This is a genomic window from Phytobacter sp. (assembly GCF_059074235.1).
This window is the reverse complement of sequence record NZ_JCACPZ010000005.1, coordinates 57,672-142,379: the sequence shown is the minus strand read 5'-3', so window position 1 is coordinate 142,379 and position 84,708 is coordinate 57,672. Positions and strand designations below refer to the sequence as shown.

Genomic DNA, 84,708 nt, shown 5'->3' with positions numbered 1-84,708 from the left:
GGTTAAAAGCAGCAGATGATGCGTTGTACCGCGCAAAACGTCCTGAAAAAACCAGATCTTCGCACACTGACAAACTTGCTGAATACGCTACGCTTTATGCTGTACACCGCGAAGCTAACGCTGGATGGTTTTTATAATCGCGGAAGACATCAGGTCATGAATAGCGAGAAAGCACCCTATGAAAACACCTGCACTCCCTGCCAATGAGGAAAAACGTCTGGCGTCGTTACACGACTCAGGCCTGCTCGACACCGGTACTAACGAACGCTTTGACCGCCTCACCCGGCTGGCAAAACGGCTGTTCAATGTGCCGGTTGCCCTGGTCACGCTGGTGGGCGAACAGCACACTGCATTTCAAGTCCAGCGACGGACTTGCGCACCAGACATCTGCCGCGCAGTATTCTCCTTCTGCGGCCATGCCATTCTCAGCGCCGCACCGTTAATCATTAATGACGCTAAGCAAGATGAACGCTTTGCGGACAATCCTCTGGTCATTGGTGAATCCAGTTTGCGTTTTTACGCTGGCTATCCGTTGCATCTGCCGGACGGCGCAATTGTGGGCTCTTTCTGCCTCATTGACCGGAATCCGCGCGATTTCACTGCCGCAGAGCTGGAGATCCTCAAGGATTTCGCGCTGATCGTGGAAAATGAATTTGCAGTAATGAGTGCTGCAACCACCGATGAGCTGACGGGACTTTTTAATCGCCGTGCGTTTGATAGTCTTGTGAAGTTCGCGATTTCCAGTGCCCGGCGTCGTGCGGAACCATTGGCCCTGGCGTGGCTGGATCTTGATGGCTTCAAAAAAATCAATGACACCTGGGGTCATGGTGAAGGTGACGAAGCGCTGAAGGCGATGGCAGAGATTATGCGGGCTAGTTTCCGTGAAGCCGATCTGCTGGTGCGCTACGGGGGAGACGAGTTTGCTGTGCTTTTCTCGGATACCCATGAGAAGGGGGCCTGGATCGCCGTTGAACATCTGGCCGAGCAGACCAAAGCCTGGAATCTCACGTCAGGAAAACCCTGGAAACTGTCCTTTTCCTGGGGGGTCAGCGAGTTTGACCACGACGGGGATGGTGATGTGAAGCCCTGGCTGAAAGATGCCGACACCAAGATGTATGCTATGAAATCGGACAATCAACACACTCGCTAACGTCATTACAAAAAGCTTTGACGTCATTGATTGTGTTGTGAAAATGTAAAATGCATAGTGGTTGTTTTTAAGGAATGAAAATGGCCACTCTCTCTTCTCTTCATACCCTGTCTGCTGACGACATTACCGCCCGTATTGATGAACTCTGCGATGTACTCGAAAACTGTGTGCAGGGCGGGGCCTCAGTCAGCTTTATGCTCCCTTTCGGTCGTGAAAAATCCCGCGCTTTTTGGCAACAAGTCGCATCCAGCGTGGCGCGTGGCGAACGCCTGGTACTGGTCGATGAACCCGAAGGGCTGGGGATAGTCGGCACGGTGCAACTCATCCTCGATCAACCCGAAAACCAGCCACATCGCGCTGATGTTGCCAAGCTGTTGGTGCACGACCGTGCACGGCGTAAAGGTGTAGCCGGGCGTTTAATGACGGCGCTGGAAACAGCAGCACGGGATCACGGTAAAACGGTATTAGTTCTGGATACCAGTACCGGCAGCGGTGCGGAAACCTTCTATACGCAATGCGGGTGGCAAAAAGTCGGAGAAATTCCGCGTTATGCATTGATGCCGGATGGGGAAATGACAAGTACTAGCGTATTTTATAAGTTTTTGTGATAGACATTAAATTTGTCTGCTCACTTTGATCAAAACAGGGGTTCATGGTTCAAAAGTCTGGTAAGTTATTACACCAATCTTCCTGGGTTGTATGACTAATCAAAAAAGGAACACATTGTGAACACTGTTAACCGTCGCGATTTTCCCGGTGCTTCTTACCCTGAGCGCGTAATTCAATTCGGTGAAGGCAACTTCTTACGCGCCTTCGTTGACTGGCAGATAGACTTACTAAACGAGCACACTGATCTGAATGCAGGCATTGTGCTTGTTCGTCCTATCGACAGTACTTTCCCGCCGTCACTGAGCACTCAGGATGGTCTGTACACCACCATTATCCGTGGGCTGAATGAGCAGGGCGAAGCGGTCAGCGACTCCCGCCTCATTCGTTCTGTAAACCGTGAAATCAGTGTTTACAGCCAATACGATGAGTTCCTGAAACTGGCACACAACCCGGATATGCGTTTTGTTTTCTCCAACACGACCGAAGCGGGCATCAGCTACCATGCGGGTGACAAATTTGAAGATGCACCTGCCGTCAGCTACCCGGCGAAACTGACCCGTTTGTTGTTCGAACGCTTCAACCATTTCAACGGCGCAGCGGATAAAGGCTGGATCATCATCCCATGCGAACTGATTGATTATAACGGCGATGCGCTACGAGAACTGGTGCTGCGTTATGCACAGGACTGGGCACTGCCAGCGGCCTTTACCCAGTGGTTGAACGAGGCGAACACCTTCTGCTCCACACTGGTTGACCGCATTGTGACCGGCTATCCGCGTGATGAAGTTGCACAGATTGAAGCCGAACTGGGTTACCACGACGGCTTCCTGGATACCGCTGAGCACTTCTATCTGTTTGTTATTCAGGGGCCGAAATCCCTCGCGCAGGAACTGCGTCTGGACAAATATCCGCTCAACGTACTGATTGTTGACGATATTAAGCCGTACAAAGAACGTAAAGTAGCCATCCTCAACGGCGCGCACACTGCGTTGGTACCGGTGGCGTTCCCGGCGGGCCTGGATACTGTCGGCGAAGCCATGAACGACACGGAAATCTGTGCCTTCGTGGAAAAAGCGATTTACGAAGAGATCATTCCGGTCCTCGACCTGCCACGCGATGAGCTGGAATCCTTTGCCAGCGCGGTAACGGGGCGTTTCCGTAACCCGTACATCAAGCATCAGTTGCTGTCGATTGCGCTTAACGGGATGACTAAATTCCGTACCCGTATTCTGCCGCAGTTGCTGAAAGGACAGGAGCAAAACGGTAAATTACCTGCACGTCTGACCTTCGCTCTGGCGGCACTGATCGCCTTCTACCGTGCCGAACGCAACGGCGAAGCTTATCCGGTGCAGGACGATGCACACTGGATCGAGCGTTATCAGCAGCTGTGGAGCCAACACGGTGACCGTCAAATCAGCACTACAGAATTGGTCCGCTCAATTCTGTCTGTCAGCGATCACTGGGAGCAAGATTTGACGCAGGTTGCTGGATTGGTAGAACAGATTTCTCTGGATCTGGATGCCATTCTGCTGCGTGGTATGCGTGAGGCGGTTAAACCACTCTGCTAACAGCGACAGTGATTTAATGCAGGGGGAGCGAGTCTTTGGCCGCTTCCCTTTATTTTATTTATGAATTAGTTACAACATACTGTTGTTTGCTGTCATGACAGAAACATCGGCATCGGTGCCTAAAACACGAATAGCTAACAAGGACGGCTTTTTTTTCCTATAATTTTCTTGCCGTAACGGTGTCGACCTTGTCGGCCAGGGCAAATCCGTTGTCGCTGAAGCTGGCGCAACACGAACGAAGAGAGGGACAAGCAATGGAAAAGCTGGAAAAAACGTTACCGCTCGTAATGGGCCTGGTATTCGGTATCTCGCTTATTGCCACGGCATGGGATATCTCATTCGTCAGTGCATTACCCTGAGTAGTATCCTGAAAGGGGGCTTGCCCCCTTTCAGCCATTGCTGAATTGCAGTGTTTCTTCTTTTACCCGCTCGAGCAATTTCACCACCTCTTCCCCGGAACGAATATTGGTGTAGCCCATAATCAACCCATACCTTTTTGACGACCTGTTATACCACTCGGATAATGGGCTAACCCGAAGGTCATGTTGTTGCCATATTTTCGCTAATCCAACATCGTCCACGCCGTGGCGCAGAAACGCGATAATGTGCATGCCTCCATCATTCACCTCAACATCAAACAGATCAGGAAATACGGTTTTCAGCGCCGCAAGCATCATTTCTCGCCGTTGCTGATAGAGGGTGCGCATTTTCTTCAGATGACGGAAAAAATGTCCTTCCGACAGGAAGCGGGCGACCATTTTTTGCGTCAGCACCGGTTGGCCATTCTCCGTAATTTCGCCTGTTTCCTGGAACGCATTTATCGTTGAACGCGGCATCACGATGTAGCTGATTCGCAGTGAGGGCATAATGGTTTTGCTGAAGGTGCCCATATAAATAACCCGATCGTGCGTATCCAGGCTTTTTAGTGCAGGCAGCACCTTGCGGGTGTAATGAAATTCACCGTCGTAATCATCTTCAATGATCCATGTGTTATTTGCATTGGCCCACTCAAGCAACTGGTGTTTACGGGGCAGGGAAAGCGTGACCGCCAGAGGGCTGTGATGTGACGGCGTCACAAATACGAAGCGTGCGTCAACATGATGATTCAGTAAATAGCTGACATTCAGCCCCTCGAAGTCAACCGGAACCGGGTGCAGATTTTTAACCGCCCGTTTGAGCAGTTGCTGGCCGAAAAAATACCCGGGATCTTCGAGTACGACTTTATCGCTCTCTCTGGCAAGAGTGTTGAGGATAAGCGTCAGGTTATTACGATAACCACTGGTGATGAAAATCTGCTCCGGGCTACAGTTCAGTCCGCGGGAAATATTGAGATAACGGGCGATAGCTTCCCGCAGTGGCGGATATCCCATCAGGGGCGGATTGACCATCTCCGCAGCGGGAAGTGAACGGAGGACCTGGCCTGATAGCAGCAGCCATTTCTTTCCAGGAAAGGCATCCAGCGCAGGCACGCCAAGTCGAAAGAAACCTTGCTGATCGCGAATATTTACCACCGAGGTGAGTTTGGACTCTTCGGGCAAATCCGTGACAACAGGAGTGTGCACTGGTGGCAGATTCAATTCCGGGTTAACTCGTGTACCGCGTGCACCCTGGCTGACGAGGTAGCCTTCACCCGACAGGATGGCATACGCCGTTTCTGCTGTTTTACGCGCCACCTGTAGCTCAGCGGCGAGAACGCGGACCGAGGGCACTTTGTCACCTGGTTTCAGCAATCCATTAAGAATGTCCTGCCGAAATCGGGTATAGATGTCACGGTATCCTGTAGCCATGTCCTACCTCAATAATGACATTTTGTATCTTTTTACTATGCCATAAATCTCTACTATTGGTTCGGTCAAATCAATACATGAGGAATATGAAAATGAACGCACGCGTGAATCACTTTGAGGCTGTCCCAGAACTGATCAAAACTCTGGGTGACGCCAGCATGGCTTCCCATAAAAGTTCGCTGGATGCCGGTATCAAGAATCTGGCGGATATCCGTGCTTCCCAACTTAACGGCTGCGCATTTTGCCTGGATATGCACGTGAAACAGGCCAAGCTGCGCGGTGAGCGCGAACTGCGTCTGTACCACGTGGCTATCTGGCGCGAGTCACCGCTGTTCAGTGCCAAAGAGAAGGCGGCGCTGGCGCTCACTGAAGCGCTGACCCGACTGGGGGATGGAGGGGTATCGGACGCGCTTTATCGCACGACCCGCGAATATTTTAGTGATGAAGAGATCGCTGAACTCGCCTTTGCCATTGCCATCATCAATGCGTGGAATCGCCTGCAAATCCTGTCGCAGATGGTACCGGGTTCGCAGGATACTGCCTACGGCCTGGAGCGCGCAGGACTGAAATAATCGTCACTGCTGTTGCCGAACAAAAGCGATAAACGCCTTAAGCCCCATCGGGATGTGACGATGTCCGGGGTAGTAAAGACACAGCCCTTTAAAAGGCTGTGTCCACTCATCAAGTACGCTCACCAGTTCACCTGACTGAAGCAAATCCTCAATGTAGAGCTCGGGCAAAAAGCCGACCCCCAACCCAGCCTGCACCGCACGGATAGAGGTAAAAAGATCGGTGGTCGCCAGACGAGCAGGAACTGCTATCACAAAATGTTCGCCGTGGCGTTCCATCTCCCAGCGGTACACACCACCATGCGACATACGCATGCAAATACCCTGATGATGGGTTAAGGCTTCCGGCGTTTCAGGTGTGCCATGCTCAGCAAACCAGGCTGGTGTGGCGACCACACGCATGCGGATGTCGGGGGTGAGAGGCACGGCAATCATGTCCTGAGGGACGGACTCGGCAAGACGAATCCCGGCATCGTATCCTTCAGCGACGATATCAATCATTCTGGCTTCACTGGCAATCTCCAGGCGCATTTGAGGATAGCGCGCAAGAAATCGAATGATCAGGTCATCGAGAAAGAGTCGACCTGCTGCCTGGGGGGCATTGATACGCAGCGTGCCAGACGGTTCTTCAGGCAAACTGTGGATTTCATCTGCGGCCTGCTGGATGACCAGCAATGCGGGGCCGACACGTTCAACAAACCGTTGACCGGCTTCCGTCAGGGCGACGCTGCGGGTGGTGCGGTTAAACAGTCGAGCATCAAGACGCGATTCCAGTCCGGCAATGGCATTACTCACTGCGGTGGCCGACATGCCCAACTCCTGCGCAGCAGCACGAAAACTGCCCTGGCGAATAACGGCCATGACCACTTCCAGCTCAATCAGTCCCGAACGATGCATAGATTATCCTGATTTTCGAAACAACCTTTGCAGCATAGCGTGGATTATCGGAGCGATAAAGCTGTGTAACACTCTGGTTATCAACCCGGAGGTCACGATGCGACAGCTTGAACAACTCTTCATTAACGGTGAATTTATCACCGCCCAGGGCAGTGAATATTTTGATTTATACAATCCGGCTACCGCACAAGTCATCGGGCGAGCACGGCTTGCTAACCAAGAGGATGCTGATGCGGCGATTGTTGCTGCGAAAGCCGCATTTGATGCCTGGTCGCAAACGTCAGTCAAAGAGCGCCTGGGGGTGCTCGGCAGGATGCGCAATGCCATGCGGGAATCTGAAGCTGCGTTGCATGAGGCCATTGTGCTGGAATACGGCGCACCGGTTTCGCGGGCCGACTGGATGGCCCGTTACCCGGCAGATGTTATCGAGCAAGTGATGTGTGACCTGGAGGCGTTTGCCTTTACCACCACCGTGGGGCAAGCGCAGGTGAAAATGACGCCACTGGGCGTTGCCGGTCTTATCACTCCGTGGAACAGCAATGCCGGATTCATCTGCGGCAAGCTTGCCACTGCTTTGGCTGCCGGGTGTACGGCAGTGATCAAGCCAAGCGAAATGAGTGCCTTGCAAACTCAAGTCGTGATGCAAGCCCTGGATTCCGCAAGATTGCCAGCAGGTGTGTGCAATATCATCACTGGACGCGGCGATGTGGTGGGAGAGGCGATCAGCCGTCACCCGGATGTGGCGAAAATCTCGTTCACTGGCTCTACACTCACCGGGAAGGCGATTTTGCGTAATACGGCAGACAGCTTTAAACGCGTCACCCTGGAGCTGGGTGGTAAATCACCGACGATTATCCTCGACGATGCCGATCTGGCGACGGCCATTCCCCTGGCGATTCAGGCCGGATTTATGAACAGCGGACAGGCCTGTATTGCCGGAACGCGCATTCTGGTTCCGCGTTCACGTAAAGCTGAATGCGAAGCCGCGCTAACGGGAGCAGTCAGTGCCATTCATTCCGGCGACCCACGCGATCCGCTCACGACCATTGGCCCGATGGTCAGCGAAAAGCAGTGGCAACGAGTGCAAAGCTATATCCGTCTGGGCTCAGAAGAGGGTGCGCGTTTGTTAGCGGGTGGTGAAGGGCGTCCCGGTGGCAGCGGGCAAGGGTGGTTTGTGAAACCGACACTGTTCACTGACGTACGCAACGATATGCGTATTGCCCGAGAAGAGATATTTGGCCCGGTACTGTCTCTCATTACCTATGAAAACGATACCGATGCCGTGCGGATTGCCAACGACACGGACTACGGATTAAGCGCACTGGTGCTGGGGCGCGATGCGGCACGAGCGCTTGCGGTAGGTGAACAGATCCATTCCGGGCGGGTGCAGGTGAATACGCTGGCGCATGAAGGCGGTGCACCTTTCGGTGGATTCAAACAATCAGGGATAGGGCGAGAAATGGGACGCTGGGGAATTGCGGCTTTTATGGAGCCGAAGACAGTTATTCAGTAAATAAGACGCCGGTTACCCGGCGTCCTGATAATCACGTTTTTACTTATTGAGCATTTTGCATTCGTAGCTGGAAGAAGCGCACGGAATCACGCAGCACTTCGCTCTGCTCGGTCATTGACTGGGCAGCCACCGCGGCTTGTTCCACCAGCGAGGCGTTCTGCTGTGTCACAGTGTCCATCTGATCAATGGCCATGCTGATCTCTTTGATACCTTGATGCTGTTCGGTTGAGGCTGCAGAAATCTCTGCCACAATGTCAGTCACTTTGTTGACCGAATTAACAATCTGCTCCATTGCCTGACTTGCAGTGTCGGCATAACGTGAGCCATCGGTAATTTTATCCACTGTGCCTTCGATCAACTGCTTGATCTCTTTCGCCGCAGACGAGCTTTTCTGCGCCAGGTTACGTACTTCACCGGCGACTACGGCAAAACCTTTGCCTTGCTCACCCGCACGGGCGGCTTCAACGGCGGCGTTCAGCGCCAGGATGTTGGTCTGGAAGGCAATACCTTCGATCACCGAAATAATGTCGACGATTTTCTGCGAACTTTGGGCTATTTCATGCATCCGCTTCAGCATGTCATTCACCTCTTTACCGCCTTTCACTGCCGTTTGTGAGGTTTCACGCGCCAGTTCACTTGCTTTGCGGGCGTTGTCGGCGTTACTTTTCACGTTTTCCGTGATCTGCTGCATGTTGGAAGAGGTCTGCACCAGCGAGGCGGCTTGCTCTTCAGTGCGTTGAGAAAGATCGCTGTTTCCCTGGGCAATTTCGTTGGCAGCCAGAGAAATGGATTCGCTGCCGTGGATGATGCCATCAATGATTTCGGCCAGTTTGCTGTTCATCAGTTTGATGGTGGCCAGCAGGCTATTGCTGTCGTTGTCGCGTAACTTCACATCGGCTTTAAGGTTACCGGAAGCAATTTCATGCATGATGGAAACTGCATAAGCGGGTTCGCCGCCCAACTGACGAGAGAGACTGCGGGAGATAAAGAGGGCGATAAATCCGGTGGCAATCAGCGCCAGCAGGAGCAGGCCAGAAAAGGTGTAAAGCGCAGCGGTATAGCCGGACTGAGAGGCTTTGCCAGCGGCATCTCCCATCGCGACTTCCTCATCCACGAGCTTTGCAAGGTCGGCCATCAGCTGTGTGCGATATTTAGAGGAGACGGCACCACTGATTTTTGACGCCTCGTCGAGATTACCTGCGCTGACTGCGGTGATCACTTTGGCGTTCACGTCGACGAAGTTTCGGAAATTATCAGCAACCGTGTTAAACAACGTGCGCATCTCTTCAGGGGCATCTTTGCTCAGTTTGGCGTATTGCTGTTGAGCATTGAGGAAAATTGCCTGATTTTGTAGCAGTTCAACACGGTGTTTCTCACGCTCTTCCGGGGTAACAGAGGCAATATACTGTGTTTGCTGCAAACGCATTTCTGATAATACGCCACGCATTTCGAGGGTATAGCGAACGCCGGGCATGCGGTTTTCGCGGAATTTATCGATATGATGATTACTGGCGTTGAGTTGATAAATAGCAACTGCGCCAAGAATGAGCATCATTGCAATTAATATTGAAAACCCCGTGAGCAGTTTCGTTAATACTGATGCCTGAGACAATTTTTTCATAGTGGTCATTTTATTTTAATGAATGGTAAGAGTAATAACGGCACGGGAGCAGGAAGATTGATTTTATTTAATTGATCTGAATCACACAATTTTATTGTTATAAAATTGTGGAAGTGCACAACGAGTTAATTTGACTTAAGCGTGAGGGAAGGGTGTTAATAATGTGAATGTTTTGAAAATAACATTCACAAGTGTGCAATGAAATAATGTTTCAAATGAAACGATCGCGCTATGAGATAATATGAGTAACAAGGATTCGGATCATTTTGCGAACCCTACCGGGACCTCGTCTGCCCATTTGGTGGCTCTGTTCATCATTTCCATCACCGTACTTTCTGACACGCCCAGTTGGTTCGCCTTGTCGCTGGCTTCGGACCAGAGACGCTGTTCATAAAGTTGAGCCAGCATCACATAATCGTAGAGAACGCCGTCCTGTTGTTTCAGCGCTTTTACCACGTCTGGCGATACGGCAATCTGCCCCATCAGCTCGTCAAGCGGGGTTTCGAGGATCACATCCAGCAGCGAGAACAGCCCCACCATAAAGGCTTCACTCGATAGCTGATGCGAAGTGCTACGTCCAGCCAGCAACTCGCAGAATTTAGCGCGAATCAGACTGAGGTAATAAATTTCAGCCGTCCTGACGGTCTCAAAAGAGGTTAAACAGGCCACCAGCACGAAACGGCGCAACTCATTGATACCTAAGTAGAGCACAATATCTTTCAGCGACTGATTGCGGAATCCGGTCAGTCCGCGAGTGTTATAAAGAATATTCTGCGCATATCGCATGATTTTGAACGACAGTGACACATCACGCTTAAGCAGGTCTTCGATACGATTCAAATTGGGAAATTCAACATTAACTTCCTGCATTATTTTTAGCGCGAATGCACGATTATGCATCAGTTTGTTTCTTTTATAAACAACGGGCTTGCTGAAGAAATATCCCTGAAAGAGCTTAAACCCCATTTTCTTAAAGGTTTCATACTCATCATTACTTTCTACCTTTTCTGCCAGCAACACAGTGTTACGTAAAAGTGCACGGTTTTTACCAATATAATGATCAATTTCTTGCTGGGTATTTTTTTGCACATCGAATTTAATCACATTGATGTAAGGAATAAAGGCATCCCACTCCGAACTCATTGTGAAATCGTCCAGTGCGAGACGAAAGCCCAGCGTCTGAAGGCGTTTTACGGTAGCAAGTAACTGTATGTCAGGCTGAGAGGTTTCCAGTATTTCAATAACAACACGGTTTTTTGGCAGTGTTTCGGCCATGCCGTCAACGAGCAATTGGTGAGGAAAGTTGACGTATACCGACTTACTCTCGTTTTTACGGCCCACAGGCGCACCAAAAAACTGCTCTTCAATCAGTTGTGTTGTCGCCTGTTCCGATGAGACATCAGGGAAGCGGTTGGTCATGCTGTCCCTGAAAAGCAGCTCATAGCCGACGGTGTTCATTTGACTATCGAATATCGCCTGTCTGGCTACAAAAGCATACATTCGCCACCTCTTTCATCCACTCAAACCTATAACTCTACAGGATACAAGGTACCTTAACAGGGTGGCGAAATGAAACTGTTAATGCTGCAAAATATTTGCTTAATAAATGTTAAATATGTACGAAAGATCAAAAAAAGTCGGTCATTTTAGTTAAAGTGCGCATTTTGATGATTAATGCACCTCAAAGCAGACCTGTCGCTCACAACAGGCATCGCAGCTAGGTGAACGACAAATCAGTTCACCTTCTGAATGCAAACAGCGTTGACGATAGAAAAATTTTTTCCAGCGCATGTTGTCGCGGTTCATCTCGACCAGTTGTGGAAAACAGTCAGTCATTAATTCACGCAGCTCTTCACGTGAACTTAACCCGAGATCCTGCCAGAGATGATTAAAAGCCAGCGAGACGCTGGCAATGATGTGCTGCATGGGGGCTGCGTCGGGTGACATGTGGCTTTCCAGCCACCCGGCGAGCTGTTCACGCTCCTCTTTGCGTGTGGCAATCAGTTCAGTCATTAACGTCCGCCGCAAAATAATGTCTGATGGTGCGGTATATACCGGTTTGTCCAACTGCGCACCCAGCGTACGCCAAAGTGGATCAGAAAGCCCCATAGAGAGGGGGTAGCAGCCCTCTCCGTATGTGTAGAGATGGAACAAACGGCGCAACCAGTAACGTTCATCCATCATGCCACTCCTTTTTGGCTATCGACGTCCTGCCATTTCTGCCGCCAGGTTTCCCACCAACGCAGAAGCGCAGGGGAGATCGGTTGCCATGCGTCGTCCACGCAGGGTTGAATACCCTGTGCCTCAAGCCGTTGCCAGGGACCATAGCCAATACGCGAGCAAAATACCGCTTTGACATCCGCCAACAGATCCAACATAGCTGCCATGCGGACTTCGTTGTCCTGAGGTTCACAGTCATCACTTCCCTGACAAAATTTAGGGGTGAAACGCTCGTTTACCAACACAACGCCTGCGGATGACAGACTGTAGATCTGAAAACGATCGGCATGACCAAAATGGCAGTCAATCACTTCACCACGCGTCGACGCGACAGCTACCAGACAGGCTTCTGGTTCATCCGACTCGCCCTGCGTGGCAATGCTGGCGTGCAATCTGGCGCGTTTTTGCAGGGTTGGCAGCCACGGCTGAGGTTCCGCAGGCAGCGGTGTCAGTTGAAATTGCTGGCTTCTGTCTTCACCCAGCATGCCGATGGCATCAGCCCTACACTGTTGGCAATGTGTCATTTGTGGCATGACCTCCCCGCACCGCGACCGGGTTGCGGCAAGCATTGTGGCATCGGGCTCCGGCTGCCCGTTGAGACCAAAGACCGTGCCATGTTCCGGGCGGGAAATTAACGGCATGATGTTGTGAATAAACGCACCATGCTGGCGGAGTGTGCGACTAACATCATCAATCACACGATCGTTGATACCGGGGATCAGTACAGAATTGATTTTCACCAGTACCCCTTTCTCCGTGAGCCTGCGTACTCCCTCAAGCTGGCGTTCCACCAGGATTTTCCCTGCCTCACGTCCGCTGTAACGCTCGCCATCAAGCCACAACCATGCATAGATCTGTGCCGCAATATCCGGGTCAAGGGTATTAATGGTGACGGTGACATGATCAACGCCCACATCGATCAGACGGTCAACTGCATCGGGTAGCATCAGGCCATTGGTCGACAGACAAAGTTTCAGATCCGGCAATTGTTCGCGTACCAGCTCGAGTGTTTTAAAAGAGTGGGCAAAGTTCGCTAACGGATCACCTGGCCCGGCAATCCCCACTACGGAAAGTTGTGGAATGGCGGTTGCTACTTGACGCACTTTCGCGACCGCCTGCTCTGGGGTAAGCAGCGACGACGACACCCCAGGGCGTGATTCGTTACTGCAATCGAACTTGCGATTACAGTAGTTGCACTGCAGGTTGCAGGCAGGTGCGACCGGAAGATGCATGCGGGCAAAACGGTGGTGGCCGCTCCGGGAGTAGCACGGATGTGATGCCACTTTTCCGGCGATAAAATCGGACAAGGGCGCTTCAGGGGCCTGGCAACCGGTGCTGCCAGCGAGAGAAGAGCAGGAAGTCATGATCGTTCCTTAGTTGCGTAATCATAACCTCCTGCTGCAAAAGCTGTACCGCTCACTGAATATCTAACTTATTGAAAAATAAAACATTAAAATTGTCACTTTGATTATTGTTTGTCGTGATTGTGGCGTTTGGCTGACAATGTGCCGAATATCACAATTTTCGCGCGTCACATTCTGGGCAGGGTGATGTCCATGGTTTGAATGCGATAGGCGACCTGGCGCGGGGTCATACCAAGCAAACGTGCCGCTTTGGCCTGCACCCACCCGGCTTTCTCCAGCGCAGCAATCAGACGCTGGCGCTCGTCCAGAGAGTTATCGAGCCAGGAATCCTCTTTAGTCGCGCTGGATGCCTGTGGTTTCGGTACATTTTCCCGGTGGTGGAACATCACCACATCCCGGTCAATCAACCCATTTTCAGACATCACTGCTGAACGTTCCAGGCAGTTTTCCAGCTCTCTAACATTGCCCGGCCAGGTGTACCCCATTAGCAGGCGGATTGCGCCATCACTGATGCGCAGGGTACGTCCCTGCTGCTGGGCAATTTTGCGTATCAGAAAGTGGGCCAGTTCGGCAATGTCTTCCTGGCGTTCACGCAGCGGGGGCAGAGAGATGGGCATGACGTTGAGACGATAATAAAGATCTTCGCGGAAATGACCCATCCGCACTTCCTCCTCAAGATTGCGGTTCGTGGCGGCAATAATGCGGACATTGACCCGCAGGGTCTCATCTCCACCCACGCGTTCCATTTCTCCTTCCTGCAAGATACGCAGCAGCTTGGCCTGAAAAGAGGCACTGCTTTCGCCAATTTCATCGAGGAAAAGCGTCCCGCCATCTGCCAGTTCAAAGCGACCTTTGCGCTGACGCACTGCGCCGGTAAAGGCCCCTTTTTCATGACCAAAGAGCTCGCTCTCAAGCAATGTATCCGGCAGTGCTGCACAGTTAAACTTCACAAAAGGGGCTGTTGCTCGCGGAGAGTTGTGGTGAATTGCGTTGGCAATCAACTCCTTACCGGTTCCACTTTCGCCACGCACCAGCACGGTAGTATCCCAACGAGATACCTGGCGGATGATCTCCATAGTTTGCTGCATGGCCGGACTTTTCCCCACCATATTTTCAAAGCCAAAGGGGCGCGGTGTGTTGCAACCTCGCTGGCGTTCGACTTGCGCCACCGCTGTACGTGGACTGGCGACCACCGCCGGAGGGGTCATTAAACGGACCGTTTGTGCCACCAGGTTGGCGACAGTTTCCAGAAAACGGGTGCAGGAGGGCAAGCGCTCTTCAAAGCGGGCCATCGGTTGTGCCGCCAGCACGCCAATCGGCGCGGAACGTGGTCCCATCAACGGCACAGCAATAAAAGGCAGGTTATAGTCGTACAATCCCAGACGATCCAGAAACCGTTGATCGTCAGCCACGCGTGGGAGTACCAGCGACTGTCCCTGCGACAATACCGTACCCACCAGACCTTCCCCTGGGCGATAGCGGATTTGTGAGCTGCCAGGAATTAACTGCTGGTCGGCCTCCTGCAAGGCTTCAATATTCAGGATCTCCTTTTGGCTGTCATACAGACACAGCATGCCGTGCTGCATAAAGGCATCGTTATGTAGTACACACAACACTTCCTGCAGCGTCTGGTTTATGTCCGTTGCCCGGCTGAGTACCACGCTGATACGCTGCATGGCCGTAAACTGCTGGGAGAGATCAAACCGCCAGACGGTAGAACCCGATTCGGGTCGCTGGGTCATCGTGGGCCTCCGGTCAGAGAATGAAATAACGGGAATCGCAGGGTCAGGCAGGTGCCGCCTTCCGGACGAGAATGGAGTTCAATTGCGCCGCGATGGTGGGCTACCAGTGTCTGAATCAGCCGGAGTTCCATCCCTTTGCCGGGAGCGTTGAGGGCATCGGGTGAGTGCGCATAGCGCACCTGCATCAGCGGTACATTGTCGTTAAGCCAAAGAGAAAGCCAGCCGTCCTCTTCACGGGCATAAATTTGGGTGTAGAGCATAAAATCATGCAACTCGCCCGCCAGAGCCACGGTTCTGTCTAACCACAGACTCAAACAGGCCAGAATTTGTGTACGCTGACCAAACCCCACCAGGTGGGGGGAATCCATCTCAACGCTAAGATGTTGACCGTCGTTGTAACGGGTGTGGTAAAGCGCCTGAAGATCATCAAACAGGGGTTGTAGCGGCCAGATTTCGTTGGTTTCCAGTGCCAGGGATGGGCGACAGCGTTGCAACCGGGCCATCGCTTCTTCACCTTCACGCCAGGCAGCATCCAGAGCCACATTATGGCTACCTTCGCCGTTTAAGCGTCTCGCCGCCGCCAGCATGTTGATCGGGCAGTTGAGTTGAACCAGCGCGGCATCGAGCGATTCGCGGATGGCCGCGAGCAGTTTTCCCGTAGTCATCTCCTGTTTCAGTCGGTCGAGGCGACCCTGTTCCTGCTGCTGTTGCTGTTGGGTACAATCGGCTATCACCACCAGTGTGCGGGGCAGTGCATTGTCAATGAAATATCGGCTGGCCTCTTCGCTCACGCCGGGGAGTGCCCAGCAGGTTACGGAGAGCCAGCGCACGCTGCCGCGCAGGACTACAGGCAACGTTTGCCCGGCGTACAGGTCCGTTTTGCGCGCTGAAAAATCCAGTTCGCTGAGTAACTCTTTGCCACCCAAATCGGCACAAAAGGTTTTATAGGCCAGATTATCCATCACGATCTGATCGTTTTCGTTCACCACCACCACAGCCGCCGGAATATTGTTAAGCACTGCCTCGGACATGGTCATATGGTTACGCAGACGCTGTTCCAGTGCATAACTGGCGCTAATGTCCCGCTGCATCGCCAGGTAATGCTGGAGTTCGCCGAACTGATTCACAACCGGCGTGATATCGATTTCCGCCAGATACAGACTGCCATCTCGCCTGCGGTTAATCAGCTGACCGCGCCACGGCATGCGCTGTAATAAGGTTTGCCACATCTCCTGATAAATGACGCGCGGCGTTTGTTGGCTGGCGAGCAGACGGTGGTTCTGATTGAGGAGTTCATCAAGGCTGTAGCCGTTCTGGCGACAAAAAGCTGAATTGGCGTACAGAATTGTGGCGTCAGGATCGGTTAGCGAAATGGCGATTGGCGCCTGCTCAACCATTGTGAAAAATAGTCCGGGATGTTGAAGCGAGAGTGCACCGGCAATTTCTTGCTGTGCACTGGCATCCATCATCAAATTAAAGGCCATCACAAGCTCCTGTTATCAGAGACGGGAATGTCGTACTTGCAACAATTTGTGCAGGGTTACGACACACACCCGAAGGAATGTCGGGCAACATTAACCATGCAACTCGTGCGCCTATTTCGGCATGTACCCACTCAAAGATTGATCCTGATTCGCAAAAACAACGAATCCGCGACCACAAGGGGAGGTGGGTGGCTCAGAGTGCGGAAAACCTGCACACAAAGGAGTCAAACACTGGGCTGCAATTGCCCAATTCGGTGCAAGAAAGGGGCGAAAAAAACCTGGCATAACCTTCGCAAATACCCTGTGTACGAGCCGCCTTCGTCGGCGGTCTTCTTCATACCTGGGACAGGAGCGCGTAATGGCTAACATCGGTATTTTCTTTGGTAGCGACACGGGAAAGACCCGCAAGATCGCCAAATTGATCCAACAGAAACTGGGAGACGTGGCGGATGCGCCAGTCAATATTAACCGCACGACACTGGAGGCCTTTCTGGCCTATCCCGTTCTTGTGCTGGGAACACCTACGCTGGGGGACGGGCAGCTCCCGGGTCTGAATGCCGGGTGCGAAAGTGAATCCTGGGGGGAGTTTCTGGAACAACTCACGGGAACGAATCTGAGCGGCAAAATCGTCGCCCTTTTTGGGCTCGGCGATCAGCAAGGCTACCCGGATAATTTCGTCAGCGGGTTACGCCCTCTCTACGATGCGCTGGTTGGTGGTGGCGCGAAAGTGGTTGGGGCGTGGCCGAATGACGGTTACGACTTTTCCTCCTCATCAGCACTGGAAGCGGGTAAGTTCGTGGGACTGGTACTGGACCAGGATAATCAGTATGACCTGACAGATGAGCGCCTGGATATGTGGCTGGAACAAATTAAACCGCAGATTCTCTGATCGCTCAGCCCGGTGATAAAATGCTCACCGGGCTGATTTTGCAAATATCACATTGAAGCCAGCAGGCGAGTCAGCCACTGCTGCTGCCACTGTTGTTGGCTCTGACGCCAGACGAATTCTCGTGCTTTTTCCAGCGCTTCATTTTGCGCCAGAGGTTGGGGGGGGCGAATACGTTCGCACCAGATCAAATGCCAGCCCAGTTCTGTTTCTATGGGGGCAGCAATGCCATTTTCCGGGAGTGCAAACAGCGCCGATTCAAGCTGAGGGTACAGTAAACCGCGGCTGATCCAGCCAAGCCGTCCTCCTTCTAAGGCACTTGGACAATGGGAATAGCGCTTTGCCAGCCGAGGAAAGGCGTCACGCGATGCCTGAATCTCCCGGTAAAACATCAGGGCCTGGCGGCGAATCGCATCACCGTCGTCGTCAACTGTCAATAAGAGGTGGTGGGTCATTCGCTGCTCTGGGCGCATAAATTTATCCTGATGTTGTCGATACCAGGCCAGTACGGTCAGGTCGTCCGGGGCAGGAACTTGCTCGGTAATGCGGGCAAACTGTAACTCCATCAGCGCATGGTGATGAATAACCGCCAGGCGCTCCTCACTACTAAAATCATGGGCATCAAGCATTTCGGCGAGTGATGCGCCTATGGTGTCAAGCAGCGCAGGGGAAAGACTTAACCCGCGAGCCTGGTCAATAATTGCTTGTTCCATAAACTGCTGACGCGACCAGGCCTGATCAAATACCTGGCGCTCACCTTCCGGTATCGCCTGAGGTTCACACTGCCAGCGTGCGAGAGCCAGTCGACGCTGACCAAACCGCTCCCATGCATGCATCATTAAGTATTCTCCTTTAAGCGCAGCGCTCCGGAGGGAACCTGAAACCAGCGGTCGGCAAAGGCGACAATGTAGCTGTTACCGTCCTCCCCATGGTCAGTACCTTCAATACGTCCTGTCTCTCCTGCTGTCACAACGACGTCTCCCTGAATAGACAGGGGGATCAGATTCGTGACAGTGTCACCAAACTGTAGCATGCCTGCGTGCCACGGTTGACTGGCAGGAATCAGTTCCTCCCGTCGGCAGCCCACCACAACATCCCCCTGCAGGAAGTGCACCTGGTAAATAACCTGATCCATTAAAAACGTTCCCCATTCGCGCACAAAGCCGGTGCTGCCACGGCGCACCAGTACATCGCCACGGGCAAAACCGGGCATGGTGCCATCATTACGGATAGCCCGGGTAACTCGTACCTCTTCACCATAAGCAAACGTTGAACTCATACCCCACCTCTTGTTATCTGCTGTTGATAACTTTCTGCCAACAGCCGCCGGGCGAGCAACCAGGGTGCGCGCGGGTCATCCTCCAGGAGATTACGCAGAGGAACATTGTCATGCAGTTTGCGATGAAATGCGGTTAATACCGGTAAACAGCGGTTGCGCAGGGTCGTCGTTTCATACGGCACGGAGAAGAAATCAAAAAAAGATTCGGCGCTGTCCAGTTCGTCGACGCCCGGGATCTGATAAAACCACTCCATCTTCAGCCCCTCAGACACTGAACGGTGTCGCCGCACAATGCCTCGTAGATTGCGATCAGTTCGACATCTTTTGGCGTGCGCTTCCAGCTCTCTGCAAATCGGCGTATGGCCGGAAGCAGCGCGTCAATTTGTAACGCATCCAGGTGGTAACCCATTCTCGCAAACACACCGTCTACGGCCTGGCGGCCGGAGTGTTTACCAAGTACCAGGCGATACTCACGTCCCATCAAGGCCGGGTCGATCGCCTGGTAGCTCTCTCTGTCTTGCAACAGGGCGGCAACATGGACACCGGATTCGTGCGTGAAGACCTGTTCGCCAACCAGGGGTTGCTGAGCGTCAATGGTACGTTGTGTCGCGTCAGCCACCTGCTGACAGAGCGCAGGCAGATGGCTGAAATTGATACCGCAGTCGATGCTAAAACAGCGGTTAAGGCTCAGCGCAACCGTCTCCAGTGCCGCATTGCCAGCACGCTCTCCCAGCCCCAGTACGGTGGTGTTGACGCTGGTGGCCCCTGCGCGTACCGCTGCCAGTGTATTGGCCGTCGCGAGGCCCAGATCGTTATGGGCGTGCATTTCAACTTCGCCGTGCCAGAAGCGACAAAGCGCGGTGATGCGTGCCTCGGTAGTGAAAGGGTCCAGTACGCCGAGGGTATCGGCAAAGCGAAGACGCTGGGCACCCGCAGAGTTTGCCACCCGGGCAATAGCATGCAGGTCATCATCTGTCGCACGAGAGGCATCTTCGCAGCCGATACAGACTCTCAGACCCAGGGAGCGCGCCTGTTCAGTCAGGATACCAAGCCGTTCGAGCAGAACCGGGAGGGGGTCGCGCAGTTTGTATTTTTGCAGGATAGCGGAGGCCGGAAGGGAGATATCCACCCAGTCCATGCCCAAATCGGCACTCTGGCTAATGTCGTCGATGTTCATACGACACCAGGTCATTAAGGTGGCCGCAGGAAGGTGATGGCGCACTCGCTGGATCCGGTCGCGTTCGTCATCGCCCATCGCGGGTGTACCGACTTCCAGTTCCGCCACCCCCGCTGCACACAACGCCTCAGCAATGGCGATTTTTTCACTGGCACGAAAAGCGACGCCCGGGCTTTGTTCTCCATCCCGCAAGGTGGTGTCGTTAATGATAATTGACCTCATTGCTGCCTCCAGGGTTAACCGTAAACCGGTGCAAAAGACGCATCTGTCGCCACAGGTTTTCCGTTTTGCCAGTAGGGAGAGAGCAACCGCAGCCTGGCGATGATGGGGGGCAGGCTGGCTATCACATAATCAATCTCTTTTTCCCGCGTATAGCGTGAGAGCGAAAAACGAATGCTGCCGTGCGCGGCAGTATAGGGAATGTCCATGGCCCGCATAACGTGTGACGGTTCAAGTGACCCTGAGGTACAGGCACTGCCACTGGACGCGGCAATACCCGCCTGGTTCAGCAGCAGCAAAATGGCTTCCCCCTCAATGTACTCGAAGGCCAGGTTAGCGGTGCCGGGCACGCGCGGCTGGTTACCGCCCATTACCCTCACCGAGGGGATCACATTGACCAGTTCGTCCTGGAGGTAATCACGCAAACGTGCGATGTCCGGCATACCTGGCAGGTGGATTTGCGCAAGTTCACAGGCGCTGCCCATACCAACAATGCCCGCGATATTTTCTGTGCCAGCGCGTCGGCCACGTTCCTGATGCCCACCACGCAGCAGGGGGCGAAAACGGGTTCCCCGGCGCAGGTAAAGGCAACCGACTCCCTTGGGTCCGTGCAGTTTGTGTGCAGAGCACGAGAGCATATCAATACGGCTCTTGCCTACGGTCATGGGAATTTTTCCCACGGCCTGGACAGCATCGCAGTGAAAGAGAGTGCCAAACTCATGCGCCATTTCCGCCATTGTCTCAATGGGGAAGAGAACACCGGTTTCATTGTTTGCCCACATTACGGTGACCAGCGCCACACGACTGCTCAGGGCTTGCTGGTAGTGGGCCATATCGAGCGCACCCTGGCTGTTCACGTTGATGCGATGGATCAGGTATCCCTGGCGCTCAAGATGCTCGCAGACCGCAAGCGTAGCCGGATGCTCCACCGTGGTGGTGATAATTTCCCGTCGTTCGGGCATTAACTCCACACAGGCGTGGATGGCCGTTGATGTGGCTTCGGTGGCGCAGGAGGTAAAGATAATTTCGCTGGCATGATCTGCCCCCAGCAGGCTGGCAACTTGCTGATGTGCGCGTTCAAGCGCGCCACGGGATGGCGCACCAAAATCATGAATCGAAGAGGGGTTGCCATAATGCTCGGTTAAAAAAGGCATCATGGCTTCCAGCACCATCGGGTCGAGGCGGGTAGTGGCGTTGTTATCGAGATAAACCTGTTTCATTATCATGTCCCCCAATCGGCTAACGGAATGCGGCTCAGGCCGCCACGACTTCCATAAAACACCCGGTACGTTCCATTAATTTCTGCTGCAGCCAGGCCAGTGTCATGTCAGTCATCATGCAACCCGAGCAACTGCCAGAGAGGCTGACCGTCACTTTATGGTTCACAACGTTGACCAGTGACATGTCGCCACCGTCGGCCTGAATGTGGGGTCGCAACTCGGTAATGGCATCCATCACATCCTGCCAGTGCTCGTCCTTTTCCGTCACAACGCGGATGGGAATCGACTGCTGTTCAGCAAGGATGTCAGCCAGCGCCAGTTCGATTTTTTCATGACATGCGGTGCAACCGCCGCCTGCCTTGGTGTAGTTAATCACCTCTTCCAGGGTGGTCAGTCCGTTGGTGAGTACCGCACGGCGGATATGGCCTTCATCCACACCGAAGCATTTGCAGATGAGCTTGCCTTCTTCATGATCATCTTCAATCGTCTCGCCACGATAATTGGCGATGGCGGCCCGCAACGCTTCCTGACCCATCACCGAACAGTGCATTTTTTGCGGTGGCAGGCCATCAAGGTAATCAGCAATGTGCTGGTTAGTGACGGATTCCGCTTCCTTCAACGTGCGGCCAATAATCAGTTCAGTTAGCGCCGATGAAGATGCAATCGCGCTGCCACAGCCAAAGGTCTGAAAGCCGGCCTCAAGGATGGTTTCGCTTTGCGGATCGACACGCAGCATCAGGCGCAGTGCGTCACCACAGCTGATCGATCCCACATCACCCACCGCGTTGGCCTCATCCACCACCCGGGCGTTACGGGGATTAAAAAAATGATCTTTTACTTTCTCGGAATAGTTCCACATGCTCAAAGCTCCCAGGATTATGACGGACAGCGCGGGGCGCAATTCACCGCGTCAATCAACAGCGGGTACAACTGTCAAGCAAAAGCGATACCAGAAGTAAAAACTCATATTATTCATGTTGTTATGCTGACATCTCAGCATAAAGCCGCTGACACTGTCGTGATTTATGTGAGGTTTGTCGCAGAAACGACACAGCGATTAACGCGTTCCCCGGTCACTTTCCTCTTGCCACTCGCTTTCCAGTAATAACTGTGAGAAGCGATCCGGGTCCCGCTTAACGGGGCTTTTACGCTGTTCTTTGTCGTACCAGTACTGTTGGATCTCCTGTAACAGGCCTGCGATTGGCGTGTCTTCCGGGACGCGTACTGCCCGCACGCCAACCTGCAACAACTGGCGAAAGACGGCTTCCCCAATCGCTACACAATACAGCGTGACGCAATCGTCAAGTGCGGCTATCCGACGGGAGAGTTTTTCTGCCTGATGCCCGGCCTGAACGGTGAAGTCAACGACGCGAAGTAGAGTCACGTCATCCTCTTTGACGCCGTAAATCACGAGCCTCGGGGTGGCACCAAAGTGCTGGTCGACGTGGTGGTAATCCGAGCTGGCGAAGGCGACTTTCATCGACCATTCGCTGGCACAAATGGTGCTGAACTGCCGATTAACATGCTGCATGGTCGGCTCCTGATAAAGGGGAGAGTGTGAAATGTTGACGGAGTGGGGAACGGTAAGCTGTCAGATGATGGTGGCGATCGCGCAGAATGTTCGCCAGCTCGAACAGGGTGTCACGCATACCGGGGTAGCCCTGGCGAACACGCCGGAATTCCCCAAGTCGGTCATAAACCGGAAAGCCTGCGCGAATTAAGGCCATGTCAAACTGTTCTGCCAGGTCCACGGCATGGGAATTCGCCACCAGCAGGCTGGCTGGCTGGGCACAAAGCAGATCCTGCATATCTTCAAGATCGCCAACCACCACGCGATCCACCGGGAGGTGCTGTAACCCCGGTTGGCTGACCGGCGCGATAACTGGCCCAGGCTGTATGCCCTGACTGCGTGCGAAATCGCACCAGGCCGCGAGCAGGTCCCCTTCGGCTGCCAGCGCCATCTTTGCGTCCTGAAGCCACATATGACAATCGATCATCGCATCCTGTAACTGGCCACGTTGGCGCTCAATCCATGCCGGAACATCTCGCCCGGAAATTCGTTTCAGTTGATGAATAAAACGGTCGCATTGTTCCAGGGTCATCAGATGCGGCAATGCGATGACCTCACCCCGGCAGCGTTGACCCAATAAAGAAGCGGTGCGGGCAAGTGAAACCCCAAGGACGAAGGTACAAAGGCTTTGCCCCATCTGTTCAATGAGCCGCAGCGGTGTTCCCCCCTGGGTGACGGGTGAAAAATCTCCGCTGGCAAGATGTCCGTCCAGCGACTGGGATAGATCCGGCAAGAAAATTGGCTGTAGGCCAAATGCTTCCACGTAACTGCGTAACAGTTCGATTTCACCCGGAGTGAGCAGGTGACTGACCACCAGATTGACCCGCCGGTTACGCAGGCCCGGTAGCGGTTTTTCCGGCAGCCACTGCTCCACAATACTCTCCAGTACCGCGCTGTAGCCGTTCTCCAGAGTGCCGTAGAAGTCCGGGGTATTCACGGTGAGCAGGGCAATGTTCTTGTAACGCGGGTAGTCGGCACGAAACTCCCTGACCACGCGGCTGATATCGCTCCCCTGAGCCTCGGACAGTCCGGTGCTCAGCAGCACAATCGCTTTGGGATTGTTGCGCTGACACAAGATGCTGAGTGCGGCCAGGATATTTTTATCGGCCCCCATGATGGTCGATGTCGGATCCATTGCCGTGGATTGCAGCGGCACCGGATCATGGAAATGCTGAATAAAAAACACTTTGGCGAAGGCGCTGCAGCCCTGGGCTCCGTGGACCAGTGGCATACAGTGCTCAATGCCGAGGCTTGCCAGAATCGCGCCCAGCGGTTGCCCACTTTTCACTGGGCTTACCGCCAGCGGTTTGTTGTTACGTACGATCTCTGCCATTGCGTGCTCCTTATTGCCACGGTGCGCGGGTATGAGTTTGTAACCAGACCGGGCTTTCGATGGTCTGACAAAGCTGTTCAGCGAGAGTAACGATGCCGCGATAACCAGCGAAGGCATGCTCGCGCTCCTGGTTGATATCAAGGAACGGCAGACGTGCTTTGTAGGCGGTGTACATGTTGCGCCCCCCTGCAATCATCAGGTCCACCTGGTAGCGATACGAGACGTCCAGCAATGTGCGGGCATTACCTTCATCAAGCATCACTGCGTCGTCGCCCATCAGCTCGCGGATGCGTTGTTTATCTTCTTCTGTCGATTTACGTGTGCCGGTTGCCACGACGGTCATTCCCAGATCCTGGAGCGCAGAAACCACCGACCAGGATTTGACACCACCGGTGTAGAGCAGGGCTTTACGTCCTTGCAGACGTTCACGCCATGGGGCCAGAGCGCGTTCTGTGGCTGCTTCTTCACGGGCGATGAGGGCTTCGGTGCGGGCCATCAGGTCGCGGTCGCCAAGTCGCTCAGCCAACTGACGCAGGGCATCTGAAGTGGCTCGCACACCGTAAAAACTGCCTTCAAACCACGGTGTGCCGTATTGTTGCTCAAGCGCACGAGCCACGTTGATCAAGGCCCGTGAACAGACCAGCATATTGGTCTGAGCCCGATGCAGTGTCTGGATCTCTTTAAAGCGTCCGTCGCCGGACAAACTTCCCAGTACCCGAATACCCAGCTCATCAAGGAGCGGCTGCACATGCCAGAATTCTCCGGCGATGTTGAATTCACCAATCAGGCCGATATCGTGACGATGTTCGGGGGCAAAAGCAGTGGTTTCCGGCCAGGGGGCGGGTTCGCGTCGGCCAATGACCTTTTTAACCATGACCTCGCCAGCCATACGATTACCCAGGTTCTTGCTGCCATAAAATCCGGCGGCATCAACAGCGATGACCGGCACGCCGGTAGCGGTTTCTGCGGCCTGGCAAACAGCCTCGATATCATCGCCTTCCATGGCCGGGACACAGGTATTGTAGATAAATACCGCGCTGGGCTGATAGCGCTCAACGATGTGGCGCACCGCATGGAACAAGACGGCGTTCGCCTCGCCCCATGATCACATCCTGTTCATTTAAATCGGTGGTAAAACCGAGCCGGTTGATGGTCGGGCCAGAGCTCATACTGCCCCGGTTATCCCAGGAGCTGCCGGTGCAGCCAATCGGGCCATGGACCAGATGCGCCACATCGGAGAGCGGCAGCAGGGTGATTTGCGCGCCGTCAAAGGCGCATCCGCCCGCCGTAGCACCGGGTTTAGGCGCGCTACAGCCGGATTTCTGTTTGTGGTTATGTTCGCAGGCAGGCTCATCCAGCAGCGCCAGAATCTCATTCCCCTTCATGGTTACCTCATTTATCAGTTGGGTTACCAGAGAAATTGCAATTCGCACGCCAGAAGTTTATTTATTGATTTTTAAGGAGAAAATGACTGTCGGTCTTTGTGACAAAGCAGACAATTGGCGTAATCATGTACGATGATAAAAGGATCCCCTGCATGCACAGGTCAGATACAGGGGATCAAGGCAGGTCAGAAAACCCGTTCTTCCAGCGGGTTGGCTTTTTCAAGACGCTTCGCCAGCCAGGGCGGCAGACGACCGAGTGCAGTAATGTCTTGATGGCATCACACTGGGCAGGAATGCTCATACCCGGTGAAACCTTCATCGGATGGATATTGTGGCGGATCAGACGGGCCGCTGCAGGGCCGCCGATGGCTTCGCAAAACAACAGATGACAGTCGCCCAGCAGTTGCGCGCGCACTTCATTGGCTTCTTGATCCTGCGGGGCGGAAGGATAGCGGCGCAGACGCGTGCAGCCAGCCGCCCTTGTCATCAAAGGCATAGATAAAAAACAGCCGCCCCTGACCAAAATGGCCGTTGATCAGCAGCCCGTCCTGCGAACAGAAGGCCGCCAGTAGCTGTGGGCGACGGGCCGTGCGTTGTATCTGCAAATGCCCGGGCAGCGTGCCGCGCAGGCACTCTTTAACCCGTATCCAGCGGGCGGGCGACATCATGGCGGTTTCCGACGGAAAGGTGGATTCCAGCTTGCGCACGTTCGAGTGTATCAAGGTACTGCCGGCGTTAAGGCATCATCGCTGTTCTCCGCGTCAGCCAGGCCAGAATCTGCGCGGGTTGCAGCTCCGGCAGACACTGGAACAGCGCCAGCATGCGCCAGAATAAGGTCATCGTTATCCGTTCATCGCATTCCTCCTGTCACAAGCAGGGTGCTGCGCGTGGCGCGCAGGCTGATGGGAAAGGACGGGACGACCAGGCTGCGGATTGACAAAGTACTGGCGTCCTCCCTCCAGAGAAATAGCACCACCCCAGTTTTCCGGGGTGTCATGTTCGACCGCAATCACTTTGGCCTCGAGATCCTGCTTTGGCGATGTAACACCACAGATCCGAACCGCGTTCACGAAATATCACTATCGGCATAACGTTTTCCCCTTTACGGCCCCGCACGAGGCGGGGCACATGTATGGTTAGCGGACAAGGTCGAAGCTGTAATCCGTTTTGCCCAGTTTGATGGTGTCCCGATCCGCTTTTTCCAGCACCGCGTTGACCAGGGTGGTCACGATATTCATCGCCCCTTCATAGCCCCAGGTGGTCTGGCGATGCAGGTGGTGGCGGTCAAACAGCGGGAAGCCCAGACGGATCAGCGGTACTTCAAACTGTTCGCCTTTCGCCAGCGTGTCGCGCTGAATGAACTTGCCGTAAGAGTTGCCGATCATAAAGTCCGGTTTGCGGGTGAACATCAGCGAACGGAAATGCCACAGATCGCAGTTGATGAAGACTTCGCTCTCCTGTCCGTACGGCGAGGCTTCCAGCATTTTCTTCATCGCTTTTTGCCAGCGTTTATTGCCGTTATGACACAGGATGACTGTCGGTTCGCAGCCCAGCTCCAGCAGAAAACGACGTAAGTCCCATCACAAAATCCGGGTCGCCGTAGAGACCGAAGGATTTGCCGTGCAGCCAGGTGTGAGAATCGAGGATCATGTCCACCAGACGTCCGCGCTCGAGGGTCAGCGCGTCGGCCACCGGTTTGCCGGTCAACTGACTTACCGCCATCAGCAGTTCGTCGGTGCCGGTTAACCCCATCGGGATCTGCACCTCGGTCGCCGGGTTGGTTCCATGACTCCTTGCACCACTTTTTTGGTTTTCACCAGGTGCCAGGGCTGCAGCAGCAGGGTGTCGATAGCATCCGGGGCATCGCGCATCTCCTGCTGGGTGGTGCCGCCTGCATACATGCGGTAGTGACCGTCTGCGGGGGTATCCAGCACGTCCGACGGGTCAGACAGCAGGCTGCATGGCACGTCCATCTGTGCCATCATGCGTTTGAGCACACGGAAGTTGCCGAGATAGGTTTCGAATCCGGTCACCATATTCAGTTTCGCCAGCTTACCCGGCTGGGCCTCGTGGTCAGCGGTAAAGGTGCGGGCAAAACCTTCGAACATGTTGTCCCAGCCGGTAACATGGCTGCCGATAAAGCTCGGCGTGTGGGCGTACGGCACCGGAATGGCTGCATCGATAAAGCCGTCTTTTTTGGCGTTGGCGATAAACGCCTGCAGGTCATCGCCGATAACTTCCGCCATACAGGTGGTTGATACGGCCACAATCTCCGGTTTGTACAGGGCGCTGGCGTTCTCTAACCCGGTGTTGAGGTTATTGTTGCCGCCAAACACCGCTGCATCTTCCGTCATGGAGTCCGACACGCAGGCGATCGGCTCCTTGAAATGACGGTTAAAATAGGTCCGGAAATAGGCCACACAGCCTTGTGAACCGTGCACGTAGGGCAGCGTATTGGCAAACCCCAGCGAACAGAGCACCGATCCCAGCGGCTGGCAGGCTTTCGCCGGATCGATGGTCAGTGCTTCGCGCTTAAAGTTCAGCGCTTCATATTCCGGGGTGGTGGTCCATTCAAAGACCTCCTGCACACGCTGCGGGTCGTGCGCCTCCTCCAGACCGCGTTTGTTGCTAAACAGCGTCTGGTACTCTTCCTGTTCAAACAGCGGATGACAGGTGACAATTTTCTCAGCAGTTTGGCTCATGATGATCTCCTCCCGCGCCACAAATCGGTGAACTAACGGGATGTCAGGATAATAGTTCAGGCAGTTTTCAGCCAGGGCGCGGTCAACTCGCTCCATGCCGGGTTGTTGATCGTCATGTCCATGTCGCGGGCAAAGATGGCGAAGCCGTCATAGCCGTGGTACGGACCCGAATAATCCCAGGAGTGCATCTGGCGGAACGGAAAACCCATTTTCTGGAAAATGTATTTTTCCTTGATGCCCGAGCCGATGAGGTCGGGCTTTAATGCCTTAACAAAGGCTTCCAGTTCATAACTGCTGGCGTCATCGAACAGCAGTGTGCCTTCTTTGAGGTCCGGCAGGGTGCGGTCGTAATCGTCGTTATGGGCGAATTCATACCCGGCGGCGATGATCTCCATCCCCAGATCCTCGTAGGCGCCAATCACATGGCGAGGGCGCAAGCCGCCCATGTAGAGCAGGACTTTGCGGCCTTCGAGGCGAGGGCGGTATTTGGCGATAATGGCGTCGTTTTGTGCCTGATATTTGGCAATCACCGCTTCCGCATTGGCGCGAATGGTGTCGTCAAATTGCTCGGCGATTTTGCGAAGCGATTCGGCGATTTTGGTCGGGCCAAAGAAGTTGTACTCCATCCACGGAATGCCGTGTTTTTCCTCCATATGGCGGGAGATATAGTTCATGGAGCGATAGCAGTGCACCAGGTTCAGCTTCGCGAACGGGGTGTTCTCCATTTCGACGAGCGTGCCATCCCCTGACCATTGTGCGACCACGCGTAATCCCATCTCTTCGAGCAGGATGCGCGATGCCCAGGCATCACCGCCGATGTTGTAATCACCAATAATGGCCACATCGTAAGGAGTGGATTCAAAAGGTTGACCTTCACGGTTATCCAGTACCCAATCACGGATCAACGTCGTTGGCTATGTGGTGGCCAAGCGACTGCGAGACACCACGAAAGCCTTCACAGCGCACCGGGATAACCGGTTTATCCAGCGCTTTCTTGCTGGCGTTGGCAACCGCTTCGATATCGTCGCCAATCAGCCCCACCGGGCACTCAGACTGAATAGAAATGCCTTTGGTGAGGGGGAACAGCGTTCTCCATCTCTTCAATCAGTTTGGTGAGTTTTTTGTCACCGCCAAAGACGATGTCTCGCTCCTGAAAGTCAGAGGTGAAGTTCAACGTGCCGAAGGCATTCACGCCACTGACACCTGTGTAATAGTTGCGGCGTCCGGCGCGGGAGTATTGCCCACAGCCCACCGGGCCGTGAGAAATGTGGGCCATATCTTTAATTGGCCCGAATACCACACCTTTTGACCCTGCATAGGCACAGCCGCGTACGGTCATGACCCCTGGCTGTGATTTACGGTTGGAGATGATGCATTTCCCGACGCTCTCCATCTCCGGGTCGGTCACCATCATGTGCTTTCTGCGTTCTTTGCGCGTCTTCTCCGGGAAAATTTCCAGCACTTCCTGGATAAGTTCCAGATTACGCTCGCCTGTTGCATTGCTCATCGTTATCTTCCTTATGCCAGATCCACTCAGACCGCGTTTTCTTCGGCGGCGGTTTTACCGATGATGCTGGTGTCTTCCACATCCATGATGCCGAACTCCATCAGGAGCTCTTCGAGTTCGTCCATGGTGCAGGGCACCGGTACTACCATTTTGGTGTTGTTGACGATTTTGTTCGCCAGAGTGCGGTACTCATCCGCCTGGTTGCAGGTGGGGTCGTACTCGATGACCGTCATGCGGCGAATTTCGGCGCGCTGTACGATGTTGTCTCGTGGAACGAAATGGATCATCTGGGTTCCCAGTTTCTCCGCCAGTGCGATGATCAGTTCATCTTCACGGTCCGTCTGACGGGAGTTGCAAATCAGGCCACCAAGACGCACTTTTCCGGATTTCGCATACTTCACGATGCCTTTGGAGATGTTGTTGGCAGCGTACATCGCCATCATTTCACCGGAGCAGACGATGTAGATTTCCTGGGCCTTGTTTTCGCGGATAGGCATGGCAAAGCCGCCACACACCACGTCACCGAGCACGTCATAGAAGACAAAGTCGAGGTCGCTGACGTACGCGCCTTCTTCTTCAAGGAAGTTGATGGCGGTGATTACGCCACGACCCGCACATCCAACGCCTGGCTCCGGGCCGCCGGACTCTGCACAACGCACGCCGCCGTAACCGATTTGCAATACGTCTTCCAGTTCAAGGTCTTCGACGGAACCGACTTCGGCGGCCATCTCCATAATGGTGTTCTGAGCTTTAGCGTGCAGGATCAGGCGGGTGGAATCAGCTTTGGGATCGCAACCGACGATCATCACTTTCTTACCCATTTCTGCGAGCGCAGCAACAAGGTTCTGTGTGGTGGTGGATTTACCGATCCCACCTTTGCCATAAATGGCGCATTGACGCATGGTCATGGTGTGTTCTCCTGTTTGTGTGTTTGCCCATTGATAAGTGCAGGGAACGTACCAGCCATGCCAGAATTAATAACATATTGTTTTAAAAGGAATTGTGTATTTCTGGTGCTGTAGGCGCTAAAACAAAGCCTGAACAATATGCAGACCAATTGTTGGAAAAAGGACAATTGCGCCGTGTTGCAGCCCACGCTTATCGCTGCCTGACACTTTGTTGGCTGTTCAACAGGATGTCGTGTTGGCTGTCTTATTCCACCCAATGTCGTATTTTGGACATCTCCGCACCAACAGTTAATTGTCTGTTATTACAGGAGTAATTTTCATTTGACCGACATGGCACAGGCTGTGCAACGCAGGGGTATCACAGTTTGCTGCCATTTTCGGTAGCGACAAGACCTCTTACAGTCGGGGAACGCGAAATGTCCGGAAAGATGAAAACGATGGATGGCAACGCTGCGGCGGCCTGGATCTCTTATGCCTTTACTGACGTGGCGGCTATTTATCCTATTACGCCGTCCACACCGATGGCGGAGAATGTGGATGAATGGGCTGCTCAGGGTAAGAAAAACCTGTTTGGACAGCCGGTGCGTCTGATGGAGATGCAATCGGAAGCGGGGGCCGCAGGTGCCGTACATGGCGCATTACAGGCTGGGGCACTGACGACCACCTACACCGCGTCTCAGGGATTGTTATTGATGATCCCCAATCTCTACAAAATTGCCGGGGAGCTACTGCCGGGTGTGTTTCACGTGAGTGCGAGAGCGCTTGCCACCAATTCGCTCAATATTTTTGGCGATCATCAGGATGTGATGGCGGTGCGTCAGACCGGGTGCGCGATGCTGGCGGAAAACAACGTTCAACAGGTGATGGATCTGTCTGCCGTTGCCCACCTGGCGGCAATCAAAGGCAGAGTGCCATTTATCAACTTTTTCGACGGCTTTCGCACATCCCATGAAATTCAGAAGATTGAGGTGCTGGAACAAGAAGCGTTAGCTCCGCTGGTAGATCAGGAGGCGTTGAATCGCTTTCGCCGTAATGCCCTGAATCCGGATCATCCGGTGATTCGCGGTACGGCACAAAACCCGGATATCTACTTTCAGGAGCGCGAAGCCTCAAACCGCTTTTACCAGGCTCTGCCAGATATCGTCGAAAGCTATATGGCGGATATTTACCGCATTACCGGGCGCGAATATCACCTGTTCGATTATTACGGAGCGGCAGATGCGGAGCAGGTCATTATCGCCATGGGGTCCGTATGCGACACTATTCAGGAAGTGGTGGATGCGATGATCGACAGCGGCGAGAAAGTGGGGCTGTTGTCAGTCCATCTGTTCCGCCCCTTCTCGCTGGCTCACTTTTTCGCTCGTATCCCAAAAAGCGTGAAACGTATCGCTGTACTGGACAGAACCAAAGAGCCTGGTGCGCAGGCGGAACCGTTGTGTCTTGATGTTAAAAATGCCTTTTATCTCCGGGACGATGCGCCGCTGATTGTAGGTGGGCGTTACGCGCTCGGCGGCAAGGACGTGCTGCCGGGGCATATTGTGTCGGTATTTGAGAACCTGAAAAAACCGCTGCCGATGGATGGCTTTACGGTAGGCATTTTCGACGATGTCACCCACACCTCGCTGCCCGTGCCGGTTTATGACATTCACGTTTCCCGCGAGGGCATTACCGCTTGTAAATTTTGGGGGTTGGGTTCTGACGGGACGGTCAGCGCCAATAAGAACGCCATCAAGATTATCGGTGACACCACACCGATGTTTGCCCAGGCCTACTTCGCCTACGATTCGAAAAAATCTGGTGGAATAACCATGTCGCATTTGCGGTTTGGCAAACGCCCGATAACGTCACCGTATCTTATTCACAACGCAGATTTTATTGCCTGCTCCCAGCAGTCATACGTAGATAAATATGACCTCCTTGACGGCATCAATCCTGGGGGGATTTTCCTGCTCAACTGCACCTGGTTTGGCGAAGAGGTGGAGCATAATTTACCGAATAAGATGAAGCGTATTATTGCTCGCCAGGGGGTACGATTTTTCACCCTTAATGCAGTAGACATTGCCCGCAAGCTTGGGCTCGGTGGTCGTTTTAACATGTTAATGCAGGCGGCATTTTTCAAACTCACTGACATTATTGATGCGAAAACGGCATCCGCGCACCTCAAAAAAGCGGTGGTGAAATCCTACGGGAGTAAAGGACAAAACGTGGTGGACATGAACAATGCTGCCATTGATTTGGGGATGGATGCACTCCAGGAGATCATCGTACCTGACCACTGGGCTTATGTAGAGGAAGACGAAGCCGATGACGGTAAACTGATGCCGGACTTTATCCGTAATATCCTTGAGCCGATGAACCGTCAGGTTGGCGACACGCTGCCAGTGAGTGCCTTTATTGGCATGGAAGATGGCACATTTCCCCCTGGCACCTCGGCATGGGAGAAACGCGGCATCGCGATGCAGGTACCCGTCTGGCAACCAGAAGGTTGCACGCAGTGTAATCAGTGTGCGTTTATTTGCCCGCATGCAGCGATCCGCCCGGCACTGCTCAGCAGCGAAGAGCGTGATGTAGCGCCGATCGAACTGCTTAGCAAAGCGGCTCAGGGGGCAAAAAGCTGGGAATATCATCTGGCGGTGTCACCCCTGGACTGTTCCGGTTGTGGCAACTGCGTCGATATTTGCCCATCGAAAGGTAAAGCGTTGAGCATGCAACCGCTCGACAGCCAACGGCATATGATCCCGGTGTGGGATCATGCGCTGGCACTGTTGCCAAAGACCAATCCGTTTAACAAAAGCACGGTGAAGGGCAGCCAGTTTGAGACGCCTTTGCTGGAGTTCTCCGGCGCCTGCGCTGGCTGCGGCGAAACGCCATATGCCCGTTTAGTGACACAGCTATTTGGCGATCGCATGATGGTTGCCAATGCCACGGGATGTTCTTCCATTTGGGGGGCCAGTGCTCCATCTATTCCCTGGACCACCAACCATAAGGGGCAGGGCCCGGCGTGGGCGAATTCACTGTTTGAAGATAACGCGGAATTTGGTCTTGGCATGATGCTGGGGGGGCGTGCGGTACGTGAGCAGCTAGCCAGTGACGCAATGGATGCTCTCGCAAGACCGCTCAGTGAAGGATTACAAGGTGCGTTACGTGACTGGCTCGAACATAAAGATTTGGGGGAAGGGACACGGTTGCGGGCTGATGCGCTGAGTCAACTACTGGTGCAGGAGAAGGGCGATGATCCGCTGCTTAACCGACTCTATGAGAACCAGGATTATTTCGCCAAGCGTTCGCAGTGGATTTTTGGCGGCGATGGTTGGGCATATGACATCGGTTTTGGCGGGCTGGACCATGTGCTTGCCTCCGGCGAAGACGTTAATGTGCTGGTGTTCGATACCGAGGTCTACTCCAATACCGGGGGGCAGTCGTCAAAATCGACCCCTGTAGCGGCTATTGCGAAATTTGCCGCCGAGGGGAAACGCACGCGGAAAAAAGATTTGGGCATGATGGCAGTGAGTTACGGCAATGTGTATGTTGCGCAGGTGGCAATGGGGGCAGACAAGGCCCAGACTCTGCGGGCGATTGCCGAGGCCGAAGCCTGGCCAGGACCTTCGCTGGTGATTGCTTACGCGGCCTGCATTAATCACGGGTTAAAAGCGGGGATGGGGCGTAGCATCCATGAAGCGAAACGGGCGGTGGAAGCGGGGTACTGGCATCTGTGGCGTTACAATCCGCAATTACTGTCGAAAGGGAAAAATCCGTTTATCCTTGATTCAGAAGAACCGGAAGAGGATTTTCGCGATTTCCTGATGGGCGAGGTTCGTTACGCCTCGCTGGGTCGCACCTCACCAGAACTGGCGGACCAACTGTTTGCCCGTACTGAAGAAGATGCCAAAGCGCGTTATGAACATTACAAACGCCTGGCCGGGGAGTAATAATTAACTGGCCCGGTAATCCGGGCCAGTTAACATTCTCATGGCGGCTAATCAATGGGGATAAGGAATCACTCATTGCCCCATTGATTCAAAAAGTTGGCGATTTCATCAATGCGTTTCGGGTTGATACCGGCTTCCACCGCCATTTCCCCCTGGGCTTCCTCACTGATTTCTTCGTTATTCATTAAGCGAGTCAGTAATAGCTGGAAGTAGCGTGCCAGAGCGTCGCGCTCAACATCGTTCACCGACTCTTCAGTCTCCGTCGCGTACTCATCCGCAATGTCATAATATTTCAGTGGTATTTCGTCGTTCATCAATTACTCCCAGGTTTTAACGCCTGCATCAAGTACTGCTTTCAGCTCAAGCCTGGATAATAGCATTGTTCTGAGGTGGAGGAGACGAGGTTGTGCCGGAATGCGTCATTGCACGCTCAGCGCGCTGGCCATGGGCACATTGTTTCGGCGAGGCAGATGGTTTGGCTTGCCCCGCTTGAGTAGCAAGCCAATATCCTTACGTGCTAAATGTTAACGGTTTTCCTGAAACTGCTTTTCGAGGTTTTTACGTGAAGTAGTGATGATACTCCAGGGATCTTTGGGTAAATCGTGTTCAACAATGTACCATTTGACACCACTTTTCTGTGCCGCAGTGAGGATTGAATGCCAGTCGAGAAGGCCTTCTCCCAGCGGAGCAAAATTCATCTCATCATCGCGGACACCTATGCCTGCATTATCCTTCGCGTGAATGGCGTAAATGCGCCCTGCATTCTGCTGGATAATTTTCGCAGGATCCTGACCACCACGAGACACCCAGGCAGCATCAAGCTCCAGCACCAGGTTTTCGCGATGCGTGTTTTTCATGATGATGTCCAGGGCAGTATCAGAGCCGTATTTCTTCATTTCAAAATTATGGTTGTGATAGGCAAGTGTCATCCCATCATTACGCAGCTTTGCCCCCATTTGATCGAGCCGTTTCGCATAATCGACCCAACCTTTTTGTGAATCAGGGCGGTCAGCAGGAGCAATCCATGGCACGACAACATGTGTGTTGCCTACGGCTTTGTTGAAACTGACAGTATTTGCATAATCCGTTTCGAGCGCAGCAAGTTGTACATGCTCAGCAACAACGTTGAGGGCATTCTTTTTAAGCAGACTCTTCATACTGTTCACGTCGAGGTCATGCGTGCCAACGAGTTCGACGTTACGGAATCCTGCTTTCTCTGCCATAGCAAACTGCTTATCTGCATCACCGACATTTCGCAACGTGTACATCTGTAGTGCAATGTTTTTATTCGTGTTTTCGGCATGAGTCGACGTACTCAGGCCCGCAAGAAGCAGGAGCCCAACAAGCATAGCGTGTTTAATCATTATCGTTCCTCTATGAAAAGTAATCGATTACAAAATATAGAAAGCAGGTTATCAACCACAAGACGTGATGGTCAGGAATGTGACAAGGATCAATCTGACATGGGTGACCGGGGGGAGTTATGTGTTCCGTATAATGGGAGTAAGAGATTGCCATTACACAAAGCAGGGCTCTAAGTACCGCAGCACGAAAGTTATCCATGGTGAACTTATCGAATGCTGTTTTAATTACCGCGCAAGAGAATGATGTTTTAAGCAAAATTTATAAAATTATCCATTGCCATTTGTTTTGTCGTTTCCCTCAGGTAGGGGACCATCGTTGATCTTTATCGGATAATGGCAATGACCTTGTTCATTGGTTAAATATCATGCTTAACATGCAACAATTTACGCTTTTCCAAATCTACAAAGATTTATCTATCAATATTTCCATATCCAATCGCCTTCTGTATACTTCACAGTCCAGTAAGGCAGGCGCGTTTGTTACAGTTGAATTATTTTTATTGGCAACCAGGTGGAAAAAATGAATAACACTGTTCTTTTCCTGCAAAAAATTCACTTCCTTGCACAGAAACTCAGTTGGGTAGAAAACGATGCTGTCATTGATGAATTAAAAGATTTAGTTATTGAGAATTTCAGTCTTTTAAATGATGATGAGAATACTACATTATTTATCAACGAGCTTGTTTACTGCGCGGAAAAGAATGTCACTTCCAGTGATGTTGAAAATCTAATAATACAGCTGGACGCTTTTTTTATACACTATTTGTCACAGCGTTCTTGTCATGTCATTTTTGTAGGAAAGAATTGGGAATCATATCAACGCAACGCTCTTTTTCTTCCATTCAATATTGAAAAGATCACTTCATGTGAAATTGATATGGAAACAGATCCCACAAGTATACAGCCTGATATGAGTGGCGATACAACCATCCCTATCGTTGTCACAGACCCTATTGGCTTTAATTTCATCCATAAACACAAAATAGAATTCCCAGAGGCACTAACCATTCTGCAGTTCCCAGAAAAAAACACAAGTCGGTTTAATCTGGATATTGGATTCGTCCCACTGCTTAATTCTCGTTATGAAAAGATCATCAATAAATCAGATGTAAAGACAGTGATATTAGGTTCATCTTATGCCTATCAGGGGTTCCCCGATAGATTATTAGATAAATCAGTAAATCTCTCCATATTCTCTGGTGATTTTACTTTATCTTATAGCCTGATTAAAAAAATCACAGAAACAACAGACATTAAAAAATTCATCATCTGTATCGGTCTTTATGATCCTTTCTTTGAGTTGTCAATGGGGGCTGCGCCAACATTCCCTATTGCGCGATATTTCTGTAAAAGTCAAAATATTGATTACAATTTCAGAAATAAAGTGGCTAATGCCAGTAAAAAAACAAATAAGCAGTATATTCTTGGCCCACTGGATCTACTCGTTCAGCATATCTACGAAAAAAACACGCGTCCTGAATTTTGCAATGATGAGGAATTATCAAGGCTAAACAGTTTGTTAATGGAAGAGGTGGTTGTCAAAAATTCTATAGATGCCATTAACGAGAGAAATCATCGCACTGACTTTACATATTCATCCGCTGATATCTTGGCGCGAGTGTCTGAGTTGTCGATAAATTACCAAAGAAAGCATAGTTTCGAGAATAATAAAGAGGTCATTGCTACCTTGATATCTTTAATTAAAGAAACGAATTCAATGCTAAATTTTATAGTGATGCCATTCACTGATTTTTACATTGAAAATTTTAATAAAAATATAAAAAAAGAAACCCTGGATTATATAGATAGTATTGCTGATGGAAAAAGTGTTTTGATGACTGACTTATCCACTCATGAAGCATTTACTGCTGAAGATTACTATGATGCCGACCATTTAAATTTCAATGGGGCAAAAAAATTATGCAACATTGTTAAGCAGTTAGGAAATGATATCTAACGAACTCTAAGGGGGCGACTGCCCCCTCTGGTGATACAGTCATCATGTATGCAACGGCGACTCATTAGCAGACAATATCAAGAGTGTTAACTCGTCAAGAGTTTTTGGCGTAGCGATAGATAAACTGACTCGTGGGAAAAACGGCGGTATTTTACTGACAGGAGGATACGAATGATTGATCACACCGGATTCAGCGTCACTAATCTTGCAGACAGTAAACAGTTTTACACGCGAGTTCTGGAAAGCCTTGGTCATGTTGTACGGCTTGAAATTACAGATGTAGCAGTAGGTTTTGGTCCTGACAAACCGAATGAGGGGGCTGATCCTGGCGGTGCATTCTGGATAACCCTGGGGACGCCTTCCACGCCGCGGATGCATTTAGCGTTCAGTGCTAAAAGCAAAGAAGAGGTTGAGGCTTTCCACCGTGCCGCGCTTCTGGCGGGTGGGAAAGATAATGGCGCGCCCGGCTACAGACCCAAATATCATCCCGGATATTACGCCGCGTTTATCTTTGATCCAGACGGCTACAATATTGAGGCGGTGTATCACGAAGCACAATAATGGTCAGCACCATCGCTGATGTGACTGTCACTCAAAAGGGCATTTCCCACTGATCTTTTACCCAGGCAGCGGAGTAATGCTCAACACTGACGTCCCATTCGGCACTGGGTAATATTAAATCTTAACTGAGAAAGGGCGCTAAGCCAGTAATTAACCGATGTTATGAGCACGTTTTCGTCATGGACAGCGAGTTTGGTAGCGCCTTCGAGTATGTATTCAGATGAAGGATGCTGGTAAAACGAAAGCATTTCTTCATTTTTATATGGGAAATCTCTATTAAATTTCTTAATGATTGACTGAATGCGAATATATTCCGCTGAAGAGAGAGGGAAATTCCGTTTAGCGGAGTAGTAGAGAGAAGCACTCATACCAGACCTTTGTTGTATGTAATATTGAATTGAACAAACCCGTCGTCAGAGATGAGTTTAAAACTCACGGTATTGTGCTGCGGTGCCATTTTCACCAACAGTGTTACTGTTGCGCAAGAAAAACGCCTTACTTCAGGATATTCAGACTCTCTTGCAATGACAGAATATCTTCCGGATTGCCTTTGCCTTCTGCGGTATTGGTAAAATAGTTGTAATCAAGATCAATCAGTTTCTGCAGTTTTGCTTCATAGTTCTCGGGATATTGAGTCTGCTCGATAGCCGGAAGTGTTTTAAAATGCTCCAGCACATCACCGAAGAAATCGGTCAATTTGCCGTTGCTGTTGTACTCCGCCATGGCTTTGGCAACGGTTTCTCTTCGCCATGCATATTCCTGATCATATGACTCTTCCCATGCCGCTCTTCTTTCATTTGTGGTGTAGAGACCGCTGTCGTCATAAGTAATGAGGGCGAGCTGATCGCGAGAAAGTCCGGCAAAAGGATTTTTTCCGTTTCCATTGACAAAATTTGTGGCATCCGAAGCTCTGGCTGAACGCTCGGGCTCGGATGAATTGGGAACTTCAGCGTTATAGAGCGAACGGTTAGCATCATAAACCGTTCCGGTGATCTGCTTGAGTAGGGTGGCGGCTTTTGCACCGAGTTCTTTTTTGCTAAGACCCGCATACTCAGCGTCCGCACGATTAGCGCTGTCGCTTAATTGCTGGGCCAGAGATGAAAATACAACGTTTGTTTTCGACTGGCTTACCTTGCTGCTGGTGGCATCGGCGGTGATTGACGAGCCAGAAGCGATTACCGTGCGTCGGCTATCTGTGACATGATTCTGCGAATTCCAGGTATTTCCAATCTGAGTAATCATGTCTGCATTCCTTTTGGCAGTATTTTAAACCGTTGTGTGAACAGGCTCTCAATTCATTTATATCGGACACTGAACGATAATCTTTATGCATGCTGGTACGACACCTACTGGATCAGGGAGGTGAGACCGGGAGAAATAAAACCTTAAAGATAACGTGGAAACCCGCCGATATCACTTAAGAGAGCTTTTTGATAGTTAAGTAATCCTTACTTCATTTTCATTGCAACTTAATGCTCATCACTGACATCGAGGGACTTATGATTCTTAAAAACATGCAAGTTGGAACACGTATGGGAGTCGGCTTCTCCCTGCTTTTATTCATGCTTGTTGTCATGGGTGGCAGCTCTTATTGGCTGACAATGAACACCGAGAGAAAAGTCGATGAAATCATTACCTGGCATCTGGTGAAGGAACGGTTAGTGAATGACTGGCTGAGGCTCGTCAGTAGTAATAATGGACTGGCGGTGGCTGCAATGAGCACAAGAGATTTAAAATTTCAGGATGAAGTTTTCAAAACAATGAAAAAGAATTCTGAGAAAATTAGTTCCTTACAAAAAGAGCTCACACCGTTACTGCGTCTGGCTACCGGTAAGCGGTTGCTTGAAAAAGTCATTGCATCAAGAGAGAAATATGTTTCACTGCGTGAAAATGGATTTAAGGTTGCCAGCGAAGGGAATCCTGAACTCACCAATTCTTTCATTGCAACGCAGTTTTATCCGGTCACAGAGGAATATATTAGCGCCCTCCAGGAACTTAAGTCGTTTCAGATGACTTTGATTGATAATTCATATATCGCCGTTCACGAGGAATCCTCTGCATCGAAGGCTATCATCCTTACCTTCATTTTATTGAGTATTTTATTGGGTATTGCGATCTCGTGGTATATCACTCGCAGTATTACACGTCCTTTAGCAGAGGCGGTTTCGGTTGCCAGTCGGGTTTCTGCCGGTGAGTTAACTGTTGATGTACAGGTTCATTCAAAAGATCAGCTAGGCAACCTGTTGTTCTCATTAAAAGAGATGATCGGTGGATTGAATACCACGGTAAATCGGGTAAGAAAAGGAGCAGAAAACATCTCCTATGCTGCCAATGAGATAAATGCGGGTAACCATGATCTGGCATCAAGGACTGAGGAGCAGGCCGCCAGCGTAGAAGAAACGGCCGCGACCCTGGAGCAACTGACCGCCACCATCAAAAGCACTGCTGAAAATTCCCGGAGCGTTAATCTTCTTTTCAATGAAGCGGGTGAAGTAATCAATAAGAACAGTAAATGTATGCATGATGTTGCATCAAGTATGCAGGATATTTATGCAGCGTCCGGGCAAATGAATGCGATTGTCTCCGCCATCGAGGGGATCGCATTCCAGACAAATATACTGGCTCTAAATGCGGCCGTTGAGGCCGCACGCGCAGGAGAACAAGGCCGTGGATTTGCCGTTGTGGCGGGAGAAGTGCGGACATTGGCACAGCGGAGTTCATCATCAGCAAAAGAGATCAGGGAGATAATCAGCGCATCTCTCAGTAAAATAGACTCATGCCGTGCATTAGTTGACGAAGCCGACGCAGGCATGAAAGATATTGTGTCGAATGTTGCCAGTGTCCAAAAACTCGTTGATGACATCACCAAAGCCAGCCTTGAGCAGAGTGATGGTATCCAGCAAATCAATTTAGCGATGGGACAAATCGATACCACAACACAACAAAACGCCGCGTTAGTGGAGGAATCATCCGCCGCCAGTACCTCTCTGCAGGAACAGGCGATTATGCTTGTTGATAGTGTGAAAGTTTTTGCTTGTCGTGATGAAGGGCAGATACCTTCTGTAAAAGAAAGAGACCTTATTCGACCGACAGACTCGTCTAAGAAACTCAATTCGGGTAACGCACTTGTGAGTGACAACTGGACTAATTTCTGACGTATACAGAGATGCAAAACTTGCCATTAAGGCTCCCGCCGTTACGGGAGCCTTAATGGTTACGCCTGTTTTTTACCTGCCAGTAGCTGACCAGTGATCTCGGCAACGCGTTGCCCCAGATGGGAGGCAGTGTTTAGATCGCTCTGAATTGGCGTTATCTCCGGTGATGCATCGTCAGACTGGGCCATCGCGCCGAGCCAACCGCCGATACGGTTTTTTTCGGCGGGGTTGGTGCTGGCAAACAGATCAAGTCCCACCCAAATCATGCCATGCTGGGCGGCAAAAAGTGCCATACCCATCAGCGTGTTGAGTTTATCACCGTGCATCGCGCCGGAATTTGTAAACCCGGCAGCGACTTTATTGCGCCATTTCATCGGCATCCACGCAGGGCGCGTAGCATCTTCCATGAATTTCTTCAGCCGTGCGGAGAGGGAGCCGTTATAGGTCGGTGAGCCAAAAATAATCGCATCGCAGGCTTCCAGCATTTCCCATGGCGATTCGTTTTCAGCAACAGGCACCATAATGGCTTTAGCACCTGACACACGCTCCACACCTTCTGCAACAGCCTGGGCTTGTTTTTGGGTGTGTCCGTAAACACTGTCATAGACAATTGCAATCTGCATGTTTTATTTCCTTTGTTTTATATCCAAAATGATCTGTTGTAAGTGAAATAAACGTGTAGAAGCAGAACAAATGAATAAGTCATTTCTCCGTTCTTCTAAAACGTAATATTTATTAAAACTCTAGAGTTAACACCCGGTGCCTGTATTTCCGTTGTGGGTCAACCCGAGGTGAGGGCGAGAAAACCACCGGTGGTTGCTGTAATACGAAGCTGTTTTAAAGGGGCATATTCCTGGGAGTGGTAAAAGGCACTGGCACTTTCTCTGTCAGGAAATTGAATAATGACGAGCACGGGCTCTGCACTCCCTTCTTCCGGCGCAAGAGTATGTGTAGAAAGAATTATTTTGCCGCCATGTTTTTGCACCAGCGGTGCGGCTTGTTTTCCATATTCAGCCATGAGTGCGGGATCAGTAACGGTAAAATTCCCGACAAGATATGCAGGTTGCTCATTAAGCATCTTATTCCTCTCCGGTATGACGTTGTAGTGAGTAACATCATAATGTAGAGTTAACGGTTCATTGCGGATGTTTAATCCCCTGGTTGTATCCTGTAGGGCTACAATAATCATGAGCATCAGAGACAATATTGAAGGCATTCCAGTATTCGTTGCGGCTGTTGAAGCGGGGAGTTTTTCCCGGGCGGCAGAGCAACTTGCGCTAAGTCGTTCGGCAGTTGGGAAGACGGTCGCCAGGCTTGAGGAGCGTTTAGGTGTGCGGCTCTTTCAAAGAACGACGCGCAGCCAGAGTCTTACTGAAGAAGGGGAAATCTATTATGAGCGCTGTCTCAAAGCATTGAACGAACTTCGTGCAGCTGAGGCACTTCTCGATAATGCACGACATGAAGTGAATGGCCGACTCAGGGTGACGATGCCTCTGCTCTTTGGCCGGTATTGTGTTGCGCCTGTTTTACTGGATCTGGCAGCAAAACATGAAAACCTGGAGCTTGATTTTCACTTTAGCGATCATAACGTTGACATTATTGAACAAGGTTTTGATCTGGCGATTCGTAACCATCGGCCGGGTTCCAGTCTTGCGCTTGATTCCGTTAAGCTGGTGACTCAGCAAAAAATTATATGCGCCTCGCCCGCGTATTTAAAACAGCATGGTTGCCCTGCAAGTCCCGCAGAATTACGTGACCACACCTCTTTAGTATTTTCATGGAAGGGGCATTTATATCCCTGGTCGTTTTTAAATGCCGATGGCTCACACATGGCGGTGCCGTTAACCTATCGGATGCAGTTCAATAGCTATGATGTTATCGCCGATGTGGTGGCGATGGGGCATGGTATTGCTTGCCTTCCGGACTGGTTAATTCGAAAACAGCTGAAAGAGGGGACGCTGGTGCAGATTTTACAAGACTATCCTTTGGTGGGGTTTGAGACCTATGCGGTGTGGCCTTCAGCAAACTTTCAGCCGTTGAAATTACGAACTACCCTTGCAGCGCTGCGCGAGAAACTGGTCTGGGTCAGTGATTTGAATATTGAACAATAAAAGACACTCCCCCGTGGGCACGAGGGAGTGGTCGATATTATTTACCTGCGAGTTCTTTACGGATGATCTCTGCACCCGCACTTAACGCATTCAGTTTGCCGTTCGCGACCCGGCGGGACAGGGGAGCCATGCCGCAGTTGGTTGACGGATAGAGTTTGTCGGCATCGACAAACTGCAATGCCTTGCGCAGCGTGTCAGCAACTTCTTCCGGCGTCTCAACGGTGTTAGTGGCCACATCGATAGCGCCAACCATTACTTTTTTACCGCGCACCAGTTCGAGCAGATCCATGGGCACGCGCGAGTTGTGGCATTCGAGCGAGATGATATCGATATTGGATGTTTGCAGTTTCGGAAACGCTTCTTCGTACTGACGCCACTCAGAACCCAGGGTCTTTTTCCAGTCAGTGTTGGCTTTGATGCCATACCCGTAGCAGATGTGGACCGCAGTCTCGCATTTGAGCCCTTCGATGGCTCTTTCTAATGCTGCGATCCCCCAGTCATTCACCTCATCAAAGAAGACGTTGAACGCGGGTTCGTCGAACTGAATGATGTCCACGCCTGCGGCTTCTAACTCTCGCGCTTCCTGGTTAAGAATTTTTGCGAATTCCCAGGCCAGTTTTTCACGACTTTTGTAGTGCGCGTCATAGAGCGTATCGATCATCGTCATCGGCCCCGGCAGCGCCCATTTGATCGGCTGCCTGGTGAGCTTACGCAGGAATTTGGCATCTTCTACAAAAACGGGTTTCTGGCGTGCTACGGCCCCGACAACGGTCGGCACACTGGCGTCATAGCGATTACGAATTTTAACGGTTTCACGTTTCTCAAAATCCACACCGCTAAGGTGTTCGATAAAGGTCGTGACAAAGTGTTGGCGCGTTTGCTCGCCGTCGCTGACGATATCAATACCTGCACGGAGCTGATCAAACAGGGCCAGACTCAGCGCATCTTTTTTCCCTTCGATGAGCTCGTCATTCTGTAATTTCCACGGTGACCAAAGCTTTTCGGGCTCAGCGAGCCAGGACGGTTTCGGCAGGCTGCCAGCAGTCGATGTGGGGAGCAATGTTTTCATAGCAGGTGACCTTATATTTTTTTAGTGAATCAAAGCGCGTACTGAGCAGACCATTGCTCAAGAATATGTTTGTACGGCTTGATGAAATGCTGTTCGGTGAATTTCCCTTGCTCGATGGCTAACTGGCTACGCTCTTCCCGGTCATAAACAATTTTAGTTAATGAGTGATCCTGGTGACTCAGGTTAGGCTGGTAGTATTGGCCCGCTGCCGAGTTGGCATTGTAGATCTCAGGGCGATAGATCTTCTGGAACGTCTCCATCGTGCTGATCGTACTGATGAGTTCAAGATTGGTGTAATCACTCAGCAGGGAGCCAACGTAGAAGAACGCCAATGGCGCAACGCTGTTTTTAGGCATGAAATAGCGCACCTGTAATCCCATTTTTTTGAAGTAGTCTTCAGTCAGGGACGTGCCATTTTGCTGATATTCGATACCTAATACCGGATGCTGATTGCCTGTCTGGTGGTAGGTGTTTTTGTTGGATACACTCAGGCAGATTACCGGTGGCTTTTTAAAATTCGCTTTGAACGTATCTGAATGGATGAAGTGTTTGAAGATGTTGCCATGCAGACCGCCGAAATCATCCGGAATTGTGAATTCAGTCCGATCTTTGTTGTGCGCGGGCAGTAACACGCTGAAGTCATAATCACGCACGTAGGATGAGAAGTTATTCCCGACGATGCCTTCAATGCGTTCGTTTGTTTGTTTGTCGAGAATATTGGTTTTCAATATTTCAATAGCGGGGAAGGTGGTGGTATGACCTTCATCACCGATAGTCATTTCGGCAGAAATGATGTCGAGTTGAACGGAGTAGCGGTCACTTTTTGGGTTATCCCACTGCGCTAATGTATTAAAACGATTGTCAATCATCGCCAGCGTGTTGCGCAGATTCTCCTGACGGTTCTGTCCCCTGGCTAAATTAGCAAAATTGGTCGTAATGCGCGTATTTTCCGAAGGGTTATAGTTTTCATCAAACGTGCTGCTTTTAATAGTAAAGGTGAAATTTTTAGTCATCGCTATTCATATCCTAAGTTCTGACAGGAAAACTGAATGTGCTTCAGGAGCGTCCCGCCATGACAGGATTTTACGTTCCGCAGTCTTCGTGTTATCAATAAGTTAATAATGCGTATTTTATGCCAGAGCCCGTGGATGAGAGAAAGCGACTTAATTTCAATGCATCATGAGCTATCTTCATGATCGGGGTAAAACCGGAGAAACGTTCATAAAGGTTCTAAGCGACCTTTAACGTTCAGGTCGGTATTGAGTCAGCCCGCTGGTCAAATGTTACCAGTGGCAATTGTGCCTTTCATAGTTGAGGAATATTTTGAGTAATAACACCCCTCTTTATCCGCAACAGTTGACGGTCGCTCAGGCCCTCGAACTGGCGAATGCACACTGGAATGCGGGTCAGGCAGCACAGGCAGAGCAACTTTGTCTGCGTGTGCTGCAGGTTGCGCCTTCGCAGCCCGATGCTCTCAATCTTTTAGGATTGATGATGCATGCATACGGCAAGATGGATCTGGCTCTCGACTATATACGCAGAGCCTGCCAGTCGCCGGGGGCACCAGCGATAGTATTCAGCAATCTGGCTGAGCTTTGCCGCCAGAAGGGTTTACTGCTGGACGCCGAACAAGCCGCCCGTCGGGCACTGGAAAAAGAACCAGAACTTGTCGTGGCATGGAATAACCTTGGGATCATTTTACAGGAGGCCGGAAAATTCAATGCCAGCCTCGAGTGCCTGCAATACGTTGCATCACGACAACCGGATAATGCCGAGGTCCATAACAATCTGGCCAATACATGGAAGCGACTGGGCGACATGCAACGTGCGCAGGAAAGTTATCAGCGTGCTCTGGCATTGCGTCCAGATTACGCGGAGGTTTACAGCAATCTCGCCCCATTGTTAAGTGGCCTGGGCCGTATTGATGAGGCCGCGGCTTCTGCCAGGCAGGCGATAGATATCAACCCGCAACTGGCTGATGCGTACTTAAACCTGGCGGATATCGAGCTGTCTCGTATGCGCTACGCTGAAGCGCTGCACTGGGTTAATGCGCTACTTGCGTTTTCGCCACAACACCCAGGGGCGCTCATTGCACTCGCCCAAATCATGATGATTAACGAGCGTTATGAAGAGGCCGCTGACTGCGCTCGCAGGGCACTGTCCATCGCACCGGGCAGCGCAAATGCGCATAAGATCCTCGGTAAAGCGCTTACAGGCGCTTGGGCAGTATGAAGAAGCTGAAAAGACTTATCATTAAGGCGGCCGCCTTGCCCGGCACGATCGCGGAAGAAGCCCTGATTGCACGTGCTGTTTTACTGATGGAAATGGGCGATAAAGAGGCAGCGACGGCGGCGCTTTGAAGAGCGCATTGCAACGTTTCCCCGCTTCCCCGCAGATAATCGCAGCACGTTGTGACAATAAATTCTATCGCGCTGGTGACCCTGACATTGAGATCATGGAAAACGCATTGGTCCGTGAACCGGCTCTCCCGGTTGAATGAAAGAATGACGCTGCATTTTTCACTTGGCAAAGCATGGTCTGGATACGTCAGCGATTCCGATCGCGCATTTTTCCATTTGAATAAAGGCAATGCGTTTAAACGCGCCTCTTTTCATTACGATGCCGCACAAACCAGCGCGTGGGTGAACAAAATTGCCGCGGATTTTCACGCCGGAATTGATGGCACAGTTCAGCAACGCGGGTACGGCTGCTGAACGGTCTGTCTTTGTTGTCGGAATGCCCCGTTCCGGCACAACTCTGATTGAGCAGATTCTGGCCTCACATCCTGACGGTTTACGGTGCGGGCGAGCTGCGAGCGCTGGACAGAGCGGTGTCACGCGCAGGTCGCTTCCCCGATGATGTACCCCACTGGGGCAATGCTGACTTTGCTCGTATTGGTACAGACTACCTGGAGCAGGTGAGTCACCTGGCACCGGATGCATTGCGTGTGATTGACAAGCTACCTGGCAAACTTCCTCTATGCCGGATTGATTCCACTACTGTTGCCAGGTGCACGGATCATCCATTGCCGCCGTGATCCTGTTGATACGTGCTTATCCTGTTACAGCAAACATTTCGCGGGTGAGCAATTATTTACCTATCAACTGGATGAGCTGGGCCAGTTCTACCGTGCTTATGAGGCCTTAATGGCACATTTTCGCCAGCTACTGCCGGCTGATAGCTTCATTGAAGTCGACTATGAAGCGGTGGTTGATGACCTTGAAGGGCAAGCGCGGCGTCTGATTGATTTCATCAGTCTACCGTGGGATGAGGCCTGCCTGACCTTCCACAAAACTCGGCGTATCGTGCGCACGGCCAGCGTGTCTCAGGTTCGTCAACCGATTTACACCTCCTCTATGGGACGCTGGCAACGGCATGCGGCGAACCTCGCCCCCTTGTTGGATGCACTGGGCATGGAGCAGAAATGAACGCAGCAGCAGACCCTCAGGTCATTTTCCAGCAGGTTGACGAGCTCCTGAAAGCGGACCGCTGGGCGGAGGCTGAAATGATTTTAAATCAAGCGCTTGCCTCCGGAACCGGTCCTATTCCTTTGTGGCGTCAGTTGTATGTCGCGTTTCGCCAGCAAGGAAAGATAACCGGTGCGACTCAGGTGCTGGAGATGATCGTGCAGGCCACACCGGGCGACCTTAATGCGCGATTCGACCTGGCAGAGATGCTGTTAATGCAGGGCGAATTCACGCGGGGCTGGCGCGAATATCGATTCCGTTACAGGCAGGATCACACCCGTATGTTTGAGCGCCATATACGGCAGCCGCGCTGGGAAGGGCAGTTAATTAAAGGAAAGACTCTGCTCATCCACGATGAGCAAGGTTATGGCGATACCTTTCAGTTCCTTAGATTGGTGGAGCAGGCACAAGCGCGCAGTGGTGCCCATGTGGTGCTGGAGGTGAACGAGGAGGCCTACAACCTGGCGCGTGGGGTCAGTGGTTATCACCAGCTGATGATGCGAGGAACGCTGCCACCACCGTTTGATTTTCACTGCGAACTGATGAGTTTGCCTGCGGCTCTTGGTTTACAGCTGTCAGATTTACCTGGACGAATACCCTATCTTTTCGCCGATCCTGCGCGAGTGGAGAAATGGCGAGCGCGGCTGGCTAATCTGCCACGCCCGTTAGTAGGGCTGGTGTGGGCCGGTCGTCCCACCCACGCTAACGACAAGCGCCGCTCGCTGGCGCTCGCCGACCTGGCTCAGTTGGCACAGGAAGGCATCACCTTCCTCGCGTTGCAGAAAGGACCGGCGGCAGAGCAGGCCGTTACGCCACCACCAGGCATGTCGCTACTTTCGCTAAGTGATGAAATTAACGACTTTGATGACACTGCCGCCATCCTGAGTGTGATCGATACGCTGGTCTCAGTGGACTCGTCTCCGGTTCATCTGGCCGGAGCACTCGGATGCCCTGCCTGGGTGCTAATCCCTTTTCAGCATGACTGGCGATGGTTACAACAGCGTGATGACTCTCCCTGGTATCCCGGCATGCGACTCTTTCGGCAGTCTGCGCCAGGTGAGTGGGCAGAGACGTTGCAAAGCATCACTATCTCTTTGAAAGAGTTGAAAAATAATTTTCATTGATACCTGGGGCGTTCAGTTTACTGAACGTTCTGCTGAAGAAGAGATTTTTACTGCCGATAAGTAAAGATTAAGGCTGGTTACACTATGTTAATATTTTTCGATTTGGCACAACAAACCGCTAACAGCGCTGTTTATATAATGCTATAAGTTAATTCTTATAAATAATGTTAATGCGGGTTGAGAAATGTCAAAAAATATTACAAATCCCACTGCGATTGACAGGCGCAAAGTACTCGGCCTTTCAATAGGGTCTGCACTTGCTTTGTTGCCTGTTGCAGACGCTTATGCCTGTCTGTCTATTGGTAATAATACAACGCTCTTTGGCACGACCGACTGTGTCGTCTGGTCTGGCGGTAATTTCCAGATAACCAATACCGGGAGCCTCAGTTCCATGAGCACCCCAGCCTTAACCGCAACTTCCTCGGCAGGAACATTGACCAATAATGGATTGCTTTCCGGGTCTTTGGGTGCAGGTGTGGAGAACTCGGCTAACGCACTTATTGTCCAGAATAACGCCAGGATCATCAGTGATACCATCGGGCTCAGTAATAACGGAACCCTTGTATCGCTGAGCAATAATGTCGGAGGAACGATTTCCGGTTCAATTGCGGGGATTCAGAACAATAGCGTTATCACGTCACTCAATAATAACAATATTATCTCCGGCGGCGTGGGTATCAGTAATGCTGGAAGTGTGGGCACTCTGGTCAATGCGGGTTCTATTGCCGGAACCACAAAGGGCATTTACAACTCGGGTGCTATCACCAACTTATCCAACAGCGGCTCTATTTCTGGCTCGACGTATGGCATCCACTCTGATAATGGCAGCCAGCTCCTCTCTCTGCAAAATACCAGCACAGGCGTTATTACAGGCGGGGATGGGGTGCTGATAGGCAATCTGACCCCCTCTGGTACGATCACCGTCAACACGCTGACCAATGCTGGCCTGATTGTGGGGACGACGGGCGTCGCGGTGGGTACCAGTACCAACGGGACTATCGGTAGCCTTAATAACTCCGGGACCATCAGCGGCGCTCAGGGGGGTGTGGGCAATGCCGGCACCATCAGCTCTCTGGTCAACAGCGGTACTCTCTCCAGCAGCGGTTATGCGCTTTATAATGCAGGCACCGGAACCATCGGGGCCATTACCAATAGCGGCCTGATAGCCGGCACAGTCTACAATGGTTCAGTCAGGAGCTTTGTCATCAACGGCAGCAGCGATGCGACCTTCGGTACCCTGACTGGCGTCAGCGGCGGCACCGGCAGCGCCGATATCGGAAATATCTACAGCACCAGTGCCGATGTGTATTTCGCTTCCGGCAATCTGCTGCTCAACGACAATATCTACACCGGTAACTATACCGCGAACAACTCAGGCGCGACGTTACAGGTCAATAACATCCTCAGCATCACGGGTAAATACGCCCAGGGCGCATCTGGAGCACTGGTAGTGGGTGTGGGCGATGCCGCAGTGAGCAATGGCATTTCGACCGATACCGGCTATGGACGTTTGATTGTCAGTGGTGCCGCGACCATCGACAGCGGTTCAACGGTTGCGCTCAGGTCGCTCAATACCTACCGTTTTGCCGCGGGCCAGCGCTATGTGGTTATCACCGCCGCCCAAAATGGCACGAATTACAATGCCAGCACGTTAAATTACCTGACATCCGCCTATGATGGAGTGACCAGTGGCTCTGTGGTCAACAGTGGCAACACAAGCAGTCTGGTGGTTTCGCTGGCTAACAAGGCGTCAGATCCGGGTACGCCTGGAGGGGGAGACACCCCGGTCACCCCGGGCTTTGCGACGACGGGCAATGCGATATCGTCGCTGAACGGGTTGAAACAGTACTCCGGCATTGCCCCGGGGCTGCTCGATCTCTACAACGCCTCACTGGCCATTGACTCCACCCGTGAAGCAAACAAAGCGGGTGAACAGCTCTCCCCGGTACAGAACAGCAGCGCCAGCAATGTGGCCTCCGTGGCGACCTTTGACGCTGTCGGCGTGGTTGGTCAGCGCGTGGATGCAGTGCGTCTGGCGCAGAGACAGGGCACGAGCGGAGTGGCAACCGGTGATGATCCTACCGACTGGGCAGCATGGGGGCAGGTGTTTGGCGGACATGCTAACCAGGGCATGGTCGATGATGTCAGTGGTTATAAAGCGAATTACAGCGGACTGGTGCTCGGTGTTGATCGGGCTCTCAGCGACGCCTGGCAGGCCGGTGCTGCACTGACGTACAGTTACACCTCGATCCATGGCGAAGATAATCTTTCCGGTAACAAGACGGGGGTCGATTCCTACGGTCTGATTGGTTATGCCAGTTACACCGGTGAGCCGTGGTACGTAAACCTTTCCGCAAGCGTCACTCAGCAACGTTACGACACGACGCGTAAGGTGGATATGACCGGATACTCCGATTCTGCCCGGGGCAAGTTTAACGGTCAGCAGTATGTCACTAAAGCGGAGTTCGGCTATCCGCTGGCCGTGGCAGACACCACCACGCTGACGCCGCTGGCCAACCTGAGCTACAGCTATCAGACGCTTGATAGTTACAAAGAAAGTAGCGGCAACGGTTCAGCGCTTTCAGTGGAGAGCAGCCACAATAATGCGCTGCGTAGTGGCCTGGGCGCGAAACTGGAGAAATCATTCCAGACCGGTATGGGTGATGTCGTTCCTTACGTGCAGGCCATGTGGACCCATCAGTATAATCCGCAGCGCAGTTCCACTTCTGCGAGCTACATTGCGGATACGGTTGGTGAAACCAGCTTCACAACCTATGGTGCTTCGCCTGTTGAAGACACCGCCGATCTTTCTCTGGGGGCGACGGTGCTGAATTCGGACACGCTCAGTGTGACCGCACGTTACAACGTGCAGCTCGGTGAACAGTACCAGGGCCAGACCGTGAGCCTGCAGGTTCGTAAGCGGTTCTGATTTCTTCTACGTCGCTTACCGCTCCTGAACATCTCAGGAGCGGTTCTTCATGTTGTCACATCCGCAATCTCATCGACCACGCGTAAAAATCAAACGTTCACGTAATGACTGCTGAAGCATTTATTTACATAGCGATGAATCATTAAGGCAGGCGGGTCTCCAACTGGCGGCACGTTTTCCGCGCCAAACCAGACGGGGTTAGCCGGACAGACGGAACCACAGATATAAGCCGGTATGCCTGCGAACACACCCGCAACAGGGCGATGCACGTGTCCGCTCGAAATGGCAAGCAATGTTGCCCGCGTATTTTTGATAAGTATTTCGAGTTTATCCAGGCCTCTGCACATTGTGTCATCCAGAGTGGGAATGCCGGAGGTGAAGACATGATGATGCAAAAACAGTAGCGTTGGAGAATTCCCGGCATTGTTAAGCTCTTTTTCCAGCCAGTCCAGATGTTCAGTCACGCTACCGTAATCCTGCGAGTCAACCGTCGAATCCAGACCAATCAGCCGCAGACCGTCGATGTGATCAACAGCGTGCAGGGCGCCATCGGGTGTATTCTTCGACCACCTGTTCTCGCCCCATACTGAAAGCATCAGGCGTCGATCGTCTGAATTACCTGGCAGAATCAATGAAGGATAAGGTCGCTGACAGAGCCGTTCCGCTATCTGTTCATAGCCTTCATGCCAATGGCCATCTGTTAAATCACCGGAAAGCACCAGCACGTCAGGTTGCAGATGCGCAAGCCATTTGAGCACCTTGTCAAATCGATCCAGGTGATTGTTTTCAGGCGAAGCGTGAATATCAGACACCTGCGCTATCAGCATAAAGACGTCCTTATGATTGCAGAGGGACAACAGTCAGTGACTCAGTGTAGACCGAAGGGCATGACTGCTAACAATAGATATTGCAATCACCCTGGCGGTTTTACTCCGCGCACTGGGTTGATGCACCTGGGCACCTTAATCTTCGGCATCCTGGTGAACCTCAAACCCGCTCTTTACCCTATGCTCATCAGCAGATCCAGGTTTTGCACGGCGGCTCCCGACGCTCCCTTGCCGAGGTTATCGAAGACCGCCGTCAGCAAGACCTGCCCGGTTTCAGGATTTGAATAGACGCCAAGTTCCATGTCATTCGTGTTATTCAAATGCTCGGGGTTAATGCGCTCTGCATCGGCAGCAGTTTGCAATCCCAGCACCTTCACGTGTCTGCTGTACATATAGTGCTGTGCAAGACAGGCATGAATCGAGGAAGCACTGGCATTCCGGGAGAGCAGGCGCACCTGCAATGGCACACTCAACACGATTCCCTGGCGGTACGCGCCATACGCAGGAATGAAAAAAGGCGGTGACGTGAGTTTTGCGTAGTGGGCTATTTCAGGCACATGCTTGTGCTTCAGGCCCAAACCATAGACCTGAAAAGCAGGCGCAGCCTCTATCGTATTGCCTTCGTAAAGTTCAACAGCCGTACGTCCACCGCCCGAGTAGCCGGATACGGCATGAATTGAGACGGGATAATCCGCAGGTATCAGCCCTGCGTTCACCAGCGGGTGCAGAAGACCGATAGCCCCCGTTGGGTAACAGCCTGGATTAGTGACGCGTTTTGAGGTTCTGATCCGCTCGGGTTGTGCCGCATCCAGCTCGGGAAAACCATATGTCCAGCCAGGTGTTACACGGTGCGCAGAACTGGCATCAATCATGCGCACTGCCGGGTTTTCCAGCATGGCGACCGACTCACGCGCGGCCTCATCGGGCAGACACAGAATCGCGATGTCACAGCTGTTGAGCATCTCGGCCCGAAGGCGCGCATCTTTACGTTGCGAATTCGGTAGGGTCATGAGCGTAATGTCTGAGCGGTTGCGTAGGCGATCGTGGATTTGTAAGCCGGTTGTGCCCTGGTCGCCATCAATAAATACGTGAGCCATCGTTATTTCCTGGAAGCGGTTGGAATTTGATAACAATGATGGTGTGCCAGGTTTAACTGTGGGTAAAGTTGAATTATCTTAACATCAAATTCAGTTTTTCTGAGGTTAACCCATGCGAGAGATCAACCTTGATCAGTTGCGAACACTGATTACGATTGCTGATACCGCCTCTTTTAGTGAAGCGGCCCTGCGACTTCACTTGTCGCCACCGACGGTCAGCTTGCATATTTCCGAACTTGAAAACCGTTTGGGCGCTAAATTACTTTCACGTACCCGGGGTAAAATCAGACCAACGGCGATTGGCGAAAATCTGGTCGCACATGCACGCCGGTTACTCGCTGATGCAGCCTATGTCCTGGATGATATCGCCCGCCAGGCAAAGGGGTTGACCGGGCAAGTCAGGTTCGGTGCATCAACGGGGGCTATCGCCAATTTGCTGCCTCGTGCGATTGAAAAGCTCGCGCAGTCCCATCCAAATGTTGATGTCCAAATTACGGTCCTCACCTCGCAACAAACTCTTGAGCAGCTGAAATCGGGATCGCTTGATATGGGTATCGTGGCACTTCCACAGCCCCGCAGTGCAGGTCTGTGCATTGAGGCCTGGCGTCGTGATCCCGTTATGGCTTTCCTGCCTGCAAGTTGGGAAGTCCCGGACGTTGTCACGCCAGAATGGATCATTGAGAAGCCGCTGATTATGAATGGCTCAGGCACTCACTTATCACAGCTGACCAGCGGCTGGTTTTCCGGTACGGGGCATCGGCCCACACCGCGTATTACGCTCGACTACAACGATGCGATAAAAAGTCTGGTCGGGGCAGGGTACGGGGCCACATTGTTGCCTCTGGAGTCGGGCACGCCAGCATCTCACCAGGATCGTACCCTTGTTCGTCCCTTAGCACCTGCGTTATGGCGGGAATTAGGGCTGGCCTGGCGGGAGAGTGATAACGAGCTGTCAACACGGCACTTGCTTTCGGTACTGCGGGATTTAAAGCTGGAGTGAATTTATAAGGAACAAGTCATAGACCAGATGTATGGCATGAGATATCTTATCGGGGATCTTTTAACGGGTATAAACAATAAATAATTCAGGAACATAGAATGCTGCGCAAGCTGTTATTGGCTTTATCCATCGCCTCTGTCGGAAACTACGGTTATTCGTTTTATACTGTCATGGCTGATTTGCCGTTTACGTATCAATTTCAAAATGTATTTACAGCGGTCATGTGTCTGCTTTTTGCATTTTTATTGTTTGCATCAAAAAATGAAGAAATTACAGGGCTGTTAAATCGTTATTACACACTTTTTAACAGGGGGGGAATCGTCGGGAAATATAACTGGCCCATGCTGTTCAGTTTTATGTTTGTCGCTTATGCTCATTATTATTTATCATCGCTGGCATTTAAACTGTGCTTCGATATCATGACAAGGTTTACTCATGTGTATGAGTACCTGACAGTTGATCATATTACATACATATTCTTTGGTGCTAACTGCCTGTTCTTCTTAGTCTATTCAGTACCAGTAGTAAAAACTCTTCGCTATTTGAAAAGAGGTGTCACTGCGTATTCTGATGAAAATCAGGGGGAGGCGTGACACGAGTTGAGTACATCACTGCATTACAAAATATTTTAAACACACACGCGAAAAATGCCCTTGTTCAAATCGACCGCATTAAAAACGCGCTTCCATCTAACGCTCAGGCTGTTGAAGTTGGCATCTATCCCTGGCAAGATGGGGAAGGTTTTTTTGATGTTATGATTCATCTTTGTGGCCCTGATTTGAGCATTTTGAATAAAGCTATGGAGCCTTACCGTATCTTATTTGAAGTGAAATTCGTTAACGGTAAACCTGAACCCGACGTGCCAATGTTCGATCCTTATGATGTTTCGTTTTCGGTCAATGATATTATTGTCGACGTAGGAATCAACTGGGTTAAACAGCTTTGGGCATTGTCAGGCGGTGTGGGTATCCCGGCGTATGTCTTTGGTGATGAGTGTTCATCATCTCAAGGGCGTATTTTGCTTAATACCGGGAATGAATAATGAAAATGAACAACCTGATTACGCTTGTCTGGCCCCATAACGCTACCGCAAGACTCTTCCGCCTCGCATCCGCACAAATAATCATCCAGACTTAAGCAAAGACATGGTCTGCGCAGACGTTGTGCTTTACACTGCGCGCTGCAAAAATTTGTGTAGATAAACGATTAATCAGGCGGTAATGGCGATGAACGGAACAATCACTACGTGGTTTAAAGATAAAGGTTTTGGATTTATCAAAGATGAGAACGGCGACAACCGCTATTTTCACGTGATTAAAGTCGCCAATCCGGACCTGATCAAAAAAGATGCGGCGGTGACCTTTGAGCCGACGACGAACAATAAGGGTTTGTCCGCGTATGCGGTAAAAGTCATTCCGGAAAGCAAGAACATCTTTATCGCGGGCGAGCGTATCAAGCTTGCATCGATCAAGTCTTACGTCGTTTTCAGCGAAGAAGTCCCTGCTGATAGCCGTATTGATAAAGAAAATGCCGTGCTGTCAGTAGGAATGCTGCTTAATAACATCAAACCGAAATCCAGCATCAAGCCGGGTGAAATGCGTTCGTTGAAAAAATTGGCTATCACAACCTTTCAGGGCACAACGCTCATCTTCACTGAAGATGAAATTGATGTGGAAGCCACAGTGAAGATGCTCAAGGTGTAAACCATAGCCTATCAGGCCGGGTTTCCCCGGCCTTTGATCAGCGCGTGACATGCACCTCAGGGGTGGAGTGACTGATGAAGCGGCCACCTGACGCTCGTTCAAGCTGTGCGGCCAGCTGCAGTAACAGACCATCGTTACCCTGGCGCGTCTGGAAATGCATCCCCAGCGGCAGACCCGACTCCTGCCAGGCCAGTGGTAGAGAGATGCCCGGCGTGCCGGTCAGACTGGCAAGTGGGGTGTAGGAAAAGATATCCCATAAAGAATAAAACCAATCCATTACGTTCGGGTTATCACTGAGTGTCAGGTACTTTTTCTCGCCAAGCAGTGGTGTAGGCCTGGAGAAAGTTGGAGTCAGAATCAGATCCCATGACTGGAAAAACTGTCCGAGACTGCGCGAGATACGGTTAAACGCATCCTGCATCTTCCAGCGCTCGCTGTAAGACATATCAATCCCTTTTTGCCAGATACGGATGTTGATTGGCTCAATCAGATCTTCCGGCGGGGCACTGAGCTGGTTTTTCTCCAGCAACCGTTGAATAAATTGCGCGAAATTACTGATGTAGCAGGTCGTCTGCGCCGAGAATGCCTCTTCAAAGTCGATATCTGGCGTCATCCATTCCACCTGATGGCCCATCTCTTCCAGCAGACGGGTGGTTTTCTCTAGTTCACTGACAATATGCGGTGTTGAACGGTATTCTCCCCACTCGTGTGAGACAGCAATGCGCAGCGGGGCTGGGTCGCGGGTAATCATTTCGCAGCAGGTTTCGCCCGGTTGCCAGTAGGGCATAAATTCCCCCGGTGCGCCGCCCCGGCAACTGTCGACAAACAGTGCGGTGTCGCGCACGCTCCGGCTGACGCAGCCCTGGGTAGAAACGTAACCCGTGATATCCGACAACGCCGGGCCAATGGAAAACACTCCCCGACTGCTTTTAAGACCGACCAGGCCGTTCGAACCAGCGGGAATACGAATCGAACCACCACCATCTGTAGCGTGGGCGAGGGGCAAGATCCCAGCGGCAACCGATGCACTGGCGCCTGCTGACGAACCGAAGGTGGTGTAGTCGGTATTCCACGGACTGCGGGTGACATAGATGTCCGGGTTTTCCGCTGAGCCACACACACCAAATTCCGGTGTGGTCGAGCGCCCGATAATGTTCAGCCCCGCCTGACGGATCTGGCTCGTCAGAAACGCATCTTCTTTCGGACGGTTGCCGCGCATAAATTTCGACCCTTGTTCCTGACGGCGATTTTTTACCCCTGGTCCCAAATCTTTGATCAGAAACGGCACTCCCTTAAAGGGACCGTTAATGTTAGTGCCGTCAATTTGGGGATGAGCGATGGCATCTTCGAACAGCTCAACCACTGAGCTAATGTGTGGGTTAATTTTTTGCGTGGCTGCCCGCGCTTGTTCCGCCAGCTCTGTTGCGGTGACCTCACCGCGTCTGACCAGTTCGGCCAGTGCGGTCGCATCACTGTTACTCCACTCCTGCCAGCTCATGATTGTTTTCATTGTGATTTCTCCTTCGCAAAATGGATGGCATCGGCGTTTATGCGTTTACGGCCTGGACTACGATGGGGTACACGTTCCTTAAGCAGCAACGTGGAGACCAGGCAGAGAATATTGGCAGCAATCAGGTAATAACCAGGGGAAACCGGGTCACCGGTCCATTTAATCAGCCATGAAAAGACGATTTGCGCAGTCCCCCCGAACAGGGTAATGCCAAACGCAAAAGCGATGGAAAAACCGGTCGAGCGGATATAGCGCGGGAAATTTTCACACAAGACCACCAGCACGCCAGAGCCGCTGATGCATTGCAGGGCCGCAAACACCGTGATGACTGCAAAGAACACACCTTCGGTACGCCAGCTATTGATCATTTCAAGGCCGGGTAACAGCAAAAGCAACAGGATCACGCGGGGCGCAATGATGGTCATTTTTCGCCCAAACTTATCTGCCATCCAGCCGCCGACCAGCGAGAAGAGCACCACACATACGCCAATCAGAATGGTGGACGCCATCGCCGTACCGGGGGCAAACTGCAGCTCTTTGAGGGCATAAGTAGTCATGTAATTCAGGAAATACTGGGTAATAGTGCTCCCTGAGAGAATGAAAATGCCGACCAGCACTAACCCGCGGTAGTTTTTCATCACTTCCCCCAGCAGACTGCCGGTGGATTCGCTGGCTGCGGAGTTTTCAGCAGTGAAGGTTTCGTTAAGGTTGTGGCGCAGGTAAATTGCAATCGGCAGGATGATCAGACCGAACGCAAAGGGCACACGCCAGCCCCAGGAGGAGAGTTGCTCTGGCGTCAGGAACACCGTCAACGTATAACCAATGACCCCAGCACTGATGCCTGCTAAACCTTGTGCCACAATCTGCCAACTGGTGTAAAACGCCCGTTTACCTTCCGGGGCGGCTTCCATGATGAAGGTGGTTGCCGGACCCGCTTCGCCTCCCCACGCCAGCCCTTGTAACATACGTACAATCACCAGCAGTACAGGAGCGGCCATGCCGATAGTTTCGTATCCTGGCAGGAAGACCAGTCCACCTGTACCTATGGTCATAAAGACCATGGTCAATAGCATGGCGGGCTTGCGTCCGACCCGGTCTGCATAACTACCAATAAATATCGCACCGAGTGGCCGTACAATAAAACCAATACCAAAAACAGAGACCGATAATAAAAGACTGGTAAAAGGATTGTCTGATGGGAAGAAAATATTACCGATCATAACGGCAAAGGTGGCATAGGCACTAAAATCAAAAAACTCAACCGCCGCACCGAGTACAACAGCAAGCACTTCTTTGCGCGAAGCTTTAGGCTTTGATGCGTCGTGATTTATCTCAGTTGTCATCGTAAGGTCTTCCTCAATGTATTCAGTCGTGGTGAAACGTGAAAAGACATTGCAGACATATAGCAAGTGGCGACAGGGTTCACTATCACCATTTCGCGGGTGCAGTGTTTAAAAAATGTATGCACTCCACATCGGCAGATCGAATAAGAAAATAATATGAATGAACATAAATTATTGTTTATATTGATTTGTTTATATTTTCATGAAAATTAATAAATATATCTCGGGCACACGCTATGTAATGAGTGCACTTAAAATGTGCTTCTGACGTTAATTAAAAACATTAGAGTTTAACCGTATGCCCTCTTATTTCGCCATCCTCCGGTTAATAACTAAACTATCTCGCACGGATCTGCACACTAATGGCGCAGCCTGCTATTTTATTGTGCATGAATTACCCGTATGGTTGAGTTGTTGATAATCCGGCTGGGCTGTAGCAGATTAAATTCATCAGCGCGGGAGAAAACAGGAGGACAGATGCAATTACGCGCACTGAAATATTTTAGCCAGGTCGCAAAGTCGTCCTCTTTCCGTGATGCCGCCGAGAAGCTGTTTGTGGCCCCTGGTGCTGTCACCCGCCAGATCGATTTGCTGGAACACTATTATGGCGCAGCTCTGATTGAACGCGGTCCACGCGGTATCAGACTGACCCGTGAAGGTGAGTATCTGGCGCAGGCTGTGGATGCGACCCTGCGGGAACTGGAATCGGTCAAAACCCGCATAGCTGCAAGGCAAAGTGTGGTATCCGGTACGGTGAAAGTGTGCGCCGCCGAGAGCCTGATTACGCTCTTTATCGCGCCGGTGATTGAGGATTTTGGTCTGCAGCATCCGGGTGTTGCCTTTGAAATCGACACCGGCAGTGCGCCACACATTGCGGAACAACTTATCTCCGGACAGGTAGATCTCGCGCTTGCGTTTTACACCCCCGTGAGTGCTGAGATCCAGGTGACCCATAGTTGCCAGCTTGAGCATAAAGTGTTGATGGCGGCACATCATCCGTTGGCCGGAAAACGGCAGCTCACGTTAAAAGAGATTGAAGCGCACCCCATCGCCATTCCCCCGGCAAATTACGCCGTTCGTCAGTTACTGGAATCCGCTGCCCGGCGGGAAGGCGTTCATTTCGATATGCGCTTTATTACCAGTTCTATGGAAGTACAGAAGACGCTGGCCTTGCAGGGGAAAACGTTGCTGCTTTTACCACAGCTAAATGTGAGCAATGTAGAAGCTTCATCATTGTTTGTTGCCGTTCCTCTGGCCGATCCGCTGATGGGGAAGGTGAAGGTCGATCTCTGTCTTCCGCGTCAGCGTACACTGTCAATGGCCACGCGACTGTTCCATGATCTGCTTGCACAACGGATTGAGGGGCAGAACACCTCCGCACAATAAAGTCATAGGGTAGGAGTAAAGGGATCCGCTATGCTTTTTGGGTCTTCATAAGGAATGAAACCATGCTTACCGAAAAGCGTTACTGCCTCCATGAAATACCGGCTCCTCAGACGTACACAGATGTTGTTTCTCCCGTTCTCCCTGATGATACTCTGACCGCTCGCTTGCAAAAAATTGTGCATGCCATGAAGCAGGCGGGTCTGTCCCATCTGGTGATTTACGCTGATAAAGAACACGGCGCTAATTTTGAATATCTCGCCGGGTTTATCCCGAGGTTTGAGGAAGCGCTACTGGTCGTTGATGCGTGCGGCAAGCTAACCTACATCATGGGTAATGAGAACCTGAAACTGGTGCCTCATGCCCGAAATCCGGGCAAATGTCTCCATACCCCACTGTTTTCGCTGCCCAATCAGCCGATGGACAATGACGCACCGCTGGAAGAACTTCTGGCATCCTGTGGTCTATCTGCAACAAGTAAAGTGGGCGTGGTCGGGTGGAAACTGTTTACCCGTAACCCGGCATTGTTTGATGTGCCTGCATTTATTCTGGATGCGATCGTGAACGCAGCGGGCGGGCGGGAACATGTCGTCAACGCAACCGGGCTGTTCATTTCGCCGGAACAGGGTGTGCGTACAATAAACAACGCCAGCGAAATAGCTTTCTATGAATATGGGGCAAATCTGGCATCCACGCGCGTACTTACGGCACTGAATGCCATTGAACCCGGTAAAAGTGAAAAAAACGTCGGGCAATGGCTGGCGGGGGAAGGTCAACCCAGCAATGTGGTGATGATTGCTGCTACCGGTGACCGTTTTGCCCATGCAGGTTTGTACCCTGGCGATAAGCTCATTGCCCGTGGTGATAAGTTCTCTCTGACGGTCGGATACAAAGGTGGCTTAACCAGCCGTTCAGCTTACGTGGTTGCCGATGAGAGTGAACTCCCCGCATTTGTCGCAGATTACCTTGAGCGCGTGGCGATACCCTATTACCACGCGGTGGTGAGCTGGCTGGAGTTTATTCGCCCGGGTGTCACGGGCGGTGACGTTTACCGCCTGGTGGAGTCAGTTTTACCGAAGTCTGATTTTCACTGGCATCTCAATCCCGGTCATTTTGTGGCAGATGAAGAGTGGCTGAGCTCGCCCATATTTGCCGACTCCACTGTCACCCTGAAAAGCGGCATGCTGCTGCAAATTGATATTATTCCGTCGATTCCGGGTTACGGTGGCAGCAGCATTGAGGACACCATCGGCCTTGCCGATGACACGTTGCGTGCGGAGCTGGCAAAACACTACCCGCAGGTTTGGGCGCGTATACAGGCCCGCCGGAAATATGTGACAGAAATACTGAAAATCAGGCTACCGGAAGAGGTGGTGTTGCTTTCAAATACGGTGGGATACCTGCGACCGTTCTTACTGGACCAGAAGCGCGCGCTGGTTAAGGCATAAAGAAAACTTTATGACCGCTATTTTGCTGCTTGACGATGGGGAGAGGGCAAAATGCGCTACACCGCCATTGCTCGCCACCGCAGCGCTGAAGCGAAGAGATGGGTTTTTATGTCGGTTGGAGAATTGTGGTTCACCAACTGACAGAGTATGCAAAACCATTTGAATGACAGAGAGAAAATATGTCTGAGACTATCCCGGAATTGATTCCATTTTCGTATGTCCTTGCTGTACGAAACCTGCACCGCACTACGGCCTGGTTTCGTGATGTGCTGGGATTTGAACTGATGTGGCCTGAAGGCGGCGGCTGGCAGTTGGCCAAACGCGGCAGTGTGCGGGTGATGCTTGGTGAATGCCCTGATGCTCAGAAAGCCGCTGATTTGGGAGATCATAACTACTTTGCCTACCTGCATGTCACCAATGCGACGGCACTGTATGATGAATGGACCAGCCGGGGGGCGAACATTCTGTCGCCACTCACCGACCAGCCCCACGGTATGCGAGAATTTATGGTTGCCACCCCGGATGGTCACCGGATGATGATAGGGCAGACGCTGGATCTCCCGTCTGCCCCCTGATCGCTTAAGACAGAGACAACGATTGCAGGACGATGTTGAGCTGTGCTTTTTCAGCACCGTTCAGTTCTTTCAACGGGAACGGCAGGCAAGGTGATTGTGCCAGACCGAGAATGTCGGCAGCGGCGGCGACCACGCGCAGACTGCCGTGTTTACGGAACAACTGCCAGAGTGGCTCCAGCTTTTCAGACAGTTGAAATGCCTTTGCATAATCACCGGCCTGCGCCGCCCGGCTTATTGCCAGGCTCGCTGCCGGGGCGAGCCCGCCAATCACTGAGTACCAGATATCACAGCCTGCGGCGAAACCTTCTGCCGCCTGCCAGTCACCGCTAATACCAATCGACACATGCGCCGGGATGCGGGCACGGAGTGCATCCACGCGGGCTTTGCCATTGAGTGGCTCACCCGCCACCGTGGAGAGTTTTACCGAACCGACGGACGGCAGTGCAGCGATTGCAGCCAGCAGATCGTCGGTGAAGCTAAACCCGGTGGTGCCAGGGTTGTCATAGATGCACAGCGGCACGGACAATTGGCGGGCGACACGTTCGTAAAGTGCGAATACTTCATCTGGCTTGAGTCGCTGGTAGGATACCGGGGCCATCATCACCGCGCTGACACCTGCCTGTTGCGCCGATTCAGCCAGTTCCAGCACCTCCTGCACGCGAATCGCGCCGATGCTCACCATCACCGGGATACCGTGCGCCCCGTCCACTGCCAGCTGTGCAACGCGCTTGCGCTCCTGGGTTGTCAGGTAGGCATAGCTGCCGGTGGAGCCCAGTGCACCGATAGAGTCGACACCGGCGGTGACGAGATTATTCATCAGACGACGAAAGGCCACCTCATCCACTTTGCCGTCAACGAGCGGGGTCAGTGGGAAGGCGCTAAGACCTGTTAACATGACTTTTCTCCTGCCAAAAATAATTAACGGCTAAATTTACGTGAACCTGCCACGCACACGATGACGCCCAGGGTCACGAACACCATCATCAGGCTGACGGATTCGTGTAACAGCGTGGCAGCGAGTGCGAGGGCAAAAAAGGGTTGTAGCAATTGCAATTGCCCGACGGCAGCAATCCCGCCCTGGGCTAATCCTTTGTACCAGAAAATGAACCCAATCAGCATACTGAACAACGAAACATACCCCAATGAAAACCAGGCTGCTTCACTCACGTCACTAAAGCTGACCGGGCGGGTGAAGAGGGCGAGTACTGAACATCAAAGGCAATGAAAGGATTAACGCCCAACTGATGACCTGCCAGCCACCGAGCTCCCGTGACAGGCGCGCCCCTTCAGCATAGCCAAGACCACAGACTACGATGGAGGCCAGCATCAGCAGGTCACCGGTTAGCGAGGCGGCGATACCCTGGCTGAACGCATATCCCATAACCAGCAGGCTGCCAAGGCACGAACAGATCCAGAATGCCGGGCGCGGTCGCTCTCCGCCACGAATCACGCCAAAAATGGCAGTGGCCAGCGGCAACAGCCCCAAAAATACGATGGAGTGAGCGGAAGAGACGTGCTGTAAGGCAAACGCGGTAAGTAGCGGAAAACCGATCACCACACCTAAAGCCACGACGATGAGTGACAGAGCCTGGGCACGGTTGGGACGTTGCCCTTTAAGGACAATTACCAGCATTAACGCCAGAATTCCGGCAATCGAGGCGCGGGCGACGGTGAGAAACAGTGGGTCAAAATCGAGCACGGCGGCCCGGGTTGCTGGCAGTGAACCGCTAAAAATGAGCATACCCAAAAAGCCGTTAATCCACCCGCTGAGGGGGTGGTTGTCTGTTTTTTCTTGCACTGTGCGACCTCTTTTCATTGTTATTGTTCGTCAACCTGTTTGACAGGAGTGAGCATACGGCTGAGAATTCATGACAATCAAATTATTGTCATGGATACAATAGTGAAAGCGCGCTACAAATCGATCGTGGACGAATTCGCCACCGCGATTAAATCCGGTGACCTTATGCCGGGCACACGGCTGCCTACGCACCGGGTGCTGTCTGCGCAGCACCATATTTCGCTGGTGACTGCCACACGGGTGTATGCAGAGCTGGAGAGTATGGGGCTGGTGAGCGGCGAAACCGGGCGTGGAACCTTTGTGCGGGAGATCATGTTGCCGCGTGGGCAGGGCATTGATCGTCATGCGATCGCCACCGACGTTATCGATCTCAGTTTTAACTACCCGGCGCTGCCCGAGCAGGCCGAATTACTGCGTACTGCATTGCGTCAGCTTTCGGTTGGCGGCGATCTGGAATCGTTACTTCGTTACCAGCCACACGGTGGGAAACCCAGTGAGCGTGCGGTGTTTGCCAACTATCTTGCAGGCTCAGGCGTTAAAACCAATCCAGATAATCTGCTGGTCGTCAACGGTACGCAGCACGGATTAACAGTTGCGGTGATGGGGTTGCTCAAACCCGGCGATGTGGTGGCGGTAGATGCGCTCACTTATCCGGGCTTCAAAGTGTTGGCAGAGCAATTCCATCTTGAACTGGTGGGCATTCCGGCAAAAGGCGACGCGATGGATCTTCAGGCGCTGAGGCAGGTGTGCAAAAAGCGACGTGTCAAAGCGATTTACACAATGCCAACGCTGCATAACCCGTTGGGTTGGGTTGCTAACGATGCGGTCCGTCGGGAAATGGCGGCGATCGCCCAGGAACATGACCTGCTGGTGATTGAAGATGCGACCTACGTCTGGCTGGTAGAGGATCCGCCGCTGCCCATCCACCACTATGCACCAGAACGCACGGTTTACCTGGCCGGCTTCTCCAAAAATGTGGCCTCCGGGCTGCGTGTGGGTATGGTTGTGGTGCCGGAGGATAAGCGTCATTTTGTGGAGCGTGCGATTCGTGCGACCACCTGGAATACGCCAGCGCTGATGACCGCCATTGTCTGCGGCTGGGTGCAGGACGGTACCGTAGCGCGGCTGGAAAAACTGAAGCGTGAAGATGCCCGTTTTCGTCAGTCGGTGGTGCGGGAACATTTGTCACCGCTGCCTTACCAGACACATCCTTCGTCCTATTTTATCTGGCTGCCGTTGCAGGAAGAGGTGCGTGCGGACAGAGTGGTCAGCGCATTGCTCAAAGAGAACATCTCGCTGACGACAGCCGAACCATTCAGTACCTCGATCCATACGCCTCATGCTGTGCGACTGGCGATTGGCTCCGTGGATATTGAAACGCTGAAAAAAGCGGTAATCACCGTGAGAGAAACGATCGAGTATTTTAACGCGCAGTAAAATCCAGCATCGGTTTGCCGGTTCTTCCCGCTGTTTTGTAATGGGCAATCGCGGCCTGCCACTGTTCCAGCGGGAAGAGGGTGACATCACTCAGCGTCATCTGGCGCAGCAGCGCCCAAATGACCTTAAACTCGGCCTGCCATGCTGGCGTGCTCATGGTTGCAAGGTAATTGCGCACATGGAACCAGTGCAGGGTCGCAGCGCGGTTTTGCATGCAGAAAGGCTGCCCGGAGAGCAGGCCATAACTGACAAACTGAGCGGTTTCCGGTAAGCAGCTGAGCAATATGTTTGCCAGTTCACCGCCGACGGCTTCATACACCACGTCGGCGGTCTTTGCGTAACGCCGGATAACATCAATTTCTGACTCAGAGACCGGCATCATTCCCAGCCGCGCCAGTTTGTCGGCATGCGCAGGAGAGCGGTAAACACTCATCACCTTATGTGCTCCGATCTTCAATGCCCACTGGCCTATCAGTTGCGCGCATTCCGACCCCGCCGCCGTGACCAACACCTGTTTTCCCATAGGCGAGAAGTGTTTCAACATTAACGTAGCGGCCAGTGGATTGATGTATGCCCGTGCTGCATAAGCATCGCTGATATCATCCGGGACCGGAACAGCCAGTTCAGCCGGGCAATCGACATACTTCTGCCACGTACCCCGGCCCCGGAGTGGCAGCACTCGCCTGCCGAGCAAATAGGCATATTCAGCAGGCGCTTCAGTTACAATCCCCACACCTTCATACCCGGCAACCTGCGGCGGTATAACGCGATGACCGTAAGCCCCGGTGATTGGAATCAGATCGGACGCGTTGACCGGGGCAAACCGCATCCGTACCCGAAGGTGATCTTCAGCTAAAGGAGAAAGCGATTCACCGAGATATTCCAGCGCAGACTCAGGTGGACCAAAATGGTTGTAACGTAAAAGGGTGTTGATCATGATTTGCCAGTGCGTGAATTATCATGTGGTCGTTGCCGGAGAGCAAAGTGTACCATCGCGTGCATAATCAGGGGGGCCCATCAGGAATCATAAAAATACACACTGGTGAGGCAATCGTTCAGGGAGAGCCGCATCAGATATTCTGACGAACAAGAAGAAAGAGTTGGGTTGGTGAAACGCTGCCACAAACCGTATGGTCAGTGGCAGCGAGGGAAGGTTAACGCCAGGGCGAAAAAAGGTGACCGTCTATGTCACAACCTAAAAGGTTTCCCAATTCGATTCACGGCTCATTCCGCCGGCTGGTGCGGTGACCAACCGGGAAGGACGTGCGACATTACTGCGTGATGTCGATTCTTGCGAAGCCCCCGGGAGGCGGAAAATATTGATCATCTGCTGGAGTTTGGATGCTTGCTCTTCCAGGCTTCCAGCGGAAGCTGAAGATTCCTGTACCAATGCCGCGTTCTGCTGAGTTGTGGTATCCATCTCTGCCATTGCCTGGGCAATCTGAGTGATGCCGCGATTTTGTTCATCCGAAGCTGCCGCAATTTCTTGCATCAGATCTTTAACCTGCGTAACAGAATGCACAATACCGTTCATAGTTTCGCCAGCCAGATCGACCTGACGCGTACCTTCTTCAACTTGCGATACGGATTCATGTATCAGGTTTTCAATCTCTTTGGCTGCCTGGGCACTGCGTTGCGCCAGATTTCGTACTTCTCCTGCAACAACCGCGAAGCCTCGCCCTTGTTCACCCGCACGTGCGGCTTCCACTGCGGCGTTCAGTGCCAGGATATTTGTCTGGAAGGCAATGCCGTTGATAACAGAAGTGATATCGGCGATACGGCGTGAACTGTCGCTAATATCTTTCATACGTGAAACCGCAGTTGCGACGACATCGCCCCCTTTACTCGCGCTGTGTGAGGTTGCAATGGCCAGTTGGCTTGCTTGCTGGGCGTTCTGGGCATTCAGTTTCACCGTAGAGCTCAACTCTTCCATGCTCGCTGCTGTTTGCACTACAGCAGCAGATTGCTGCTCGGTGCGTGCAGAAAGTTCATTATTGCCCGCTGTGATTTGATCGGCAGCGTTACTGACAGAATGGGAAGCTTCACGAACCATTACCAGTGCTTCAGCCATACGATGCAACAGGGTGTTAAATGCAGTGACAGCCATACCTATTTCATCGTGGCGCCCCACGGGCAACTTGCGGCCAAGGTCGAGATCTTCACTGATACTCACCATCCCATCTTTCATGGAGTTGAGGCGGTTTTTGATATTAAATGCTGTTAATAGACCAAAGAAACCCAGAACCACAACGGCGATAACGGTTGTAATCACAGAGATGATCATTGAGCGGTTAATCAGTGAGTTGGTGGCTACATTTGATTTGGTCACCAACTCTGAGTTGTAGACAATTTGATTATTAAAATCTGTGGTCAGAAAATCTATCTGGTTGATAACCATACCGCCAGGTTTCATAGCAGCCACGATGGCCTGGCGATCATTGGATTCAGAAATTGTAAAATATTGATCTAACGTCGGACGAAAACTTTGTAGATCAGCCATGGTTTTATTGGCTAAGGCTAAATCGTGATCGTCAGAAATGAGGTTTTTTAGGTAACTCTGCTGCTTCTCAAGCAACTCAGCATACATTTTCAATGTATCCTGCTTTATCGCATCCATCGCGGTGTTATCTTCCGTCAGACCATGTAAAAAAAGCCTTCCGCGAATATTGGCCAGTTCAGCGGCTTCTTTGTTAATAGCAGTCAGGCTTGGCAGAATATTCACCTGAAAATATTCTGCATCATCGCCAATTTTCGACATTGAAAAGATTGAAATAACATTTGTGATAATTAGGCTCATAATCAATAAAGAGAAACTAAGCAGTAAGCGCTTGGTAATATTCATCATTCCTCCCGGAACGCCATTCTTTAATATATGGATAGACAGCATTGATGTTGTGGTTATAGCTCATCGGCAAAAAAATGACTTACTTTAAGTCATCTTTAAATATTTTTGATATTCGTAACATAGATGAGAGATGTTATGTTGCAGTTATGTTTAAGGTTTTGATTTTATAGGTAAACTTAGGCAGGTTTTTTTTGTCTGGAATGATCGGTACAGGCTAGATTTGGGGGCGTCTCTGCGATGGGAATGAAAGTAGTGGGTGGCAGCAGAGGGCGCTGTCACCCCGGCAAACTATGAGGCAGACAGCGCAAAGCTGTTTTTCAGGACATGAGTGATCTCGTCTTTCGCCAACGACTGTGTTTTTACGCCATCTGCGGTGATGGTCTTCAGCTTCTCTCCCAGTAAAATCAGGCGGCCCTCGGGGCGGTGCTGTATGACCAGCAGTTTCTGTACAAAGATGGCATCCGGGTGAGTGGAGTTGAGGAAGTTTGCCGGGACGAAATCAATCCACTCCTGCGGGGTAAGATCAAAGCTGTATTGGTTAGCCCATACACCTTCGGTCTTTGCTTGCAGCAGATATTCGCTATCTGTGTTAACGGCGAGGCGAAAAGTATCAAAATCTTGCTCGATGTCGGTATCAAGCAAGTCCAGAGCCAGTGGTGCGCGTATGCCGTAGCTACCGAATCCCAGATCGCAAAGCCATTGACGACCATCAACTTCAGCAACGATGGCCATATGGGTTTTCGGTCGACGCGCTGGGTAGAACATAGGACGCGCCGCGACGAAACGGTAGGGAATGCCTAATGCGGCCAGCGCCATGGCAAATAAGCCATTGAGTTCATAACAATAGCCGCCCCGAAAGTGTTGCAACACTTTACGGGTAATCTCTTCGGGAACCAGAGAGACCACTTTACCTGCCTGAACATCCAGGTTCTCAAAAGGGACCGTATAGAGTTGGTGACGCATGATGGCGTGGAGTGTTTCGGTATCGGCAGTCGCCTGTCCGGTATAGTTTATACGGCGAAAATAAGTAGGAAGATCAAAGTTATCGCTATGCATAATGCCTCCTTAGTGGGCTTGTGTTCGACACTATAGATGGCGTTCAACATTGCCTGTATAGTCAGATTTATCGAAAACCAGACTGCACAGATCGCCATGTCCGTCCCGTCCCTGACATCTCCACACTACCGGCGTATTGCTGAAATGTTGCGCCTCACTCTTGCTTCAGGTGCGTTACGACCCGGTGATCGTATGATCTCCGCCCGTAAACTGGCGGAACGCGAGCACGTAAGTCTGCCAACTGCACTGGAAGCGCTCCGTTGCCTTGAGGCGGAAGGTCTGATTGTTGCGCGTCCGCGCTCGGGCTATTTTGTCCACCAGATAAACCGCCCACAGCCTTCGAATTCCTTGCCAGGCCCCGTTCCTGTTACTCTTTCAGCCGTCGCCAGATCGCTATTCAGCAGTGCAGAAACCCGGCTGGTGCCACTTGGTGCTGCGTTACCTGATCCCGCCTGGCTACCTGGCGAGGCACTTCAGCGAGCGTTGCATGCCGCTGGCCGTCGTCTTGAAGCCCACGGGCAAAGCTACAGCCTGCCCCCGGGTAGAGCAGACCTGCGAAGCAGGATTGCCGCACGCGCTGCTCAGTGGGGGGCTTGCTTTAGTGCGGACGATCTCGTTATTACCGCGGGGGCAACGCAGGCACTGCGTCTGGCTCTTCGTGCCGTGTGCCAACCCGGCGATGTCGTGGCGATCGAGAAACCTGCATACTTCGGCACGCTTCTGCTGTTGGAGGATTTAGGCCTGAGGGCGCTGCAAATCCCGACGGACCCTGCTGAAGGTTTGCAACTGGAATCACTCGCCGACGCGATACAGTGCCACCGTCCCGCTGCCGTCCTGGCTTCGCCGACGGTGCAAAATCCACTCGGAGCCAGTATGCCCGTCGCCCACAAGCAGGCGCTTGTTGCTCTGATTGAGCATGCGGGTATTCCGCTTATTGAGGACGATGTCTATGGTGATCTGGCTGGTGATGGGCAACGTCCTCCTGCCTGCAAAGCATTCGACCAGAGTGGGAATGTGATTTACTGCAGTTCATTGTCTAAAACTCTTGCGCCGGGCTGGCGAATCGGTTGGATTGCGGCCGGGCGCTATCATATGCGGGTATTACAGGCGCGTATGGCGGGCGATTGGGCGGGTGCGCCAATGCTGGAGGCCGCGGCGAGCGAGATGCTGGCAAGTGGCGATTATGAGCGTCATCTGCGACGCCTGAAGGCGCGGATTGCGCAGGGCGTACAAGCGGTCATCGCTCGGGTCAGGGCGAGTTTCCCGGCAGACACACAAATTACCGTTCCAGCGGCAGGTTTCTTGATATGGGTTGAACTACCTCAGCAAATTAATGCACTTGAAGTTCATCGACGGGCACTGGCGCTGGGTATTGGCCTCAGCCCTGGCCCTTTGTTTTCGCCTGGGGCTGAATTACAGAACTGCTTGCGGTTAAATTGTGCGAATGAACCCACGCTGCGTTTACTCAGCGCCGTAGAACAGATTGGGATGCTTTGCCATGAACTGATGGGAGAGTATTAGCGATTTATTCGGCATGAATATTGGCAGAGGTGACATTTCACGTCACCTCACGACCTGGCGCTACACAGCAAAAGGGGCTATTTCACGTCCTGCCGGACAATCAGCTTACCTTTCACCAGCAACATAAACGTTTTCCACATTAATAAACCCATTACCAGATTGGCACCGATAAACAGCGGGAAAGACATCCAGTAGAGTGCACCGCCGGGTGCTGCACCGTGGCCGAGTTTGATGGAGGTGGTCGCCAGAGAGGCGACACCGAATGAGAAGCTCCAGAAACTCGGATTAAACGGCTGTACGCTGTACCACGGGATCAAGCGGATCATAAACAGCATTTGCAGCAAACCGTAGCCAAACAACAGCTTGGCAAACACATCAGCCTGGCTCCCATTGAGACTAAGCCAGGCACTACAGGCGACAAAGGCCGGGGCCATCTGAATACCGAGCGATGTACGCACTGCCGGACTCATCTCATCCAGATTGCGCATCCGGCTTAAAATGGCCGGTTCCAGGCTGAGCCAGGAGAGAATTCCCGCGCCGAGAAACAGCAGGCCAACATCGGTAAAGCCCATCGCCCCACAGGCCATTGCGCTAATAAAATTATTGGCAACGGTGGGCAGATACAGGCCCGGCGTAGTGGCCTCTTTCGGGTGCGTCCCGCGCCAAAGTCCCGCTGTCTGCCAGGCCGAATAGGCCAGTTGGGCCGTCACGGCTACAAGGAAAAGCATGAGCGCAAGCGTAGGAAACCAGGGCACCAGACCAATAGAGACCAACATGCTGGTGGCGGGGATCAGGCTGACAAAACTGCTTTTTAGCGGATGGGTAATCTCTTCAACAATGGTCGCACGGTGACGCACTAAACGGCTGACAAAGGCGATCAGCAATAATCCCCAAATGACAATGGCAACAATGACCAGTACATCGGCTGGAAGCGTGGTAACAGGCCAAATGGTGGCCGCGAAGCGCCAGGCAAAACCCAGCCCAATAATGCCGAGCACCATACCAAAGTAGCCGGCGGGAAGGTTGATATGCGTATTTTTCATGGTGTGTCTTTTAACGACGAGCGAAGGGCAAAGTGTATAGCGTTGCTTCCCAGGCGTAAATCAGCACGGCGCAACAGGTGACAACGTCACGTCGTGCTGAGTCAGATTACGGTCTTCTGAACAGCACCAGGCTGCGGCCTTCGAGCGGGTAGTCTGTTTCCTGGGTGATCACCTTGCAATGTTCGGCCTTGTCGGATGTCGATAATTCCAGAACCCAACCGCCGTTGCCAAATTGCGGAATACGAAAATCAACCTGTCCCTCATACGGGTTGAATAACATCAGCACGTCGTGCCAGACGCCGGGTTCGGTTTGCAGATCGGGGCGGCCAATATACGCGCCAAGCGTTGTGCCTTCTTCCCAGTGTTCGGCCTGTTGCACGCCGCCTCCGGCGTTGAACCACTCGATAATCATGCCATCACGCCAGTTTTCCCGGCGCAATAACGGCTGGGTTTTACGCAGTTCAATAAGGTGGCGGGTGAATTCACGCAGCGCTTCATTAGACGCCGGGAGATCGTCCCAGTGGATCCACGACACTTCGCTATCCTGGCAGTAGCCGTTGTTGTTCCCCATCTGGCTTCTGCCAAACTCATCACCCGCCAGTAGCATCGGCGTGCCGTGAGAGAAGAAGATGGTGGCGAGGAAGTTACGCTTTTGCCGTTCACGCACTGCGTTGATAGCAGCATCATCCGTTGAACCTTCGGCACCGTAGTTGTATGAACGGTTATCGTTGTGACCGTCGTTATTGTCTTCGCCGTTTTCTGCATTATGTTTCTCGTTGTACGAGACCAGATCGTTGAGCGTGAAGCCATCGTGAGCGGTAATGAAGTTCACACTGGCCCAGGGGCGGCGACCACGCTGATCGTACAGGTCACCGGAGCCAAGCAGACGGGCGGCAAAGTCACCGGAAACGTTATCGCCTTTCCAGTACTCGCGAACCGTATCGCGGTATTTATCATTCCACTCCGCCCATCCTGGTGGGAACCCTCCGACCTGGTAGCCACCGGGACCGATATCCCAGGGTTCACCAATCAATTTCAGGCGGGAAAGCACTGGATCCTGAGTCATGGCATCGAAAAAACCGCCGCGTTGATCAAATCCTTCCGGCTCACGACCCAGAATGGTACCCAGATCGAAACGGAATCCGTCGATATGCATCGACTCCGCCCAGTAACGCAGAGAATCCATCACCATCTGCAACACCCGGGGGTGCGAGGTATTTACCGTGTTTCCCGTACCGGTGTCATTGATGTAATAACGATGCTGATCGGGCAGGGTGCGGTAATAAGAGAAGTTGTCGATGCCCTTGAACGAGAGCGTCGGGCCGAGTTCGTTGCCCTCGGCGGTGTGGTTGTAGACCACATCCAGAATGACTTCGATGCCCGCATCGTGAAATGCCCGCACCATGTCCCGAAAACCCTGGATTTTACGCGGGCCGTAATAGCGGGAAGCGGGAGCAAAAAAGCCCAGCGAATTGTAACCCCAGAAGTTTTTCAGCCCCTTATCAAGCAGGTGCTGATCGTCGGGGAACCAGTGTACCGGCAGCAGTTCGACCGACGTAATACCGAGACTCTTGATGTAATCGACGCTGGCCTTATGGCCCATGCCTTCGAAGGTCCCACGCAGATCAGGGGGCAGCGCCGAATTAAGCTGCGTAAAGCCTTTCACATGGGTTTCGTAAATCACCGACCGCGGCCAGGGAATGAAAGGACGGTTTGCATCCTGCCAGTCAAAGGCATTTGGGTCGATCACCTGACATTTCGGCGTAAAAGGCGCGCTGTCACGCTCATCGAAGGTCAGATCTTTGTCTTCGTGATGCAGGTCGTAGGCAAAATGTGCGTCGTTCCACTCAATATTACCGACCAGCTCCCGGGCGTAGGGGTCAATCAACAGCTTGTTGGGATTAAAGCGATGCCCGTTCTCCGGGTCGTAAGGCCCGTATACTCTAAAGCCATAGAGCGCTCCCGGCTGTAATCCTGGTACATAACCGTGCCAGATCTCATGCGTGTATTCGGGCAGCTCTAACCGGGCGATTTCTGTTTTACCACTTAGATCAAAAAGGCACAGCTCAACGCGTTCAGCGTGTGCTGAAAAAAGGGCAAAATTGACGCCCTGACCATCAAAATTAGCGCCGAGCGGCAGACTTTCGCCCGCCACGATGTCGAACGGTTTTCCGTTAGCCATAAATCCCTCTCCATAACATGTTGGTTTTATAATGTTTACAACGGACCAGAATCAGTGTGTGGCAAACGGATCAACCGCTTAGCACCCGCATCGGGGTGTGATTATCAAGAGCGATTTTGTCTGTCAGAGTGAGTGTTTCACCGGTCAGGACGTCCTGATATCGTCGCCCGGCAAGCTGTGCCGGGAGCATCACTTCTGTAGCCTCCCAGTAATTGTGTTCAGCATGCAAAACCAGACGCGGCACAATCACAATCAGCGCCTCATCAACGTGTAAGCGGGCGAAGGCGATAACCTGCCTGCCATGTTCACCTGTCGGCGTCAGCGGTAAATATTCCCCCAACTGGAACAGGGCCGATTTTTGTAGACGCAAATGCAGCAGTTTTGCAATCAGATGCTGCTTCAGTTTGCCGCTTCGTAAATCGTCATCATTAAAAACCACCGGGGCATTCATCTCGCCCAGCATGCTGGCGAGCGCAGCATAATCCGGCTCGCGGCGGTTATCCGGATCCACAAGACTGAAGTTCAGCGCCTCACTGCCCTGGTAGATGTCCGGCACACCGGGCGCTGCCAGTTTGATAAGGGTTTGCGTCAGGCTGTTCATCAGCCCGGCACGGATAAACGGCTGAAGCGAACGGGTAAAATCAGCCAGAAAACGCGCATCGTGAAACAGGTGGGACACATAGCCGAGTACAGCCTGTTCGTAGGCATCGTTAGTGTTATCCCAGTTAGTGCGCAACTTCTCTTCGCGCAGGGCCTTTTCAACATAAGGTAAAAAGCGATCTTCCAGCGCTTTCAGACCCGCGCTGTCTTCAGGTGTCAGGGTGACGGGCCAGACGCCTGCCAGTGCCTGGTAAATCATCCATTTGCTGCCGGAGCGGGGTGCCAGACCATCGTCAATCCTGACCACCTGTGATTTGTTCATGTCACGCCAGCGGATCACGTTCTCCGCCCACTGTTTAGGGACTTCGGTGAGGGTATAGAGCCGTGCGCGGGTGTCTTCGCCGCGCTTAGTGTCATGGGTAGAGGTGGTGGAGAGGGCATCCGGCTGTCGCTGGCGGCGGGTCTGCATATCCCGATGGAAACGTTCAATGGAGTAACTGCGCGGTAGTGGCTCTGCGCCGACTTCGTTGAGCGCCAGATCCATGTGCTGACGGAAAAACAGCGTGTCTTCCACCGATTTTGCCATCAGCGGCCCGGTAAGCTGCTGAAAGCGCGTACGGAATTCACTGGCCTGTTCGGTAGCTTCGTGACTGACGTCACCTGCGAGAATATCGACCAGGAACTGCAGCGCTTCAGGGTGAGGGGCATTGGGGCTGAGCCTGACGGTTTCAGCAACTTTTTCGAGGCGTTCACGATCGTCAGGTGTCAGTCCCTGAGCCGTACCGTAGGTGCGGTAAACCGGGAAAGTTACCAGTAGCTCGCGCAGCACGGCACGCAGCGGGGTTTCGCTGACGCTTGTTTTCTCAGAACTGGCGATCGTAGTGCTCAGTGAGAGCAGACGAGAAAACTCGCCCTCAAAATTACGATCCACCATCAGTAGTTTGGCTTTGCGCAGCTCGCTTTCCATGTCCACCGACCGGTCGAGCACCTCCTCATAGAGGCTGAATAGCGTGCCGGTGTTTTCACTATCCACCAGCGCATCAGAGAGTGAAGCGATAAATTCATAACCAGTGGTGCCGGATATGGGCCAGTCAGCCGGAATCTTCTCGCCTTCGCCGAGGATCTTCTCCACGGTGATGTAACACGCTGACCCGGCATGCTGACGTAATTGCTCCAGATACCCTTTCGGATCGGCAAGTCCGTCAACGTGATCGACGCGCAACCCGTCCACTGCCCCCGAATGGACCAGCTCCATAATCAGACGGTGGGTATCCGTGAACACGGTTTTATCTTCCACCCGCATCCCGACCAGGCCCGTTATCTCGAAGAAGCGACGGTAAGAGAGCTCGAACGGCGCATTGCGCCAGCAGATGAGTCGCCAGGGCTGGCGTTCGTGAAGCTCGGCAATCGCGGTTTTATCGGTGAGTGTCAGCCCTTCGGTTGTACCCGGCGCGAGCGGGTAAAAACTGTCAAAATAGGCGAGGGACAACTTCCCGCTTTCGGGATCGGATTTGACGCTGATGTCGCCACTGTCCAGTACATTTTCAAACGTATCGCCTAAAAATGGCAGAGTAAGGGGCCGCGACCAGTCGATATCAAAGTGGTTCGCGTAACGGCTCTGTTCACCGTGCTCAATCACATCGCGCCACCATCCATTTTCCAGTGATGCCGCCATATGGTTAGGCACAATGTCCAGGATAAGCCCCAGCCCGGCCTCTTTTAAGGCATGGCTCAGGCGATCAAACCCTTCGCGACCACCCATCGCCGGATCGATTTCATTGGCATCCGTGACATCATAGCCATGCGTTGAATCCGTGGTGGCGGTGAAAATGGGTGAGGCATACAAATGGCTGATGCCCAGTTTTTTCAGATAGGGCACCAGCGTGACGGCACGGTCGAACGTCATGCCGTTACGAAACTGCAGACGGTAAGTCGCTGTTGGAATACTCATGGTGCATCTCCTGGCGCAAGACGGACAACCACTGAATGGGGGGGCAACTCATGACCCGTTCCGGGCAGGGCGAACAGGGTTTCTCCAGGAAGCATGGCGGCAGAATGCGTTTGTTCGCTGATGTTCACTGCCAGTGACAGTGTGCCTTTGGGAAAAGCCCAGGCAACGGCAAAAAAACCAGGGGCGGTTTGCACGATCTTGCCGGAGTGGCCTTTGGCCGTCGCCAGCAGAGGAACGATATGTTGTTGACGTAACGCGAGCAGTTTATGGCTGAGTGCCAGCCAGGCTTTACCTTCGGGTGTCTCCTGTGCGGCCCAGTTGAGTCTGGAGGCGGTAAAGGTGCTGAGTGCGTTCGGGTCAGGCACGTCGGTGCCTTCATAACCTGAATGCCCCTCAAACTCTTTCGCGCGTCCTTCACGCACGGCTTTCGCCAGAACGCCATGAAAATCGGTAAAGAAAAGGAAAGGATGGGTTTCTCCATACTCTTCGCCCATAAACAGTAACGGAATATGTGGTGAGAGCAGTAGAGCCGCATACAGGACCTGGGTACGTTCCGCGCCTGCCAGCGTCAGCAGTCTTTCGCCCAGAGCACGGTTGCCTATCTGATCGTGATTCTGAATAAAATCAACAAAGGCCACTGGCGGCTGGTTCCTACTGTCGACACCGCGTTTTTCGCCACTCTGCGGGGAGACCTCGCCCTGGTAAGCAAAACCTTCGGCAAGTGTGCGTGCGATCAGTCTTTCCGGGGTGTCGGCAAAATCCTGGTAATAGGCGTGGGTTTCACCGGTGGCGAAGACATGCACGGCGTTGTGGAAATCATCATTCCATTCGCCGGTAAACAAAGGAACAGCACCGTCTTCATTGCGCGGATGCAGGGAGATGATATTGCGGCAATCTTCGGTGGTGAGATGAACCGGTCTTGAGGTGATTTCCGCCCGAATACGCTGTGCAATCTCAGTCAGGATGTGCGGATTGGTCGCATCTTTAATCTGGTCGATAGCATCGAAGCGCAGGCCATCAAGATGAAACTCTTTCAGCCAGTAGAGCGGCGCGTCGGCAATGTAGTGCCGTGCAGCGTCAACGTCATACGCAATGCCAGCGCCCCAGGGCGTCGGGCGTGTAGCATCAAAAAAATCCGGGGAGAGCAGGGAGAGGTAGTTTCCTTCCGGGCCGAAGTGGTTAAGCACGATATCAAGCACCACGGAGATCCCATGACCGTGGGCGGCATCCACAAAGGCTTTCACATCGTCCGGCGTACCGTAGGCACTATGGGGAGCGTAGAGCAACACGCCGTCGTAGCCCCATCCCCGGTTGCCCGCAAACTGCGACAGCGGCATCAGTTCAATCTGGGTAATACCCAGTTCGGCAAGATAAGGCAGTTTAGCGATGGCGGCCTGGAAGGTGCCTTCTGGGGTAAACGTACCGACGTGCAGTTCATACACAACGGTTTCTTCCCAGGGACGACCCTGCCAGTCGGTGTGCTGCCAGCGGTATTGCTGCGCATCAACCACCAGAGAAGGGCCATTCACGTCGGCTTTTTGTGCGCGTGAAGCCGGGTCCGGAATAGCCATTCCGTCGGCCAGCACAAACTGATATTCACTTCCGGGTTTGATGCCTTCAACGCGCAGCTCAAACCAGCCCTCGCCAACAGGCGGCATGGCAGTGTCACGACCCGAAAGCCGCAGTGACATAGCCTGCTGCCCGGTTGCCCAGACACGAAAAAGCACAGCGCCGTTATCCTGGTACTCAGCGCCCCAGCGTTTACTGCATGATTTCGACTCCATTCAACTCCCTCGTATACCACCAAACTCTCAATGGACGGCAAAAGGTCTCAGGCAGGCCTGAGACCAACAAGCATACGAAGAAAATCATAGACCATTATGGGAAAAGAGATGTGACAGTGTCACTTTTTGTAGGGCGTGGGGAATGCCCTGTCATCACGCGAGGGGGAAATCTTCACTGCTCCCAGGAAGGGGAGGCAAATTTTTCAGCAAGAAAATCGACAAAAGCGCGGATCCTCGGCGTTTGCATTGTGCGGGTGGGCGTCACGGCGTTAATGCTGGTCTCTTCTATGCGGTAATCCGGCAGGATTACTTTCAGCCTGCCGGCTTTGAGATCGCTGGCGACATGCCAGACCGACTGCCAGGAGATCCCCCGCCCGTAAATCGCAGCATCCCGGAGCAGTTCGCCGAGGTTGCTCTCCACTTTGCTGTTAATTTTGACCCGGTGCGTCTTTCCATCCGGGCCGTGCAATTTCCAGACATCCCGTTTCCCGTCAGTGCCGGTGATAATCAGGCCGTCATGGTTGACCAGATCGTCCGGGTGTTGCGGCTCCCCACGCCGTGCCAGATAGTCGGGTGACGCTACCAGCACCGCCCGGTTTGAGGCGATGCGTCTTGCCACCAGACGCGAGTCTTTGAGGCTGCCCAACCGAATGGCAAGGTCGTATCCCCCTTGTATAAGGTCAATCACTTCATCACTCAGGTGCGCGACGATATTGATGTTCGGGTGTAATGCCTGGAATTCTGCCAGCAGAGGGGAGATATGCAGCCGACCAAAAGAGGCCGACATGGTCATTCTGATGGTGCCGCTAATTTCTGAACGGCTGCTCTTTAAGTTTTCACTCAACGTGCGTAGCGCTTCGACCAACGGGCGCCCCTCGGCAACCAGCAGTTCGCCTTCTGGCGTTGGGTAAAGGCGACGGGTTGTGCGGTTGAGAAGTCGCACACCGAGGCTCTCTTCCAGCCGCTGTAATCGCAGGCTTGCCACTGACAGGGAGAGGTTTTCACTGCGTGCCGCGGCACTGATAGAGCCGAGATCCACGACGCGTATAAACAGAGAGATGTCGCTAATGCGGTCCATAGATTCTCAATAAATTATTGATAATAGTTTCGAATCTTAGCGGTTTTCCTGATGAAAGCTCAAGGTGTTATGCCTGCCGGTGCAGCTCAATAGTAAAATCGTAGTACTCGTTCAGACACCAGGTGCAGGTGTGTTCGACGGGTTTATCGTTATGGCTGTAACCGGTGCGGGTGACCAGTAACAGGGGGGCCTGTTCTTTGATATTCAGATAGTGTGCCAGCCGACTGTCGGCCGCAACGGCACTAAAACGCTGACTGGCGCGTAATACCGGTGAACCTTTTTTCTCAAGACAGAGATAGAGGGATTCTTCCAGTTCACTTATTTTTTCCAGCAGCGGGGCGGGTAGCAATGCCGTCTGTAGCGAAACGGCAATGCCGTTAATTTTACGCAGCCGCGTCAGTTCGACCACATCGCTTTGCTCCGCGTGCAACTGCAAAATCTCACGCTCTTGTGCCGTTGAGGCGCGACGGGAAAATCCCACCAGTTCACTTTGTCCCTCGCCGCCGCTGGCGCTGGCCATTTCGCTAAAACTTTCCAGTAACGGCAGGGACTGGCGGATATGGGGGGCAACAAAGGTCCCCGATCCCTGGTTGCGCAGCAAAATGCCGTCTTCCAGAAGCTGTTGAAACGCTTTGCGCACCGTTCCCCTGGCAATCGCCAGTTGCTCCACCAGTTCCCGCTCGGAAGGGAGCACATCGCCAGGGCGGAGTTCACCCCGCGTGATGGCCGATTTAATGACATTCACCAGTTGCATATAGAGCGGCAATCCACTGGTGGTATCGAGTGAAAAAAGAGACGAGGGAGGCAGCGTCATGGGGTGTTTTACCAGCAATTGGTTCATATGTGAGTGAACCAATTGTTATCCACTGCATCCATTCTGTCACCCGTCGTCACCGCTATTTTGCCTATGAAATGCGCGATAGATCGCAAAATAACCATGCGTGAATAGGATTTAACCGCTACATTCATCTAATGTATATTAATGGTATCTAAATGGTACACATTAAGAGAGTGGCTAAAATGGCACAAAAACGATTACTGGATTGCGCAGCATCTGACCTGGTACAGCTGGATAAAACGGCATTACTGTATGCCATTCGCGCCAGTGAAGGGCGCGTGCTGGTGAGTGAAACTATCGCGGTGACGCAGCCTTTGCTCAATAACGTGAGCAATGCAGAGCTGGCGGCGTCTCAGGGGGCCGATATTCTGCTGATCAACATGTTCGATACGCAGAATCCGCACATTCAGGGACTGCCAACGGGTACACAACCCGATGACGTGTTAAAAACGCTGGCACGGCTGACCGGACGCATAATCGGCGTCAACCTGGAGGCCGTCGATCCTGATTTCGCCGCCACCCACGATGAAATATGGGCGATGACTGCCGGACGGGCCGCTACGGCGGAAAATGCCCGTAAGGTGGTCGAAATGGGGGCAAAAATCATTGTGCTGACCGGGAATCCCAATAACGGCGTCAGCAACCGGGCACTTGGCCTGGCGTTGAAAACTATCCGCGATGCGATTGGTGACAGGGCGGTGCTGATTTCCGGAAAAATGCACGGGGCGGGTATTGTGCGCGAGAGCGGCAGTGCCATTATCACCGAAGAGGACGTGGCCTGGTTTGCTGAGCAGGGCGCAGATGTGGTGCTGGTTCCGGCGCCAGGGACGGTTCCAGGCATGAGCCAGCAAAAAGTGGCATCGCTCATCGAGGTTGCCCACGCTAACGGGAGCCTGGCGATGACGGCGATTGGCACGTCTCAGGAAGGCGCAGATGTAAATACCATTCGTCAGATTGCCTTAATGAGCAAAATGGCCGGGGCTGATTTACATCACATCGGTGATACCGGATTTATGGGAATAGCGTTACCGGAGAATATCTTTGCCTACAGCGTGGCGATCCGTGGGGTTCGCCATACCTATACCCGTATCGCGCGTTCCGTTTTGCGCTAAAAGCAGAGGGAAGCAGATATCCGCATATAGCGGATATCTGTGACGAAAGGTGAATCAGAAAATACCTCTCAATGCGACGTGGTAAAGCAGCATGATGGTTTTGCCATCGACGATCAGCCCGCTTTCAATGCCAGCCAGCGCTTCTTCAATGGTCATCTCCAGAACTTCAATGTCTTCCCCTTCATCTTCCAGGCCGCCACCCACGCCGACTTTGTCGTCCGGATGATATTGCGCAATGTAGAAGTAGAGTTTCTCCGTGACGGAGCCGGGGCTCATATAGGCTTCAAACACCTTCTGCACATTCTCAACGCGATAACCGGTCTCTTCTTCGGCTTCGGCTTTGATGCGATTTTCAGGATCCATGTTATCCAGCAGTCCGGCTGCTGCTTCAATCAGGTTGCTTTCGTGACCGTTCACAAAGACCGGAAAGCGGAACTGGCGGGTCAGAATGACGCTCCGCTTTGCCCGGTTGTAGAGCAGAATGGTTGCACCGTTGCCTCTGTCGTAAACCTCACGGTTTTGCCGCTGCCACTCTCCATCCTGCCTGCGCAGGTCAAAGGTGTATTTCTTTAACGTATACCAATCGTCGGATAACACTTTACTGTCCACAATGCGTACTTCTGCACGTTTTGATTGCACGATCGCTCCTCCATACGTAGAGTAAACATCATAAACGGCAATTTCGTGCATGATCAAGATAAACCGTGCAAAAACAGGAAATCCTCAATGCTCACCAGTCAACGTAAACGCCTTATTCTCGAACAGCTCGCCCGTCAGGGTCAGGTGCTGTCAAAGGATCTCAGTACGCAGTTTGATGTGTCGGAGGACACCATTCGCCGTGATTTGCGCGAACTGGCCGCAAGCGGCGAGTTACAGCGGGTGCACGGCGGCGCGTTGCCTGCGTCGGGGGCGACTGCGACCTTTGCCGAACGTCAGGCGCTCAACATTGACTCCAAAAAGTACGTGGCGAAAAAGGGGGCGGAACTGATTTCCTCAGGCCAGGTGGTGATTGTTGATGGCGGAACGACGACGGCGGAGCTGGTGAATTACCTTCCTCGTGATCTGGACATCACGGTGGTAACCCACAGCCCGGGTATCGCGCTGGCGCTGGTGGAACATCCGTTGATTGAGGTGATTCTGATAGGTGGAAAACTGTTCAAACACTCGGTCGTCACGACCGGAACAGCGGCTATTGAGGGTATCGCGGCGATTCAGGCAGATCTTTTTTTCATGGGCGTCACCGGCGTTCATCCTCTGGCGGGGCTAACGACGGGCGACTATGAAGAGGCGTCTGTTAAGCGGGCATTCTCACGGCGGGCGGCTGAAACCATTGTGTTGGTCTCTGCGGAGAAAGTTAATGCAGCGTCACCCTTTGTAATTGGCGAGCTTTCACTGGCGAGTACGATGGTGGTTGAAGAGGGTATTGAACCGGGGCTGGAACATGCATTAAAAGAGGCTGGCGTAGTGGTGGTCATTGCGGAGTAAGCGTTAAAACAAAAAGGACAGACACATGGCCTGTCCTTTTTCACATCTCAGCGGAAATTAACCCAACATTTCTGCTTCAGTCGCGGCTTTTTTGATTTCGATACGTTTGATCGGGCCAACAATCACCAGGTAGCTGAAGATAGCGATCAGCGCATGCAGTGATACATACACCAGCGCCCATTCAAAGTGCCCGGTTGCTTTCACGATGTAGCCAATCACTACCGGGGAAACAATCCCGGATATGTTACCGCACAGGTTGAAAATGCCACCGGCCGTTCCCGCCATCTCTTTCGGTGCGACGTCAGACATGACCGCCCAACCCAGTGCGCCAATACCTTTACCCAGGAACGCTAGCGCCATAAAGAACACGACCATATAGATGGAATCGACGTAGTTACAGAAGATCATCATCATGGACATCAGCATGCCGAAGACAATCGGTGTCTTACGGGCGATGGAGAGTGACTTGGTCATTTTCAGAATACGGTCAGACAGTACGCCACCTAACAGGCCACCAAGGAAACCACAAATCGCGGGGATCGCGGCAATAAAGCCCACGGTTTTGATATCGAGGTGCTTTTCCATCGCCAGATACAGTGGGAACCAGGTAATAAAGAAATAGGTGATAACCGTGATGCAGTACTGGCCCAGATAAATACCCAACAGCATGCGGTTACTCATCAACTGTTTCAACGCACCTTTGTTTTTAACAGGTG

Annotated in this window: 69 protein-coding genes and 6 pseudogenes (1 of these 75 cut by a window edge); 29 read left to right on the top strand and 46 right to left on the bottom strand. The window is 52.3% G+C overall.

What is annotated here, in order from left to right:
* The first annotated feature begins 178 nt into the window (after positions 1–178).
* The 3 genes from AC5JPW_RS14575 (at position 179) to AC5JPW_RS14565 (ending at position 3,327) form a co-directional block, all read left to right on the top strand.
* Complete coding sequence (locus AC5JPW_RS14575) at positions 179–1,150, top strand: sensor domain-containing diguanylate cyclase (RefSeq protein ID WP_494241422.1); 972 nt, start codon at positions 179–181, stop codon at positions 1,148–1,150.
* 80 nt (positions 1,151–1,230) lie between these two features.
* Positions 1,231–1,758, top strand: coding sequence for a GNAT family N-acetyltransferase (locus AC5JPW_RS14570; RefSeq protein ID WP_494241420.1), 528 nt, complete (start codon positions 1,231–1,233; stop codon positions 1,756–1,758).
* 117 nt (positions 1,759–1,875) lie between these two features.
* Positions 1,876–3,327 (top strand): tagaturonate reductase, encoded by a 1,452-nt coding sequence (locus AC5JPW_RS14565; protein ID WP_494241418.1) that lies wholly within the window; start codon positions 1,876–1,878, stop codon positions 3,325–3,327.
* Between the two features lie 389 nt (positions 3,328–3,716).
* Here AC5JPW_RS14565 and pdxR read toward each other — a convergent pair whose 3' ends face one another.
* A complete protein-coding gene (gene pdxR, locus AC5JPW_RS14560) occupies positions 3,717–5,114 on the bottom strand; it encodes a MocR-like pyridoxine biosynthesis transcription factor PdxR (RefSeq protein ID WP_494241416.1) in 1,398 nt (465 codons plus the stop codon).
* Between the two features lie 92 nt (positions 5,115–5,206).
* Between pdxR and AC5JPW_RS14555 the strand changes: the two genes are divergently transcribed.
* Entirely contained in the window at positions 5,207–5,686 is a 480-nt protein-coding gene (locus AC5JPW_RS14555) for a carboxymuconolactone decarboxylase family protein (RefSeq protein ID WP_494241414.1), read from the top strand.
* 3 nt (positions 5,687–5,689) lie between these two features.
* Here the strand turns inward: AC5JPW_RS14555 and AC5JPW_RS14550 are convergent, their stop codons facing one another.
* Positions 5,690–6,580 (bottom strand): LysR family transcriptional regulator, encoded by an 891-nt coding sequence (locus AC5JPW_RS14550; protein ID WP_494241413.1) that lies wholly within the window; start codon positions 6,578–6,580, stop codon positions 5,690–5,692.
* Positions 6,581–6,677: 97 nt separating this feature from the next.
* Here AC5JPW_RS14550 and AC5JPW_RS14545 point away from each other — a divergent pair, with 97 nt between their 5' ends.
* Positions 6,678–8,093 carry an aldehyde dehydrogenase family protein gene (locus tag AC5JPW_RS14545; protein ID WP_494241412.1) on the top strand — a complete coding sequence of 472 codons (1,416 nt, stop codon included), beginning with the start codon at positions 6,678–6,680 and terminating at the stop codon, positions 8,091–8,093.
* A 43-nt stretch (positions 8,094–8,136) separates the two neighbouring features.
* On the opposite strand, the gene AC5JPW_RS14540 is transcribed toward AC5JPW_RS14545, so the two are convergent.
* The 6 genes from AC5JPW_RS14540 to nifL form a co-directional block, all read right to left on the bottom strand.
* Positions 8,137–9,714: a methyl-accepting chemotaxis protein gene (locus AC5JPW_RS14540; RefSeq protein ID WP_494241410.1), complete on the bottom strand. Its 1,578-nt coding sequence runs from the start codon at positions 9,712–9,714 to the stop codon at positions 8,137–8,139.
* A gap of 261 nt (positions 9,715–9,975) precedes the next feature.
* A complete protein-coding gene (locus AC5JPW_RS14535) occupies positions 9,976–11,214 on the bottom strand; it encodes an EAL and HDOD domain-containing protein (RefSeq protein ID WP_494241408.1) in 1,239 nt (412 codons plus the stop codon).
* A gap of 171 nt (positions 11,215–11,385) precedes the next feature.
* On the bottom strand, positions 11,386–11,898 hold the full coding sequence (locus AC5JPW_RS14530) for a nitrogen fixation protein NifQ (protein WP_494241407.1): 513 nt from the start codon (positions 11,896–11,898) through the stop codon (positions 11,386–11,388).
* Entirely contained in the window at positions 11,895–13,298 is a 1,404-nt protein-coding gene (gene nifB / locus AC5JPW_RS14525; RefSeq protein WP_494241405.1) for a nitrogenase cofactor biosynthesis protein NifB, read from the bottom strand. Before nifB ends, AC5JPW_RS14530 begins: the two co-directional genes overlap by 4 nt.
* A gap of 167 nt (positions 13,299–13,465) precedes the next feature.
* Positions 13,466–15,040 carry a nif-specific transcriptional activator NifA gene (gene nifA / locus AC5JPW_RS14520; protein ID WP_494241404.1) on the bottom strand — a complete coding sequence of 525 codons (1,575 nt, stop codon included), beginning with the start codon at positions 15,038–15,040 and terminating at the stop codon, positions 13,466–13,468.
* Positions 15,037–16,524, bottom strand: coding sequence for a nitrogen fixation negative regulator NifL (nifL, locus tag AC5JPW_RS14515; RefSeq protein WP_494241402.1), 1,488 nt, complete (start codon positions 16,522–16,524; stop codon positions 15,037–15,039). Before nifL ends, nifA begins: the two co-directional genes overlap by 4 nt.
* 358 nt (positions 16,525–16,882) lie before the next feature.
* Between nifL and AC5JPW_RS14510 the strand changes: the two genes are divergently transcribed.
* On the top strand, positions 16,883–17,413 hold the full coding sequence (locus tag AC5JPW_RS14510) for a flavodoxin (protein WP_494241401.1): 531 nt from the start codon (positions 16,883–16,885) through the stop codon (positions 17,411–17,413).
* Positions 17,414–17,460: 47 nt separating this feature from the next.
* Here AC5JPW_RS14510 and nifM read toward each other — a convergent pair whose 3' ends face one another.
* The 14 genes and pseudogenes from nifM to nifH all read right to left on the bottom strand — a co-directional run bounded on the left by nifM (position 17,461) and on the right by nifH (position 30,710).
* The gene (nifM, locus tag AC5JPW_RS14505) at positions 17,461–18,246 is read right to left on the bottom strand and encodes a nitrogen fixation protein NifM (protein ID WP_494241426.1); all 786 of its coding nucleotides are present in this window, start codon (positions 18,244–18,246) and stop codon (positions 17,461–17,463) included.
* 2 nt (positions 18,247–18,248) lie between these two features.
* The gene (locus tag AC5JPW_RS14500; protein WP_494241399.1) at positions 18,249–18,689 is read right to left on the bottom strand and encodes a nitrogen fixation protein NifZ; all 441 of its coding nucleotides are present in this window, start codon (positions 18,687–18,689) and stop codon (positions 18,249–18,251) included.
* A complete protein-coding gene (locus AC5JPW_RS14495; RefSeq protein ID WP_494241397.1) occupies positions 18,686–18,943 on the bottom strand; it encodes a nitrogenase-stabilizing/protective protein NifW in 258 nt (85 codons plus the stop codon). The genes AC5JPW_RS14500 and AC5JPW_RS14495 overlap by 4 nt, the downstream gene beginning before the upstream one ends.
* 2 nt (positions 18,944–18,945) lie before the next feature.
* Positions 18,946–20,088: a homocitrate synthase gene (gene nifV, locus AC5JPW_RS14490; protein WP_494241395.1), complete on the bottom strand. Its 1,143-nt coding sequence runs from the start codon at positions 20,086–20,088 to the stop codon at positions 18,946–18,948.
* Between the two features lie 14 nt (positions 20,089–20,102).
* Positions 20,103–21,305 carry a cysteine desulfurase NifS gene (nifS, locus tag AC5JPW_RS14485; RefSeq protein ID WP_494241393.1) on the bottom strand — a complete coding sequence of 401 codons (1,203 nt, stop codon included), beginning with the start codon at positions 21,303–21,305 and terminating at the stop codon, positions 20,103–20,105.
* Positions 21,306–21,339: 34 nt separating this feature from the next.
* Entirely contained in the window at positions 21,340–22,164 is an 825-nt protein-coding gene (gene nifU / locus AC5JPW_RS14480) for a Fe-S cluster assembly protein NifU (protein ID WP_494241391.1), read from the bottom strand.
* A gap of 198 nt (positions 22,165–22,362) precedes the next feature.
* Positions 22,363–22,836, bottom strand: coding sequence for a NifB/NifX family molybdenum-iron cluster-binding protein (locus AC5JPW_RS14475; RefSeq protein WP_494241390.1), 474 nt, complete (start codon positions 22,834–22,836; stop codon positions 22,363–22,365).
* Entirely contained in the window at positions 22,823–24,208 is a 1,386-nt protein-coding gene (gene nifN, locus AC5JPW_RS14470; protein ID WP_494241388.1) for a nitrogenase iron-molybdenum cofactor biosynthesis protein NifN, read from the bottom strand. The genes AC5JPW_RS14475 and nifN overlap by 14 nt, the downstream gene beginning before the upstream one ends.
* A 10-nt stretch (positions 24,209–24,218) precedes the next feature.
* Positions 24,219–25,593, bottom strand: a pseudogene (nifE, locus tag AC5JPW_RS14465) (nitrogenase iron-molybdenum cofactor biosynthesis protein NifE).
* 185 nt (positions 25,594–25,778) lie between these two features.
* Positions 25,779–26,433: pseudogene (locus AC5JPW_RS14460) on the bottom strand (NifB/NifX family molybdenum-iron cluster-binding protein).
* Between the two features lie 10 nt (positions 26,434–26,443).
* Positions 26,444–26,682 (bottom strand): annotated as a pseudogene (nifT, locus tag AC5JPW_RS14455) (putative nitrogen fixation protein NifT).
* Between the two features lie 47 nt (positions 26,683–26,729).
* Positions 26,730–28,295, bottom strand: a pseudogene (gene nifK / locus AC5JPW_RS14450) (nitrogenase molybdenum-iron protein subunit beta).
* Positions 28,296–28,351: 56 nt separating this feature from the next.
* A pseudogene (gene nifD / locus AC5JPW_RS14445) lies at positions 28,352–29,802 on the bottom strand (nitrogenase molybdenum-iron protein alpha chain).
* A 26-nt stretch (positions 29,803–29,828) separates the two neighbouring features.
* Positions 29,829–30,710, bottom strand: a complete 882-nt coding sequence (nifH, locus tag AC5JPW_RS14440) for a nitrogenase iron protein (RefSeq protein ID WP_494241386.1) — start codon at positions 30,708–30,710, stop codon at positions 29,829–29,831.
* Positions 30,711–31,126: 416 nt separating this feature from the next.
* Between nifH and nifJ the strand changes: the two genes are divergently transcribed.
* Positions 31,127–34,639: a pyruvate:ferredoxin (flavodoxin) oxidoreductase gene (gene nifJ / locus AC5JPW_RS14435; RefSeq protein ID WP_494241384.1), complete on the top strand. Its 3,513-nt coding sequence runs from the start codon at positions 31,127–31,129 to the stop codon at positions 34,637–34,639.
* Positions 34,640–34,707: 68 nt separating this feature from the next.
* Here nifJ and AC5JPW_RS14430 read toward each other — a convergent pair whose 3' ends face one another.
* Both AC5JPW_RS14430 and AC5JPW_RS14425 read right to left on the bottom strand, forming a co-directional pair.
* Complete coding sequence (locus tag AC5JPW_RS14430) at positions 34,708–34,953, bottom strand: DUF2543 family protein (RefSeq protein ID WP_494241383.1); 246 nt, start codon at positions 34,951–34,953, stop codon at positions 34,708–34,710.
* 210 nt (positions 34,954–35,163) lie between these two features.
* Positions 35,164–36,003, bottom strand: a complete 840-nt coding sequence (locus tag AC5JPW_RS14425) for a sugar phosphate isomerase/epimerase family protein (RefSeq protein WP_494241381.1) — start codon at positions 36,001–36,003, stop codon at positions 35,164–35,166.
* Positions 36,004–36,523: 520 nt separating this feature from the next.
* Between AC5JPW_RS14425 and AC5JPW_RS14420 the strand changes: the two genes are divergently transcribed.
* Both AC5JPW_RS14420 and AC5JPW_RS14415 read left to right on the top strand, forming a co-directional pair.
* Complete coding sequence (locus AC5JPW_RS14420; protein ID WP_494241380.1) at positions 36,524–37,960, top strand: hypothetical protein; 1,437 nt, start codon at positions 36,524–36,526, stop codon at positions 37,958–37,960.
* Positions 37,961–38,131: 171 nt separating this feature from the next.
* Positions 38,132–38,521, top strand: coding sequence for a VOC family protein (locus tag AC5JPW_RS14415; RefSeq protein WP_494241379.1), 390 nt, complete (start codon positions 38,132–38,134; stop codon positions 38,519–38,521).
* Between the two features lie 495 nt (positions 38,522–39,016).
* On the opposite strand, the gene AC5JPW_RS14410 is transcribed toward AC5JPW_RS14415, so the two are convergent.
* Positions 39,017–39,763, bottom strand: a complete 747-nt coding sequence (locus tag AC5JPW_RS14410; protein ID WP_494241377.1) for a hypothetical protein — start codon at positions 39,761–39,763, stop codon at positions 39,017–39,019.
* Between the two features lie 257 nt (positions 39,764–40,020).
* Between AC5JPW_RS14410 and AC5JPW_RS14405 the strand changes: the two genes are divergently transcribed.
* Complete coding sequence (locus tag AC5JPW_RS14405) at positions 40,021–41,676, top strand: methyl-accepting chemotaxis protein (protein WP_494241375.1); 1,656 nt, start codon at positions 40,021–40,023, stop codon at positions 41,674–41,676.
* Positions 41,677–41,735: 59 nt separating this feature from the next.
* Here the strand turns inward: AC5JPW_RS14405 and AC5JPW_RS14400 are convergent, their stop codons facing one another.
* Together AC5JPW_RS14400 and AC5JPW_RS14395 are read right to left on the bottom strand one after the other, a co-directional pair.
* Complete coding sequence (locus AC5JPW_RS14400; RefSeq protein ID WP_494241373.1) at positions 41,736–42,299, bottom strand: flavodoxin family protein; 564 nt, start codon at positions 42,297–42,299, stop codon at positions 41,736–41,738.
* A gap of 158 nt (positions 42,300–42,457) precedes the next feature.
* Positions 42,458–42,754 (bottom strand): DUF1330 domain-containing protein, encoded by a 297-nt coding sequence (locus AC5JPW_RS14395; protein ID WP_494241371.1) that lies wholly within the window; start codon positions 42,752–42,754, stop codon positions 42,458–42,460.
* Positions 42,755–42,863: 109 nt separating this feature from the next.
* Here AC5JPW_RS14395 and AC5JPW_RS14390 point away from each other — a divergent pair, with 109 nt between their 5' ends.
* Positions 42,864–43,787, top strand: coding sequence for a LysR family transcriptional regulator (locus AC5JPW_RS14390; RefSeq protein WP_494241369.1), 924 nt, complete (start codon positions 42,864–42,866; stop codon positions 43,785–43,787).
* A gap of 37 nt (positions 43,788–43,824) precedes the next feature.
* Here the strand turns inward: AC5JPW_RS14390 and AC5JPW_RS14385 are convergent, their stop codons facing one another.
* A complete protein-coding gene (locus tag AC5JPW_RS14385; RefSeq protein WP_494241367.1) occupies positions 43,825–44,856 on the bottom strand; it encodes a methionine synthase in 1,032 nt (343 codons plus the stop codon).
* A gap of 29 nt (positions 44,857–44,885) precedes the next feature.
* Positions 44,886–45,869: a DUF1852 domain-containing protein gene (locus tag AC5JPW_RS14380; RefSeq protein ID WP_494241365.1), complete on the bottom strand. Its 984-nt coding sequence runs from the start codon at positions 45,867–45,869 to the stop codon at positions 44,886–44,888.
* Positions 45,870–46,179: 310 nt separating this feature from the next.
* Between AC5JPW_RS14380 and AC5JPW_RS14375 the strand changes: the two genes are divergently transcribed.
* From AC5JPW_RS14375 to AC5JPW_RS14345, 7 genes are all read left to right on the top strand, one after another.
* Complete coding sequence (locus tag AC5JPW_RS14375; protein ID WP_494241364.1) at positions 46,180–47,088, top strand: tetratricopeptide repeat protein; 909 nt, start codon at positions 46,180–46,182, stop codon at positions 47,086–47,088.
* A complete protein-coding gene (locus AC5JPW_RS14370; RefSeq protein WP_494241362.1) occupies positions 47,085–47,216 on the top strand; it encodes a hypothetical protein in 132 nt (43 codons plus the stop codon). Before AC5JPW_RS14375 ends, AC5JPW_RS14370 begins: the two co-directional genes overlap by 4 nt.
* A gap of 144 nt (positions 47,217–47,360) precedes the next feature.
* Positions 47,361–47,570, top strand: coding sequence for a hypothetical protein (locus AC5JPW_RS14365; RefSeq protein WP_494241427.1), 210 nt, complete (start codon positions 47,361–47,363; stop codon positions 47,568–47,570).
* On the top strand, positions 47,536–47,715 hold the full coding sequence (locus AC5JPW_RS14360) for a sulfotransferase (RefSeq protein ID WP_494241360.1): 180 nt from the start codon (positions 47,536–47,538) through the stop codon (positions 47,713–47,715). The genes AC5JPW_RS14365 and AC5JPW_RS14360 overlap by 35 nt, the downstream gene beginning before the upstream one ends.
* A 92-nt stretch (positions 47,716–47,807) precedes the next feature.
* Positions 47,808–48,284: a sulfotransferase family protein gene (locus AC5JPW_RS14355; protein ID WP_494241358.1), complete on the top strand. Its 477-nt coding sequence runs from the start codon at positions 47,808–47,810 to the stop codon at positions 48,282–48,284.
* Complete coding sequence (locus AC5JPW_RS14350) at positions 48,281–49,447, top strand: glycosyl transferase family 8 (RefSeq protein ID WP_494241356.1); 1,167 nt, start codon at positions 48,281–48,283, stop codon at positions 49,445–49,447. Before AC5JPW_RS14355 ends, AC5JPW_RS14350 begins: the two co-directional genes overlap by 4 nt.
* A 184-nt stretch (positions 49,448–49,631) precedes the next feature.
* Positions 49,632–52,376, top strand: coding sequence for an autotransporter outer membrane beta-barrel domain-containing protein (locus AC5JPW_RS14345; protein WP_494241354.1), 2,745 nt, complete (start codon positions 49,632–49,634; stop codon positions 52,374–52,376).
* Between the two features lie 89 nt (positions 52,377–52,465).
* Here AC5JPW_RS14345 and AC5JPW_RS14340 read toward each other — a convergent pair whose 3' ends face one another.
* Together AC5JPW_RS14340 and argC are read right to left on the bottom strand one after the other, a co-directional pair.
* Positions 52,466–53,203 carry a metallophosphoesterase gene (locus tag AC5JPW_RS14340; RefSeq protein WP_494241353.1) on the bottom strand — a complete coding sequence of 246 codons (738 nt, stop codon included), beginning with the start codon at positions 53,201–53,203 and terminating at the stop codon, positions 52,466–52,468.
* A 173-nt stretch (positions 53,204–53,376) separates the two neighbouring features.
* Positions 53,377–54,300 carry an N-acetyl-gamma-glutamyl-phosphate reductase gene (gene argC, locus AC5JPW_RS14335; protein ID WP_494241352.1) on the bottom strand — a complete coding sequence of 308 codons (924 nt, stop codon included), beginning with the start codon at positions 54,298–54,300 and terminating at the stop codon, positions 53,377–53,379.
* Positions 54,301–54,412: 112 nt separating this feature from the next.
* Between argC and AC5JPW_RS14330 the strand changes: the two genes are divergently transcribed.
* From AC5JPW_RS14330 to AC5JPW_RS14315, 4 genes are all read left to right on the top strand, one after another.
* Positions 54,413–55,300: a LysR family transcriptional regulator gene (locus AC5JPW_RS14330; RefSeq protein WP_494241350.1), complete on the top strand. Its 888-nt coding sequence runs from the start codon at positions 54,413–54,415 to the stop codon at positions 55,298–55,300.
* Positions 55,301–55,398: 98 nt separating this feature from the next.
* Positions 55,399–55,893 carry a hypothetical protein gene (locus AC5JPW_RS14325; RefSeq protein WP_494241348.1) on the top strand — a complete coding sequence of 165 codons (495 nt, stop codon included), beginning with the start codon at positions 55,399–55,401 and terminating at the stop codon, positions 55,891–55,893.
* A complete protein-coding gene (locus tag AC5JPW_RS14320; protein ID WP_494241346.1) occupies positions 55,890–56,342 on the top strand; it encodes a DUF6389 family protein in 453 nt (150 codons plus the stop codon). Before AC5JPW_RS14325 ends, AC5JPW_RS14320 begins: the two co-directional genes overlap by 4 nt.
* Positions 56,343–56,520: 178 nt before the next feature.
* Entirely contained in the window at positions 56,521–57,003 is a 483-nt protein-coding gene (locus AC5JPW_RS14315; protein WP_494241345.1) for a cold-shock protein, read from the top strand.
* A 37-nt stretch (positions 57,004–57,040) separates the two neighbouring features.
* On the opposite strand, the gene AC5JPW_RS14310 is transcribed toward AC5JPW_RS14315, so the two are convergent.
* Together AC5JPW_RS14310 and AC5JPW_RS14305 are read right to left on the bottom strand one after the other, a co-directional pair.
* A complete protein-coding gene (locus tag AC5JPW_RS14310) occupies positions 57,041–58,513 on the bottom strand; it encodes an amidase (RefSeq protein WP_494241344.1) in 1,473 nt (490 codons plus the stop codon).
* The gene (locus AC5JPW_RS14305) at positions 58,510–59,856 is read right to left on the bottom strand and encodes an MFS transporter (protein WP_494241342.1); all 1,347 of its coding nucleotides are present in this window, start codon (positions 59,854–59,856) and stop codon (positions 58,510–58,512) included. The genes AC5JPW_RS14310 and AC5JPW_RS14305 overlap by 4 nt, the downstream gene beginning before the upstream one ends.
* A gap of 477 nt (positions 59,857–60,333) precedes the next feature.
* Between AC5JPW_RS14305 and AC5JPW_RS14300 the strand changes: the two genes are divergently transcribed.
* The 3 genes from AC5JPW_RS14300 (at position 60,334) to AC5JPW_RS14290 (ending at position 63,262) form a co-directional block, all read left to right on the top strand.
* Complete coding sequence (locus AC5JPW_RS14300) at positions 60,334–61,242, top strand: LysR family transcriptional regulator (RefSeq protein ID WP_494241341.1); 909 nt, start codon at positions 60,334–60,336, stop codon at positions 61,240–61,242.
* Between the two features lie 62 nt (positions 61,243–61,304).
* Positions 61,305–62,687 carry a M24 family metallopeptidase gene (locus tag AC5JPW_RS14295; RefSeq protein WP_494241340.1) on the top strand — a complete coding sequence of 461 codons (1,383 nt, stop codon included), beginning with the start codon at positions 61,305–61,307 and terminating at the stop codon, positions 62,685–62,687.
* 179 nt (positions 62,688–62,866) lie between these two features.
* Complete coding sequence (locus AC5JPW_RS14290) at positions 62,867–63,262, top strand: VOC family protein (protein ID WP_494241338.1); 396 nt, start codon at positions 62,867–62,869, stop codon at positions 63,260–63,262.
* A 4-nt stretch (positions 63,263–63,266) separates the two neighbouring features.
* Here AC5JPW_RS14290 and AC5JPW_RS14285 read toward each other — a convergent pair whose 3' ends face one another.
* Both AC5JPW_RS14285 and AC5JPW_RS14280 read right to left on the bottom strand, forming a co-directional pair.
* On the bottom strand, positions 63,267–64,157 hold the full coding sequence (locus AC5JPW_RS14285) for a dihydrodipicolinate synthase family protein (RefSeq protein WP_494241336.1): 891 nt from the start codon (positions 64,155–64,157) through the stop codon (positions 63,267–63,269).
* Positions 64,158–64,180: 23 nt separating this feature from the next.
* A pseudogene (locus tag AC5JPW_RS14280) lies at positions 64,181–65,078 on the bottom strand (DMT family transporter).
* Between the two features lie 84 nt (positions 65,079–65,162).
* Between AC5JPW_RS14280 and AC5JPW_RS14275 the strand changes: the two are divergent.
* A complete protein-coding gene (locus tag AC5JPW_RS14275; protein WP_494241334.1) occupies positions 65,163–66,497 on the top strand; it encodes an aminotransferase-like domain-containing protein in 1,335 nt (444 codons plus the stop codon).
* On the opposite strand, the gene AC5JPW_RS14270 is transcribed toward AC5JPW_RS14275, so the two are convergent.
* The 3 genes from AC5JPW_RS14270 to AC5JPW_RS14260 form a co-directional block, all read right to left on the bottom strand.
* On the bottom strand, positions 66,484–67,434 hold the full coding sequence (locus tag AC5JPW_RS14270) for a zinc-dependent alcohol dehydrogenase family protein (RefSeq protein ID WP_494241332.1): 951 nt from the start codon (positions 67,432–67,434) through the stop codon (positions 66,484–66,486). The genes AC5JPW_RS14275 and AC5JPW_RS14270 overlap by 14 nt on opposite strands.
* Positions 67,435–67,692: 258 nt before the next feature.
* A complete protein-coding gene (locus tag AC5JPW_RS14265) occupies positions 67,693–69,342 on the bottom strand; it encodes a methyl-accepting chemotaxis protein (RefSeq protein ID WP_494241331.1) in 1,650 nt (549 codons plus the stop codon).
* Between the two features lie 288 nt (positions 69,343–69,630).
* Complete coding sequence (locus AC5JPW_RS14260) at positions 69,631–70,398, bottom strand: arylamine N-acetyltransferase family protein (protein WP_494241329.1); 768 nt, start codon at positions 70,396–70,398, stop codon at positions 69,631–69,633.
* 36 nt (positions 70,399–70,434) lie between these two features.
* Here AC5JPW_RS14260 and AC5JPW_RS14255 point away from each other — a divergent pair, with 36 nt between their 5' ends.
* Positions 70,435–71,919 carry an aminotransferase-like domain-containing protein gene (locus AC5JPW_RS14255; RefSeq protein ID WP_494241327.1) on the top strand — a complete coding sequence of 495 codons (1,485 nt, stop codon included), beginning with the start codon at positions 70,435–70,437 and terminating at the stop codon, positions 71,917–71,919.
* 77 nt (positions 71,920–71,996) lie between these two features.
* Here AC5JPW_RS14255 and tehA read toward each other — a convergent pair whose 3' ends face one another.
* From tehA to AC5JPW_RS14225, 6 genes are all read right to left on the bottom strand, one after another.
* Entirely contained in the window at positions 71,997–72,962 is a 966-nt protein-coding gene (gene tehA / locus AC5JPW_RS14250) for a dicarboxylate transporter/tellurite-resistance protein TehA (protein ID WP_494241325.1), read from the bottom strand.
* Positions 72,963–73,068: 106 nt separating this feature from the next.
* Entirely contained in the window at positions 73,069–75,144 is a 2,076-nt protein-coding gene (glgX, locus tag AC5JPW_RS14245; RefSeq protein ID WP_494241323.1) for a glycogen debranching protein GlgX, read from the bottom strand.
* A 70-nt stretch (positions 75,145–75,214) separates the two neighbouring features.
* Positions 75,215–77,695: a malto-oligosyltrehalose synthase gene (gene treY, locus AC5JPW_RS14240; RefSeq protein ID WP_494241321.1), complete on the bottom strand. Its 2,481-nt coding sequence runs from the start codon at positions 77,693–77,695 to the stop codon at positions 75,215–75,217.
* Positions 77,692–79,479 (bottom strand): malto-oligosyltrehalose trehalohydrolase, encoded by a 1,788-nt coding sequence (treZ, locus tag AC5JPW_RS14235; RefSeq protein WP_494241320.1) that lies wholly within the window; start codon positions 79,477–79,479, stop codon positions 77,692–77,694. Before treZ ends, treY begins: the two co-directional genes overlap by 4 nt.
* Positions 79,480–79,651: 172 nt before the next feature.
* Positions 79,652–80,557, bottom strand: coding sequence for a LysR family transcriptional regulator (locus AC5JPW_RS14230; RefSeq protein WP_494241319.1), 906 nt, complete (start codon positions 80,555–80,557; stop codon positions 79,652–79,654).
* A gap of 67 nt (positions 80,558–80,624) precedes the next feature.
* Complete coding sequence (locus tag AC5JPW_RS14225; RefSeq protein WP_494241317.1) at positions 80,625–81,371, bottom strand: GntR family transcriptional regulator; 747 nt, start codon at positions 81,369–81,371, stop codon at positions 80,625–80,627.
* A 206-nt stretch (positions 81,372–81,577) separates the two neighbouring features.
* On the opposite strand from AC5JPW_RS14225, the gene AC5JPW_RS14220 reads away from it, so the two are divergent.
* Positions 81,578–82,507 (top strand): DUF7916 family protein, encoded by a 930-nt coding sequence (locus AC5JPW_RS14220; protein ID WP_494241315.1) that lies wholly within the window; start codon positions 81,578–81,580, stop codon positions 82,505–82,507.
* Between the two features lie 54 nt (positions 82,508–82,561).
* On the opposite strand, the gene AC5JPW_RS14215 is transcribed toward AC5JPW_RS14220, so the two are convergent.
* The gene (locus tag AC5JPW_RS14215; RefSeq protein WP_494241313.1) at positions 82,562–83,146 is read right to left on the bottom strand and encodes a GDP-mannose pyrophosphatase; all 585 of its coding nucleotides are present in this window, start codon (positions 83,144–83,146) and stop codon (positions 82,562–82,564) included.
* A gap of 87 nt (positions 83,147–83,233) precedes the next feature.
* On the opposite strand from AC5JPW_RS14215, the gene AC5JPW_RS14210 reads away from it, so the two are divergent.
* The gene (locus tag AC5JPW_RS14210) at positions 83,234–83,992 is read left to right on the top strand and encodes a DeoR/GlpR family DNA-binding transcription regulator (protein ID WP_494241312.1); all 759 of its coding nucleotides are present in this window, start codon (positions 83,234–83,236) and stop codon (positions 83,990–83,992) included.
* 57 nt (positions 83,993–84,049) lie between these two features.
* Here AC5JPW_RS14210 and AC5JPW_RS14205 read toward each other — a convergent pair whose 3' ends face one another.
* Positions 84,050–84,708: the 3' end of an MFS transporter gene (locus AC5JPW_RS14205; protein ID WP_494241310.1), read on the bottom strand. 706 nt of this gene lie beyond the right edge of the window; only the last 659 of its 1,365 coding nucleotides appear in the window; its start codon lies beyond the right edge, outside the window; the stop codon is at positions 84,050–84,052.

Excerpts from the sequence above, each read along its gene's own strand:
- AC5JPW_RS14270 (WP_494241332.1), bottom strand. The coding sequence starts at position 67,434 with ATGATCAACACCCTTTTACGTTACAACCATTTTGGTCCACCTGAGTCT.
- AC5JPW_RS14415 (WP_494241379.1), top strand. The coding sequence starts at position 38,132 with ATGATTGATCACACCGGATTCAGCGTCACTAATCTTGCAGACAGTAAA.
- AC5JPW_RS14370 (WP_494241362.1), top strand. The coding sequence starts at position 47,085 with ATGAAGAAGCTGAAAAGACTTATCATTAAGGCGGCCGCCTTGCCCGGC.
- AC5JPW_RS14220 (WP_494241315.1), top strand. The coding sequence starts at position 81,578 with ATGGCACAAAAACGATTACTGGATTGCGCAGCATCTGACCTGGTACAG.
- AC5JPW_RS14380 (WP_494241365.1), bottom strand. The coding sequence starts at position 45,869 with ATGACTAAAAATTTCACCTTTACTATTAAAAGCAGCACGTTTGATGAA.
- treZ (WP_494241320.1), bottom strand. The coding sequence starts at position 79,479 with ATGGAGTCGAAATCATGCAGTAAACGCTGGGGCGCTGAGTACCAGGAT.
- AC5JPW_RS14310 (WP_494241344.1), bottom strand. The coding sequence starts at position 58,513 with ATGAAAACAATCATGAGCTGGCAGGAGTGGAGTAACAGTGATGCGACC.
- AC5JPW_RS14345 (WP_494241354.1), top strand. The coding sequence starts at position 49,632 with ATGTCAAAAAATATTACAAATCCCACTGCGATTGACAGGCGCAAAGTA.
- nifM (WP_494241426.1), bottom strand. The coding sequence starts at position 18,246 with ATGCATGCATGGGAGCGGTTTGGTCAGCGTCGACTGGCTCTCGCACGC.
- pdxR (WP_494241416.1), bottom strand. The coding sequence starts at position 5,114 with ATGGCTACAGGATACCGTGACATCTATACCCGATTTCGGCAGGACATT.
- AC5JPW_RS14340 (WP_494241353.1), bottom strand. The coding sequence starts at position 53,203 with ATGCTGATAGCGCAGGTGTCTGATATTCACGCTTCGCCTGAAAACAAT.
- AC5JPW_RS14290 (WP_494241338.1), top strand. The coding sequence starts at position 62,867 with ATGTCTGAGACTATCCCGGAATTGATTCCATTTTCGTATGTCCTTGCT.
- AC5JPW_RS14365 (WP_494241427.1), top strand. The coding sequence starts at position 47,361 with ATGACGCTGCATTTTTCACTTGGCAAAGCATGGTCTGGATACGTCAGC.
- AC5JPW_RS14225 (WP_494241317.1), bottom strand. The coding sequence starts at position 81,371 with ATGACGCTGCCTCCCTCGTCTCTTTTTTCACTCGATACCACCAGTGGA.
- AC5JPW_RS14425 (WP_494241381.1), bottom strand. The coding sequence starts at position 36,003 with ATGATTAAACACGCTATGCTTGTTGGGCTCCTGCTTCTTGCGGGCCTG.
- AC5JPW_RS14325 (WP_494241348.1), top strand. The coding sequence starts at position 55,399 with ATGCTGCGCAAGCTGTTATTGGCTTTATCCATCGCCTCTGTCGGAAAC.
- AC5JPW_RS14285 (WP_494241336.1), bottom strand. The coding sequence starts at position 64,157 with ATGTTAACAGGTCTTAGCGCCTTCCCACTGACCCCGCTCGTTGACGGC.
- tehA (WP_494241325.1), bottom strand. The coding sequence starts at position 72,962 with ATGAAAAATACGCATATCAACCTTCCCGCCGGCTACTTTGGTATGGTG.
- AC5JPW_RS14495 (WP_494241397.1), bottom strand. The coding sequence starts at position 18,943 with ATGGAGTGGTTTTATCAGATCCCGGGCGTCGACGAACTGGACAGCGCC.
- nifA (WP_494241404.1), bottom strand. The coding sequence starts at position 15,040 with ATGACCCAGCGACCCGAATCGGGTTCTACCGTCTGGCGGTTTGATCTC.
- nifL (WP_494241402.1), bottom strand. The coding sequence starts at position 16,524 with ATGGCCTTTAATTTGATGATGGATGCCAGTGCACAGCAAGAAATTGCC.
- AC5JPW_RS14545 (WP_494241412.1), top strand. The coding sequence starts at position 6,678 with ATGCGACAGCTTGAACAACTCTTCATTAACGGTGAATTTATCACCGCC.
- AC5JPW_RS14510 (WP_494241401.1), top strand. The coding sequence starts at position 16,883 with ATGGCTAACATCGGTATTTTCTTTGGTAGCGACACGGGAAAGACCCGC.
- AC5JPW_RS14390 (WP_494241369.1), top strand. The coding sequence starts at position 42,864 with ATGAGCATCAGAGACAATATTGAAGGCATTCCAGTATTCGTTGCGGCT.
- AC5JPW_RS14360 (WP_494241360.1), top strand. The coding sequence starts at position 47,536 with ATGGCACAGTTCAGCAACGCGGGTACGGCTGCTGAACGGTCTGTCTTT.
- AC5JPW_RS14260 (WP_494241329.1), bottom strand. The coding sequence starts at position 70,398 with ATGCATAGCGATAACTTTGATCTTCCTACTTATTTTCGCCGTATAAAC.
- nifJ (WP_494241384.1), top strand. The coding sequence starts at position 31,127 with ATGTCCGGAAAGATGAAAACGATGGATGGCAACGCTGCGGCGGCCTGG.
- AC5JPW_RS14420 (WP_494241380.1), top strand. The coding sequence starts at position 36,524 with ATGAATAACACTGTTCTTTTCCTGCAAAAAATTCACTTCCTTGCACAG.
- nifS (WP_494241393.1), bottom strand. The coding sequence starts at position 21,305 with ATGAAACAGGTTTATCTCGATAACAACGCCACTACCCGCCTCGACCCG.
- AC5JPW_RS14575 (WP_494241422.1), top strand. The coding sequence starts at position 179 with ATGAAAACACCTGCACTCCCTGCCAATGAGGAAAAACGTCTGGCGTCG.
- AC5JPW_RS14555 (WP_494241414.1), top strand. The coding sequence starts at position 5,207 with ATGAACGCACGCGTGAATCACTTTGAGGCTGTCCCAGAACTGATCAAA.
- AC5JPW_RS14500 (WP_494241399.1), bottom strand. The coding sequence starts at position 18,689 with ATGAGTTCAACGTTTGCTTATGGTGAAGAGGTACGAGTTACCCGGGCT.
- nifV (WP_494241395.1), bottom strand. The coding sequence starts at position 20,088 with ATGAGGTCAATTATCATTAACGACACCACCTTGCGGGATGGAGAACAA.
- nifB (WP_494241405.1), bottom strand. The coding sequence starts at position 13,298 with ATGACTTCCTGCTCTTCTCTCGCTGGCAGCACCGGTTGCCAGGCCCCT.
- nifU (WP_494241391.1), bottom strand. The coding sequence starts at position 22,164 with ATGTGGAACTATTCCGAGAAAGTAAAAGATCATTTTTTTAATCCCCGT.
- AC5JPW_RS14315 (WP_494241345.1), top strand. The coding sequence starts at position 56,521 with ATGGCGATGAACGGAACAATCACTACGTGGTTTAAAGATAAAGGTTTT.
- AC5JPW_RS14400 (WP_494241373.1), bottom strand. The coding sequence starts at position 42,299 with ATGCAGATTGCAATTGTCTATGACAGTGTTTACGGACACACCCAAAAA.
- AC5JPW_RS14300 (WP_494241341.1), top strand. The coding sequence starts at position 60,334 with ATGCAATTACGCGCACTGAAATATTTTAGCCAGGTCGCAAAGTCGTCC.
- AC5JPW_RS14255 (WP_494241327.1), top strand. The coding sequence starts at position 70,435 with ATGGCGTTCAACATTGCCTGTATAGTCAGATTTATCGAAAACCAGACT.
- AC5JPW_RS14295 (WP_494241340.1), top strand. The coding sequence starts at position 61,305 with ATGCTTACCGAAAAGCGTTACTGCCTCCATGAAATACCGGCTCCTCAG.
- AC5JPW_RS14540 (WP_494241410.1), bottom strand. The coding sequence starts at position 9,714 with ATGAAAAAATTGTCTCAGGCATCAGTATTAACGAAACTGCTCACGGGG.
- AC5JPW_RS14570 (WP_494241420.1), top strand. The coding sequence starts at position 1,231 with ATGGCCACTCTCTCTTCTCTTCATACCCTGTCTGCTGACGACATTACC.
- AC5JPW_RS14550 (WP_494241413.1), bottom strand. The coding sequence starts at position 6,580 with ATGCATCGTTCGGGACTGATTGAGCTGGAAGTGGTCATGGCCGTTATT.
- AC5JPW_RS14230 (WP_494241319.1), bottom strand. The coding sequence starts at position 80,557 with ATGGACCGCATTAGCGACATCTCTCTGTTTATACGCGTCGTGGATCTC.
- AC5JPW_RS14385 (WP_494241367.1), bottom strand. The coding sequence starts at position 44,856 with ATGAAAACATTGCTCCCCACATCGACTGCTGGCAGCCTGCCGAAACCG.
- AC5JPW_RS14410 (WP_494241377.1), bottom strand. The coding sequence starts at position 39,763 with ATGATTACTCAGATTGGAAATACCTGGAATTCGCAGAATCATGTCACA.
- glgX (WP_494241323.1), bottom strand. The coding sequence starts at position 75,144 with ATGGCTAACGGAAAACCGTTCGACATCGTGGCGGGCGAAAGTCTGCCG.
- AC5JPW_RS14535 (WP_494241408.1), bottom strand. The coding sequence starts at position 11,214 with ATGTATGCTTTTGTAGCCAGACAGGCGATATTCGATAGTCAAATGAAC.
- nifH (WP_494241386.1), bottom strand. The coding sequence starts at position 30,710 with ATGACCATGCGTCAATGCGCCATTTATGGCAAAGGTGGGATCGGTAAA.
- AC5JPW_RS14530 (WP_494241407.1), bottom strand. The coding sequence starts at position 11,898 with ATGATGGATGAACGTTACTGGTTGCGCCGTTTGTTCCATCTCTACACA.
- AC5JPW_RS14430 (WP_494241383.1), bottom strand. The coding sequence starts at position 34,953 with ATGAACGACGAAATACCACTGAAATATTATGACATTGCGGATGAGTAC.
- AC5JPW_RS14210 (WP_494241312.1), top strand. The coding sequence starts at position 83,234 with ATGCTCACCAGTCAACGTAAACGCCTTATTCTCGAACAGCTCGCCCGT.
- argC (WP_494241352.1), bottom strand. The coding sequence starts at position 54,300 with ATGGCTCACGTATTTATTGATGGCGACCAGGGCACAACCGGCTTACAA.
- AC5JPW_RS14265 (WP_494241331.1), bottom strand. The coding sequence starts at position 69,342 with ATGATGAATATTACCAAGCGCTTACTGCTTAGTTTCTCTTTATTGATT.
- AC5JPW_RS14330 (WP_494241350.1), top strand. The coding sequence starts at position 54,413 with ATGCGAGAGATCAACCTTGATCAGTTGCGAACACTGATTACGATTGCT.
- treY (WP_494241321.1), bottom strand. The coding sequence starts at position 77,695 with ATGAGTATTCCAACAGCGACTTACCGTCTGCAGTTTCGTAACGGCATG.
- AC5JPW_RS14475 (WP_494241390.1), bottom strand. The coding sequence starts at position 22,836 with ATGCAGCATGTTAATCGGCAGTTCAGCACCATTTGTGCCAGCGAATGG.
- AC5JPW_RS14305 (WP_494241342.1), bottom strand. The coding sequence starts at position 59,856 with ATGACAACTGAGATAAATCACGACGCATCAAAGCCTAAAGCTTCGCGC.
- nifN (WP_494241388.1), bottom strand. The coding sequence starts at position 24,208 with ATGGCAGAGATCGTACGTAACAACAAACCGCTGGCGGTAAGCCCAGTG.
- AC5JPW_RS14405 (WP_494241375.1), top strand. The coding sequence starts at position 40,021 with ATGATTCTTAAAAACATGCAAGTTGGAACACGTATGGGAGTCGGCTTC.
- AC5JPW_RS14395 (WP_494241371.1), bottom strand. The coding sequence starts at position 42,754 with ATGCTTAATGAGCAACCTGCATATCTTGTCGGGAATTTTACCGTTACT.
- AC5JPW_RS14350 (WP_494241356.1), top strand. The coding sequence starts at position 48,281 with ATGAACGCAGCAGCAGACCCTCAGGTCATTTTCCAGCAGGTTGACGAG.